Raw genomic sequence first — 115,343 nt, 5'->3', positions numbered from 1 at the left:
TACACTATCCGCTCCGCTATGATTGGATTTTGGCAATAACAGCGTTGCTAACACACACACTATGGCTAACCCCAGAAACACGATAAAAACATCATGGATGCTGGAAACAAGAATATCTTGCAATTGTGAAAGCATCGAAGGGGAAAGCTGATCGGTGCCTGATGCGTTGATCAATCTGTTCATTTGATTGATATCCGCACTTTCCAAGTTTTCGGTCGCCATGTGCTGAACAATCCGGGAGTTAAAGTAGCTGCCGAACACGGAAGCCCCCAACATTTGTCCTAACGAACGAAACAAAGAATTGGTCGCTGTTGCCACTCCGCTTAAGGAAGAATCGACTGCGGATTGAACGACAACGGTATACAAGGTCACGGTGATGCCAAAACTAATGCCGAGCAATGCGGAAATCAAGTAAAAGCCATACGAACTGCTCGTTAATTGCATCGCCGCCAGCCACACTCCGCATAGAATCAAGATCATATTGCCTGTGAACGAGGTTACTCTTATCCCTTGTTGCACAAGCATTTTCCCGCATAGGTAGGAACCGAATGCCCAGAAAATCGCTAAGGGAGCGAGCATGAGTCCTGCTTCCATTGCTCCCGTTCCCAATCCTCCTTGGAACCACATCGGCATATACACTAACGTTCCCATCATGATCGCATTCACGAGAAATTGAATGAAGTTGGCTGACAAGATTTTAAGCTCCCGAAACATGTACAAGGGTAAGATCGGTTCCTTTGCTTTCGTTTCTATCCATAAAAATAACCCCATCAACACGACGAAAGCGGCGATACACCAAAGGACCTGCCCCGATAGCCAATGCCCCTCCCCACCCTTCTGAACCGCATATAATAAAGATAGCATGCTTAATGAGAAGGTAAGGATACCCCAGTAATCAATTGTTTTTTTGCTTTTCTCAATCTTCTCTTGTAGAAACATCACCATGAGAAGGATGGCCGCCAGACCAAATGGAATATTGAAAAAGAAAATCCAATGCCAGGAGACATAATCGACGAAGAAACCGCCGAGCAGAGGCCCAATCACACCCGATCCTCCCCAAACGAAAGCCGTAAGTCCAATCATCTGGGCCCGTTTATCTTCCGAGGGATAAATATCCGCAATGATCGTCTGTGTGACCGGCAAAATAGCACCAGCACCGATTCCTTGAACAAGCCGGAAAGCAATCAATTGCTCCATCGTTTGGGCTAGACCGCACAGGGCAGAACCGATCAAGAAAATTGCAGCGCCCACGGCGAAAATAAGCTTCCTTCCGTATAAATCGGACAGCTTGCCGAAAATCAATACAGTAACGGTAGAGGCCAGCAAATAAACCGTAAATACCCCATTCATAAGCTCAATGCCCTGAAGGGAACCTACAATTTTAGGCATGGCGGTTGTAACAATCGATGACTCTGCAGCCGCTAAAAAGGTAGCGACAAAGATAGAGATCATAACCATCGATCGATTCATGTTCATAATAATAAGAATCCTCCTTTATTTGGTTTAGCATGTATAGCTTCCAAATAAAGGTGGGCACTTGTTTATACATAAGAATATCATCATAACGTTCATCACTACCTAACATCGACATTACGATATGAACTGGGCGAGTTGCTCACAGAAAGGTTTTCCCTCCAGAAATGATTCATCTCAATTTTTAAAATATTTATGTTTAAATGGTATCTTTAATAACTAGAATTTGTCAATAAATAAAACTACCCATATTTATATACGCTAAATGATGAATTTCCATTATGAAATGAGGCCTTATAAGCGGAATCTACTCATGGACATTCGAGTGCGAATCAAATGAAACGACCACCTCTGCTAGCATGGTAATCATTTAAAAAGACGGAAAAGGGCCTTATAATTTTTGACCATTCATTCCGAAAATGTTATTCTTTTAAAAGAAAGGGGAAAAGGCACATGGCAAGACATAAAGAATTTGATAAAGCAAAGGTTCTCAGCAAAGCAATGGAATTCTTTTGGTATCGGGGCTATGAGGGTACTTCCCTTCAAGAACTACTGAAACATTTGGGAATTGCAAAGCAAAGTATGTATGATACCTATGGAAATAAACACGACTTATTTTTAGCCTCTTTAAAACATTATGCGGATCAGAAGATAACGTATCTAAATAACGCGCTTGAAAGATACGACTCGCCAAAGGAATCCATCATGGTTGTTTTTTACGATTTAGTAAAATTTCTCATTGATGAAGAACGAAAAAAAGGATGTTTTATGATCAATACGGCAGTAGAACTGGCGCCACATGATCAGGAAATTTCAAAATTGGTTGAAACGAACATGGAACATGAAGTATCCGCATTTTATCGAGCATTAATCCGCGCACAAAAAGAAGGGGAATTAAGTGAGCGGCACGATGATCTTATGGCACTTGCCCGATTTTTGAACCATGCTCGATATAGTCTATTTATTGCATCTAAATCCACTTCGAATCCCGTTGTTTTAAATGATATTGTTAAAATTACACTCTCGGTCCTAGACTAACCTATTGCTGCCCCTTTTCTTTTTATGATTTTTTGGACTGATCAGTCTACAATAGCTGTTTTTACTGAATTTTTTTACGATTATATTAGACCGAATGGTCAAAAAAGGAGAGGTATTGTGGAGACCAATAAAAGGATTAATTCTAAAACGAATCTGGGCATTTTGATGCTCGCTATAGGAATGTTTGTTGTAGGGACAGTTGAATTAGTTTTTGCTGGAGTGTTGAAACTGATATCCACTGACCTCGGAGTTTCGGTCGCAACTACGGGACAGCTCGTGACCATTTATGCTGTTATTTATGCAATAGGTACACCTATTCTTATTACGTTAACCTCCCGCATAGAGAGGAAAAAGCTGTTATTACTCTCGTTATTCGTTTTTATCCTCAGTAACGTCCTTGCAGCCATTAGTCCAAATTATATCTTTCTTATGATCTCAAGAATTATTGCTGCCATTAGTGCCGGGATATTTAGCGTATCTTCCATTGCATTTGCTGCCAAACTAGTCCCTCCCGAAAAGGCAGGGAAAGCAATCGGGACAACGGTTATGGGATTTAGCTCTTCATTGGTTTTAGGGGTACCTTTAGGAACAGTGGTAGGAGAAGCATTTGGATGGAGAATGACATTCACTTTTGTGGCGCTTGTTACGCTTCTTCCTATGTTAGGAATTTGGCTATTTACTCAAAAAGTAAAAGGAGAGGCTCCAGTACCGCTAAAAACACAGTTCTCTATCTTACGAAAACCCGCAATGGTTATGGGTCAATTGGTGAGTGCGTTCGTATTTATTGGCCAATTTTCTCTGTATACGTATTTCACACCCTTCTTGCATCATCTGGCTGGTTTTAATATGGAAAAAATTACAATCGCGTTCTTTGTTTTAGGCATATTTGGTATTCTAGGAAGTTATATAGGTGGTTACAGCGTAGATAAGTGGGGTGTCAAGAAGACGTTATTTGTGACGATAGGTAGTAGGGTACTTACATTCTTTTTACTTCCGCTGGTTGGGGGACATCCTATTTTTTTATTTCTGATCATGATGGTATGGAGTGCTTCTGGCTGGGCGGCGACTCCCGCGAATCAAACATATCTTAGATCTTTGGCTCCAAAATTAGCGGATATGATTATTGCGGTGAATACATCTTTCATGCAATTAGGTATTGCCTTAGGATCAGCAATGGGAGGATTAATCATTAGCAATCATTATTCCTATACCTCACTAAGTTGGTTCGCAGGGGTTATTACCTTGGTTGGTTTATTTTCTTTTTTTCTCTCTATTTACCTTTCAAATAGGCAAGGAAATCTGCAATAAAACATAAGTTAGGGGAAATAGGGTAATAATTTTATTGTCCCACACAAGGAATGTACCTGATATTGATGTCTTGGATAAATAACGTGGTTTCTTTAGCATATGAGTTTCATAGCCATAAAAAAAGGTCCTCCCAAAGGAAACATAATTGACCAAAATGCTGAAAATGAATCATTTCTAAGTTTGCTTTATTCAAATGAAAATGTTTTAGTAAGTAGAAACTGACAGTGAACTCTATGCATTAAGCCCCTTTTTGTTATAATAAAGGTACATAACGAGAGGGGACATTCAAATAGATGAAAAAATACTTTACCATCCGCATTTTGGTTGTGTTTTTATACATTGGTGTTTTATGGTATGGGTTAAGCACGCGGACAAATGTTGGCTATGCAGTGATCATTGTTGGATTATTAGCTGGATTAGCGATTAATTATTGGAATTATCAAGCCAATTTGAAAGGGAAGCTTGAGAATCCACAGGCAGGAAAAAAGCCGAAGAATTCTCAGTGAAACGAAGGATTAAAACAGCTTGGCTATGAGGGTCAAGCTGTTTTGTTTTTCCTCTATTTCCTTCTCGAGAAGCCCCTCTTCATCCTTCATGCTCTGATAAGATGTTGATTAGTGTTTCCCCTAATGCCTGCACCTCTTCTTCCTGCGTACTTTTTCCAAATGAGATACGAATAAATTCTTTTGCTGCCTTGCCCGTTACGCCTAATGCCGTCATCGTTTTGGCAGGAGCCTGACTGCCTATTTGGCAGGCACTTCCCGTTGAAATAGCATATCCCTTACGATTGCATTCCAGCATCACAAGCTGTCCTTCGACTCCCTTTAACCTTAGTCCGATGATTGAGGGTAGATCGGAAGGATAGATCGTTAGTTGGCTATTGTCTCGGATTGAGTGTAAAAAGGTATCACGAAGTTTCATTAAATGATGCTGTTGTGCTTCGAGTGCTCGTATGGATTTTTGTGCAGACAAGGTCATCGCGGCGATCGCAGGTACATTCACGGTGCCAGGCCGGAATCCTTTTTCATGTGTTGTGTTTGGAAAAAAGGGATGCCAATGCAGACGGGGATTTAGATACACAACCCCGCTTCCCTTTGGGCCATAAAATTTATGACCTGAAATCGTAAGGCTATCAACGCTTTGAGCTAGCCCTTGAATGTCCACTTTACCAAATGTTTGCACACAATCACTATGCAATAAAATGTTATGTTTACGGCAAAGCTTGCTTATTTCCTCGATCGGTTGGATGGTGCCGATTTCAGAGTTCCCATGCTGGATGGTAATCAAGACCGTCTCAGCGCAAATTTCCTTTTCCAATCTCTCGAGATCAATATGTCCTTCCTGATCGTAGGCCAGGGCCATCACTTCGTATCCATTTTGCTTACATTTTTCAAGGGTACTATGAACCGAACTATGCTCAGCCACACTTGTGAGGATATGTTTTCCTTTTTTTAAGGGAGATGAAAGCAAGGCTTGAATCGCTAAAAAGTTTCCTTCTGATCCACCACTTGTAAAATAAACTCCTTCTTCTTGGACACCAAGCATTTGCGCAAATTCTGTCCGACATGTTTCTACTAGTTGATTCGCTTGACTGCCTATATCGTGAAGACTACTTGTATTTCCAAAGAATTCGGTAGCTGTTTGCATGTATAGTTGAGCAGCTTCCTTATCTAGAGGACTGGTAGCTGCATAATCAAAATATTTGATCGTGATTTCCCCCTTTTTCCAAAAAAACTCTTGTCATCAGTTTAATTATGTGTAAATATAGGTGTCAAGACATATGTTAAATATTTGTGTCTATTCATTTGACAAAGTCGTTTTGAATAAAGGAGGGAATTATGAGGCAGACGGATGTATTGATTATAGGAAGTGGTGTAGCGGCATTTCAATTAGCCCGCAAACTTCGTTCTGATATCAATGTGATGATTATCACAAAGTCGCATATGAAGGAATCCAATTCTTATCTAGCTCAGGGTGGGATTGCCGCTGCTTTAGGTGAGCAAGATGATTCGGAAAAACATTTTCACGATACGCTTGCAGCAGGTAGATACCATAATAATCCTGATGCCGTAAGAAAGTTAACTGCTACAGCTCCTTCCGTAATCAAAACTTTAGTGCAGCAAGGATGCCCATTTGATAAAGATGCACAGGGGAAACTTCTTCTCGGAATGGAAGGAGCCCATAGTGAGAATAGGATTGTCCATGGTGGAGGCGATGCGACAGGAAAAACGATAATGGATTTCCTGATTTCTCAGCGACCAAAAAATGTAGAAGTCATTGAAAATAGTTTTGTTTATGAGATTTTAGTAGAGAACAATACGTGCATTGGAGTAAAAGCGAAGAATGAAGACAATCAAATAGACTATTTTTTAGCCCATCATGTCGTTCTTGCAACGGGAGGCTGTGGACAGCTATATCGTTACACATCGAATGCCGAAACTGTAACAGGGGATGGCATTGCGCTTGCGTATCTTGCTGGTGCTGAAATTGCGGATATGGAATTTATACAATTTCATCCTACACTTCTTTATGCAGGTGGAAAAACCTGTGGCCTTGTATCTGAAGCAGTTCGGGGAGAAGGAGGTCGCTTGATAACAGAGGACGGGAAAGCGATTATGAAAGACGTACATCCTTTAGCTGACCTAGCACCAAGACATATTGTTTCGCAAACCATCTATGAATATCTTTCGCATGGAGAGCAAATTTATCTCGATATCTCTCCAGTAAAAGATTTTTCAAGCCGTTTTCCAACGATTTCAGACCTTTGTAGGAAAAACGGGATTGATTTAAAAGAGAAAAGAATCCCTGTTGTTCCGGGAAGTCACTTTTTAATGGGAGGTATTCAAACAGATCTTGTCGGGAGAAGCAGTATTCAAAGTTTGTATGCTTTAGGAGAGGTCGCCTGTACGGGGATTCATGGAGCCAATCGTTTGGCCAGCAATTCATTATTGGAAGGCTTGTTTATGGGAGAGAACCTAGCCAGATGGTTGAACACACAATCTTTTTCAAAAAGCCACAAGCTTCCTGTATGGAGGGAACCATCAGAAAATCGTTCCATTAAGGATTTACCGGATCTTCAAGAATTAAAGAAAGCGATGATGGATCATGCTGGGATTGTTCGGACACGAGCTGGATTAATGAGCTTAATAAATTGGTTAGAGCGATTTGGAGGAGAACAGGTGGGGGATGGAAATTTGGACCATATGCAAAAGGATACCCTCACCCGTATGTTTATGCTGATCACAGCCTCATTGATCGCTAAGGCTGCCTTGCAAAGGAGAGAAAGCCGCGGGGGCCATTATCGTCAGGATTTTCCATGTGAAAAAAATCACGGATGGCAACAGAAACAAATTATTCATTGCCGAAAGAAGGAAAAGGGGAAAGTGGATGAACAAATTAAAGTTGCGACAATTACTTGAACAATTTTTTATCGAAGATATAGGAGAACGAGATGTCTCCAGTAGTATTTTTAATGGTGATCAAATGGGAAGGCTTGCATTGATCGCAAAGGCAGATGGTGTTTTTTGCGGGGAAGAGGTCATTCGCACGGGATTTTCCTTGCTTGTGGAAAGGCTTGAAATTGAGATGAAGATCCAGGATGGTGAATGGGTGGAAAAAGGGCAATCGTTAGCTGTAATTAGTGGGACGGTCGCCGATCTTTTACAGGGCGAAAGAGTAATTTTGAACTTAATCCAACGAATGAGTGGAATTGCGACGAAAACAAGGGAAGCCGTATCTTTGTTAAATAGTGATCATACTAAAATTTGTGATACAAGAAAGACGACACCAGGTTTAAGGATGTTAGAGAAATATGCGGTTCGGTGTGGAGGCGGAGTCAATCATCGAATCGGTTTATATGATGCGGTGATGTTAAAAGATAATCATATTGCGTTTGCCGGTTCGATTACGAAGGCAGTGGGAGCGGCAAGGAGAAATGTGGGTCATATGGTAAAAGTGGAAGTTGAAGTTGAGACAAAAGCACAGATGAGGGAAGCGATTGAAGCGAAAGCCGATGTGATTATGTTCGATAATCGGACCCCCGAGGAAATCAAAGCATGGTTGGAAGAAGTGCCGGAAAATATTGTGACTGAAGCATCTGGAGGAATTACGCTTACAGATTTAGCCTCTTACGGAGAGACCGGGGTTGATTATATTTCATTAGGATTTCTCACCCATTCTGTTTCGGCATTGGATATTAGTGCGAAAGTGACATTGGAATAAAAAGAGGAGCTGGATGAAGGATGAGTCTACTACAAAGCTTGCAAAAAAATGCACTTCCTGAAAAGTATCGAGAAATGTCCACGATGGAATTGGAAGAGCGGGTACGGAAAGTGAAAGGAAAATTGGGGGAGAAACTGTTTATCCCCTGCCACCATTACCAAAAGGATGAAGTGTTTCAGTTTGCGGATGCGACCGGGGATTCGCTAAAGCTCGCACAATTATCACAGGATAATCGTGAAGCGGAATATATTGTATTTTGTGGTGTCCACTTTATGGCGGAAACGGCTGATATTTTAACAACCGAGCAGCAGAAGGTCTTTTTGCCGGATATGCGGGCAGGTTGTTCCATGGCGGATATGGCCGATATCCATCAAACAGAACGGGCATGGGAGAAGCTGCAGGAACTGTTTGGGGATACGATCCTTCCTTTGACATATGTCAATTCGACAGCCGCCATTAAGGCATTTGTTGGGGCAAACGGTGGAGCGACGGTCACCTCGTCTAATGCCGAAAACATGGTTCAGTGGGCGTTCGGACAAAAAGAACGAATCCTCTTTTTGCCTGACCAGCACTTGGGGCGGAATACCGCTTATAACTTGGGCGTTCGTTTGGATGAAATGGCGATTTGGGATCCGATCAAGAATGAATTAGTCTTTGAGGGACCGATTGAGACGGTAAAGGTGATTCTATGGAAAGGGCATTGCTCGGTGCATGAGAATTTCACCGTGGCGAATGTGAACCAGGTGCGCCAAGAGTATCCAGAAATGAAGATTATTGTCCACCCAGAGTGTAGCCGGGAAGTGGTGGAGCTTGCCGATCTAGCGGGTTCAACGAATTTTATAATCCAAGCGATTGAAAAGGCGGAACCAGGTTCTTCATGGGCGATCGGTACAGAAATGAATCTTGTCAAACGGATTATCAGACAGCATCCAGATAAGCAGATCATCTCCCTGAATCCACATATGTGTCCATGTCTCACGATGAACCGGATTGATTTACCACATCTTGCCTGGTGTTTGGATTCGATTGAGCAAGGAGAAGAGCGAAATATCATTCGAGTCGATGAAAAGACATCCGCGTTCGCCACGCTGGCGTTGGAGAGAATGTTGGAGTTGTCATAGATAATTAAAATAGGGGCGGATCGTTTAAATGACCGCCCTTTTCCTCCTGAAAAGTTTTGTCGCTTAAGAATGCCCAAAATAAAAAGAAGGGAAGTCAGATTAGCTATTTCTTAACTTCCGTTTCTTGCCCATTTTTAAGAAAAATTGCACAAGCACTTCCGCAAATACGAGTCCCATGGCAATGGCACTAGCGACAACGAATGCCTTGGTAGCAAGTGGAATAGCCTGGGCGTAGTCATTGCCTACCACATGGCGCATGGCATCATAGGCTGTACCCCCTGGCACGAGCGGGATGATGCCGGCAACGATGAATGTAATAATCGGGGTTTTATAATATTTAGCTAATATATGTCCGATCAAACCGACTACAAAGGCACCACAAAAAGCGGCCTGGACAATGTCAATTCCTGAATCAGTCATCCAAAGATACATCATCCAGCCCCCCATCCCAACGAGCCCACAATGGGGCAAAGCTTTCCGGGGAGCGTTAAAAATAATCCCAAAGCCAATCGATGAAATCAGACTGAGGACGATGTGGGCGAGATAATAGGTCATAATGTGCCTCCTCAACTATGTTTTTAGGATATTTGTAAAGGAATCCGGGACTTACGTCGGCAATTGGATTCGAAGTTCAGCAATCTTCCTCAAAAGTTCAGCAATTCCGCTGGAAAGTTCAGCAATCCCCTTCCGAGGTTCAGCAATTCCCTCCCGAGGTTCGGCAATTCCGCTGGAAAGTTCAGCAATCCCCTTCCGAGGTTCAGCAATCCCCTCCCGAGGTTCAGCAATTCCGCTGGAAAGTTCAGCAATCCCCTCCCGAGGTTCAGCAATTCTGCTGGGAAGTTCAGCAATCCTCCTCCAAAGTTCAGCAATCCCCTCTCGAAGTTCAGCAATCCCCAATAAAAACTTCCGCACCCCCGCGATCATGCAAGAATTTCATCCCCTTCACAGCCATAAGGAATAAACAACGGCGACACCTGCTCCGATTGCAAAGGCTGTTAGTAAGGCTTCCGCTCCCTTGGATAATCCGGCGACAAAGTGTCCAGCCATTAAATCCCGGATCGCATTGGTAATCAGCAATCCGGGGACAAGGGGCATAACAGAGGCAATGACGATAAGGTCCAGTTGCTGCCCAATGCCGAACCTGACAAATAAAAGCGAAAGTAAAGCAATGACAAATGCTGCTGTAAATTCAGCAAAGAATTTCACCTTTGTTTGATTATGAATAAGGAGCATAGCAGAAAAACCTAATCCGCCAACAAGCATGGCGGGTATATAGTCTGCCCAGACACCCTTGAACATAATTAAAAAGCTCCCTGTTGAAATGGTCGCGGCAAAAATTTGGACCCAAATCGGAAAAGAGAGATTTTCTCTTTCCAATTTTTTAAGGGATTGAAAGGCTTCTTGATACCCTAGTTCTTTTTCTGCCATCTTCCTGGAAATATGATTAACGCGGGCAATTTTTTCAAGGTCGGTTCCGCGCTGACTAATGCGAACGAATTGTGAGGAATCAGAACCTTCTAATGAAAAAATAATTCCAGTGGGCGTCACAAAGCTCTGGCTTTCGGAGAAGCCGCAAGCCGCGGCCATTCGCATCATTGTATCTTCGACTCGGTAGGTTTCCGCACCAGATTGCATTAAAATTTTTCCGGCTAAAAGGCAGGCATCTACCAGTCTTTTTTCTTCTGCTGGTTTCAAAACCTTTACATCCATTTTTCTAATCCTTTCGAACATCAGGCAATTTAATTTTTAAAGTGAATTGGTCCTTGATTAGTGAGAAATCAAGGGTTCCCTGACGTCTTTTCACGATTTGCTTAATCTCTTGAGTGCCAACACCTTCATGATTTCCAGCTTTGCTTGATTCTGCTTTGGATGTATACATTCGATTAAGAATCCGATCATCCAATGGAAGGGTGTGGTTTTGACAAATGATGATGAAAATTCCGCTCTGTTTTCGGCAGGTAAATAATACTTTTCCATTGGGTAGGTCTGCGGCTGCATCAATGGCATTTTCTAAAATATTTCCGATCATGGAGATTAATTCATATTCAGATAAAGGCAATCCAGAGAGTGCCTGATGAAGTTGATAGTCTAATAAAACGTCTTTTTCCTTTGCTTGCATGTAATAGGCATGCAAACAGCCTGCCACCACATTGGATTCACTATGCAAAACTTTATCTAGTTCTGTAAAACGTGAAGAGATCTCCTGCTTGTAGCTATCCGTTTCATGTCGGTTTGTATCTGCATGCAAAATAGCGGATAGGTGTTTTTCTAAATCATGCCGCTGTCTTCTTAACTCATTTAGAAGCGTTGTTTGTTGCTCATAGTTTTTCTCCATTTTCCTTGTCTTTCGTTGCTCAGCTTGGAAGGAAATTTGATAGATATGCAGGGCGACAGTTTGCATTATCATCCCTATAAGAAGCAAGGGGCTATCTGTCCAGTAACTTGCCACAAACCAGCAAAGTTGCAGGATTATTGTTATTCCTTTCCATGAACCGGGGAGTTCATCCTCTTTCGTGAAAAATAGTTGATACATCGCAACCACTAAGATAAGCAATGCCAAAATATAGTGTTTCATTAGCAGCATCCAACAAAGAGCTAAGAGCCATGGAATGAATAGGAGAATTCTGCCCATCTTTTCACCTCAAAAATAATACTTCTGCAAATAATCCATTTTATCTTTTGTTAACATCGCTATTTTTTTCGTACCATCAAACGTAACGCTGTATGATTTTTTTGTATAGACCGAAAAACTTTTCACAAAGTGGAGATTGATGAGAAAGGAACGATGAGAACGAATAAAGTTATTTTCCCTGAGGCTAGCTTCCAACTCATTCATTGATAAATAGGTCATATGTTCCTCATCAACCGTGTAAATCGTTGTCGATCTCCCGGTGCGTTCGGCAAAAATAATATCCTTCTTCGGAACCATTGCAATATGCCCTTTTTGCCTGAGGACAAGCCGACCCGTTAGATTGCCGGCATGTTGCTTTTCGCGAAAACGAGCCAGGGCTTGTTGCAGTCGCTCTTTTGTGTATGGTTTTAAAATATAATCATGAACATTTAATTCAAAGGCATGAACCGCATAACCACTTTTGGCGGTCACAAAAATGACGGAAATCAAAAGACCATGTGTTTGGATAAAGTCCGCTAGTTCATAACCTGAAATACCAGGCATTTCAATATCTGCTATTAATAACTCAATCTTTTTTTTCTGGATTTCCTGGTACGCTACCTCGGAATCAGTTGTCGCAAATACGAGTTCCACATCCGCTTCTTCTTGTAGAATAAATGTCAATTTATCTAAATCCATTTGGCGATCATCGACAATCCCCACTTTCATCGCAAAAACCCCTTTGGAAAATCTCTCTCCATTATAATCTATTTGATGACAGAGAGCATTCCATTCTGCAATAAGTCCTTTTCGCGACAAGTAAGTTCCTCTTTGCGACAAGATAGCAGACTAGAATGCTTTTACCCCTTACAATATAGGTAATAAGAAATGAGGGGGAAAATGAAATGATTGTCATCGACCAAGTTTCTAAGCAATTTAAAGATAAAAAGCAGTTGGTTAAAGCGGTTGATTATGTTTCGCTTCGTATAAAAGAAGGAAATGTGGTTGGGCTGATTGGTGAAAATGGGGCAGGTAAGACAACACTGTTAAGGATGTTATGCACGTTAATTGAGCCGGATGAAGGAACGATTATCGTGGATGGAGAGAATATTTATACAAATAAAGAAAAGGTACGGCGTCGGCTTGGGGTGTTGTTCGGATCGGAAACGGGGCTTTATAATCGATTAACAGCCCGTGAGAATCTTGAATATTTTGGTAGTCTGTATGGCATGTCTGCTCATGATATAAAAAACCGGATTGACATGTTAGCAAAACGGTTTGGGATGAGGAAATTCTTAGATCGAAAAGTGGAAGGTTTTTCAAAAGGAATGAAGCAAAAAGTAGCAATCGCTCGGACATTGATTCATGACCCGGATATTGTCTTATTTGATGAGCCGACAACGGGATTGGATATTACGTCTTCCAATATTTTTCGAGAATTTATTTACCAATATAAAGGGGAAGGGAAAACGATTATTTTCTCTACCCATATTATGGATGAAATTTCTCAACTATGCGATGACTTGATCATGATGCATAAAGGGCAAATTGTTTATGAGGGCAGCTTGGAAGAATTGTATGAAAAAGAAAATAGTCGGGATCTCAATTATCTATTTACTTCCAAGATTGTAAGGGGGGATCTTTATGTTTAAGACGATTTTTTTAAAAGAGATGAAAGATGTCTTACGGGATAAAAGAAGTATCACGTTATTAATTTTGCTACCATTTTTTTTGATGGCGGCTCTGACTTTTTTTTATGATAAACTTTTAACCGCTAGTGATGACACAGAGTTTACGCTGGCTGTTGAAGAGAATGCGGAGGACCAATTGATTGAAAAACTGCAGACATCTTTGCCTAATGTGACAATTGAAAAATATGCCGATGTTCAGAAAGCGATGAATGATGGGAAGGTTCAGGCTGGGATTGAAATGAATGGAGATTGGGAGGAAGGTCTTGCAAAGCAAACTCCAGTATCTGTACGCGTTTATTTTGATCCGGGTAATCAAGAATCATCCGGGGCATGGAGTTTGATTCAAGCAGTCTTTGCGAATTGGCAGAATGAAGTGGTTCAAGAGCGGATGGTGAAAAGTGAGATCGACCCAAATGTATTGGATGTCTTTCAAGTTGAACCGCAAACAACCAAAAATGAAGATGATGCAATGGCCTCCTTTATGCTCGCTATGTTGATCCCATTATTGATTCCGATCGCCATCGCCAATGGTTCTTACCCTTCAGCTACAGAGCTGTTTGCAGGGGAAAAAGAGAAGAAAACGATTGAAGCTTTACTTATTACTCCTGTGAAGCCGGTTAAAATATTATTAGCCAAATGGATGACCATTTCTCTACTTGGGATTTTTACCGGAGTATTATGTATTGGTTTGCTTAGTGGGCTAATGAATTTCACAACGGAATTGAAAAAGGGAATGGTGGCGATCGAACATCCACTTCTCTTTATCTTCATGGGAGTTGTCTTAATCTCGATGTTTGCCATTTTTATAGCGGAACTAGAAATGATTTTAAGTATGTTAGCCAATTCTGTGAAAGAGGCAGGCTATTATATTACGCCTATCATTGGGGTGATGGTCCTACCGATCATGTTTATGTTCTTTTTAGGAGATTCTCATCATCTCGCTTTATATGCTGCGCCAGTTATGAATTTGTTTTTATTTGTCCAAGATGCTTTTAACGGGCAGCTTTCAGGGAGTGGCCTTGCGATTGCGATCGGTAGCTATCTTGTCTGTATCGCGATTTTATTTCCAGTGGCGAGTAAAATGTTCCATAATCATCGGTTAATGTTAGGAAAATAAAGATTGCCATTTTGAGCAATTTTAAATAGAATCAAAAACAATCACAATTTTCAGCTTAATAAAGATGGGACCACGGTTCCTCGTCCTTTGGCATCCAGCTCCAGCGCCTAGCCCCGAGAGACTCGTAGGATGCGAGTCCATCGGCGTCGCGACAGGACGTCGCGTCTTTAGCCGTTCTTCCAATCAATAACCCTGAGCCTATGAAGGGATAGATCGCCCTTCCTAGGCTCAGGAACATTTGCTTGTCGGGGGGCCGCAGGATGCGGGTCAGGACGGCGTTGCGACAGGACGTCGCGTCTTTAGCCGTTCTTCCCTATTCCAAGGCGCCTGCGCTTTTGTTCCTAGAAAAGGAGAAGAACGATTACATGGAGGTAATGAGGAATGATCATTCCAACATTAGGGTCCATCCATTCCTTTAGAAAATAGAAATGTCCATCCGTTATGTGCTACGAGCTGACCTATTTTTGTGATAAAATAATGAAAACCATATAAACGGAGGTATATTATGGCCAAACATCGAATCTATGCAATGAGTTTCGCAAGTGTCTATCCTCATTATGTTGCGAAGGCTGAGAAAAAAGGACGTACAAAGGCGGAAGTGGATGAAATCATCCGCTGGTTGACAGGATATAGTCAGGAAGATCTAGAAACGCAACTGGAAAAAGAAACGGACTTTGAGACCTTCTTTGCGGAAGCTCCTCGGCTGAATCCTTCACGGGATTTAATCAAAGGCGTGATTTGCGGTGTCCGGGTGGAAGACATTGAAGAACCGACCATGCGGGAAATTCGTTATTTGGATAAGCTGATTGATGAGCTGGCAAAGGGAAAAGCGATGGAGAAGATTTTGCGGAAATAATATATAGGACCCTGCACGGCTGAAAAAGTGGAATAGTAAAAAGATTATAGTGCGGCAATAGGCATTAATCATTCAAAAGACTGGAACTAATCGTATCTAGTCTTTTTTGCCATACAGGTTTAAGTTGTCCAAATTATTAATCGGTTTGGTTGTAACGAAAAATCATAACACTCCTTAACTTCTCCACTGATTGTACTCATTTTTTCTGCTCCCAAAAAGATCGAGCACCTTGCACTGATTGAAGTTTCATTTTATGATTGTCTTCATCTGAATATTTATTTATAATTAGGTATAATTATAACTTAGAGGTGGTTTAATGAAGGATGGAATGTCGGGCAAAGATTTTTTTGCCCTTGCGTTTGGAAGTATGATCGGGATAGGGTGGGTGATATCCATACCTGCATGGATGTCGGCCGCAGGCAGTATCGGAGCAATCATCGCCATATTAGTGACGATGTTGATGATTATTCCAATTGGCTTTGTCTACGGTGAACTCACGTCCAGCTTAAAGGTTTCAGGTGGAGAATATGCGTATACATATTTAGCTGTCGGCAAGCTCTCTGCTTTTGTTTGCGGGTGGTTTTTAATATTGGGGTATTTAATTATTTTACCCTGGGTGGCAGTGTCGGTCGCTGCGCTTACTTCGTATTTATTTCCATCGATGAACGCTATTCCTCTGTACTCGTTATTTGGTTCGGTCATCTATCTTCCTCATTTAATTGTGAGTTTAATCATGGTTACGATCATCGTGTACTTAAATTACAAAGGTGTAAAGCAATCAAGTAAATTTCAAAACGTTGCAACTTGGATGATGATTGCAACATTCTTTGTGTTTATCATTGGCGGGTTTATGGCAGGGTCGAGTGAAAACATGTCTCCAATAACATCTGAATCGGGAACAATAAGCGGTGTGGCAACAGCAATTGCTTCCATCTTATTTTTTATGAATGGTTTTGACACGATTCCTAAAGCTCAAAATGAAGTTGGCTCTAATATAAATAGAGCAAATCTGGGTAAGGCGATTGTAGGTACTATTATTGCTGGTAGTTTGCTATATTCGGTTATCGTGTTGGCTTCCAGTTTTATCATGCCTGCAGAGGAACTTGTGAATTTGGGAGAGCTACCACTGATTTCAGCATTTGAAGCAGCAACAGGTTCTAAGTTTTTAACGATCATTATTGTTTTTGGCGTATTGCTTGGTGTCATCACTACGTTTAATGGCTTTTTATTTGCTGGCAGTCGTTTAATTCAGTCATTTTCAGAAGCGGGTTTTCTGCCAAAGGCACTGTCTAAACTTGATCAGCACAATAAAACACCGAAGAATGCATTACTATTTATGCTGGTAATTACTATTTTTGGTATATTTCTCGGACAAGGGATTTTATCACCCTTTATCGTGATGGGCGGGATTTCATTTCTTATTGCCTGGTTCTTCATGTCTTTGAGCAGTGTTCAGCTATATAAGAAAAAGCCGAACTTACATAGACCCTATCGCCCTCCCGGCGGGATCATCATGAGTTATATCGCCACATTTTTTTCCAGTATTTTAACTTTGCTGATGATTATTCCCGGGACGCCGATTTCATTACACGGAATTGAGTATCTCTTGTTCTTGGCTTGGTTGATCAGCGGTATCGTTATTTATATCAGTTATAGCAGAAATAACATAGCATTTAAAGGAGTTGTCGAATAATGGAAAAAGAGACTTTTGGGATATTAGGATTTCCTTGGGATGGTGGAGCATCGCTTGGTAGACCAGGTGCGAGATTTGCTCCTCAAGGGATTAGAGATGCTTACAAATGGTTCGAAAACCGGATTGAAAATAATCAAGTCTATGATGTAGATAAAAGAAAGCTGTATACATTGCGTGAGAACAGTATTATAGATTATGGGGATATTGATATAGTTGCTTATAGTACAGAGAAAACATTTGACAATGCAAAAAAGAAAGCAACTGAAATGTTGAAGAATGATGTATTTCCTTTTGTTTTGGGAGGAGATCATTCGATTTCTTATCCTATTATAGAGGCATTACATGATAACACGGAAGGTAAGATAGGAATTATTCAATTTGATGCACATCTGGATTTGGTCGATGATTCACCTGTACAGGGAAGGTATTCCCAAAGCAGCCAGATGAGAAGAGCGATTGAACTTGAAAGAATCAGTCCTGAACATGTTGTACAAATTGGTGTGCGCAGCTTTAATTATCCATGGTATGCTGACTATCTTAATGAAGCAGGTGTGGTTCAGTATACCGCAAGGGAAGTCCATTCCAGTGACCCTAAAGAAATCATCTCAAAGATTTTAAATGATAAACTAAAAGAGGTGGATCATATTTATCTCACGTTTGATATGGATGTATTGGAGCCGGGCTTTGCTCCCGGAACAGGAGCGAATGAGCCGGGCGGGTTAACAGTCGTACAAGCTTTTTCTATGCTGGAAGAACTTTATGACAAAGTAGATGTATTTGATATTGCAGAGGTTAATCCATTGTATGATGTGCGAGAGATCACGACATCGATAGCGGCTAAAATTATGTTTGAATGTGCAGTAAGCAGGTTGAGCAAAAAATAATATTGACATATGGTAAATTTTCAAATAAAATCAATAACAATCCAATCAAAATTCTAGCGATGATGAAGAGTAGTAGCTTGCGGACCACAAAAGAGAGCTGGTGGTAGGTGCAAACCAGTGTGTTGAACGCATGTGAATGGACTTCCGAGCTTCCAAACCGAACTCCATATAGGAAAGTAGGCTTTGGCGAAAACCCCGTCGTTACAAGGGAAAAACATGATGAATGTTAAAAAGTGAGCTGTTTTTTCAGCTAATAAAGGTGGTACCACGGTCCTTCGTCCTTTGGATGAGGGGCCTTTTTGTCTAGAAAAGCGGAGGACGCTTGAAAATGGCAGAACGGCTAAGGGCGCGACAACAATCGCCACGCCGTCCTGACCCGCGTCCTGCGGGCCTGCGACAGGCAAATGTTCCTGAACCTAGAAAGGGCGATTTTTCCCTTGATAGGTTCAGGGTTATTTGACCCCGAGACCCTGCCGTCCGCAGCTAGCCTATGAAAAGCGTGATAAAAACAAATAAAGCAAAACGTGAAGCAAGAGGAGTAGGTTTAAGATCCTTTGTTTCAGAGAATCGGTGATGGTGAGAATCCGATACGAAGACTTTTACTGAATGGACTTGCGAGTGGTTTTCTGAACATCCTTAAATGGGTCAGTAGGAAAACACGATGTTCCGTCGTTATATGGATAGGGTTTAGGAGGAGGCACACTCCTGTACCTGAAAGAGATGGGAAAGAGATCCTTTTCCAATTGAGGTGGCACCGCGGATGAAGATCGCCCTCAGACCAAGCACTTTTGCTGGTTTGAGGGCTTTTTTGTTTTTTAAATTTGAAAGGAGTATGAGAAAATGCAAACAAAACAAGCACAATTTAAAATGAAAAAGTTAAATGGGGACGTCTTAACGCCGATAAATATTTTCTTAAGATTAGAGGGAAAGAAGAAATTTTTATTGGAAAGCTCTTTAAAGCATAATGAACAAGGACGATATTCCTTTATTGGCGTCAATCCGATTTTGGAGTTTATTGGGAATGGCGACCATTCACAAGTGCTGGCAGCCGATGGTCATATCATTCAGACGGAAATAGGGCAACCTCTTGAGGCGCTAAAAAAGGTTTTACCCAGAATTGAATTGGATTTACCTTTTCCTTTTTTTGGTGGAGCGATTGGCTATGTAGGTTATGATGCCATTCGCCAGTATATCCCAATTGGACCGATCTTAGAAGATGAAATCGGCATGCCTGACATTCATTTCATGGTCTATGAAGATGTGATTGTATTTGATCATTTAGCCCAGTCGATTTATTTATTGTCAATTGATTTTAGTGGTTCGAGTATCGAAAAGGAATTAGAGGAGCGTCTTCAAAATTTAGAAGTGCAAATCACCCGAAAGGAAACAGATGAATCTCTTTCAGACTGTAATATTCAGTTTACACCTAAATTGAAAAAGGAAGAGTTTATCCGGAAGGTGGAAGAGGCGAAGCAGTATATTCAGTCAGGCGAAGTACAACAAATCGTGTTATCGCAAAGAATGACGGGAGAAGTGGGAGAGGATCCTTTTCAATTTTATCGTAAATTACGTAATTCCAATCCATCTCCCTATATGTTTTATGTTGATTTTGAACCATATATTGTATTAGGTGCATCGCCCGAAAGCTTTGTTAAAACGAGTGGGGGGACTGTGACCACCAATCCAATCGCAGGTACAAGACGCCGTGGGAAAAATGATAAGGAGGACGAATTCATGGCGAAAGAACTGCTAGCAGATGAAAAAGAATTATCAGAACATCGCATGCTTGTGGATTTAAGTTGCCGCGAATTAGCTCCCATTTGTTTAGAAAACACAGTTGCGGTGAAGGATTATATGAAACTGGAGTATTACCGGCATGTGATGCATATTGTTTCAGAGGTAGAGGGAACATTGAAGCCAGACATAACTGGAATGGATGCATTAATTTCCTGTCTACCAGCGGGAACGGTGTCAGGAGATCCGAAACCAAGAGCGATGCAAATCATTAATGAGTTGGAAAAAACAAAGCGCGGCGTCTATGCGGGAGCCATTGGCTATGTCAATGTCAATGGGGATGTCGATTTTGCGATCGCTATCCGTTCTCTTGTCATAAAAGACCAAATTGCCTACTTACAAGCAGGGGCAGGCATTGTCGCTGACTCGAAACCAGCAAATGAGTATAAAGAAACGATCAATAAAGCACAGGCTCTATTAAGTCCGAAACCTTATTAACACAACAAAGCAGGAGATGAGGGTCATCTCCTGCTTTGTTACAACAGTCTAAAAGTCGCAAGTCATACCATTTGTATCTAAAATTATGGTTGATCGTTCACAGGGTAGGTTCCGTCCTCAATAGCAGCTAGTAAGCTCCTTTTGAGGTAGTCTTATTCTTACACTTTCTTTTTATATAAGAACGAGAGGAGGAATAGAATAACGCCGATTAGAATGGCGACAGCTCCAATAATTCCGAAATAATACATTTCGGTTTCAGGCTTATACAATTTAACGATTTGAGCATTGATAGCTTGGGCAGAGGCATTCGATAAAAACCAAAGGCTCATTGTTTGGGCCGAAAATGCTGCAGGTGCTAGTTTTGTTGTTGCGGAAAGACCAACTGGAGATAAACATAATTCCCCCAGTACAACGATCAAGAAACTAAGCACAAGCCATAATGGGCTCACGAGAGTATCAGGGCCACCGTAAATAGCTGGGATAATCATTACTAAGAATGAAATACCCGCTAGAACCAAGCCCATTGAAAACTTTTGATGTGTGGAAGGTTGCCGTTTTCCAAGCTTAACCCATAAACCGGCAAATATTGGCGCCAACACAACGATAAACAACGGGTTCAAGGATTGAAACCAAGATGATTCCAATGAAAATCCAGCAAACGATAATCTTGTTCGTTCATCCGCATATTGCGCCAAAATCACCGAACCTTGTTCTTGGATCGCCCAAAACATCATGGCTGCAATAAATAATGGGATATAAGCGAGCAAATTCGATCGTTCATCTTTTGTTGTTTTTTTACTAAAATACATGACAGCAAAGTAAATGATTGGAATGAAAATTCCTAATAGACTCACGAGCATTGTAAATCGGTTAATCGTTAAGATCCCTTTGGATATCAAGTAAGCACCAGCGGCCACCAAGACAAGTGTACCGATTCCAATTTTCAAGAATACCGATTTCTTTTCTTCTGCAGAAAGCGGGTTTGGCACATAAGATCCGGCAAGGCCTAAGTTTTTCTTTCTTGTTGCTAGAAAAATAATGAGCCCAGCAATCATCCCAACAGCAGCCACTCCGAATCCAAGGTGAAAATTATATTTTTGACCGAGTGTTCCGACAATAATAGGAGCAAGCAAGCCACCGAGGTTAATTCCCATGTAGAATATACTAAAACCTGCATCCGCACGCGGATCGTCTTTACTATATAAGTCCCCGACAACACTCGATACATTCGGTTTTAAAAGCCCAGTTCCAATGACAATTAAGCCCATGGATAAGAATAAAGCCGTGACTCCTCCTGGAAAAGAAAGGGCGATATGACCTGCCATAATCAATAATCCACCAAAAAAGACTGTTTTCTTCGTTCCATATAAACGGTCAGCGATCCAACCGCCAATAATCCCTGACATATAGACGAGAGAGCCGTAAACCGCCATGATGGAGGCGGCCAGTGTTTTATCTAGACCAAGCCCGCCTTGGGTAACGGCGTAGTACATATAGTAAATTAAAATGGCTCTCATACCGTAGTATGAAAAGCGCTCCCAGAATTCTGTGAAGAATAAAGTAAACAAACCTTTAGGATGCCCAAAAAAACCTTTTTGTGGGACGCTCTCAAGGATTTGTTGTTGATTATTTGTTGACATAATTCCCTGTCCCCTTTGTTGAAATAATTAAATTTTAACATCCTAAAATAGCCATGTAAAATAACTATTTTATGTCTATTTTATAATAAGTAGAAAAATAAAATATAGTCTTTCATTTATTTACCAAAAGATGAGCTGATAATTTTCCGTAAAAGCGTTGACATTGGTAATAAGGCCATGGTAACATGAAAACATTCGAAAATTTGCGAAAAGGGAGGCGGTTCAAATGAAAACAGTTTTGATTGAAATCCAGCAACATCATATTGAATTAGCCTGCCCGTTTATGCGATAAAGAAAACAAGTAACAGATACGGGCACTAATAGGGAGCTCGTATCACATCAATGGAAGGCATAGTTGCGTCCGTTTTGGGATGCTCTATGCCTTTTTTGTGTTGAATAGTTTGAATGTTTGGGGTGAGATTTATGTTTAGTGTATTAGGTAAACTTAGCTGGTTTTTTAAACAGCATTGGAAAAGGTATTTCGTTGCCTGTCTGTTACTGACGGCTGCGAATGTTTTTGAGGTGGTGCCACCATTTATTCTTGGTGTGGCCATTGATGATATGATTTTAAGTCAATTAACATGGCGGTTATTGATTCTCTATATTGTGGTGTTGGCTGGTGGCTCCCTGTTGAATTATGCGATCACTTATATTTGGCAATACCAGTTATTTGGTGGTGCTTTTATTCTTGAAAAAAATCTGCGTTCCCGTCTAATGAATCATTTGCTTAAAATGGCTCCTCCTTTTTTTGAAAAAAACCGGACAGGAGACTTAATGGCAAGAGGTACGAATGATTTAAGAGCGATTTCCGTGACAGCAGGCTTTGGCGTGTTGACGCTTATGGATTCGACTTTATATATGCTTACGATCTTGCTGACAATGGGCTTTCTTGTGTCTTGGAAATTAACATTTGCGGCAATTATACCATTGCCAGTACTTGCCTTGATTATTACCGTATTAGGTAAGAAAATTCACGGCCGTTTTATGAGTGCGCAAAAGGCTTTTGGAAATATGAATGATCGTGTGCTTGAATCGGTATCAGGAGTGCGAGTCACGAGGGCCTATGTACAGGAACAAGCCAGCTTAACTGAATTCGAATCTATGACCAATGATGTATATGAAAAAAATATGGGGGTTGAACGGATTGAAGCTTTATTTCATCCAGCTACACAAATTCTGACAGGTCTTAGTTATGTGATTGGATTGTCCTATGGAACGTATCTCGTTTTTCAACAAGAAATCTCATTAGGGCATTTGGTTTCTTTTAATGTGTATCTTGGAATGCTTATTTGGCCGATGTTTGCGATTGGAGAACTCATTAATATTATGCAGCGGGGCAATGCTTCGTTGGATCGGATAGACGAGACATTGCAATATGAAGAAGATGTTCAAGACCCTAAACATCCTAAACATATTGAGCTACCTGGGGACATCCAATGGAAAGATGTCACTTTCCGTTATCCTTCCGCAACGACTAATAATCTGAAGCAGATGAACGTCTCAATTCCTCGTGGTGCAACCATTGGAATAGTGGGAAAAACAGGTAGTGGAAAAACGACCTTTATTAAGCAATTTTTACGTGAGTATCCGATGGGGGATGGGGATATCCTGATTTCAGAGGTCAGTATGGGAGAGCAAACGAAGGATCAAGTCAAAGGTTGGATTGGGTATGTGCCGCAGGATCATATTTTATTTTCAAGAAGCATTCGTGAAAATATTCTTTTTGGTCATGAAACAGCAACAGAGGCGGATATTCAAAAGGCAATTAAGCTCGCCTATTTTGAGAAAGACTTGGAAATGCTGCCACTTGGATTAGAAACACTTGTGGGAGAAAAAGGTGTAGCTTTATCCGGAGGTCAAAAACAACGGATTTCGATTGCAAGAGCCTTGATAAAAAATCCGGAAATTCTAATTTTAGATGACTCTCTCTCTGCAGTTGATGGGAAAACAGAAGCTAAAATTATTGAAAATATGCGTAAAGAACGGAAAGGTAAAACAACGATGATCACAACTCATCGCTTATCCGCGATTGAACATGCGGATTGGATCATTGTTTTGGATGATGGAGAAATTGTGGAAGAAGGTCGCCATCAAGATTTAATTGTAAAAAATGGCTGGTATAAGGAGCAATATGATCGCCAGCAATTAGAGGATTCTTTCTCGAAGGAGGTGCATACATCTTGACGGCCAAACGATTATATCAATATGCTCTTCATTTTAAATGGTTGATTATTGCAGCCCTTGCGATGCTTTCTGTTTCAGTAGGGGCAGAGGTACTAGGGCCGCTCGTCGCTAAAAAAATGATTGATGATCATATTTTAGGGATTGAAGCTTATTGGGTGGAAACAAATAATAGTCCATCTGCTGTTTCTTATAAAGGCAAATTTTATACAAAGGATAAGGAACAGACAGAAACGGGTGAAATAGCGACACTTTTACAAGTTGGAAGAAGCTTTTACTGGATCAAGGATCGTGCTGAATTGGAAGGAAATCGTTCGATTCAGGGAGATCAATTGATGATCGAAAACAATGGGACAACAAGCAAATATCAGGCTCAGAAGCTTTCTATTCAAGATACCCTTGACTTTTATAAACCGGAAATCCCAATCATTATCCAATTATTAGGGGTGTATATGGCCTTGTTTATTGTGGCAGCTTTGTTTTTCTATGGTCAGTTTTTGCTGTTACAACAAGCAGCAAACCGGATTATTCAAAAGATGAGGAATGATGTTTTCGCTCATATTCAACGACTTCCGATTCGTTATTTTGATGATTTGCCGGCAGGAAAGGTAGTGGCTCGAATCACGAATGATACAGAGGTGATTCGGGAGCTGTATGTAGCGGTATTGTCTAGCTTCTTTACTGGATTGATTTTTATGGCGGGTATTTATACGGCGATGTTTATTTTAGATGCAAAATTAGCGCTTATCTGTTTACTGCTTCTGCCAATTTTATATGGATGGATGATGATTTATCGGAAATACGCCTCTAAATACAATCAGGCTATTCGTTCCAAGGTGAGCGATATTAATGCAATGTTCAATGAATCGATTCAAGGGATGCCGATTATTCAGGCTTTTCGGAGAGAGAAAAAAATGAAACAAGAATTTGAAGAGATGAATGAAACTCATTTTCGTTTTCAAAATAAGATGCTCACACTGGATTCTCTTTCTTCTCATAATCTTGTTGGCGTTCTAAAGAACTTTGTATTTGTCGGGTTTATTTGGTATTTCGGCCGCGATTTTCTTGGCGCCCATTCTGCTTTAACAGTAGGAATTCTGTATGCGTATGTGGACTATATTAATCGTCTATTTAATCCTGTCACCAATATAGTAAACCAGCTCTCAAATTTAGAACAGGCCTTGGTGGCAGGCAGTCGGGTTTTTGAAGTATTGGACGAAAAAGGGGAAGAAGTAAAGGAGGAAAAGGTGAGACGTTTTCGCGGAAACGTCGTATTCGACCATGTTTATTTCGGCTATAAAGAGGGAGACGATGTGCTAAAGGATATTCACTTTGAAGCCAAACAAGGAGAAACCGTAGCATTGGTCGGGCATACAGGTTCTGGAAAAAGTTCGATTATGAATATTTTATTTCGCTTTTATGATTGTGATCGAGGGGAAATCCGGATTGATGGGGAAAATATTCAGGTCATGTCTAAACAGGCTTTACGCGAACATATGGGGATTGTGTTACAGGATCCTTATTTGTTCACCGGAACGATTGCCTCCAATATCAGTTTAAATGATCCACGAATTTCGAGAGAGCAGGTGGTGGCGGCACTTGAAGCAGTTGGGGCAGAGCGCGTACTGAAAAACTTGGAAAAGGGGATCGATGAGCCGGTGACAGAAAAAGGCAGCACCTTGTCATCCGGTCAGCGTCAATTAATCTCATTTGCCCGCGCTCTAGCTTTTGATCCTGCTATTCTCATTTTGGATGAGGCGACGTCCAATATTGATACAGAAACAGAAGCCATGATTCAAAAGGCGATGGATGTGTTGAAGAAAGGACGGACAACATTTGTGATCGCCCACAGATTGTCCACGATTAAAAAGGCTGATCAAATTTTAGTACTAGATCGTGGGAGAATCGTGGAACGGGGGAATCATCAGGAACTCATGTTAAGAAAAGGCAAGTATTACCAAATGTATCAGATGCAACAAGGGCGGAAACAAGGGGCTTAGATAGAGAAGCTGATAAGGATTGCAAGCATGACGAAGGTGTTCAACATCTTCGTCATGCTTATTTTCTGTCACAACTCTGATATCAATTCTGATTCTGATCACTATAGGGAGGAAAGGCTAAAAAAACTATTGCGCTATTTTCATATTTATGTATAATAATCTGGTGGTAAACTTTAAGTTCTGTATATGTAAACTTTATCTACTTATTGTTTACTATGATTAAACGAAATTGAGGTTTTCGAGGATGCAAATCGGTAAGAAAATTAAAACATTACGTTTAAAAAAAGGGTTGACCCAAGAAGAATTAGGAGAACGAACGGATTTAAGTAAAGGGTATATTTCTCAGCTTGAACGAGACTTAAGTTCTCCCTCCATGGAGACCTTTTTTTCGATCTTGGAAGTATTAGGGTGTACGCCGAAACAATTTTTCGACGAGGAAGAAAGCGAACAACGAGTGGTTTATGGGGAAGAGATGCAAACCGATTATAAGGATGAAGAAAAAGGGTATGAAATCACATGGCTTGTCCCCGAGTCTAATGAAATGGAAATGGAGCCGATTTGGTTGACGTTATGGGAAAACGGAGAATTTAAGGAATTCGAACCTTCCCTATCGGAAACCTTTGCTTATGTATTGGAAGGAAGGATCATGATTACACTTGGAAAAAGGACCTATTTCGCAAAAGCAGGGGAATCGATTTATTTTCATGCCTCCGATGTCCACCAGATCAGCAATGTCCATAGTGGACGTACAGAGTTAATTTTGGTGGCAACCGATTCTTATTTATAAAATAAATTCGTCTTATTGACTGTGAGCAGTCTGTCTAACTATTTTAGTCAATGAAGGAGGGCCTGTACATGGTAGATCAAACAATCATCCGTTTTGAACATGTTTCAAAACAGTTTGATGATGACCTCATATTAGATGATGTTAACTTTGAAATGGAACGCGGGAAATTTTACACATTGCTAGGTCCATCAGGTTGCGGGAAAACAACAATCTTACGTCTTATCGCAGGATTTATTGAACCATCGAAAGGGGCGATTTTCTTTAATGGCAAGAAGGTGAATCGAATTCCTGCCAACAAACGCCAAGTGAATACAGTTTTTCAAGATTACGCGCTTTTCCCTCATTTGAATGTATTTGAAAATGTCGCCTTTGGACTTCGGATTAAAAAAATGAAAAACAATGATATCGAAAAAAAGGTGAAAGAGGCCTTGAAATTTGTCAATCTGTCTGGGTATGAAAATAGAGAAATAAACGAAATGTCCGGGGGACAAAGACAGCGTGTTGCGATTGCGCGAGCGATTGTCAATGAGCCGGAAGTGATTCTGTTAGATGAACCTTTATCTGCTTTGGATTTAAAATTACGGACTGAAATGCAATATGAACTTCGGGAGCTCCAACGACGTTTAGGGATTACGTTTATCTTTGTTACTCATGACCAGGAAGAAGCACTGGCGATGTCAGATGAAATTTTTGTGTTAAACCAAGGGAAAATCCAGCAAAGCGGGACACCGACTGATATTTATGATGAACCGATTAATCGGTTTGTGGCCGATTTTATTGGTGAATCGAATATTGTTTCAGGAAAAATGATCGAAGATTTTCTCGTTGAATTTGCTGGAAGACAATATGAATGTGTGGATCAAGGCTTTCATGCAAACGAAGCGGTTGAGATTGTGATTCGTCCAGAAGACTTAGAAATCACAGCACAAGATCAGGGAAACCTCCGTGTGACAGTCGATACGCTGCTGTTTCGAGGGGTGCATTATGAAATTGTAGGTAAGGACCAAGAAGGAAATGAATGGTTGGTTCACTCAACGAAAAAAGCGAAGCCTGGTGATCAAATCGGTCTTTACTTTGACCCGGAATCGCTCCATGTGATGCGTTTAGGGGAGACGGAAGAGGAGTTTGATAAACGGCTAGATGCCTATGACGAGGTGCGCCATGCAGAGTAAGAAAATGCGTACGATGTATCTACTCCCTTATGTGCTTTGGATGCTGCTTTTTGTCGTCACCCCGATTTTATTAGTCGTTTATTATTCCTTCTTTGATATTGAAGGGAACATCACGTTTAGCAATTATCAAAAGTTTTTTACACCTGTCTACTTGAAAATGACATTAAGTTCGTTTTGGTATGCTTTTTTAATCACTGTATTTTCATTATTAATCGCCTATCCAACCGCTTATTTATTAACGAAAACAAAGCACCGGCAATTATGGCTGTTGCTCATCATTTTGCCTTCATGGATCAATTTATTATTAAAAGCCTATGCTTTTTTAGGCCTTTTTGGTGCGTATGGGCCGGCGAATCAATTATTAGATGTGATTGGAATTGGCTCCCGGCAAATATTATTTACAGATTTTAGCTTTATCTTTGTTTCTGTCTATATCTTTATACCCTTTATGATTTTACCAATTTATAATGCCTTGGAAAAACTCAATCCATCCTATATTTATGCGGCGAATGATCTTGGAGCTAGCGGCTGGATGACATTCCGCCGTGTGATCTTTCCATTGACATTAGACGGGGTAAAATCTGGTTGTCAAGCTGTTTTTATTCCATCCCTTTCTCTATTTATGATTACAAGATTGATTGCCGGGAACCGTGTGATCACGCTAGGCACAGCTATTGAACAGCATTTTCTTGTGACACAGGATTGGGGAATGGGTTCTACCATTGCCGTCTTTTTAATTATTGTGATGGCGATTATTATGGTACTCACGGGTCAACGGAAGCGGGGTGACTTGGCATGAAGAGAAAAGCAAAATTAGCCAATCTCTATTTGGTCGTCGTCTTTTTTATTCTCTATGCACCTATTCTCTATCTGTCGTACTACTCTTTTAATAGCGGTGGCTCGATGAGAGATTTCGAGGGTTTTACATGGGAGTGGTATAAAAATGTGTTCCAAGACACCCGGCTGATCATTATCGCCTTAAATACATTGGTGATTGCCCTCTTTTCAGCGGCGATTTCAACGATTCTCGGTATTTTTGGAGCGCTTGCCATCATGTATGTGAAAAAGATGCAAACAAAACAGACATTACAAACCTTAAACAATGTGTTGATCGTCAGTCCTGATGTGATTATTGGAGCCTCGTTCCTGATTATGTTTACGATGATCGGGATTAAGCTCGGGTTTACTTCTGTCTTGCTCTCCCATATTGCCTTCAGTGTACCCATTGTCGTCATTATGGTGCTTCCAAAGTTACAGGAAATGAGTTCCACTTTCATTGATGCAGCAAAGGACTTAGGCGCCACGAACTGGGATGTGTTATCCAAGGTGATTTTACCTTATATTACACCAGGCATATTTGCGGGATTTTTTATGGCGTTGACGTATTCGCTTGATGACTTTGCTGTGACCTTTTTTGTGACCGGAAATGGATTTTCTACTCTTTCCGTTGAAATCTATTCAAGGGCGCGTCAAGGGATTTCTCTTGAAATTAATGCGTTATCGACCCTTATTTTTCTCATCACACTTGTACTTGTGCTAGGTTATTACTACGTGAACCAGCGCAATGCGAAACCTTCTGCACAAGGGGTGAGAAAATCATGAAACAACTTATTCGTCTATTTGTACCTGTTTTTGTCGTAGCCTTTGCGTCCATGTATCTTGCCTCACACCTAAGTTCATCGCAAGGCTTTACAGGAGGCCATACGTTGAATGTGTATAATTGGGGAGATTATATTGATCCCGAATTAATTAAAAAATTCGAACAGGAAACAGGGATGAAAGTGATTTACGAAACGTTTGATTCCAATGAGGCGATGATGACAAAGATCTCGCAAGGTGGAACAGCTTATGATATCACGATCCCTTCAGAATATGCGATTAGCAAGATGAAAGAAGAGGAAATGCTTCTCCCGATTGATCATGAAAAGATTCCTAACTTAAAGTATATGGATCCGCGTTTCTTGGATTTGTCCTTTGATCCTAAAAATGAATATTCCATTCCCTATTTTTGGGGCACCTTTGGTATTATTTATAATCCGAAAATGTTAGATGGGAAAACATTTACGAGTTGGGAGGACCTATGGAGTCCTGAGTTTAAAAATCAAATTTTTCTTGTTGATGGAGCAAGGGAAGTAATTGGAATGGGGTTAAATAGCTTAGGATATTCCTTGAATGATACAAATAAAGAGCATTTAAAAGAAGCAAAGCAAAAACTTGATCAACTTACCCCTAATGTGAAAGCGATCCTTGGGGATGAAATCAAACTTTTACTTGCTAGCGAAGAAGCGGCTGTTGGGGTAACTTGGTCGGGTGAAGCGGCGGATGTCATGGGAGAAAATGAAGATGTGGACTATGTTGTACCAGAGGAAGGCTCAAATCTGTGGTTTGATAATATGGTAATTCCTAAATCGGCCCAGAATATCGAAGGGGCACATCAATTCATTAATTTCATGCTAGATCCCGAAAATGCGGCTCAAAATGCGGATTATGTGGGCTATTCTACACCAAATCAAAAAGCACTAGATTATTTGGATGAAGAAGTTGTGGCTGATCAGCGTTTTTACCCAGATCCTGAATTAACAGAAAGGCTAGAGGTCTACGATAATTTAGGGAAAAGAATGCTTAGCTTTTATAATGATTTGTATTTAGAATTTAAAATGCATAGAAAATAGGCTGCCTTTACCCTGGCAGCCTATTCGCTGTTGCTTTCTCTAAAAAAAACCACACAAACTAATCACCCAAATAAAAGACTTTTCTTAAAACTGATCTATCCTAAGTGTTCATTTATGTGGATGGGATCAGTTTTTCCTATCTGCAAAATAGTTTTAAAAAATTGTCTAAAAATCTTTAAATTTTTTTATTTTTTCTTATTACTGATATGATTAGAGTGAAAACGGATACAAAAAAAGATAGAGTTTTCAAAGTGGTAAAACATTCTGAAAATCCCTTGACCTTTCGCCGATACCGCGGTATCATAGGAACAATTTAATAAATCAAAACTAACTGACAAATAACCGATGAGAGGGGCGAATAAAGATGAGTGAACAATTGATCTTCCTCAACGGAGAATTCGTAAAAAAAGAAGACGCCGTTGTTTCTGTTTATGATCATGGATTTCTCTACGGAGATGGAATCTTCGAAGGAATTCGGGCATATTCAGGAAATGTATTCCGCTTAGATGAACATTTGACACGTTTGTATGACTCGGCGAAGTCCATCATGTTAACCATTCCGTATTCAAAAGAGGAAATGATTAACATTGTTGTAAAAACACTCCGCCAAAATGAGCTCAATGATGGCTATATTCGCCTCGTCGTCTCACGTGGTGTAGGTGATTTAGGATTAAATCCCTATACATGCGAGAACCCGACAGTAATGGTCATTGCTGAACCATTACGCATTTATCCTAAAGAATTATATGAAACTGGACTTGAGATCATTACAGTTGCTACAAGACGTAATCGTTCTGACGCATTAAGTCCGATGGTGAAATCTCTAAACTATTTAAATAATGTATTGGTCAAAATAGAAGCCACATTAGCAGGAGTATCGGAAGCTTTAATGTTAAATGATCAAGGGTATGTGGCAGAGGGATCTGCTGATAATATATTTATAGTGAAAGATCATAAACTGAAAACACCACCTGGCTATGTAGGAGCCCTTGTCGGAATTACTAGAAATGCGATTATGGAATTAGCAGAATCAAAAGGGTATGAAATGACAGAAGGTATTTTTACTAGACATGAAGTTTATACGGCAGATGAAGTGTTTTTAACAGGGACTGCTGCAGAAGTCATTCCTGTAACAAAGGTTGATGGGCGGATTATTGGTGAGGGGAGACCAGGACCTGTCACAAAGGATTTGTCAGAAAGTTTCCGCGAATTAACCGTAAGGGATGGAGTTAAAATTTATGACGAATCGTTAAATGTCGGTTAATTGCCGTAGTAGTGAGTGTTCAACAGACCTTTGCCAATTTGTTAAATTTCGTCTAAGAGCGTGTTCAAAAAGGAGGATAAAAGGACCAAGAAGTTCGAGGCGGCGCAGCCTTTGAGCAGCGGAACGTATGCAGTTAATACGTGAGCAGCGGAAAAGCAAGCCAACGAAGAAATTCGAAGTGTCATTTTACCGGACTTTTTAAACATCCTCTCTAAGGAACTGACATAACAGGAGATGTAAGCAATGAGAAGTGATATGATCAAGAAGGGGATTGACCGCGCCCCGCATAGAAGTCTATTATATGCTACAGGTCTTAAAACAAAAGATTTAGAAAAACCTTTTATTGGTGTTTGTAATTCATATATTGATATTATTCCAGGACATAAACATTTGAATCACTTTGCAGAAGTGGTAAAAGAAGCGATTTGGGAAGCTGGCGGAGTTCCATTTGAATTTAATACCATCGGGGTGGATGATGGGATTGCGATGGGACATATCGGAATGCGTTATTCCTTGCCAAGTCGAGAAATAATTGCGGATGCGGCGGAAACTGTGATTAATGCTCACTGGTTTGATGGGGTGTTCTTCATTCCTAACTGTGATAAGATTACTCCTGGAATGTTAATGGCAGCTTTCAGGACGAATGTTCCATCAATTTTTGTGTCGGGGGGTCCAATGGAGGGTGGAACCTCTTCGGATGGTAAGCCACTGACCTTAACCTCAGTTTTTGAAGGGGTGGGAGCATTCCATGCCGGCAAAATGTCAGAGGATAAGCTGCTTGACATTGAACAAAATGCTTGTCCAACATGCGGGTCTTGCTCAGGAATGTTTACCGCCAATTCAATGAACTCGTTGATGGAAATGCTCGGTGTCACAGTCCCTGGAAATGGAACGATTGTTGCCACTTCCAATGAACGGCATAAGTTAATTAAAGAAGCAGCTAAACAGTTGATTCGCATGGTGGAAGAAGATGTGAAACCCCGTGATTTGGTAACAAATCAAACGATTGATGATTGTTTTGCTCTTGATATGGCAATGGGGGGCTCTACGAATACAGTTCTTCATACTCTGGCCATTGCCCATGAAGCTGGTCTTGAATATGATTTATCCAGAATTAATAAGGTAGCCGAAAGAGTTCCTTACTTAGCGAAGATCGCCCCAGCTTCTGACTACACGATGCAAGATGTACATGACGCAGGTGGAATTAGTGCCATCATTCGTGAATTATGTGAAATCGGCGCGATTGAAAGAGACCGGATTACAGTCACAGGCAAAACCGTATATGAGAATGTGAAGGACCATGTCATTAAGAATCCTGAAGTCATAAGACCAAAGGATAATCCATATAGTCCAGTTGGGGGCTTATCGATTTTATATGGGAATATCGCTCCTAGTGGAGGAGTTATAAAGGTAGGGGCTGTCGATCCATCGATTAAAACTTTCACAGGAAAAGCAGTTGTCTATGAATCACAAGATGCGGCTCAAGAAGGAATTAATAACGGAACGGTAAAGGCAGGCGATGTGGTGGTTATTCGTTATGAGGGACCTAAAGGCGGACCGGGAATGCCAGAAATGCTCTCCCCTACGTCGGCAATTGCCGGAAGAGGTTTAGATAAGGATGTCGCACTGATTACAGATGGAAGATTCTCAGGGGCCTCTAGAGGAATTTCCATTGGCCATATTTCTCCGGAGGCAGCAGAAGGCGGTCCGATTGCGTTAGTGGAAGATGGTGATGAAATTGTCATTGACCTAACCAAGCGCACGATTCATCTAAATGTAGAGGATGAAGTATTGGCTAAGCGCCAATCACAATTAAAGCCTTTTGAACCAAAAATCAAATCAGGCTATTTAGCTAGATACTCTAAATTGGTTACTTCCGCTAGCACGGGCGGAGTCATGAAAATATAGAATAATATAAATTATTAAGTAAAGACTACATTCTAATATGGAAAGCGATGAAAAGGTAAAAATGAATGGACATTCTGTATTACCAGAGAGTCGGTACTGCTGGAAACCGACAATACAGCCATTTGTGACATCGCCTTGGAGCAGGGATCTTGAAAGCAATAATGCGATTATGGGTTCACGGGGATGATCAAGTTCTCGTTATCAATGAGTGGCAATTGTCGCTCCTGAGTCAGTGATATTTTACTGAGAAGTAGGGTGGTACCATGAAAGTTTTTTCATCCCTGCATAAAAGGTTCTCCTTTTGTGTGGGCTGGAAAAACTTTTTTTATTATAAATATACTTCCTTTTTCTGGCATTAGGGAATGTTTTTGAAAACATGTAGGTTTTATACATGAATGGCCGAATTTATGATATGTTTAAAAAAATGAAAATTTGAAAGGATGACGCTACAGTGAGTATGGGGATCCAAATGGAAGCAAATAACCAAAATACAGCCACTGAAGCCAAAGGAAAAATGAAAACCGGAGCAGATTTGTTTATTGAGACATTACAAAAAGAGAAAGTAGAAGTGATTTTTGGTTATCCAGGAGGGGCCGTACTCCCAATCTACGATGCCCTGCATAAAAATCCTATGAATCATGTGTTGACCAGGCATGAACAAGGGGCTATTCACGCGGCAGAGGGATATGCGCGAGTAACAGGAAAACCTGGAGTAGTCCTTGCCACATCTGGTCCTGGAGCAACCAATTTAGTGACAGGGATCGCAGATGCTATGATGGATTCATTGCCACTTGTAGTGATCACAGGGCAAACGGCAACCTCCTTACTGGGTACAGACGCTTTCCAAGAATCAGACATTGTTGGAATTACAATGCCGATTACGAAGCATAGCTACCAAGTAAAGGATTTGAAAGATATTGGACGCATTGTGAAAGAAGCATTCCATATTGCTTCAACTGGTCGCCCAGGACCTGTTTTAATTGATATCCCGAAGGATATTGCCACCCAGTTAGCCGGCGAATATCCAGAAGCAAACATACAGCTACCAGGATATCAACCAACAACAAAACCCAATTATTTGCAATTGCAAAAGCTAGTCAGTCTTATGAGCAATGCAAAAAAGCCATTAATTCTCGGGGGGGCTGGAATCTTATTTGCAAAAGCAAACAAAGAGTTTCAGGCATTTGTTGAAAAAACGGGTTATCCAGTCGTCAATACTTTACTAGGATTAGGTACTATTCCCGGTAACCATCAACAATTTTTAGGAATGGGTGGGATGCATGGAACGTATACGTCGAATATGGCGATTACCGATTGCGACTTGCTGATTAATATTGGGGCACGATTTGATGATCGTTTGACTGGCAATCTTGACTATTTTGCTCCGAATGCAACAGTTGCTCATATTGATATCGATCCAGCTGAAATAGGCAAAAATGTACCAACAGCTGTGCCAATTGTTGGAGATGCAAAGATTGTGCTTGAAGAACTATTGGAAATGACGTTCAATCTACCTGATTTTTCGGACTGGATGCAACATTTACAGGAAAACAAGGAAAAATATCCATTTAAAAAACCTAGCTCACCTGAAGGAAAGCTTTCGTCCCCACATGTGATTGAAATGATTCATGAATTGACAGGTGGAGAGGCAATTGTGACCACCGATGTTGGTCAGCATCAAATGTGGGCAGCGCAATACTATCCCTTCAATGGTCCTCATAATTGGGTGACCTCTGGAGGACTTGGGACAATGGGCTTTGGTTTCCCCGCTGCAATTGGAGCACAATTAGCAGCGCCCGATCAAACAGTCGTGGCTATATCGGGGGATGGCGGATTCCAAATGACCTTACAGGAATTGTCCGTTATAAAAGAACTAAACTTGCCAGTGAAGATTGTTATTATCAACAATGCTTGTTTAGGGATGGTCCGTCAGTGGCAAGAAAAGTTTCATGGAAAACGTTATTCGCATTCTTTAATGCCAGAACAGCCTGATTTCGTTAAGTTGGCTGAAGCTTATGGGATCAAAGGCTATCGATGTGCAAATGCGAAGGAAGCAAAAGAAGTGTTGAAAGAGGCAATAAATCTTCCAGAACCTGTATTAATTGATTGCCGAGTGATTCAAGAAGAAATCGTGTTCCCAATGGTTCCAACTGGAAAAGGACTTCATGAAATGATTGGGGTGGGAGAATGAAACCAATGAAACGAGTTGTGACCGTAACTGTCAATAATAATAGTGGAGTATTGAACCGGGTCACGGGATTATTTGCCAAAAGGCAGTTCAATATTGAAAGTATAACAGTGGGCCCTACTGAAAATCCTGCGGTTTCCAAAATTACTTTCATTGTCCCCATCGATGATCCAGCTAAAATGGAGCAACTGGTGAAACAATTGCAAAAGCAGATTGATGTATTGAAGGTTTCGGATATTACTGATAAATCAATCGTTACACGTGAATTAGCTTTAATTAAAGTGCAGTGCCCGCCACCTGTTCGGAGTGAAGTTTATAGCATTATTGAACCTTTCCGAGCAACGGTCATTGATATGGGGAAAAATAATATCACTGTCCAAGTAACGGGCGAACCTGATAAGGTAGAAGCCTTTATAGAGTTGCTAAAGCCATATGGCATTAAAGATATATCCAGAACAGGGGTTACCGCCTTTGTTCGCGAATATCAAAAGCAAGAATCAGCACAACTATCTATTTTACAATTATAAACTAGGAGATGAAGGAAAAATGGCAAAAGTATATTACAATAACGAAATTGATGAACAAGTATTAGTAGGGAAAAAAATAGCTGTTCTGGGATATGGATCACAAGGTCATGCCCATGCGACTAATTTGAAGGAAAGTGGATTTAGTGTTGTTGTAGGTGTAAGACCTGGAAAATCCTTTGATCAAGCGGTAGAAGATGGTCATGAAGTTTACAGCGTACAAGAAGCTTGTGCAAAAGCAGACATCATTATGATACTCCTTCCAGATGAACGCCAAGTACCTGTTTATGAAAATGAAGTAAAACCTGAACTTAAGGATGGAAAAGCACTTGCATTTGCCCATGGTTTCAATATTCATTTTAATCAAATTGTCCCTCCGTCTAATGTAGATGTGTTCCTTGCAGCGCCGAAAGGACCAGGTCATCTTGTGCGGCGTACATTTGAACAAGGCGCTGGTGTTCCTGCATTGTTTGCTGTATACCAAGATGCAACTGGAAAAGCGAGAGATATCGCACTTGCCTATACAAAAGGAATTGGAGCCGCTCGAGCCGGTGTGCTTGAAACGACCTTCAAAGAAGAAACGGAAACAGATCTATTCGGTGAGCAAGCAGTATTATGCGGTGGCACTACAGCCCTTGTAAAAGCTGGATTTGAAACTCTTGTAGAAGCTGGATATCAACCAGAACTTGCTTACTTCGAATGCTTACATGAACTAAAATTAATTGTCGATCTTATGTATGAAGAGGGTCTTGCAGGGATGCGTTATTCTATTTCTGATACAGCACAATGGGGTGACTTTGTATCTGGACCACGGGTAGTAGATGCGGCTACGAAAGCACGTATGAAAGATATTTTAGATGATATCCAAACAGGTAAATTCGCCAAAGGTTGGCTCTTGGAAAATCAATTGAACCGTCCAGAATTTAATGCGATCAATCGTCGTGAAAATGAGCATTTGATTGAGAAAGTTGGTCAGGAACTACGTGAAATGATGCCATTTGTAAAAGCGGGTAAAAAGAAATCCAATAAGGAAGTGGTGACAAGTGCGAAAAATTGACATCTATGACACCACTTTACGTGATGGTGAACAATCTCCTGGCGTAAATCTGAATTCTGTAGAAAAGCTTGAGATTGCGAAACAACTAGAAAGACTTGGGGTAGATATTATTGAGGCGGGCTTTCCCGCCGCATCCCCGGGGGACTTGGATGCTGTAAAGCAAATTGCATCGACAGTGAAGAATTCAACGGTTACAGGACTAGCAAGAGCAGTCAAATCAGATATTGATGCTGCATGGGAAGCTCTCAAAGTGGCGGAATGTCCAAGATTGCATGTTTTTATTGCGACATCCCCGATCCACATGACCTATAAGTTAAAACAAACACCGGAACAGGTGGCAACAACAGCAGTTGAAATGATTCAATATGCGAAAAAGTTTTTTCCGCGTGTGCAATTTTCAGCAGAAGATGCGTTTCGTTCAGATCGTGAATTTCTTGCTCATATTGTCGAGCAGGCCATCCATGCAGGAGCTTCTGTTGTGAATATTCCGGATACCGTTGGCTATGCTACTCCCCAGGAATATGGCGCATTGTTTAAATTTTTAAAAGATAATGTCCCGAATATTGAGCAAGCCAAATTATCTGCCCATTGTCATAATGATTTGGGAATGGCTGTTGCCAATACACTGGCTGCGATTGAAAATGGTGCTGACCAAGTGGAAGGGACGATTAATGGAATCGGTGAAAGAGCTGGAAATGTTGCACTAGAAGAAGTAGCGGTTGCTCTTTATACGAGAAAAGATTTCTATGAAAATATTAAAACAGACCTTACACTGAATGAGATCAAGCGTACAAGTCAGCTTGTTAGCAAGTTAACAGGAATGCATATCCAGGCCAATAAGGCAGTCGTGGGAAAAAATGCTTTTGCCCATGAATCTGGTATTCACCAGGACGGTGTATTAAAAGAACCCACCACCTATGAAATTATTACGCCAGAATTAATTGGAGAAGCATCCAATAATTTAGTGATGGGAAAACACTCAGGACGCCATGCCTTTCAGGATCGAGCAAAATCTCTTGGGTTTGATTTAGATCAAGAAACCTTAAATAGCGCTTTTAAAGAATTTAAAAAGCTAGCGGATCGCAAAAAGGAAATAACGAATGATGATTTATGGACAATTTTGACCGATGAACAATTGAAAGAATCCGATACGGCTATATTCGAATTAGAAAGAGTCGGCGTTCAATATGAATCTGCTAAAGATCCTTCCGCAACGGTGATTGTGAAGAAGCCGGATGGTGAAGTGGTGGAAGAGACAACAAGCGGAGCTGGTAGTGTAGAAGCGATCTTTAATGCCCTTGAAAAGGTTGTCGGAGAGGAAATCCATGTCTTGGATTATCGAGTCTCATCTATAGGCGAAGGTAGGGATGCTTTAGCAGAGGCAGTTGTTAACCTATCCTTTAGAGAAGAAGAATTAACGGGCAGAGACTCTGTTCAAGATGTCCTCGAAGCTTCTGCCAAAGCCTATCTAAATGCGGTCAATCGCAGCCTGCTCTCCACACATATTAAAGAACTAATGAAGTCAGTATAACTTTATTTTGGGGGGGTGCCTGTCACGCCCCGAAATCTAGGCCCACAGAATGTGGGTCACAAAGGCGTTGCGACAGGACGTCGCGCCCTTAGCCTTTGATCCTTAGGCCCACAGGATGTGGGTCACAAAGGCGTTGCGACAGGATGTCGCGCCCTTAGCCTTTGATCCTTATCAATGGAGGTTTAAAAGTTTGAAGAAACAAATAGCGGTATTACGTGGAGATGGAATTGGGAAAGAGGTTACAGATGCAGCAATTGCTGTGTTGGAGACAATTGGACGCCGCTTTGATCATGAATTTGAATGGAAGTATGCCTTGATTGGCGGCTCGGCCATTGATGAGGCAGGAGAGCCGCTTCCACAGGAAACGATTCAGCTTTGTGAACAAAGTGATGCTATTTTACTAGGAGCAGTTGGCGGACCAAAATGGGATCAAAATCCGTCCCATTTACGACCTGAAAAAGGGCTGCTGCAAATCCGTAAGCATTTTGAATTAAGTGTCAATCTCCGCCCTGTTAAAGCCTATCAAAGTTTACTGGCTGTTTCTCCTCTAAAGGAGGATGTTGCAAAAGATGTGGATATGGTGATTGTCAGGGAATTAACAGGCGGCCTATATTTTGGGGAACCGAGTTATCATGATGATGAAAAAGCTGTTGATACATTGCAATACAGTCGGGAAGAAATCGAGCGTGTTGTTGTACATGCGTTTGAATTGGCGAAACAGCGCCGCAATAAATTGAATTCTGTAGACAAAGCGAATGTGCTTGAATCAAGTAAATTATGGAGAAAAGTCGTAGAAGAGGTTGCGAAGCGATATCCTGAAGTCGAGTATGAGCATACAATTGTCGATGCGGCTGCGATGAAATTAATCACTTATCCATCTACCTTTGATGTGATCGTAACGGAAAATATGTTTGGAGATATCCTAAGTGATGAAGCATCTGTCATCACAGGATCGCTCGGAATGCTGCCATCTGCAAGCCTGCGTGTTGATGGATTTGGGCTTTACGAACCTGTTCATGGGTCAGCTCCGGATATTGCGGGTCAAAATATTGCGAATCCAGTTGGCGCCATTTTATCGGCTGCGATGATGCTCAGAAGCTCTTTTGGACTAATAGAAGAAGCCAATACCATAGAAGCGGCTGTGCAAAAGATTCTAGAAGCCGGGTTTTGTACAAGTGAATTCAAGAATATTGGTAGAGAAGTTTTGTCAACAACGGAAATGACGGAAAAGATTGTGAACGAACTTGAAAGGTGAGGTGAAGAAAATTGGGCAAGACCATTATTGAGAAAATTTGGGAGAAGCATGTTGTTCATCGAGAAGAGGGGAAGCCTGATTTACTGTATATTGATCTTCATCTTGTGCATGAAGTGACGTCTCCTCAAGCCTTCGAAGGACTTCGCTTGAATGGACGAAAAGTAAGAAGACCTGATTTGACCTATGCTACAATGGATCATAATGTACCAACTCGCTTGAATGAAGCTGTATCTGATCCAATTTCGAAAAAACAAATGACAACTCTTGAGCGAAATTGTGCAGATTTCGGTGTGCCACTAGCAGGAATGGGTCATCCGGATCAGGGGATTGTCCATGTTATTGGTCCGCAACTAGGTTTGACTCAACCAGGAAAAACGATTGTTTGTGGAGATAGTCATACATCGACACATGGCGCATTTGGTGCATTAGCTTTTGGAATTGGCACAAGTGAAGTGGAACATGTTCTTTCCACTCAAACACTTTGGCAGCAAAAACCAAAAACAATGCAGGTCAAAGTGAATGGGGAGCTTGGTACAGGGGTGACCTCCAAGGATTTAATCTTGGCGATTATTGCCAAATACGGCGTGAATGTTGGAACGGGTCATATTTTTGAATATACGGGAGAAGCGATCCGTAATCTGACAATGGAACAGCGCATGACCATTTGCAATATGTCGATTGAAGCAGGGGCTAGGGCAGGATTGATTAGTCCAGATGAAACGACTTTTGCCTACTTGGAAGGCCGTGAACATGTCCCTAGTGGAGAAGAATTTGAAAAGTTGAAACAAGAATGGCGCAGCTTGGCAACCGATGATGATGCCGTCTATGATGCTGTGATCGAAATTGATGCGGCTGAAATTGAACCATTTGTCACTTGGGGAACGAATCCTTCGATGGGAGTTGGCATTTCTAGCCGCGTACCGAAACCAGAAGAGGCTAAAAACGACTCAGAAAAGGCCGAGATTGAACAGGCGCTAGAATATATGGGACTTGAAGGCGGCACAAGGATTAGCGATATTGAGATTCAATATGTTTTCATTGGCTCTTGTACAAATTCGCGGATTGAAGACTTGCGGGCAGCTTCTAGGGTGATTGCGGGTAAAAAAGTGAAGGAAGGTGTCAACGCCATTGTTGTACCTGGTTCAAGAACCGTTAAAATCCAAGCAGAACAAGAAGGATTGGATAAAATCTTCTTGGATGCTGGTTTTGAATGGAGAGAAACAGGCTGTAGCATGTGTCTCGCCATGAATGCGGATCAAGTTCCCGCAGGAAAACGATGTGCTTCTACATCGAACCGTAATTTTGAAGGACGTCAAGGCAATGGCTCTCGTACCCATCTTGTCAGCCCAGCAATGGCAGCCGCAGCAGCGATTGAAGGCCGCTTTGTCGATGTTCGTAACTTTACGAAAGAGGAGGCGATCATATGAAGCCGATCAAAGAAGTTACCAGTGTGATCGCACCACTTGAGCGTGCAAATGTCGATACAGACCAAATTATTCCAAAACAATTTCTAAAGCGAATCGAGCGGACTGGATTCGGAAAATACCTGTTTTATCATTGGCGTTTTGATGATGATGGCAGTGAAAAAACTGAGTTTATTTTAAATAAACCGGAATATCAGGGCACGGAAATTCTTGTCGCTCGTGAAAACTTTGGCTGTGGTTCCTCTCGTGAACACGCTCCCTGGGCCCTTGGAGACTATGGATTCCGTGTGGTCATCGCCACAAGCTTTGCCGATATTTTTTACAATAACTGTCTGAAAAACGGCATCTTAGCCGTGCAATTGCCAGCCGAGCAGATTGAAGAATTACTGGCAGCAGGAAAAGAAAAGCCATTAAAGGTGACTGTTTCCCTAGAAAAAGAGACAATCGAAACAGAAGACGGAGTCACGTACTCCTTCACGACGGATCCATATCGACGGGAAATGCTGTTAAATGGTTGGGATGAAATTGCTTTAACCTTGCAACTAGAAGATAAAATATCTGAATATGAAAATGCGCAAGCTTAATAAGAAACTTTTAAAAACGACTTACTTGGGAGAATACTAAGTAAGTCGTTTTTTTGCCCTAGTAAGAAATAGATTATTGTGAATAGTGCATTCAGTGTCCCAGTTCATTGGCTGTAGAAAAATCTAAACGGCTGTTCTCCGGATCATTAGAAAGGAAACGATTGCGTATAAAAGTGATAATGGGATAAGCCACATACTCAATTGAAAAGCTGTATGTTGCGCGAACCACTGAAATAGATCCACCCACGCCTCATAATAAGTGGTCAATAGTACAGCTATCGTGATTAAAAAAAGGAGCGAAAGACCAAGGATTAACAACCCTTTAAGAGCGTATCGTTTTGTGAAAATCGCTATGAAGAGGCCTAAGAAAAAGAAATTTACAAAGCCGAGAAAGTAGATGACTAATTGTTCAAGGATATTTCCATCATTAAGGTAGGGGAATTTGAAAAAGATTAGAGTATTTCCCCATCCCTGTGTAAAATGTTCGGCCACTGCAAGTACAATATAGAGGATAGCAAATAGCAAGCTTGAGCGAAGTCCCGTTAAGCTAAAGCTAATAAAATAATCAGTTCTCCGCACGGACATCCCCATTGCATAGGCAAAGGTTTGATTAAATCCAGCAACTCCCATCACAAACATATAGACGAGAATATAGCTAAAGCCTGAGATCAATATTTTTTCAACGCCTGGAATCAAAAGCCCAATTGTCAAACCGAATAGAAAGCTTACACCCAAAATGATGAACGGAATAAAGAGCCATACCCTGTCCTGGCTGTGTATTTTCAAGGCTCGTTGAATACTCATGAAGACATCCCCCTTTCAGATCTCGATTTTGTTAAATAAATAATAAGCTGTTGCAAGGAAACAGGAGAAACCACAAGTCCCAACTGTTTGGCTTGGGATTTTCCATCTCCTATTAAAGTCGCTGTCATCGTCCCGCCTATTCTATCTTCCTGGATCACGTCTTTTCCTTTTATAAATGATTCAACTTGAGCGGATAAACCCGTCACCGTGTATGCGAGTCCACGTAACTCCTCAGAGTCACGATCAATGAGAATTTTCCCTTGATCAATGACAATCACATGCTCGAGTAAGTTACTGACCTCATCAATTAAATGGGTAGATAGAATAATGGTACGAGGGTGTTTCCCGAAATCCTCAATCAATTGGTCGTAAAATATCTTTCTCGCAACGGCATCCAGTCCGAGATAAGGCTCATCAAAAATGGTAAGAGGTGACCGGCTTGCGAGCCCAATAATGATGCCAACTGCCGAATGCATACCGCGTGATAATTTCTTGACTCTTTTCTTAAGCGGCAGGTTAAATTCCTTTATGAGCTCCATGGCGTATGCCTGATCCCAATTTTGAAAAAGGGAGGCGGAAACTTCTACTACATCCCGGACTCGAAAATTATCCGGATACTTTTGACTTTCCTTAATAAAACAGATTCTCTCTAAGACTTTTTGGTTTTCATAAGGATGTTCACCAAATACGCGCAAGTCCCCATTTGTAGAAAAGATCTGGGCTGTAATCAGCTTCATTAAGGTTGTTTTTCCGGCCCCATTTCTTCCTAATAATCCATAAATTTTATTTTCCTCTATAGAAAGATTGATATCATCGATCACCTTGCTATCTTCATATTTTTTTATTAGGTGCTGGATGTCAATAATTGTCGTCATGCTTCCTCCTCCCCTCTTTGAACCATCGCAGTTAGCTGTTCAATCGTCATCCCTAATTTTTTTGCTTCCTGAATCATCGTTACGACATACTGCTCGTAAAATTGTTCTTTTCGCTTTTCGATCACTTTTGCATGTGCTCCCTCTTTCACAAACATCCCAATCCCTCGCTTTTTGTATAAAATTCCTTCATCCACTAACAAATTAACGCCTTTCGCGGCTGTTGCAGGATTGATTTTGTAAAATGCAGCAAATTGATTGGTTGAAGGAACTTGTTGCTCCTCTAACAGGGTTCCTTCAATAATGTCATCTTCTATGCGTTCTGCTATTTGTAAAAAAATAGGCCGCCCATCGTCAATTAAATGTTTCACAGCTTCACCACCATATTGGTTAGTTACTTATGTAATTAACCATATAACAATAGGAATATCCTGTCAAGGAATTTTTTTAATATAGGCAATGAAAAAGAGGAGGTTGAACTTCGATTCATTGTCTTTAACCCAAGTAGCTGAATATTTATTCAACTTATCCACAATTCTCTAGTAGAAGATTTTTTTCATGCAGTAGTTTGTGAATAAAATTGTGACTAATTCTAACGGAAAGTAAAAGGTATCCTACTAAAATCAGGATAAATAGAGGGTATGTGGATAAGTACTGTAACATTTGTGGATAATGTGCAAAACTTACAGATAGACTTATATAAGTATGTTAATTATGTGTATAAGTCTGTGGATAACGCAATTCGTATGCCAATGAATCAACTTCTTTTTTCAGTGGCTCGGAATAGGGTTCAATAATCTCTACATCATGTTCAACCACTTATACTTGCATTTCAATGACTCATACACAGATCATAATAAGAGGTCTCCAACGCTAGGAAATTTTCAATTGTTTGGGTTCTTGGCACCTACTTTATTTATTCGAATAGTAGTACAATGTAAAGATTGATAGTACACTAGGTACATAGAAAATTTTTCAAGGATTTTAAGAAGGAGGGAAAGAACGGGATGATTCAACAATCGATCATGGAAGAAGTGTTAGCTGCTGCCTTATCCACCGGGGGCGATTTTGCCGAAGTGTTTGCGGAGGATCGGTATTCTAATAATTTGAGACTTCACGATGGAAAAATTGACCGTAGTCTATCAGGGAGAGAAGCAGGTGTCGGAGTTCGGATATTTAATGGTTTGCAAAGTGTGTATGCGTACACAACCGATTTTTCGAAAACGGGTTTGCTCTTGGCGGCGAAAAATGCGGCAAACGCATTAAAGGGTGATTTCTATCAGCAACCGCTGGTCCTTCATAGACAAATCCAGCCACCTCTTCATAAAATTGAGAAAATGCCGGATGGAGTCGAGGGAAAGCGTAAAGTAGCAGTTATGAAGCAGGCTTATGAGATTGCCAAAAACTATCATTCCAGTATTGCACAAGCGACGATTCAATACATCGATCATGAACAAAATGTGCTCATTGCCAATTCGGAAGGGAAGTTTGTGGAAGATAAGCGGGTGAGAGGGCGTCTGGCGATCCAAGCGATTGCTTCCGATGGTACCCAGATGGAGCCTGGATTTTATGGACCGGGCGCTCATCAAGGCTTTGAGTTTTTTGAAAATCTAGATCTTGAACATTATGCGAGTGAAGCGGCTAGAATTGCGGTTACGATGCTAAAGGCAGAGGAATGTCCAAGTGGGAAATTCCCTGTCATTATTGATAATGAGTTCGGCGGGGTGATTTTTCATGAAGCTTGTGGTCATGGTTTAGAAGCAACCGCTGTCGCGAAAAATAATTCTGTTTTTGCCAATCGAATCGGTGAAAAGGTCGCCCCTGAGATTGTGACGTATATTGATGATGGCACGCTTCCAAATGAATGGGGTTCCCTGAATATGGATGATGAAGGAGAAAAGACGAGAAAAAATGTCCTGATAGAAAATGGCATTTTAAAAGGATACTTGATTGATAAATTAAATGGTCGGCGCATGGGTATGAAAGCAACAGGTTCCAGTCGTAGGGAATCGTATCGTTTCAGTCCTACTTCAAGAATGACAAACACATATATCGCACCAGGGAAATCGACACCAGAGGAAATCATCGCGAATACGGAGTTTGGTATTTATGCCAAATATATGGGTGGCGGCCAGGTGAATCCGGCAACAGGGGATTATAATTTTGCTACGCATGAAGCGTATATCGTGAAGGATGGAAAGATTGCTCAACCTGTAAAAGGCGCTACTTTGATCGGAAATGGCCCGAAAACCTTGCAACGTGTTGATATGGTTGGCAATAATCTTGCTCATGGGGCCGGAATGTGCGGCTCCCTTAGTGGTAGCCTGCCTGTCAATGTGGGTCAACCGATGATTCGTGTCAGTGAAATCACTGTCGGTGGGACGAAGGGAGAGTAAATAGATGAAAATCGAGAAATTCCAAGAAAAAGTAATGTCAAGCGGCTTGATGAATGGTTTTGAAGATATGGAAATCTATTATGAGCGTGCAGAAGGACTTACCTGTGAGATTTACCAAGGGGAAGTCGATCGATATGAAACTTCACGGACAGGTGGCCTTTCCTTCCGCGGAATTTATGAAGGGAAAACGGGTTATGCCTTCACAGAAAAAATAGAAGCGGATTCGATTGATTATTTAATTGAAAAGGCAAAAGCAAATGCGGAGCTAGATGAAGAGGAGGAGCCGGAAGAAATTTTTGCTGGTAGTGAGGAATATGAAGAAGTGGCTCACTATTCAGAGGCCTTAAGTGAAAAGTCTACCGCTGATAAAATAGCCTTTTTAAAAGAGGTAGAGGAAAAGATTCTAGGTTACAACAGTAAAATTCAGTCGTTACATACATGTCGAATGATCGAGCAATCGAATGAACGTCTGCTTGCGAATAGTAAAGGCCTTGTTTTACATGACCGAAAGAACTTCTTCGCGATTATGCTCTCTGTGATCGTGAAGGAAGAGGACGAAACGAAAAGTGGCTTTACCATGAAAATGACGAAGGATGTCGATGCTTTAGACGCTGATGAAGTGGCGAAAGAGGCGGCAGAAGAGGCTCTTTCTTATCTTGGAGAACAATCGATTGCGAATAAAAAATATCCGATTATTTTTAGACAAGATGCAGCTGTGCAAATGCTGGGTACTTTTCTTTCTTCCTTTTCAGCAGAGGTGGCACAGAAAGGTCAATCTCGCTTAAAAGATCAGGTAGGAGAAGAAATAGCGTCCAAACAGCTGACGATCATTGATGATCCTTTCTATGAAGGCGGCCCTGCAAATCGGAATTTTGACGGGGAGGGAGTTGCCTCAAAAAAATGCACGGTTATCGAAAACGGGAAACTAAAGACTTTATTGCATAATCGCAAAACGGCGAAAAAGGCGGGCGTGGAAACGACAGGGCATGCTTATAAGCCTTCTTATAAAGGGACAGTCGTGATTGCCCCATCTAATTTTATTGTTGCTGGAGGGGAAAAGACAAAGGATGACCTTGTGGCAGAGCAAAAGGAAGCTGTGCTGATTACGAAATTATCAGGTTTGCATTCTGGAGCGAATGCTATTTCAGGAGATTTTTCCGTCGCGGCCAATGGATTTTATGTGAAAGATGGCAAGATCGTTGCACCGGTTAAACAAATGACGATTGCTGGAAACTTCTTTGAACTTTTAAAAGATATTGAAGAAGTGGGCTCAGACCTTTATGTAAGCCCGGGAGGAACAGGTTCACCATCTCTACTAGTAAAGGAATTATCTGTTACCGTTGATTAAGTGAATCAGGAGAATAAATATGGATGTTGTACTTGCTTTAATGTTTGTCGTATGCGGTTTTATTTTATGGAGTTTGATCCAAGTGGTTAGGAAAAAAGGATTCACCTGGAAACGGGTTGGATCCTTGTTTCTATCCTTTTTTCTGCTAATAGGCAGTGGCTTTTTCCTAATGGAAAAGAGTGGGATCCTCTCATGGATCAAGACCTCTGGAACAACCCAACGAATCCCGGTTGAATGGGTGAAAGTGAATGATGGGGACACGATTGCTGTAATTTATAAGGGTAGTCGAGAAAGGGTAAGGTTTTTGCTGGTAGATAGTCCTGAGACCTCCCATCCACGTCTTGGCGAACAACCCTATGGGGAAGAAGCTAAAGAATTTACAAGAAATTTAGTAGAAAATGCTCAGAATCTCGAATTGGAATTTGATATTGGCCCAAATAGGGATAAATATGGTCGTTTATTAGCGTATGTTTATGTTGATGGAAAAATGATTCAAGAAGAATTGTTAAAGAAAGGGCTAGCAAGAGTAGCATATGTTTACCCACCGAATACTCGCTATGTCGATCAATTTAATGCTATTCAGAAAGAAGCACAACAAAAAGGAGCAGGTATTTGGGAAATTGAAAATTATGCACAAGAAGATGGTTTTCACCCTGAATTGTTGAATGAAAAAGACTCTAAAGATGGGAATTCCGATGATTGCCGAATTAAAGGTAATATTGGTTCTTCTGAAAAAATTTATCACACCCCAGACTCTCCTTGGTATCGACAAACTAAGCCTGAGGTAATGTTTTGTACGGAAGAAGAGGCGGTAAAGGCTGGCTTTCGTCCTCCTAAACAATGAGCATGAGTCCTAATTTTGTAGGATAGGAAAATTGGCTAATGCTTGGATCTAGCTCCAGCGCCTAGCCCCTCGAGGTTAATTAACCCTGAACCTATGAAGGGACATTTGCTTGTCGGGGCTGAGCAAGGCGCTTGCGCTTTACAGCGACAACAAATGGATATGGAAATGTGATTAGGTAGTGACAGTGAAAAAATTGATCAGGAAGGCGCTTTTCCGCAGTGTGAATTTCATTGTCCTAGATACCATTATAAAGGAATGGATTCCCTCTACCTATCTGTCAGATTTCAGGTGAGGATCCGTTTTTTCAGGGTAGTAAGCTTCAAAACCAATCTGAAAACCACTTGCGGAGATAACGAAGCTTGGCTTCCGTCTGATGGGCGCCACCGCCTTCATGGCCGTTAAACGGATAGATCACGATCTCCTTTTCGCTCCGGATACGATTGTATGTAGCGCAATACATTTCTGGTGGGCACACCTCGTCCTTTAGAGCAACGGATGCTAGTACCCTGCAGGTAATCCATTCGGCCATGTTCATGGTATCGAAATAGCTAAGCTGCTCCATGACTAAATCCAGTTCTTCCGGATGGTGCCGCAAGTAATCCGAAACAGCACCAAAGGCACCGTGCTCTCCTTCAATTCGACTTTCCAGATTGCTGTTGCTCGGTACATCCGCCAGCGCGGCTTTCGGTCGCTCATCCAATGCGGCCATCGCCATGCAGAGGGCTCCTCCCTGACTGGCCCCTTCCACCACGATTCGCTGTGGGTCCACCTCATTCTGCGCACAGGCAAAATCAATAGCTTTCATACAATCCATGTATACGAACCGATAATAGTATTCGTATCGGTTATGGGCCCCTTTGCTGGCAAGATTCATGCTGTATCCTCCGGTGGATGGGGCCCGGCTGCCAGTCGAGCCTCCTTGCTCCCTGCAGTCCACCGATAGGACCGCGAAGCCCATCATTACCCAGTGCATTAGCTCCGACGGCTTTCCCCTATGATAAGAAAACCCGTGATAGTGAATTAGACAGGGATATGTTTCCTTCTTCATAAATTCAGGAACAAGAAACCAGCCATGTACGGGCGTCCCATCCATTCCATCGAACTGCACATCGTACACACCGACCTTAGTAATCGGGTAGGACACTTTGGTTCTTATACCGTTAAGCGGAGCGGATTTGGCTTCCCGAATCGTCTCCTCCCAGAATGCGTCAAAGTCCTCTCTTTTAGTTAATTCCGGCTGATAAGTAAATAATTCTTTCGTTACTCGCTCCATATAAGTCACGCATAACACTCCTTGTATAATTGTAAGATCTTTTGGTTCTTTTTCCAGCTGATCCGGACGGAATCAAATCAAATCCCAGTTGAGGCCCCTTCTGGAGTGAAGGACTGAGCCGCATGCAAAGTATTGGAAGTCCGAACTATGATTTGAGAGAAGCTTCACCTTCCTCATTCCCAATTTGTCCGTTTCACATATTTTATCGTTCTACCTCAAATGAGGAAGCCAATCATTTCGGGTGAATTCGAAGCCGATGAAACTATCAATATAGAAAGAAGCGTCAAAAATCAATCAACACCTTTCGATCATGTTCATTTTGTAATTATATCACGTTGAACATACGAGAATGGGGAAATTTTCCATATTAATCTTCATCTCAAAATGTACCATTTAATGATCGCTGAATGGCCTTTAGTTGCTGAAGATTGTTCCACTATCTCTTATGAAGGTATTTAATTAGTTTTTCTAACTTAATGTCACATTCACCAGCTATACTGGGTTTGACACTTACGTTTGAACTACACCTTCTATGTTAGACACTAATTAAACATAGAAGGTGTAGTTTTTCTACGGCCAAGTTTAGTTCAGGACAAAAAATTAGAAGGGGTTAGACGTAATCAGGATGGAACGAAAAGCATGAATTTTGCTTCAAGGGCAGTTGTCCTATATGGTTAAGAAACCAAAGCAAGGTTTTTTATGATAAAAAAACATAATTCTGGCCGATACTTGGGTGCAGTTCCTTCGTAATCTTACTTAATTCCACTTAAGGGTTACCGCTGCATTTGGGTTCAAGGTATAGGTGATCTTTTGCCCGTTCCATACGACCTTAAATGTATTGCTTGCGCCGCCGTAGTTGAAGACTACGATCGCCTTGGTGCCGTCAGGGTTCTTAAAAGCCACCTGATCCAGTGTACCCGTACCGTAAGTGGTGGAAGCAATCCGACGGGCGCCGGGAACGACAAATTTGCTGAAATGTCCGATCGCATAGTACTGATCATTGAAGGTCACACTGTCCATCGTGTCAGAACGTACGGTGATCGTTCCCCAATTAATGCTGTTGGACAGTAGCGTCGGGCCGTTGTTCTGATCCAGCGCAAGGTTCCACAGTATATAGGATTTTGACCAGTTTCTAGGCACGGCAATCATTTCGCGCATCATAAATTGGCTTACATTATGGCTAAGTATATCGAATCAAAGAAGGCTTCGCCCTGTGTTATAATATGATAATAAGTATACAAATGGAGGGGATTTATTTATGAGTCTTCCCGAAGAAAAGAGAGTAAGTGTTGAAACCTTTTATAAAATGCGCGAAGAGACAAATCACCTATTAGAGTATGCCGATGGGATTGTTTTTATGTCACCCTCCCCTTCAACACGGCATCAACAGGTTTCCGCTAGGCTGCAGGCAAAATTGTTTAACTTTCTTGACGGCGGAGAATGCCAAGTATTCAGTGCTCCTTATGATATTCATCTGTATAGAAGCGACCTGGATGATTCGAAAATATTCATTCCAGATTTATCGGTTATTTGTGGTGATAAAGGACTGGAAGAAAACAGGTTTGTTGGGGTGCCGGAAATGATAGTAGAAATTCTTAGTCCATCCAACCAAAGTCATGATCTTATAACAAAGATGGAAGCTTATATGAAATATGGTGTGAAAGAGTACTGGGTGGTTAATCCGATGCTAAATGCGGTTCAAATTTATGCTTTAACAGATGAACAGGTGTATCAGCAGGTAGCTATATTGAAAGATGAAGGGGCTATAAAATCCACAGTATTAAAAGGATTTCAGGTTAATTTAGAAGATATTTTTCGTTGATTCTTAAATAAAATACTCCAATTAGGAAAGCTTGATACTATCGTTTATGTATCAAGCTCTTTTTATGTATAAATATGTGATTCATGTTCTTACCTATAAAAACTTACCACAGTTAAAAGTACATTTCTAAAACGCTTTATTACAAATCAGGAGAGGGGGTAATGGTTTATAGACGAACTCACGATATTTTACAAAGTTTTGTTTTTTATAAAATTATTTGGTGATTTTGTTATCGACCCAGTAATCTAGTTTGCCGAGGTCAATGGCGTGTTTATTGGCATTTCTCAAATCTCAAATTCCCATTTAGAAAACAAATCAAAGACGATCTCTTCTAAGACGCATTTTTACGGATTCATTAATCACAGGGTGCCTCCTATATTTTGTACAAACATCTTTGTACGGAGGGGGGCTGTGGAAGCCGGGTCACGGGCGCCGAAGTGATTGTGATATAATGAAAAAAATATGTAAAAAGGTGGAATCCTGTTTGAAGAAATATAGTACGGCTGTTGAATTATGGCAGTCATATAAAATAAAGTCTGTTGATGATATCGATAAATATCTGGATCATTTCCGTATTTTGTTTGCTTACCACTCTGGTAAAATAGAGAACGAAGATATCACTTTTCATGATACAAGAGAAATTTTTGTAAACGGCCGCATTTTAAATTATACAGGAAGTCCACGGGCCGTATTTGAACAACAAAATCAAAAGCTTTGCTATGAATTTTTGAAAATGAAAATCCTAAGGAAAGAAGTTCTCAGCATAGAGTTGGTTAAGGAAGTTCATAAGATTCTAACAAGTGGGACTTATGATGAACATAGGTTTATAGCGAATGAAGAGCGTCCGGGTGAGTTTAAAAAGCACGATTATGTTACTGGAATCCATGAAGTAGGATCTGCTGTGCAAGCGGTAGAAAAGGATTTGAAGGAACTGATATCAGAAATGAATGAGTATAAGGGGAAGGATGTTTTAAAAGCCGCCACTTATTTTCATGCTAGGTTTGAGTATATACATCCCTTTGCAGATGGTAACGGGCGTGTTGGGAGGACACTTATGAATTATTATTTGATGGTAAAAAATCACCCACCTTTCATTGTTTATGAGGAAGATAAGATTTTGTATTATGAGTGCCTGCAAAAGTATGATGAAACGGAGGAACTGAATCCACTGTTTAAGTTTTTTAAATATGAAATAGAAAAAACATGGGAAAATGCGTTGGCTCTTGCAAATGGAGAGAAGCAAAAACGAAAACATAAAGGATTATTGTCGGATTTTAATTAGAGTATGTAGATAGCCCATACACGTTTTCTTCACTAAAGTTATGACCCTTTCAGACCTTCCAGATAAAAGACGACAAAATTGAGAATTGAAAATGTTATAGTTGTTTTATAATTAACTATCAATAAGATCTATCTTTAGCAATCGGTCCCGATTGTACGATATAAACGCAATCGCGCCGATTGTTGATTTGTAACATCAAGTAAAAGTTCCAACAGTTAGACCTATGGGAATAATCCATTTCAAAAATTCCATCTCCTTTCTAACTCACCTCAGATCCTTATTCAAGAATTGGTTGCTTAATTGAACAGCGTTTCAGTGACTTCTAGAGCTGTTTAGCTTTAGGTAATAGACGTTCTGCTAAGAAACTACTTTTTCCTGAATGTTTTTTCCATCAATAAATTTAAAATATGGTAAACACATTCCTACCCCTGATACAGCACTAATAATTAGGCCAATCAAGAGATACAATGGTCTTACCCCCAACATATCACTTAATATCCCACCCATAAGCACTCCCAGCGGCATTGCTCCTCTTATAATTAATAAACGAACTGAAAATACTTTGCCCATAAGGTTATTTGGTACAGTTTGTTGGCAGATAGTCGTATTATGAATGCCAAAAATAGCCATTACAATTCCACCAATTGTTTCAGTTGTTATTGCTAATGGTACACTATGATTAAAACAGAGTGCCATGAACGTCAAACCTCCTACGAAGAGAGAGCCAAGCATGAGAAATCTACGACTTTTATATTTTATTCTAGTTACCAGCATAGCTCCTATTATGTAGCCAATTGGAAAACCAGCCATAAAATAACCATATTCTGCATAGGTTCCTCCTAATTCTTCTGTAATATATGGCAATGTTGTCACCATGGTCACTCCTACACCGAATTGGACAAATGTTAGAAAGACACCCAGCCATACAATAATTCGCTGTGTAAAGAAAAAGGAAATTCCTTCTCTGAAATCAGCTAACCACGTTTTTCTTACTTGTAGTTGATTCTCATGTTCTTGAATGAACAGCAATGTAAAACCACTCAAAATGAGTAGCGAACTAACGAGCGTAAGTGTAAATTTAACACCAATATACTCGGTTACTATCCCAGCTAGTATTGGCGATAAAAATGTCATTAAACGTACGGTTCCATCAATGCATGCGTTCGCTGACTGTAATTGTTCTTTTGGCACAATAGTCGGTATAATCGCTTGATTTGCAGGTACATATAAAGGTGTGACTAAGCCGATTATCGCTTGAACAGCATAAATATGCCAACCCTCAAGGTAGCCTGATATTAATGTAGCCAGGGGAAAAATAAATATAGTTCCTCTAATCCATTGGGAGAGAACCATAATCCATTTTCTGCTCCAACGATCAATGTAAGGGCCGATGAATAGTTGAAGGATTAATGATGGAATAAAATACAACAGCCACATACTTCCTAACGCTAGGGTGGAACCTGTAAGTTGATATATTAAAATAGAATTACAAAATGTTCCAAATGCACCGCCTAATTCGGATATTCCATTTCCTAACCAGGTCGAAACAAATGAACGATTTTTAAATATGGATGGATTCATATGCGCTCCTTTAATCATTGTTTGATATACTGGTCCAATTCTTTGAAAAGCAGTCCTAATACATTAGCTTTAAGGGAATATTTCAAACCATTCATTTCAACAATTTTAGATCCACGTAATATTTTTAGGTGATGATGAATTGTCGTTTTACCCATATGTAACTGTTCCGTAAGGTTCTGTAACGAACGGTCACTTTCGGATAACAATTTTACTATTCGAAGCCTAACCTCATCTCCCAACGCCTTATGCTTTTGCACTAATGAATTGTTTGGCATATATTTATCATTTGGTGAAAGACTATCGTTTGCTACTGGATAGTAAAATACTTTCGTCTCTTCAAGATCTGATTCAATGTTCCAAGGGCGATATACATATTGTGGAATAAGCAATACCCTATGAACACTTGGTTCAGGGAGATAGTTGACTCCCCCAGTTGCCCATTGAACAAGTTCTTCGGGAGACATTTTTTCTTTCATTTGGTTTTTAGATTCATAATCAGTGTGTAAAATCCGTTCAGTTTCCTCTAAGTCGGGGATAATTACTGATTCGTACCATCCTGCCATAACTTCAATAAGATGAGATTTAAGTTCTGTTGCATCCACTTTACTAATGAATTCTATATACTCAGGAAAAAAGGGAATTTCATTTGTTATCTTTTTTAGTTCAAGGATAGCGTCCTCTTGTCCAAGAGCAGCACTTCCCCTTAAATGCTGAAATGTATCACCGGTGAATGGTAGACAAGTGTATTTTATTTCCGATACCTCCATCCATTCGACACTTGTACAAAACTCATTCAAGTTATTACTTTCATTTTGATGGAGCAATTGTAATAGCGCTTTCCAAGTATTGTTTTTTTCTACGTAATTCAAGTGATTTAAAAGGTTTGTTGATAGTGTTTCTTTAAGTTTTTCCCAGTAAGTTGCAGGTTTTTCTAATGTATTAATTAATTGAGAATTCGTTACTGCGGCAATCCCTAGTGCACATTCCCATAGTGGAGAATAAGCTATCTGAACGTCATACGTTTCTCTTTTTCGACTTGTCGCGTGTATTATTTCCATAAAATCACCTCGATCATATTTTTTCTTTTGAGAATACTATAAATGAAGAAAAGATAAAGTTCAACAATTATTGAATAAAATATTCCATATTGGTTAAAAAAACAAAAAAACATACTTTGATCATTGAGAATCAAAATACGTCTCTTTAGTTTCGATTATCCTGGCATGGAGTAAATTTAATAGTTTATATTTTGAGCAAAGCGTCCGCCAAATCATCACTTTATATTCAATTTGGTCCATTTCTTGAAGAAGTTTGTTCGGCAATCGTGACCTATTCTGGCAAAACAAATTACGATTTTAGCTTACCTAGGGAAACCTTTTTAATAAATGGATTAAGTTTAGCTGATTTCGGGCGCCAAAGCAATAGGTATGTATTTCAGTCGAATAGTATTAGTGTCCAAGAACTCCCTTATCGCATTGATTTTTTCCTCATAAATCACGGACATATACAAGCAAACACAGGCAATTTTGATCAAGATCCTTTTTGAAACCCAATAGTTAAAAAGTGAAACCAAATCTAATCTAATCTTTAATCTGTATATCAGTTCTTGATAACTATTTTCATTGTTAAATAAAGTACTTAGAACTCCATCGAAAAAGGGTCATTCAGCAATCCCATTTAAACTTTATGGGACTTAACAATTAGTGTAGAAGGGGTTATTTTAGCTCTATCACCAGAATACCACCTCTCAGGATTACTTTGATCGTTCTCTGGTATAGTAGATTCTTCGATTATTTGATCGACAACAAATCCAGCATTTATCAATTCATTCACAAAGGTACTAACCTTTCGTCTATGCATAACAACGGGAACTTCACGCCAAATCACAGTTTCAGGACCTTCTTTTAAGAATGAGCCATTTATTATAAATCGATTGTTTTCATAAGCTAGTTTAGTATGGATCGGATGCTCCCAACTAAATATAAACTCTCCCCTTGGTTTTAAACTTCGAAAAATGTTACTCAATGTCTTTTTTAAATCAACAGTCCAACCAAGAGCATAGATGGAAACAACTTTATCAAAATAATTGTTGGGCAAGCCTGGGATATCCTCCATTGAGGATTCGATAAAATATATTGGAATATCATAGGCAGATACAACAGATTTCGCTGTTTTAATTTGCTTACCCGATAAATCTACTCCCCAAAGTTCGCTAGCATTATTTTTAGCAAAGAACTCTAGAGAATGGCCACTGCCACAACCTACTTCCAGTATTACATTATTGCGAATGTCACCTAGTAAATTTAATTGGGATTCAGTTGGTGCATAAGGTCCATACCTAAAATCATCAAAACTACCTTCGAAAAATTGATCCGCTACCTGATCCCAACCAGCTTTATTCATTTTCAGCATTTCTTTCGTATCTAACATGTACGCTCCTTCTTTCTATTTTTATTCCTTAGGACTGAACAATTCGCCGTTACTTTTATTTTCTATAAATCTAATTGAAAATTCTTCTGAGATTAATAAGTGTTAGTTAGAAGTTAACTTGTTTGTTGAATAATATATATGTATTCAACAAGCAATAGGCTTAAAATTTAATTTGCATTTTTCAAGCCTTAAGGCAATTTTCTTAATATAATAGAATTAATTAATCCGACATTTTTTGAGAATAAAATGTCGGACAAAAAATTTCTTTCTTACTTATTATTAGTTATTGAAAGGAGAAAAAATGGATTGGCTAGAGAGAATAAATAGAGTAATGGATTATATTGAACAAAATTTAGTGGGCGAAATAGATGCCAAAGAAGTATCAAAACTAGCTTGCTGTCCTGAGTATCATTTTCCAAGGATGTTTTCTTCTATGACAGGCTTGAATTATCAGAATATATTAGTCGTAGACGTTTATCACAAGCAGCATTTGAGCTTCAAAATAACTCTGCTGTTAGAATCATTGATCTTGCCCTAAAGTATGGATATGATTCTCCAGACGCCTTCAGTCGTGCTTTCAAGAACCTACATGGGGTTACCCGAACAGTAGCCCGAAGTAAAGGGATTGAATTAAAATCCATTCCGAGACTTTCCTTTTAAATTACGATTAAAGGGGATGTAGAAATGGACTATAGAACCTAAATAATTACAAATCGTTTGTTGTTCCTTTGCGTTCAATTTTACTAAAGAGGTTGTAGTAAAAAATCTGGGTTGTCATTGTGGCAGCCTTTTTTGTGTCTAAGTGTTCAGGATTGTTTGGAAGGATTATACTTAAACTAAAGGAGTACATTGATTAATGAAAAATAAGCTAATTTGCATCCCTGATTCTGTTTTCGTTATTCCATTAGCTAATCATTCGTCCTATCCATGGGACTTGAAGAAATAAAAACGAAAAAAGACCCAGCATAAACAATACCAAAATTGTCGGGTTCTCCATTATGATTGCTACTATCCTATAGTAGAAGGGAGGTCATTGGAATGAACGAGCTTGAAACGCTGAATAAAGTGATGCAGTACATTGAGGAGAATTTGGAATACGAAATTGATGAAAAAGAAATTGCGAAACAAGCTTATTGCTCTGCTTACCATTTTAAAAGGACATTTACATTTTTGGCCGGCATTTCACTTCAAGAGTATATCCGCCGAAGACGTCTTACTCGGGCAGCGTTGGAATTGCGAAACTCTACTATTAAGGTCATTGATGTGGCTATTAAATACGGATACAATTCTCCAGACGCATTTACACGAGCTTTTCAAAAATTGCATGGCGTGACACCGACAGAAGCTAGAGATTACAAGCAACCGCTCAAAACATATCCTCCAATGACTTTTCAAATAATCATAGGAGGTAGTGAACCAATGGAAATTAAAATTGAACACATGGACTCATTTCAGGTTGTTGGCATTAAAAATAGAGTGACAGGGGTCGATGTGGGTGAACATCCAGGCGTAAACGAAGTTTGGAAATCAACAGATAAAGAAACATATGCCAACTTAAAATCTCTTAACAACATGAAGCCATATGGAATTCTTCATGTGGATGTGGATGAGGAAGGACCTCAAACTCGTCAATATAATTATTATATGGCTGTTGCCACAACGAAATCTTGTACAAACGAGTTCACTCGCTTCATCGTCCCGGCAATGACATGGGCAAAAATTCAAGTGAAAGTTCCTTGGTCCAGAGAAAAATGGAAATACATTTATGGGGAATGGTTTCCTTCCTCAGGTTATGAACAGATTGAAGGTCTAAAAATACAAGTAGGACCCGAGGTTCAGATCGGTGTAGAGAAACAAATCATGACTGAAGAGGTAGATGTTGAATTATGGCTTCCTGTTGCAAAGATTAAACAGGATGAGTAGGTTTTAAACAAGCTTGTTAAGCATTATTATTTCTCAATAACAATCCGGAGAATTGATATTCTGTCTTTCGGAAAAGGTCCAATCCTTCATTTAACATAATGACGGGTTAAAGAAGAGGCTAATTCAATTAAACGTATTTTTGTTTAATATTGCCAATCATTAATAGACTGAAAATATGCAAGTTTTGACTTTCACCTTTTGCATATTTTCAGCTTTTTTACATTCAAAAAACGTATTGCTATAACTCCATTTTAAAATCGCCAAAGAATATAGTGGAAGCGGGATCTCGGTCGCCGAAGTGAGAGGTGTTAGGTATCGGCCAATGAAAAACAATGTCTCATAGATGACAGACTGATTGCCAATTGATGCTTTTACCGAGAATTTGTACCATTTTCGACTCCATTTTACCCTCGGATAAATCCACCTTCTGAATGGATAATTTGTCCAGTTTTCCAATTGGCTTCATCACTTGCAAGAAAAGCAATAATCCGTGCAACATCATCTGATGTAACAATACGGCCTATTGGAAATTTACGTAAAAGAAATGGTCTAATCATCCGTCATCCAGGTTGCGGCTGTTGGTCTGGGACTTTGAAGTTATATCAATTACTAGCACTTGTTGAGAACTTCTCGATAAACAACCGTTAATTTCAACTATTGCTCCAAAAAGTTTAGAATAAATTATACATTGAACGCATAAACCCACGATAAAACCGAAGAACCTAAGATAAGAAGATGAAGAATCATATGTTCAAGATTAGGGCGCGGGTTATTTTTAAGATGAGGCAATATGTGAATCGTTGTCGAGAAGATTCTTTCGTACACTTGTCCCCATGTTTCGTCGTGCGACATTTTGTAGAATTCACGGCCTGTCATATACGGCAACCACCAATTTAATATTGCTTCTACCATGATAAGGGTCCAAATGAATCCACCGATCCCAAGCAAAATAGGTATTTGTGTGCATGATAAAGTAATGGCTAATACCATGATGATACCGTTCACCAGTGCCTCTTTCCTTCGCTCTTCAACAGAATAATGTCGAACACCGTTAAAAGGAAATAAATCTAGCCTTGTGGTCATTTGATGATAGCAAAAGGTTAAGAGTTGGATGATAAGTAAACTGTAAAACATCAATCTCTCTCCTTGTTTGCGTGATATTGCAGATTAAAGCCATTAATCAAGGCTGAGATCCCTGTCTCAAACCATTGATCATAATAACTTTGTGGAGCGGTTGGCGGATCCGGCCAATTACCGACTTCAGCTAATGTATGACCTATAACGAATATTGCAATGGACTGAAAAATGAAAAGAGCCTGTTCATGGTCTACATTTGCCTCTTCCATTGTTTTTAGTAAAGGGGCAGATAGATCAGAACTTGCTTTAGTAGAGACAGGATGAATGGCAACACGGGGTACTACTCCCGGATGCATTTTAAGAACTTCTTTATATTTTGTTGCAAAAGAAAAAAGTGCTTGTGGCCAAGGCATTGGCTCTTCGTTTAAGATAACGGCCTTTGCGCTATCAGTATCGATGATGTTCTGTATTAAAGCGTCTCTACTTGGCACATGATGATAAAGTGAAGCAGCTTTTATATTCAATTCAGTAGCTAGACGGCGCATAGACAAACCTGTTACACCGTGGGTATCCAATATGGTGAGTGCAGATTGGACAACTTTTTCAATCGTTAACGGTTCTTTTGCTGAATTTGCCATCCTCCTTGAAGTCTCTCTCCCTAACATCGTTAGTCTAACGTTGTTAGGTTTGAGAAGTAATGTATTTTGAAATTATTCATAAGAGAGATTGATAAAGTTGGAAATTAGTGGCTGAATTTTAGATTGCCAAATACATCAAGCCCTGGATATCGGGTGCCGAAGTAACTGTGATATAATGAAAAAAATATGTAAAAAGGTGGAATCCTGTTTGAAGAAATATAGTACGGCTGTTGAATTATGGCAGTCATATAAAATAAAGTCTGTTGATGATATCGATAAATATCTGGATCATTTCCGTATTTTGTTTGCTTACCACTCTGGTAAAATAGAGAACGAAGATATCACTTTTCATGATACAAGAGAAATTTTTGTAAACGGCCGCATTTTAAATTATACAGGAAGTCCACGGGCCGTATTTGAACAACAAAATCAAAAGCTTTGCTATGAATTTTTGAAAATGAAAATCCTAAGGAAAGAAGTTCTCAGCATAGAGTTGGTTAAGGAAGTTCATAAGATTCTAACAAGTGGGACTTATGATGAACGAAGGTTTGTAGCGAATGAAGAGCGTCCAGGTGAGTTTAAAAAGCACGATTATGTTACTGGAATCCATGAAGTAGGATCTGCTGTGCAAGAGGTAGAAAAGGATTTGAAGGAACTAATATCAGAAATGAATGAGTATAAGGGGAAGGATGTTTTAAAAGCCGCCACTTATTTTCATGCTAGGTTTGAGTATATACATCCCTTTGCAGATGGTAACGGGCGTGTTGGGAGGACACTTATGAATTATTATTTGATGATAAAAAATCACCCACCTTTCATTGTTTATGAGGAAGATAAGATTTTGTATTATGAGTGCCTGCAAAAGTATGATGAAACGGAGGAACTGAATCCACTGTTTAAGTTTTTTAAGTATGAATTAGAAAAAACATGGGAAAATGCGTTGGCACTTGCCAATGGAGAGGAGCAAAAACGAAAACGTAAAGGATTGTCGGATTTTAATTAGAGTGCGTAGATCACTTATACACGTTTTTATCAATATCTTTTCAAGCCATCATAGCCACCCAACGTATCACAGATGAACTTGAAGTCATGAAAAGCTTACACTAAATCTGATAGTCATACGGAAACCTTGTTTAAGTAAAAAAACAAGAAAATGTAAAGGGAACTTTAGATTTTCTTGGTTTTCCCTTATTCTAAAGAAAAAAGTGGTAAGAAATCATATTGATTGACTTAGAGGCTACTTTAGATTGTAAAGTGTATGTATAGACATTAGTAGTAAGTGGAAAATCCAATAAAGAAAGGAAGAGATATCGTGAACGTACTGATCATAGGAGCAAATGGCCAAATAGGCCAACACGTTGTGAGGAAGCTACATGAATCTAGTGAGCATAATGCCATTGCAATGGTTCGAAAAGAAGAGCAAAAGGCAGAATTTGAAAAACAAGGAGTCAATACAGCCCTTGTTGATCTAGAAGGAAGTATCAATGATATCGCCAATGCAGCAAAGGATGCGGATGCGATTGTATTTACAGCTGGCTCCGGAGGTCATACAGGAGCTGATAAAACCATGATGATTGATTTAGACGGGGCCATCAAAGCCATGGAGGCAGCTAAACAAGCTGAAGTAAAACGTTTTGTGATTGTGAGTGCGATTGGTGTTCATCACCGTGATAAATGGATGGGTGCTGTACCGTACTATAGTGCGGCCAAACATTATGCCGATGTTTGGTTAGAGAGAAGTGGTCTTGATTATACAATTATTCGTCCAGGAGGACTGACGAATGATCCCGGAACTGGCAAGGTAAAAGTGGCGATTGATCTTGAACGTGGACAAATTTCCCGCGAGGATGTTGCATCAACCATTATTGCTTCACTGGAGAATAATCATACAATTGGAAAAGCCTTTGATATGATTGGTGGAGAAACACCAATTGAAGAGGCATTAAAATCATTATAGTGGCATAAAAGGTATGTGAGGCGAGAAAGACCTAGTTATCAAAAAAGGTTTTTCTTGGCCTCTTTTTGTTTTGTCTTGAAGTTTGTATGTAGCCCACACGATGTGGGGGAGAATGGTGTTGAACATTGGTAAGATACCTGTTTCTTTATGTGCATTGTTCTTCAGGCTTTATATTCACCTTTTTCCATTTATCAGCGCCTTCTCTACGAAATTGAGCGATTTCTATGTCCGTTCCATTCGTTAATGTGATGAATATAAAACAATAATCAGCCCCATCATTCCCAAGAAAGTAAATACTTTTAAGATAGCTATTTTTGATCGTTGGGTATCGCTTTTGCACTAATTTGCACCAACCACCGTATTTTACATCGATAATCGATTCCCCATCATGATCCCAGCCGTGGTATGGTGCACAAAGGAAATCCTCAGTTATTTGCTGAATATCTGCAATCCGATAACCTGTTTGTTCGTAAACAAGACTAATAAAACCGTAAGAATAGCCGAAGTATTCAGCACTCTTTCCCGCAAAAGTCTCAATCGTTTCAATTTCATAGAAAAACTTAATATCCTGTTTTTCTCCTGGAACCCTGCAAAGCTTTATTAAATTCAGATGCCCCACTCCTGCAAATGAATGAACATATTTTTTATAACTTAAATTTTTTTGATAAGCCTTAGATAAAAAATTGTAGGCAAGTGAATAGGGAATATGGCCATTTCCGATAGTTCCGCAGCTTCTTGCTTCTGTGCTTGCTGCCTCACGAAGATAGGGTATCCTCGGGCGACCTAGTCCATTCTGTGGGAACTTCAATTTGCTCATGTGTTTTTTCATAATAAGGATCGAAAAAATCATAATTTATAAATCGTTCATTTAATGCAGGCAAGCAAGATGGCCGGAAAAATCTTTGATCATCCATTTGACTTCGCAAAAACATGTTCAACACCCCCTTGTTAGCTTATGGATGAATGTAGGAGAATGATACGTATTTTGAACAGAAGGTAAGAAAAAATAAGGATGTCTAGCTTGAACATAGGAGGTCATAACATGATGGAAAACCAAGAAACATTACCTGTAATTCGTAAAACGATTATTGTGGATGCTCCGATTGAACAGGTATGGGAGGCTGTTTCAACGTCTGACGGCATTGTTGAATGGTGGATGCCGAGCACTTTTGAGCCTACCTTAGGAAAGGAATTTGTGCTTCACGCTGGTCCATATGGGGATTCCCCTTGCAAAGTAACAGAGCTTGTCCCCCGTAATCGTGTCGGTTTTGATTGGAGGAAGGATTGGCATTATATCATTCGAATTGCAACAGTTAGCAGAGGAGAAAACGGAGTTTACTCTCATCTATTCGGGCTGGAATGCTGAGGGAGTAACTGAATTTGGCCAACCACACACGGCCATTTGTGGCATATGGAAGATGGTTGGGAAAAAATTGTGAAAGAGAACTTTCCCGCATATCTTGCAAGTTAAGTATTGCTTGTATTTAAACACAATGTTTTTGAAGTCTGTCTCGACCTTGGTCAACTTCTATTCTGGTCTCATTAGGAAGGTAAGGGGCAGTTTTTAAAAACTGAGCATTTCGTTGGAAAGGGATCAAGATTGTTGACATGAAACAATCTTGATCCCTTTATTATTGTACTACCTGTGATTGGACTGGTCCTCGGTGTTATCGGAATATTTTTTCGGGAATAGTTGTTAAAGAAATTGAGAAAACAAATGAGAACGGTGGCCTTTAGGTACTTTTGCATAAAAACGTTCGGATTTATAGTTATTTACTCCTGTTTTATCCCAAGTGGATTGCAATCACACAAATATTAAAATATATTTGTGTAAGCGTTTTACAATAATAGGAAGGAGGGAGTGGATGTAACAGATGTATTAAGAGGACGTAGGTCAAAACGGCGTTGCGAGAGGCCGGCGCGCCTTTAGCCGTTTATCCTTACACCCAAGGCGTCTTGCGCTTTTCTTAACGACATTCTAGCAAAACGAAGGGAAGGATAAGGATATGTACATTTTTGATAAAAGGAGTATACGCTTATGGATGTATTCTGGAATCATGTTGCTGTTATTATCAGCTTGTTCCGCAAATACAGGTAATGAGGAACAAAAAGAAGGCGGGAACACATCTCAAGCAACTGAAAAAAACGAATCAGAAAAGGTAACGATTACAGTAGCCTTTGATAAGGATGAAGATTTCTTTGAATCAAGGTTCGGTGCAATCGAAGAAAAACTTGGAAATGTGAAGCTTGAAATGGTTCCTTTTTTTCAAACTTGGACTGAATTGGAAGAAATGTTTGCTTCTGGCACTGTTCCGGATATTATTTATAGCGCTAACTTTGACACGAATAGGGAATTATTAGAGGCTGATTTAGTTTACCCTATTGAAGAGCTTATTTCTAAAAGTGATTTAAATCTTGATGATATTAATCCGTCGCTCATTTCATATGCGCGCTCTTTTGACCCGGAAGGAAGTTTGATTGGACTACCGGATGGTGTGGGATACAAGGTATTATTCTATAATAAAGATGTCTTTGATCTCTTTGGTATGGAGTATCCAACTGGAGAAATGACCTGGGAGGAAGCAATTGAACTTGGCAAGAAAATGACTGGGGAAAGAAATGGGCAAAACTACACAGGCTTACTCATAGATTTAGCGACGGCTCCATTGGATCAATGGGCGGTTAATCCAGTTGATCCAGATACAGATGAAGTCTTATTGCTTAAGGAACCAGCGTTTAAAAAATATTATGATTTAATGGAAAGATACTATAATATACCGGGCTTGTATGATGTAGGTGTAGACGGTGATTGGTTTGCGCAAGGGTTTGCAGCCATGAAGGTTGGATATCATCAAACACTTATGTGGAGCGATGTCGAAGACAAAAAAGATAGCATTGATATCGCCCCAATACCGACATGGCCCGAATTGCCTGGTACCCATCCTTATTTAACGACAACACCAATGATTATTATGAAGGATAGCAAACATGTTGAAGAAGCATTTGCGGTTTTAAAAGAATACGTATCAAAAGAAAACCAACTAAATATATCGCGAACAATGTCAAGCGGTACCGTTTTAATGGATAAAGAGGTATTTGAGCAAACAGGCGCTGATGTTCCTATCTACGAAGGAAAAAATATTGATGCTTTCTATGAATTGACGCCAGCTGAGTTGAAACGACAAAGTCGATGGGATCGTATTGTCGACTACAAATTAGAGGAATTTGCTGAGTCGGAAGATGATGCCGCCACCTTTTTGAGAAAGCTACAAGAGGAGGTAGAAATAAAAATTAAAGAGGAAAAGGCGAAAATGGATTAGTGACTTACATTCTTAAATGATGGTTAAGTGAGTCAATTTCATAATGGCTTTTTGTAAAAATTCCATTCTATTCCTGATGAAAAAAGTTGCCCTGTATGTATTTTTAGTTGCTAGTTTTGAAATTTGGCAACAACCGCCGAAGCAAATAAATATGTATTTCAGTCGAATAGTAATAGTGTCCAAATACTCCCTTATGTGCACCGATTTTTTCTCAAAAATCAGGGACATACAAGCAAAATAAATTTGTGTATGTCACCTGATTTTGCTTAAGCTCCTTTTTGAAACCCGATCGTTAAAAAGTGAAACCGCATCTTATCTAATCCAATCTATAATCTAAAATCCCTTTCACCAAGTAGAGGATTGGTCAAATACAATGACAATACATATAATGATAGTCTACTTAAATTTCCGCCTAGTTTTGAGGAGACCGAGTATATGCTAGACTATAAGAAAGAAAATACCGGAAATTATTTGTGAGGTGTGGGGGATGGATGAAAAGATTCGAACAAATAACAAGTCTGTCATCTGAAGATACCTACTATAAGGAGAGGTCACGATGTGGTATGAAAGTAGAATAACACAAGCTTTGAATATTAAATACCCGATCATACAAGCAGGAATGGCAGGAGGTGTGACAACCCCTGAACTTGTAGCTGCTGTTTCCAATGCGGGTGCTCTTGGAACGCTTGGTGCGGGATATATGAGTCCCGAACAAACGCAAGAAAGCATTCGGAAGATTAAGCAGCTTACAGATCAACCGTTTGGTGTGAATCTATTTGTCCCGGAATTACCGGATATCTCTGAAGATGTGATTGAAAAAGCAAACGAATGGCTCAGACCTTTTCGGGAGGAATTAAACCTATCGGAAAAGCCTGAGGTACAGAAACCGAGTGCTTCCTTTTTTGAAAAACAAATAGAAATTATGATGGAAGAGCAAGTACCTATATGCAGTTTTACATTTGGAATCCCTCCAAAGGAAACAGTTCAGAAGTTAAAAAAGAGAAATACTGTGGTAATTGGTACCGCTACAACGGTAAAAGAAGCGATGGCCAATGAAGAACATGGAATGGATATGGTGGTTGTGCAAGGCAGTGAAGCTGGGGGACATCGTGGTACTTTTATGGGATCTTTTGAAGAAGCGATGATCGGAACGATGGCACTTATCCCGCAAACGGTAGATCATGTCGATATACCTGTGATTGCCGCAGGTGGAATCATGGATGGCAGAGGGGTTTTGGCGGCCATGGTACTAGGGGCGGAAGCTGTCCAGATGGGAACGGCGTTTGTCACAAGTGTGGAGAGTGGAGCAAATGTTCAGCACAAAGAAGCGATTTTGACCAGCCATGAGGAACAACTGGTGGTGACCTCGGCATTTAGCGGTAAACCGGCAAGGGGCGTCCAAAACGACTTCATTACAAAAATGGCGAAACACGAAAAGGAACTGCCGAAATACCCACTTCAAAACGCTTTAACAAAGCAAATTAGAAGTGAAGCAGCCAAACAAAATCGACCTGAATGGATGTCTTTATGGTGTGGTCAAAATCCACGTTCAAGTAAACATCAATCCGCAAGTGAGTTGATTTCAGAAATACTAGTCCAAGTGAATGATATTGTGAAGAATCAAGCGAGAAGATGGTAACATTGTGTTCTGAATTCTAATAGTAATGGAATTGAAAGTTTACTTACATTTGTATTCTCGAAGAAGGAAAATGATTTGTTTGGTACATACACGCTGTAGTGTCTGCTTGGTCAATGGAGAGTATTGAATGTTTTGACCGACCCGGTCGTGATCTTCAGATTGGAGCAATTGCGATTCCGTAACAAAGCGCTGTTTTAGAAATTGGGTGTGGCGCGCCCGCCTCTAACAAAAATACCCGTTTACTTTTTCTCAGCTATGATGATATATGTTTTATCTGTTGGAAATAACTTCTGTATTACTTTTAGCCCTGCTTTCGTGACTTTTTGTTCCATCTGGGAGGAGGAAATTCTAGGATGGGGATGAGTGGGAGTTTCTTCCGCTTCAAATTCCATACATACGAAAGTTCCACCAGGTTTCAGCACACGTTTCATTTCCCGAAGTGAAGCAGATAATAAAGGCTTCAACTCGTGGAGAACTAAGGAAACAAGTACAAAGTCCATTGAATTGTCGGATAACGGGATATCATCCACACTACCTTCTAGAGTTTTAATATTTGTTATATTTTCCTTTTTTGCCTTGGAACGAATCACCTCTAACATATTAGGATCGATATCTAATGCAAAAACGGCCCCTTCTTCCACTGTTTTAGCGGTTGGAATGGTAAAGTAGCCTGTTCCTGCACCTAAATCTAAAATGTGATCCGCTTTTTTTATAGGAAGTATTTTTAGTAGTTCTTCTGGCGATATATCACCTCTTTTTGCAGGATCTTCAAGGAATTCCACTCTTTTTGCAAATCGTGCTATATCTTCAGATTGATATTTTTCTTTTTCCATATGAATGATTCTCCTTTTAATCAAATCGTCGTTTTGCGCTTTTTAAATTCTTTATGCCATCCATCATATATTGCTCTCTCTTACGCGCTTTAAAACCTCTTTTGTTGGAATACCAAACAACGGGACTATTCACGGCTGAATTGCGATAGACTTTGGGTTATGGTGATTACGGAATTCTGCCATTAAGTGTTCTAGTGAATAAAGTGCTGGCATGTCCATATGCGCTTGATTCGGTTGTTTGAAACGCGAAGATCATATTTATATGAATGACATCCCCATTTTCGCCTTCTGTTACACCTGCTAGGCGAAAATGAGGTGTCTTTACTTTGTATGATCAAAGTTAAAACTTTCAATGTTCATTTTTTGGACCATGATCATTTCACTCTAATCATTCATAATTTTGTCTAGTACGAGTAATTTTACGTATTCACTCTACTTTTATAGAGAGCCTTCTGTTTTTACATCATTGTTCGTACCCGCCTTGTGGTGCCTTGGAAAATCAAGGAATATGGCAAGAATGCCACAGATACCAAGTGCCATTGGATAGAATGAGTACGGTATAATACTAACAGGAGAAATGGCGGCTAGTCCAGAGGCAACAAGCATTTGTCCACCATAGGGAACAATTCCTTGAAAGCAACTCGCGAAAATATCTAGTATACTTGCAGACTTTCTTGGATCAATCTTATATTCATCCGCAATGTCTTTTGCTAATGGACCTGTCATAATAATTGAAATAGTATTGTTGGCTGTTGCGATATCTGCTACACTGACCAGTCCAGCAATTCCGAATTCTGCTCCTTTTTTTGTTCTCAACTTACTTGTTACAAAGTTTAGTAGCCAATCAATCCCTCCATTATGTTGAATGATGCCAATCATCCCACCAATAAGGATAGAAACAATGGCGATGTCTTCCATATTCATGATTCCTTGAGAGATTGCTTTAATGAATCCAGTTGTTGTATAGGAGCCATCGATTAAGCCAATAATCCCTGCAAAAACTGTACCTCCAAGGAGGACAATGACAACATTAACCCCTACCAATGCGGAAACTAAGACAAGGATATAAGGAAGGACTTTAATGAAACTGAAAGGATATTCCCCGAGAGTATGGCTCTCATTTCCTATTGTAACAAGCCAAAGAATGACAGCTGTCACAATTGCCCCAGGTAAAATGATAAAAAAGTTGGTTTTGAATTTGTCATTCATCTTTGTTTTTTGCGTTCGAACTGCAGCGATGGTCGTATCTGAAATCATGGACAAATTATCGCCAAACATGGCCCCGCCAATGACAGTTCCCATAGCCAAAGCCATGGATATTCCAGTTTGCTCGGCAATTCCCATTCCAATTGGCGTCAAAGCAGCCACTGTCCCCATGGATGTCCCCATTGAAATGGAAATAAAACAGCCAACAGCAAATAATCCGACCATTAATAAATTACCAGGGATAAAGGATAGTCCCATGTTAACGGTAGAGTCAACCGCACCCATTCCCTTTGCTGTTTCCGCAAAGGCACCGGCTAGTATAAAGATTACAACCATTAGTATGATATTGGGATGGCCTGCCCCCTTTGTAAAGATGTCTAATTTATTTACTAAAGTTTCTTTCCTATTCATAACCAATGCAATCGCTGCTGCAATTATAATAGCTACATTTAATGGCATATTTGAAAAGTCTCCAGAAATGAGCCCATTACCGATAAAAAGTAACACAAATATAAGCAATGGCAGTAGGGCAAGAAGACTCCCTTGTTTTTGTGTATCCGTCATAAAATGACCTCCTGAATTTCTATTCATTTTATTTTGTGAAGTAGATTAGAGATTGCCAATTAGTTCATTGTCATCCCGCCTGTAACGTTAATCCCTTGTCCAGTCATGTAATCAGAGTATTTTGAGGCCAAAAAGACAACCACATTGGCAATATCTTCTGGTAATGCTGTTCTCCCTAATGGTACTTGGGAGTTGTCTTCTAGCCGAATTAATTCTTCGTCAAGACCCCGAAGTTCCCCTCCGATTACTCTTTCTGTTCTTTTCATATCCGTTTCTACGATTCCGGGACATACCGCATTTACATTAATTTGATCTCTGGCCAGTTCAATGGCAGCTACTTTTGTCATGCCTAGTACTGCATGTTTGGAGGCTACGTAACTTCCCATCAAACGATAGCCATTTTTACCTGCTTGAGAGGAGATATTGATAATTTTTCCCCCTTCGCCTTGGGCTTTCAAAATTTTGGCGGCTGCCTTCGTGCATAGGTATACACCTTTTGCGTTCACATCCATCGTCCGATCCCAATCTTGCTCCTTAATATCAACCATATAATCCATTGTGGAAATACCTGCGTTGTTTACAAGAATATCCAATCTTCCGAAGTGAGTCGTTACTTGTTTAATCATATCTTCTACCTGGTCACTTTTAGATACATTGGTTTTAACATAATATAAGTGATCACTTGAAGCTTTTTCCATTACGGACATGTCAGCAACCGCCACTTTTGCACCACAATCCAAAAACGCATCGACAATGGCCTTTCCGATGCCATTTGCCCCACCTGTGACAATGGCTACTTTTCCTGTTAAATCCATGGTATACATGGGTTGTCCCCCTTTTGAGAAAAAATAAAGAACAACAGATGAAAGCTTTAGAGATAAGCTTCAATCTGTTGTGATAGAAGAAAAGATTATCCTAAAATCTAATGTAAGCTCTATTTTATCCCCATTTTAACGGGCAGAATGATGTTTTTTAACCTTCTAATGTGAAAAAGCCTCTTCTTTAAAGGTAGAAGAGGCTTTAAAACATATAGGCAGAATCCTCTTCTTATCTTCAAGTATTATACTACTGGAGTTGGCACAGTACTTCTCTGAGTCCGCTGCCGAGGCTTCGTAGGGCCAGTCCCTCCACCTCTCTAGATAAGAAATATAATGATTTATGTATTTGGTTAATAATAAATTACATTAAAAAGCCATGTAAGTCAATCGTTTCAGTGTGAATACAGGAAACTATTTACATCAGGCAGGTCTATACAGCATTAAGAACTAAAAAGATATCATATTCCCTAATCATCTTGACTATATTGTGAATTATTTAACAATTATGAATAAACCTTCTTAAGGTTTCAATCTTTTTACTATCTCTTTCGTGTCATACATAGATGTTTAAATCACCCCAGAATGGTCATTATAAAAGTCAAACGTTTATTTAAGGAAAAGGAGAGGTTTTTCATGACAATGAACAACGATGTTCCTCAAGATAAAAGTCTTGATAATAGTCTAGCCCTTTATCAAGAAGGGTATCAATTTATTCAAAATAGGATGGAAAAATATCAGTCCGATTTATTTGAGGCTCGTTTGCTTGGCCAAAATGCCGTCTGTATTAGTGGGGAGGAAGCCGCGGAATTATTTTATAACACAGAACTTTTCCGGCGGGAAGGGGCGGTACCGAAACGAATTCAAAAATCGTTATTTGGGGTTGGTGGTGTGCAAACGCTGGATGGGAAACAGCATGATCATCGGAAAAAGCTTTTTCTGTCGATGATGACCCCGTTAGAGGAAAAGAAATTAGGCGAGCTCGTACTAGAAAAATGGACAGAGCGGTTAGACCAATGGGAACTGGCAGAACATATTGTCTTATTTGACGAAGCGAAAGAAGTATTATGTCGGACAGTCTGTCAGTGGGCAGGCGTTCCTTTAAAAGAAGCGGAGGTTGCGGAGCGAGCGGATGATTTTGCTTCAATGGTTGACGCATTCGGAGCGGTGGGTCCACGACACTGGAAAGGGAGAAGGGCGAGGACAAAGGCGGAAGAATGGGTTGGTTCCCTGATTGAAGATGTGCGGACTGGAAAGCTATCCGCTAGAGAAGGGACACCTCTACATACGATTGCTTTTCACAAAGATCTTAATGGCGAGCGTTTAGATACGCATACGGCAGCCGTTGAATTGATAAATGTGTTACGGCCAACTGTGGTCATCTCCGTCTTTATTACCTTTGAGGCCTTGGCCCTGCATGAGCATCCACAATATCGAACGCGCTTAACAACAGATGAAGAACGAGAGGCTTTTGTTCAGGAGGTGCGCCGTTATTATCCATTTGGCCCGTTCCTTGGCGCGCGAGTTAAAAAAGACTTCACGTGGCGGGAATGTGATTTTAAAGAAGGTCAGCTTGTTCTGCTTGATATTTATGGGACAAACCATGATGAAAAAGAGTGGGAGGAGCCGGCGCAATTTCGACCAGAACGTTTTCAGGAAGGGGCTAGAAGTTTATTCAACTTTATCCCTCAAGGCGGGGGTGACCCAACAACAGGGCATCGTTGTCCGGGCGAAGGGATTACCGTTGAAATGATGAAAGCAACATTAGATTTCCTAGTCAATCAGATTGAATACGAAGTTCCTGAGCAAGATTTGAGCTTTAGTTTAGTGAAAATGCCGACATTACCTGCGAGCGGCTTTATGATGAGCCAGATCCGCAGGAAAGCTTAAAATACTAGGATGAAAAAGATGTTCCTTTGTGGACATCTTTTTCTGTTAAAAAGTACCGATCCTAACTATAGCGCCGTTCTAGCTCTATTCTTTTTGTTTTATCGAGAAAACCTTTTACATTCTTGCAAATAACTACTATACTTTTAGTATTGATCTTAAGAAATTAGGTGTTCGTCATGTATGATCTATTACTTCAAGAATCATATGCAGAATGGATTTTACCACTTACGATTGCGATTATCTGGATTTTGAGTTGGCAATTAATCATGCTTTCTCGCTCTGTGCAAACGAACGGTCGGGCCCATGAATCTGTTCAACTAAATATCTTTATGGCGCCTACGATTCAAAATGATAGACCGCATCTTCTTCGGTTTCAGCCAATGAAGACGGTCAAAAGACAAGAATCTCCAGATGATTCAGAAGAGGACCACTTTCCTATTTAGAAGACGCCAATTTTTTAAATAGAAAGGTGAAATTGAATTGAAAAAAAATATATTATTACTTTCTTTGCTTGTGATCACTAGCTTTATGCTTGGTGGTTGCTCAGGAGTAGAAAATAAAACAGGCTTTTTTTATAATACTTTTGTTCGGCCACTTTCTTGGGGAATCCATGAAATTGGTTCTACCTTATGGGGAGAATATGGACTCGCGATTATCATTATTACTTTAATCATTCGTTTGGTCTTGCTGCCATTTATGCTCAACACGTATAAGAAACAACAAGAAATGAAAGTAAAGATGGACAAGATCAAGCCTGAAATGGACGATATCCAAAAACGACTAAAGGCGACAAAAAACCCTGAAGAACAGAAAAAAATTCAGCAAGAAATGATGCTGCTTTATCAAAAACATAATGTCAACCCGCTTGGTGTTGGCTGTCTCCCTGTGATCATCCAAATGCCCATCCTAATGGGACTGTATTGGGCGATTCGTAGTTCGGCTGATATTGCCAGTCATTCCTTTTTATGGTTCGATTTAGGAAATCCGGACTGGATCATGATGTTAATTGCCGGATTGGTTTATTTTATTCAGGCAGAGGTATCGCTGGTAACGGTCCCAGAAGCTCAGAAAAAACAGATGAAAATGTTCTCTTACCTGTCTCCGATTATGATCATGTTCATCTCTTTTTCAGCACCAGCTGCCCTACCGCTATATTGGACTGTCAGTGGTATATTCATGATTTTCCAAACTTGGCTTGGGCGGAAATTTTATATGCAACATCCGGAAAAAGTGGAAGAAAAAGGGGATTCAAAATCACCTTCTAAATAAAGTGAAGCTTCATTTAGTGGGGGTTCTTTTCATCCCTCATTGATTGTTCGTTTATCCGGGATAAATACTAGTTTTAAAAGATAATCTTCTTTCTAAGGGAGATTATCTTTTTTTTTAAATAGCGAAACTTTTTTGTCGTTTTATACGTTATAGTATAAGAGGATAAAAATATATTGTGAGAGAATTTTTATAGGGGGATCAATTGTGAAAAAAAAGGTATGGATTTGGATTGGCATTATTGCAGGAATTTTGATTTTCTTAGCTGTTGGCGCCACTATTGTCATGAAAATGGGGTCGAAAGTGGTCGATGGCATGGAAGAAGAAGACATGTCGCTTACTGTCCAAAAAGCGGATAAACAAGAATTAACCGAAAGTATTTTAGTGACAGGACAAATTGTTCCAGAAAGTGAACAAAAAGTTTATGCAGAACCGGAAAACGGGGAAATACAAGAGTTTAAGGTTGAGGAAAATAAAAAAGTGAAAAAAGGAGATCCTTTATTTGTCTATGACTCTTCAAAATTGAGTCGTGAATTTGATAAAACGGTTCGGGAACGAGATTTAGTGAATAAAAGAGCGCAAATTGAAATAAATCAAATAGCAGAATTGAATAAGAGAATCAAAGAGGCGAAGCAAAAGGTTGGGCGAAAGATTGACCCGGAGGCAGAGGTAGCAGAAGAAGCTGTCACTCAAGATGATGTGAACCAACTTGAAAATGAAAAGGTTCAAGCAGAAATGGACCATGAAGCTACAAAAGAAGAGATTCAATCTATACAAGAGACGATTAATGAGCTAGATGCACAAATAAAAGCGATGACCGTTGTAAGCAAAATTGATGGAATTGTTGTAAAAGTCAACAAAAATGTGGAGAAAACCGAAACGGGTTCCACCGAACCTGTTGTTCATATCATTTCCAGTCAACCTTATAAAGTCATTGGGACGATGAATGAATTTGATGCGGTTAAAATTGCAAAGGATCAGCCTGTTGTCATTCGCCCGAAGGTTTTTAAAGATAGAGAATGGAAAGGAGTCGTTGAGTCTGTTTCTCAGTTTCCAACAGATGATGGTGGTGGCGGTGAAGACTATGAAATGATGGGCGGTGGCGGCAATGTCACGACTTATCCATTTAAAGTAGCGATTACTGATGATACAACTGAACTACGCCAAGGATTCCATGTCTCATTAGAAGTGAAAATGGGCGGTGGAGAAAAATCTTTAGTTGTTCCTCATATGGCGATCGTGGAAGAGGAGGACGTGGATGAGAATGGAGAGAGTAGCGGGGAAATGGTGGAAGTGATTTATGTGCTTGTCGATGGAGTTTTACAAAGACGGGAAATCGAAACAGGCAAAATGAACGATGAATTTATTGAGATTACAGAGGGTGTAACGAAGGATGAGTTAGTCGTCATCTCCCCATCCCCTGGATTGCATGATGGAATGGAAGTGACGTCCTATGATGAAGTTGAGTGAGATAACAAAAGTCTACGGGAATGGCTCGCTTAAAGTTCCTGTTTTACACGGGATTGATCTTTCAATTGAAGACGGTGAATTTGTTGCCATTATGGGCCCATCTGGTTCAGGGAAATCGACTTTAATGAATATTATTGGTTTCCTGGATTATCCAACAGGAGGAGCCTATGAATTAAATAATGAAAAAATCAGTTCCTTTAAAGAGAAGCAATTGGCTCAGCTCCGCAATCGCCATATTGGCTTTGTGTTTCAACAATTCTTCCTGCTTCCGCGCTTAAATGCGTTAAAAAATGTGGAGACTCCGCTTATCTATGCGGGGATGTCGAAGCGTGAACGGAGAGGAAGAGCGCAAAAAATGCTGGAAAAAGTCGGCTTGGGTGATCGGTTGAAGCATTTGCCAAACCAATTATCGGGTGGACAAAAGCAGCGCGTGGCAATCGCCCGTGCGCTTGTGAATGATCCATCCGTGATCATGGCTGATGAGCCAACCGGTGCACTTGATTCCAAGACAAGTAAGCAAATTATGGAGCTGTTTGTCCAACTGAATCAAGAGGGAAAAACCGTCATCCTTGTTACACATGAGGAGGAAGTCGCCGCCTATGCCAATCGGGTGATCACCTTGAGGGATGGAATGATCACCGATGATCGGAGGATGACATCATGAATATACTAGAAAGTTTTAAAATTGCCTTCTCCTCGATTTGGAATCATAAAATTCGCGCGTTATTGACGATGCTCGGGATTATTATTGGGGTGGCAGCTGTTATTACGATTGTAGGGCTTGGCCAAGGGGTACAGAAACAAATGGAGGCGGAGTTATTTGCGACTGATAAAAATGCGATTCAGTTAAACTATGTAGAAGATTTAACAGAAGAAGAAATGATGAGCAGTGATTACGTTTACGAGTATCCAGAATTAACAGCTAACGATGTGGAGACACTGGCAGCTGTTCCGGGCGTAAAATCAGTTGTTGCGACAAATATGGGTTGGGGGCAGTTGGTGCATAATGATCAACAAGGTGAATTGAATATTACAGGAATAGGTTCGGAATATTTCTTGGCACTTGGTATAGAAGTTTTGGAAGGTAGACCCATCAATACCCGTGATTACGATGGGATGAACCGTGTCGTGATGATTGACAAGGTCGCACGGGAGAAATTTTTTAAGGATAATGAAGAACCGGTCGGAGAAATTATTGAGCTGAACGATAATCCATATAAAATTATTGGTGTTTATAAATCGCCTACCCCTGAACAATGGAATGAGGATGGCGAAATGCTTATGCCCCGAACGGTTATTTCTTTAATGTACGGAAGTAGTGAAATTGAAGAACTCTCTGTCATAGCAGAAAGCCCAGAAGTAATCGGGGAGGCTGGAAGACTGGCTGCCGAGACATTGACAGAAAGCAAGGATCTTGAAAATGGTCATTTTGAGACCTATGATATGTCAGAATGGGAGGACCAATTCAAACAAGAGGTTAGGATTATGACACTTTTTATCGGGAGCATTGCTGGCATTTCCCTTCTGGTTGGCGGAATCGGTGTGATGAATATTATGCTCGTTTCTGTGACGGAGCGGACAAGGGAAATTGGCTTACGTAAAGCATTAGGAGCAACTCGTGGAAAAATTCTTTTTCAGTTTCTAATTGAATCGATTACCCTTACGTCACTAGGAGGTTTGATTGGAATTGCATTGGCCAGTGCGGCTACGGGGATAATTTCAATGTTTGCTGATATAGAGGCTATGGTAAGTCCGCTTGTTGTCCTTATCGGTGTTGGCTTTTCCGCTTTTATTGGTATTATTTTCGGAATCCTGCCAGCAAACAAAGCATCTAAGCTAAGTCCAATTGATGCGCTAAGATATGAATAAATGTAAAAAGGCTAATTGCGCTCGAGCAATTAGCCTTTTTACGCTCGGATAGCATTTTCGAGCGTATTTGAATTTACTTTTTTCGCGACCAATGTGCGCCTTCATCCATATGGACAAATGGGATATCGGTGTTCACTTCACCTGTAATTTTATTGCATGTAAGATCTTCTCCATTTAGCCATTTTAAAAAATCGAATTCAATGGGTTCTTGGTTGCCCCCTAATGCCATCCATGCCTTCATTTCTCTGGGCAAATAGGCGGACGTGTGAATGGTGCCAGCCCAACTGCTGTATAATTCGGAAAAAACGCCTTTATCTCGATCATTCAGTAAACGAAAGGCCTCATGTGCACTGGTGAGTGTCTCATATTTCGAATTCATAGCCTCTAATCGACGTTTGGAATCGACGAGATGATGACGATTTTCGTCTGTCAAAATTTCAAAATGGTTCGTACATGCCTTCGATTGGCGGACTTCGATACGACGGGGAGTTGCTTCCACGATAAAGGTTTCTCCACTTGGATCAAAAACGGTATAGCTAAATGAATGCCGATGAGGAATTTCTTTTAACAGATCCACAGCTTCTGTCACTGAGGCGCAGGATTCCAAAATAAGTCTTCCAATCATGCAACAAATAAAGCCATCACCCGGCTTTTTTCGATTCATAAAATTATAGCCCATTGCCAGCCCTTTTTCGTTCATCCCATCCATACGACCTGTGACCCTCTGACTGGGCCCAATCATCGCATAACCTTGATCAGATGGTTGAAATAATAGATAGCGCCCTTCATATGTTTTTGGATGGTAATCATAATTGCGAATCAGATAATCTTCCCCTGTTAAAATGGAGCAACCTGATTTTACATATTCCAAACGATAGCCACCAAACTCAGCTAGAACACGTTCCATTGGCCATTCGAGTGCGGCTTGCAGGCCCAACAATTCCTCCCATATCCCAGGGGCAAAGGGTAGAATAGCTTGTTTCACTTCTTCCACTTTGATCGTAAATCGCGGCTTCCTCACTTTCCATTGCTGTTCTCGATTTTGAATTATCAGAGAATCTTTTATTTTTTTCCCCTGTAAAAGGCCAAAATCATAATGCGTCCCACGATATTGAATGATTTCACTATAGATTTGTTTCAAAACAGATCCCTCTTTGTATTTTAAGTATGTTCATCGTACATCTTCCTAATCGTTGTTGTCACGTGAAAGACAGCCATATGGACAAGGAGTCGCGCAATTGGGGTGAGAAGTTCATCAATCGTCCTGGAAGTTCATTGATTCTCTCATGAAGTTTATCAACTCCCTCTCGAAATCATCCATCGCCATTAAAATTCATAAATATCAGACAAAATTACTCCATCACATTCAGCAATCAATACATTCTGAGATCAATAAAAAACTTGAGGACAAATGCCTCAAGTTTCTCAAATCAGATAAGCAGATTGAACAAAGTACTGTCTTTATTCACTTCTGTAAAGGGAAAGCCTTTTTGTCGCATACGTTCCACTAATCCTTCATAATCTTCCGGTCTCTTTAACTCGATTCCGACTAAGCCAGGGCCGCTTTCTTTATTGTTTTTCTTCGTATATTCAAAATGGGTAATGTCATCCTGTGGTCCAAGGACATTATCCAAAAATTCACGCAAGGCTCCAGCGCGTTGGGGGAAATTGACGATAAAGTAATAGAGAAGGCCCTCATATAATAAGGATTTTTCTTTAATTTCCTGCATCCGCCCAATATCATTATTTCCGCCACTAACGACACAGATAACGGATTTTCCCTTAATTTCTTCCTTATAAAAATCCAATGCTGCGATAGGAAGGGCGCCAGCAGGCTCTGCGATGATCGCATGTTTGTTGTATAAATCTAGAATTGTTGTACATACTTTTCCTTCTGGTACTGGGATAATATCATTAACATATTGACTGCAAATTTCAAAAGTTTTTTGTCCCACACATCCTACAGCAGCCCCATCCACAAACTTATCAATCGTATCAAGAACAGTGATCCCATTATTCTCTATGGCTGCTTTCATACTGGCAGCGCCAGCAGGTTCCACTCCAATCATATGGGTATGGGGAGATAAGTTTTTTATATAAGTACTTAAGCCGGATAGTAATCCCCCGCCACCAATACTAGAAAAGACAAAGTCAACTGGCTCCTCTAAATCATTCATGATTTCAACCGCAACCGTTCCCTGTCCCGCAATAATATCAAGGTCATCAAAAGGATGGATAAAAATTTTATCTTCCTGATTGGCGTACTCTAATGCACTTACGGATGAATCATCGAATGTATCTCCGACAAGCACAATTTCCACAAATTCACGACCAAACATTTTAACTTGGTCAATTTTCTGATTGGGCGTTGTTTGTGGCATAAAAATCGTTCCAAAAATCCCAAGATGGGAGCAAGCAAAAGCAACGCCTTGGGCATGATTGCCGGCACTAGCACACACAACCCCTTTTTCCCTTGCTTCTGTTTCCATTCGTTTTATTTTATAATAAGCGCCCCGCAATTTAAAAGAACGCACATGCTGCATATCTTCCCTTTTTAAGTAAATACGGCAGTCATATTTTTCAGATAAACGTTCACTTTTTTGCAAAGGCGTATGTGCCACAACGTCTTTTAATTGTTGGTAAGCAATCAGGATATCTTCCACATTTACAGTATTTGACTTCAATTTTGTTTCACTCATGGCGTCATCCACTTCCTTTGCGAATTAAACTAGAATATTCGTACATTATAACATGAAATTATGATGTGAAACAAAGGAATATTCGTGGATATTTTAGTGACAACGATTTCAATTTTTAAATAAATTCTTGTCCATTCATTTATTAAAAATAATCCCTCTTATCCAGTGAGAGAATCATGAGGGAGAGGACCTGTTTAGTCCTTTATTACGCCAACTTCTGTGTATTGCATATCTGTTTTCTTGTGGAGAATCACTTCTAAGAGGCCATTTTTGTAAACAGCAGTCGTTTTCTTTTTTTCGACAAGGGCTGGCAAGGTGATCGTCTTTGAATTTTTGGGTTCTTCAAGATCTTCAATCATGAGTTGATTCGTTGTATGATAGACTTTCCAACGTTCTAAGGCCTGATCATCAGGAACCGGAATATGAATAAAGATATATTGAAAGGATTCGAAAAGCTTTATCCCATTTGATTGATTGGAACCTGAAGGCATTTGCTCAAAAATGGATCGTAACCAGTCATTTGAATTCGTTGAATCCTGATCAAAGGCTGAAAATGTTTGGGATAAAATTTTTTGAACATAATCTTCCACATTATTTTTTCCAATTTCAAATGGTGGAGCCTTATCTTGATTCATTTTAAAGGGAAATAAATTCCAAGGAAACATACGAATTCTTTCCTTCCTATCTCATCATATATCTATTTTATGTCATAAAGAAATGGATGTTCTTTTTCGAACCTGAAAAACTTGGGTGAAAAGGGTATGATAAAAGGAGAACGAAATAGGGACGGAGTGAAAGCATGCGGAATATGTCATTAAAGGAACTTTTTGATCTAAAGGAAGAGCTTCAGATAGCAAAGGATGAAGAGAAAGGGGTGTCTCTGCCGGCTTTAATTGGGGTGGAGGAGGAATTACTGCGAAGGCTTTCCCGTGATAAAGATGATGAAAATAGTGATCATTTGGCAAAAGTGCAATCTGATCTGATTAACCATCTCGTTTATTATGGATCCTATTTAAAAACGGTTTATAAGAAAGACCATCTAGATGACCAAAAGTCACTGGCTAAAGTGTTGAAATATGATAGAGGAAATGCGCTTGCTTATTACCGTCTAGGTATTTATGCATATCAGAGAAAGTATTACGTCACAGCAGCCGTTCATTTTAATAATGCCTTAAAAAGCCATGAACGAAATCCTCACTCGCCCTATCGTTTATCAGCGCAACAGCATTATCATACCCTTCTTTACTTAACAAACAGCTCATTAAAGGTGGCAACGGAAACGGGGGAAGAGACGAGAAAACTGAAAGAGCAAATAGAGGAGAAATCACTGGCTAATCTGGACGTTGTGCCTTTACATGAGCATATTCGTCAAAATGAGACATATATAGAAAATCATGCTTTTATAGTCATTTCTCAATCAAGTGTGAAAATGGCGTCGAAAGAAGAATGTGAAGAACAAATCACCTCAGAAGAAATGAAGCCTTATCTTATTCTATATTTTTCTGACCAACAACAGTCTGTCATTTTCCAGAAAAAGGAAGTTCTCATTACGGTTCTGCAGGCAAATGTTCTAAAAAGGTTCCTTCTTTACAGTCGTGAAGGAAAGCTTGTGACAAAAAAGGATGTCGCTGACTTGTTTGCTTCACGGGATCAATCAGGAGAGATTGCTGAGGATATGTACAAGCAGGTTCTCAAGCGGTTAAAAGGAAAACTGGCAGAATTAGATTTAGCGCACACGATCATTCAACAAGAAGAAGGGGATTTGTATGATACAGCTATTCCTTTCTTATGCATTCAAAGGACAGAGGAGTTTTGAGGTGAATATAAGTTAAAAAATATACTTGTACTTTACTTGAAAGTTTCCCCATTTCCTCATACAATAGGAATGAATTGAATAGTTATCAAGAGTGGCTGAGAGATCTGGCTCAATGACGTCACAGCAACCTGCATAAAGTAAGGTGCTAATACCAGCAAAGCTTTTGCTTTGGGTGATAAGATCGGTCTTAAGACCCCTTCTGTTATCCAATGCAGATGGGGTTTTTTCATGGTTTAGCGTACTATAAAATTCTAGCTTGTGGATAAGTTCTAAAAGCGGGTATTGACGTCCGGCTTCAGCGCCCAGCGACTAGCAAACTTTCGATGCCTTTCTACGATAAGTCAACAGGATGTTGGTCAGAACAGCGTTTTAGCTGTTCATCCTTCAACTGAAGTTTGTACGTCGCTAAACGGACGCTTGCACCTTTGTTCTTTATCTGCATAACCAGCCATTACGTTCCCTGTACAAGGTGGCGGCTAAATATACCCCACTGATTGAAGTTTCACTTTATAAGGAGGGATTGACAATGAAACGTATGACAGTCGAGAATGAAAAGGAATGCGATAAGACGAAGGAGGAGGCGAGTGAAGTCATTAAAGAGATGTCTCCGGAGGAATTAGAGGCATTTAAGTTGGAAAGATATCGGAAGTTCATCGGCCCACTGACAGAATATCATGTGGATGATTTGAAAAATAGAAAATAGAACTCTTGTAAGCATGGAGATTCTTTTGTTTTAAAGATATGAAAGTAAAAAATTGTGGCTAATGTTTGGATCTAGCTCCAGCGCCTAGCCCCGAGAGGCTCGCAGGATGCGAGTCCATCCGGCGTGGCGATTGACGTCGCGTCCTTAGCCGTTCCTCCTATTTCAAGGCGCTTGCGCTTTTCTTTAAAAGGTAAGAAAGATAAAAATTGGCTAATGCTAGGTCTGGCTCCAGCGCCTAGCCCCTCGAGGTCAAATAACCTGAGCCAATAAAAGTCAAAACCGGACTTTTCTTGGTTCAGAACATTTGCTTGTCGGGGCTGAACAAGGCGCTTGCGCTTTTCTTATCTGAACTTGCTGTTTTCCAAGCTGACAATCGGAAATCAGCTGCCAGGCATTTCAGAAAGCTTATCGAGTCTCTCTTTTCTGCAAGTACAAAGAGCGGATCACGAAATAGCCCATTGAACCAAAGATCAAGCCTAAAAAAATGATTGGAACCAAATGCCGAGTCCATTTCGTTCATCCAAAGCAATTTTAATTCCTTCCCATGCGAGACAAGAGAATAAAAGCAGATTTCATTTTTTAGAACATTGATCATCAGGCGTGCATTCACAAATTGGGCAGGGGCATTTTCTTTTGTAATCGGGACCATATAGTTATATATATGTGGATAACGTTCCAAAATGGTCATGCCAATCCACATCATGATTCCAATGATAGGGGGAATAAGCATTTTCCCTTTGCTGCCCCACCGATCGACTACCCCCGCAGCATTATAATGAGCAGGCACCTTCTCCAACTAATTAGAAATTATGAAAACGGGCATGCCGGGCACCTTAATGGATCGTCCCGCCAACTTCATGGATATCTTCTTGTTCATGGGCTGCTGTAATGGCTGCCTTTTTTAGCGCCATGATAATTAAATTCAGGCTCATGCTTGGGGAGGATGTATCCAGGGTTTGTTCTGGGATGAACGGGATATGAATGAAGCCCCCGCGAATATGAGGAGCATGTTCACTAAGATAATGCATAACTCCATAGAATAGATGATTACAGACGAAGGTGCCTGCTGTATGGGAAACGCTCGCTGGAATTCCCATTTTCCGTATTTGATGGACCATTCGCTTTACTGGCAAAGTGCTCCAGTAGGCAGCAGGGCCATTTTCAATAATGGGTTCATCTATCGGTTGTTGTCCTTCATTATCCGCAATCCGTGCATCGTCTAGATTAATCGCAATCCGTTCTGGGGTAATCTGGGCACGCCCACCTGCCTGCCCAACACAAATCACAACATCAGGCTGAAAAAATTCAATCGCCTGTATGACAACCTCTCGCGATCGATGAAAGACGGTGGGTACTTCAACAGTGATCAGTTCCACATTTTCTATGATTAATCCATTTAATTGTTTGATGGCTTCTGAAGCAGGGTTGATCACATCTGTCCCGAAAGGATCAAACCCAGTTAATAATACCTTTTTCATGGTACACTTTCCAACTCCTTTGCTAGGTATCTTTATTTTAAATGGTAACATATTTCAGTTGTGAATCTATTTTAAAAAAAAGAAAAAACGAACCCCAATAAAATAGGGTTCGCTTATGAAAAGAAATTCGGTAAAATTTAGGTGTCTTACACCATCACTTTACAAATATCATTCGTAAATTCAACGGGATCTTGTACAGGCAATCCTTCAATAAGGAGCGCTTGGTTGTATAAAAGGTTGGTGTATAGGTTTAGCTTATCTTTGTCTGTTTCAAAGGCTGATTTTAGCGATTGGAACACTTCATGGTTGGTATTAATTTCCAAAATCTTTTCCGCTTGGACATTTTGATTATCTGGCATGGCCTGTAAGATTTTTTCCATTTCGATGGTAATTTCGCCATCTGTAGAGAGACAAACAGGGTGAGTCCGTAATCGTTTAGAAGCGCGAACATCCTTGACTTTTCCAGATAAAATCTCTTTCAAAGCCTCGAATAGTTCCTTGTTTTCCTCGGTTTCTTCGGAAGCTTCTTTTTCGTTCTGTTCTTGATCTTCAAGTCCTAAATCACCGCTTGCAACAGAACGGAATTCTTTTTCCTTATAATTCATCAACATTTTGATCGCAAATTCATCCACATCTTCTGTGAAATATAAAATTTCATAGCCCTTTTCTCGAAGAATCTCAGTCTGTGGCAGTTTTTCAATGCGAGCAATAGAATCCCCTGATGCATAATAAATATATTTTTGCTCTTCAGGCATTCTGGATACATATTCCTCTAACGTCACTAGCTTTTTCTCTTTAGAGGAAACGAACATGAGTAAATCCTGTAAAACCTCCTTATGCATGCCATAATCGCTATATACACCAAATTTTAACTGGCGGCCAAAGGACTCATAAAATGTTTCATATTTATCCCGATCATTCTTCAGCATATTTTGTAATTCCGTTTTAATTTTCTTTTCAATATTATTGGCGATTCGCTTTAATTGCCGATCCTGTTGTAAAATCTCCCGCGAAATATTAAGCGATAAATCTTCTGAATCGACCATCCCCTTCACAAAGCTGAAGTAATCAGGCAGCAGCTCTGGGCATTTTTCCATAATTAGGACACCGCTTGAATATAATTCTAAGCCCTTTTCAAATTCCTTAGAATAATAATCAAATGGCAATTTTTCGGGAATATAGAGAATCGCATTATAACGAATCGCTCCATCGACACTTGTATGGATATGGGCTAATGGTTTATCAAATCCATAACGCTTTTCCGTGTAAAAGTTTTCGTAATCCGCCTCTGTTAATTCGTTTTTATTCCGTCTCCAAATCGGGATCATGCTGTTGATCGTTTTCTCTTCTTTGATCTGTTCGTATTCGTCTTCCGTACCTTCCTTCAGCTTGCTTTCGGTGACATCCATTTTAATTGGATAGCGAATGAAGTCAGAGTACTTCTTGATAATGGATTGGATTCGATACTCTTCTAAAAATTCGTCATAATTTTCTTCTTCTTCTTCATTTTCTTTAATGGTTAAAATAATTTCAGTTCCAACCGTTTCCTTTGTTGCCGGTTCAATTGTATAACCATCTGCCCCAGAAGATTCCCATTTGTAGGCTTCATTGCTATCTAAAGCCTTACTAATTACGGTCACTTTATCGGCAACCATAAAAGCAGAATAGAAGCCAACCCCGAATTGTCCGATAATATCATGTCCATCTTTTATTTCGTTTTCGCTTTTAAATGCTAAGGAACCACTTTGGGCAATGGTACCAAGATTTTCCTCTAACTCTTCCTTTGTCATCCCAATTCCCGTATCTTCAACCTTCAAAATCCGGTTATCCTTATCAATAGAAAGCTTTATGTAATAATCATCCTGATTGAAGGTTAAGGAATCATCTGTAAGGGTGCGATAATAAATTTTGTCGATCGCATCACTAGAATTGGAGATTAATTCTCTTAGAAAAATTTCCTTATTCGAATAAATCGAATGGATCATCATTTCCAATAAACGTTTTGATTCTGCTTGAAACAGCTTCTTCTCCATAAAAACTCTCCTTTTGTTCTAAGATTGGCACTCGGCACGCAAGAGTGCTAACTACTTATGTAATACCATACTAGGATAAATGTGTCAAAGAAAACCCCTTCTTTTCATAAAAAGAAAACGATGTTTCATCGCATTAAAAAAACTTCAAAAAAGGCTTGCTATTGGGGGATTGTTTGTGCTACAATAACTTTACACTTAATATGTATTAAATCTTATAATTCACATGTTTTCACGGATTATATTATTTGGATAGTTAATCCATGAAAGCATGTGAATTTTTGTTTACATCGTTATTAAGTAACAAATTTTTGGAGGTATTTACATGAATCAAGGTACAGTAAAATGGTTTAACGCAGAAAAAGGCTTTGGCTTTATCGAAGTTGAAGGTGGAGAAGATGTATTCGTTCATTTCTCAGCTATCACTGGAGACGGCTTTAAAACTCTTGAAGAGGGTCAAAAAGTAAGTTTTGACATTACTCAAGGTAACCGTGGCGACCAAGCAGCTAATGTTGAAAAACTATAATGAATCATGAGGACTGAAAATAGTGCGGATAGCACTATTTTCAGTCCTCATTTTTTGTAAAAGTTACTTAAAAAACAGGTGAGCCGTTATACTTTAAATTTTACAATATCTTTTAGTTTAGATCTTGGTGCTTTTATAAGCAGGGATGAATGTGTAGGGCTTGATGTTTGCGGGTCTACATTGTGGGATAAAGAAAGAAATTCTCTCATGGGTAGTTTGATATTTTCATGCTTTTCTAAAAGAACACCAACATTTTCTTCTGCTTAGGTACAATGGATACACTAGAAGCCATTTTCTCTTCAAGGCGGTTACATTTCTCTTCCAACTGTTCAAAGCGTTGATCGACCTGTTCAAAACGCTTATCCATTCGTTCCTCCATTCGCTTCTCCATTTGTTCCAATTTTTGATCGATATGTTTGGAATGAAGTTTTAAGGCATTCAAAATTTCCTTCAAATCGGATTTTTCCATTTTAGTTTCACCTCCTCCTCTTTCTATTATTATAGCTTGTCCATCATTTGTTGCAATAGGGAAATTTCTGTCGAATTCCCTCAAGCAAGTTGCAGGGAATTGGGCTATAATAGAGGAAATAGAACATGACAGAGGGTGAGGATGATGAAGTTTTTCCATACGGCAGATTGGCATTTAGGAAAGCTTGTTCAAGGCGTTTATATGACAGAGGATCAGCGCTATGTTTTACAACAATTTATTCAGGCGATTGAGGAAGAGCGTCCTGATGCGGTAATCATTGCTGGGGACTTATATGATCGAGGAGTGCCACCGACAGAGGCCGTCCATCTATTGGATGAAATATTGGACACAATCGTATTACAGCTAAAAACGCCTGTTCTGGCCATTGCAGGGAATCATGATAGTCCAAGTCGTTTACATTTTGGTAGTAACATTATGAAGCAAAATGGTCTACATATGTCTGGGCGCTTAACGAAAGATTTACAGCCTGTGATCCTTCAGGATGATTTTGGACCGGTGCATTTTCATCTTGTTCCTTATTGTGATCCTAGCTTGGTGCGGAATCTTTTTGAAGATGAGGAGGTTCGGACCCATCAGGATGCGGCACGAAAAATAGTAACAGAAATCAAGGCAAATCTTGATCCGAAAGCTCGTCATGTTCTGATTGGACATGCCTTTGTGACCCCATTTGGGGAAGAGGAGGAAAATACAAGTGACTCTGAAAGACCACTTTCCATTGGTGGGGCAGAATATGTGGATGCCCAGCTTTTTGCTGATTTTCACTACACGGCCCTTGGTCATTTGCATCAGGCCCATTATGTGATGCAGGAAAAGATTCGTTATGCAGGCTCGATTTTAAAATATTCGATTTCAGAGGAACATCATCGAAAAGGATACTCCATCGTTGAATTGGATCAAGATGGAGAAGTATCGATTGAAAAACGTCTCTTCACTCCGAAAAGGGAGATGCGAACAATCGAAGCAACAATGTCTGAACTTTTAACTGACCCCGTTTGTGAGGACTATGTATTTGTTCGACTATTGGATGAAACTCCGATTCTATCACCGATGGAAAAAATTCGCTCCGTTTATCCAAATGCGATGCATGTGGAAAGAAAGCATCTTGCAACTGAAACAATCTCTACCTCCAAGCAGGTACGCAGTAAGATGAGTGATCTTGAGCTTTTTCAATCCTTTTATGAACAGGTTAAGGGGGAGAAAGCCTCCGAAGAAACAGAGAGAATTTTTAGAGAGGTATTGGATGAATTATTGCGGGAAGAACAGGAGACAGCTACTCCAACACAGAGGGAAGTTGTGCCAAATTAAAGGGGGGAAAAGAGATGAGGCCATTAACGCTAAAGCTGACCGCCTTTGGTCCTTATAAAAATACGGAAACCATCCATTTTTCGGATTTAAAAGACCAGTCCATCTTTGTCATTTCGGGTAATACAGGTGCAGGTAAAACAACGATTTTTGATGGCATTTGTTTTGCCTTATATGGGAGTGCGAGTGGACAAGATCGGGAAAATCAGACGATGCTTCGCAGTCATTTTGCAGAGGATGATACCCATACATCTGTTGAATTAGTGTTTGAACTCCATGGTCGTACATACCGTGTTCTTCGTCAACTGGGTCATGTGAAACAGGGGAATAAAACGAAAACAGGGGAACGATATGAGTTTTTTGAAATCTGCGATGGGAAAGAGATTCCTTGTGTAGATCGACAAATGGTTTCTGAGATTGATAAGAAGATTGAGGGGCTTATGGGTCTTACCCAAGATCAATTTAAACAGATTGTGATGCTGCCACAGGGGGAATTTCGCAAACTATTAACCTCCCAAACAGAAAATAAAGAGGATATTTTACGACGGCTTTTTAAAACCGATGCTTATAAACAAATAGGGGAGCGATTGCGAAATCGGAAGAAGCGGATTGAGCTAGCTTTTCAGCAAGAAAAACAAGTGCGAGATACATATATTCAAAACATCCAAGCCACTTTACCACATCGAGAAGGAGCGTCCATCTTCCTGGTCCTTTCTCAAGAACATTACAATCTTCATCAAGTCATTGCTGGTTTAGAGGAAGAGGTGGCTTATTATAATAGCCAAATTGGACAGGATCGGCAAAATTATGAAAAAGCCTACAAAGCGCATACGCAAAAGCAAACGGAATTTCATCAAGCGCAAACGTTGAATGAACGATTGGATGAGCTAGAACAGAAGAAGCAACAGCTCCAACAGCTTGAAGAGCAGCTCCCTATTTTTACAGAAAAGGAGAAACAGTGGGAAGCGGCCGAGAGAGCGAGTATGATTGAACCATACGAGCGCCAGGTGAAGGAATGGAGACAGGAAGAAACGGAAAAAATACGGGCCTATGAGCAGGCGGTCCGGTCGAAAAATCAAATGGATGATACATATCAACAAGTCCTTCATGCTTATCAGCAGGAAGAAGGGAAAAAGGAAGAAAGGGAAAGAATTCGGCAAGAGCTCAGGCGATTACAGGAATTTTTGCCTGTTGTGAAAGAAATTGATCAAGTGAAGCAACAGATTCAAATGCTAGAAAAGCAGGCTGCAGAAATGGAGAAACAGCTTGAGGCTGTCAAAAAGGATAGCAAGGTAAAGAGTAGGGAAGCAGAGGAAATGAGTCAAAAAATAGCTGATCTGGATAAGGCTGTAAGTGAGTATCCGGAGAAAAGCGAACGGCTGGCGATGAAGCGGGAACAATGGAAGCTGTTGAATGAGTATACAAAGCTTGCAAAAAGACAAACGGCTTTGGCGAAGGAAATGCAGCAGAAAAAGGAATTATATGAACAGAAACAAGCGAACTATCAAGAAAGAGAGCGTAGCTGGTTGAATCATCAAGCACTTGTACTAGCTAGTCATTTGCATGACGGGGAACCCTGTCCTGTCTGTGGGAGTCTTGAACATCCCCATAAAGCCACAAATGAGGGGCATTCTATCACAAGGGAGCAGCTAGAAGAGTTAAAAAAGAAAGTGGATGTTTGTGAAAATGACTATCATCTTGTGAGAGCCGATTGGTCAGCGAATACAAAGCAACTAGAAGAGAAGCAGCAAGAGGTGGAATCCAATGGAGTCATTTTGGCTGACATTCCCTTAAAAATGGAAGAGCTCAAAAAGGAAGGGAAACAATTAAACGAAGAAGTCGAGAAGCTGAAGGCGGATCGGTTCATATTGACAAACTGGAAAACCGAGTACGAAGAGCGCAGTAAGGAACTGAAACAGTTAGAAGCGAACAAGGAAAAATGGGAACAGCGTTATCAGGAAAAACGATTGAAAATGGAAAATACAAAGACCATTTATTTGGAGCGAATCCGGATCATCCCTGAGGAAATGCGGGTATTGGACCAATTGGAAAAGCAAATCCGCCTTACAGAACATGAATCGTCAAAACGAGAACAAGCATGGGAGCAAGTGCAAAAGCGGCTTCAGCAAACACAAAATGAACAGACAAAGGCACAGTCCAATCTAGAGCATGCCCAAAAGCAGCATATGGAAACAACAGCCAAAAGAGAAAAAGCGGAAGTCTCCTTTCAAGAAGTTTTACAAAAGGCCGAATTTGCTAATGAAGAAGAATATCGATTAGCGAATATGTCAAACGAGGCGCGTGAAGAATTAAAAAGAGACATCGATCATTTTAAACAAACGCGATCCTTGCTACAAGAACAAGTAAAAGAATTAAAATCGATATTAAAAGGACAGAAAAAGGTCGATCTGACCCTCTTGCAGCAGCAATTGGAAAACTTCAAACAAGCCTATGAAGCGGCATTCAACCAATGGGAGCAATCCAAGAAATTTTATCAGGAAGCAAACCATTTACTGGAAAAAATTGCGGATGCAGAAAAAAGAGTGCGGGAAAGCGAACGAAAACTAGCTGTTTTAGCTGATTTATATGATGTGATTCGCGGTCAAAATCATCATAAAATTTCATTTGAACGCTATCTGCAAATTGAATATTTAGAGCGAATTATTGAAGCAGCCAATCTGAGATTAAAGAAACTTTCAAATGGACAATATGATTTGATCCGTAGCGATCGGCAAGAATCTCATGGTAGACAAAGTGGATTAGCTCTTGATATTTATGATTCGTATACTGGGCAAACCCGTGATGTCAAAACCTTATCTGGGGGAGAAAAATTTAATGCTTCTCTCTGTTTAGCCCTAGGCATGTCTGATGTTATCCAAAGCTTCCAAGGGAATATCTCGATCGACACCATGTTTATTGATGAAGGCTTTGGCACCTTAGATGAAGAAGCCTTAAACAAAGCGATTGATACATTGGTGGATCTGCAACAATCAGGGCGCATGATTGGTGTGATCTCCCATGTTCAGGAGCTTAAAGCGATCTTCCCGGCTATCTTAGAGGTAAAGAAAACGAAGGAGGGTCATAGTCAAACCCGATTTATATTGAAATAATTAGAGTTCAAAAAATGAAATGTCTAATAAGCTTCCTGTCGGGGCAAAAATTTATTCCGCCAAAGAAAGAGGCGATATATTAATCGTTGAATTCGATGAACGTGTATTGAGATATCTCGCCATTGTAGAAGGATAACTTATTCATAATTAAAAAATAGGAGTTGCGCTGACAACTCCTATATATGATACTCATAGTCCTCGGCAAGAATTCTGCGGAGGAATTTCTTTGTTCGTTCTTCTTTCGGTTTGATAAATATATCGTGGGGAGAGCCTTCTTCGACAACGACCCCATCATTCATAAAAATAACTCGATTGGCCACATTTTGGGCAAAGGACATTTCATGGGTCACGACAAGCATGGTCGTTCCTTCGTTGGCAATATCCTTCATGACGGTGAGGACTTCACCAACAAGTTCCGGATCGAGGGCAGATGTAGGTTCATCGAATAATATAATGTCTGGATTTAACGCAACCGCTCGAGCAATTCCCACCCGTTGTTGTTGTCCTCCAGAAAGTTCTCCTGGATAAGATTGGTATTTATCGGACAGGCCAACCTTATCTAGGGCTTGCTTGCCCATTTTTTCTGCTTTTTCCTTTGGGATTTTCCTACCAATAATTAATCCCTCTGTTACATTTTCTAAGGCTGTTTTATTATGAAATAGATTATAATTTTGAAAAACGAAGGCGACTTTTTGTCTGATTTGGTGAATTTGCCTTTTGGATGCGCTATGGAGGTCTACGGTCAAATCGTCAAAGGTAGCCTGGCCTTGATCCGCTTTTTCCAAAAAGTTAATGCATCTAAGAAAGGTCGTTTTACCAGAACCACTTGGACCGATAATAACAACTACATCCCCCTTATCGATTGACAAGTCTACACCTTTCAAAATTTCATTTTTTCCAAAGGATTTATGAACATTTTTGATTTGTAACATTTTTTCGCCTCCAGCATTTGATTAGGCATTGACAATCTTATACTTTGTAATCCGTTTCTCATACCATTTAAACAAGTATTCTACAGCACTACATAAAATTAAATAGACAAGAAAAATATCGATATAAGCTTCCACATAATTGTAGCCAACATTAGCGGCGACTTGGGCTTTTAACGTAATTTCATGTAAAGACATCGCATAGCCTAACGAGGTTGCTTTAATGAGATTGACGGTTGCCGTACAAATATTTGGTAAGGCAACGACTAAAGTTTGTGGAATGATGATTCTACGAAACGCTTGCGGTTGGGTTAACCCGATAGATAAAGCGGCTTCTAATTGTCCTTTGCTTACCGTGTTAATGGCCGAGCGAAAGACCTCAATTAGGATAGCTGTTGTATTGATAGAAAAGACAATAAAGGCGTACCAAATCGGGTTAATATCATAAACATTTATTTGAACATTGTATTTTTCAAATATCGCTGAAAGTAATAAAGGGACACTATTATAAATAATAAAAATTTGTACAATAACAGGTGTTCCACGCACAAATGATACATAGACACGGGAAAACTGGTTAAGGACTGGGATTTGGTTAAGTCTTGTTAAGGCCAGTAAAAAACCAAGCGGTAAAGCGATGAGGAGGGCCACAATGGTAATGAGCAAGGCGACGGGCACTCCAGATAAAGCAATAAAGAATGTATCGATTAAAAATTCCACATTAATCCCCATGTTGTCACCTTCCTACACACTTTTAATCACTTGCTTGCCCTTACTAAAAAACTTCTCTAACTTTAGGAAAACTTGTTCGATCGCAATGGAGAGTACCCAATAAATAATCGATAATGCAATGTAAATTTCTAAGGCATGAGAATTATAATTGCTGGCAATGATCATATTCGCTTTTCCCATGACATCAATTAAACCAATCGTATAAGCTAAAGAACCTTCTTTTAATAATTCTAGTAATCCATTACCGAAATTAGGTAAGGCGACAACAAAGGCTTGAGGAAAAATAATTCGTCTGTAAGCCTGTGTTGGACTTAATCCGACACTCACCGCCGCTTCAAATTGCCCTTTGTCAATCGATTCATAAGCGGTCCGAATCACCTCAGACATAATCGCTCCAAATTGTAGAGTAAACGTAATGACAACAAAAATAGCCTTATCAATATCATTTAAATCAATCCCAAAATGTATAAAAATAGCTGGGACTCCATAATAGACTAAAAACAATAGCACAATAGAGGGAGTACAGCGTAAAACTGTTGTGTAACCATGGGCAATTTTTTGGGCAATCTTATTTTTTCCTATTTTCATCGCAGCTAAAATGAAACCTAGAATGGATCCAAATAAAACGGAAAGGATCACCACCATAAAGGTAACTTTTAAAAATGGAATAAGTGCAGGAAATGTCTCCCAAATATAGGTGGCATCAAAATACTTTTGCATGTTTGTTCACCATCTTTTTTCAATATTGAAAAATTTGTGTGTGGAATCTTTCTCAGATAAAAATAAAGTTTCTATTGTTCGGAAGCTGAATGGGTTGCACGATTCTTCTTGAATAGTGCAACCTTATCTTCAAGAAAAAAAGAGTCTCTAGCAAAATGGTGATCTATCTTTCTACTTGATCGAGCACCTCAAAAAGATCGCGATTATAAAATTCCTTCATTAGATCATTTAACTTCTTTTCTTCTTTTAGCTTTTTCATCGCTTCATCATAGGCGTCCGCAAATTCTTGTTCCTTTTTATTAAACAGCGGCCAAGTTTTAATCACATTGAATTCATTATAAACAACATCGTTAACAAGATTATGATAAGGGCCATCTTCCGCAAGCACTTGCTTTTCAAAAGGACCTTCAATAGAAATACCACCATCCACCCGGCCTTCATTCACCCACTGAATCACATCAACGGAAAAGGTATCTCCAGCTTTGAGTTTCACTGGATTGTCAGGATTTTTCTGATTGTATTCATCAATTACGGTATATTGGGCATTATTGGCGGCAATCGGAGCTAACGTCATTCCAGCTGAAGCAAAGTCCTCTAGCGACTTGATTTGTTCATTTTCCTTTTTTAATACGAGTCCAATGCTGCTTAATCCTAGAAATTCCTTTGGATAAATAAATTTTTCCGTTCTTTCTTCTGTCCAAAAGGCATTTTTGACCCCAACTTGATATTTCCCTTGTGAAACCCCAACAAGTAAGTCATCACTTGTTGTGCCCACATATTCAAATTCATATTGGGGTAGTAATTCATCCACTAATTTCATGACTTCCACATCATAACCTGTTGGATTTCCATCGTCATCTAACCAAGAAATCGGCTTTGAAGCTTGATCATACGCCACCTTAATCTTTTTTACATCCCCATCAGAACCACTAGATTCTCCTGATGCAGAATCTGAGCCACAACCTGCTAGCAATCCGATAAGGCTGATTCCAATGAGGAGGCTAAATAATTTTAGATGTTTCATTTTCTGTTCTCCTTCTGTTTATAATGGTGGATGGGAAAGGTTTTTTACCCCATCTTCATTTTTTTCTACAAAAATATGGTTTATTTATTTTCTGCCGCTTTAATCGCAGTCAAGGCTAAATTTTTAATCGTCATATCATCCATTGGCGGGTTATGCAAGCCGGCCCGCACATCGCGATAGTACCGTTGCAATGGATTGGTTAGTTGTAAACTTTTCGCTCCGACAACACGCATCGCCTTATCCACGATCTTAATGGCTGAATTGGTGACGGTATGTTTGACAATGGCGATTTCATTGGTTAAGTATTGTCTTCGTTTTTCATCATCATAGGCTGTAGCGACGCTATATAATAGATGGCGTGCTTGGGCTAGTTCTAATTCAATTTCACCAAGATGTTGTTGAACATTTGGTAATTGGCTAATCGGACCATTTAAGCTATTAGGGGTATGATGGTTTGCAAAATGAACAGCATAATCGCGTGCGGCTTGGGCAATTCCTAGATACGTTGCAGGAATATGCAAGGCCCAGCCACCGAATTTTGCAGGGCTTTTCTTATCAGGTAATTCAATTAACTTTGAATCCTCCACTTTTACATCTTCTAAAACGAGATCATGGCTTCCCGTTCCCCTCATTGACATCACATTCCAAGTTTCATCCACTGATAATCCTGGCAAATCTTTATGAAGTAGGAAGAAACCAATCGATTGCTTTTCTTCAATCCAAGCAGAGGTTAAAAAATAGGTTAAGACAGGAGAGGCGGTTGTAAATGTCTTCCTTCCATTCAGAATCCAAACACCATTCTCTTGTCTCACAGCGTTTGTGCCGGGGCGACCGCCTCTTGTTGGACTACCGGTTTGCGCTTCACTCACGGAGCGATTAACAATCGCACCATTTAAAATTTCCTGTGCTAAAAAATCGAGGTTATCTGTTGTCCATGCTTTCTTTTCATAAATTTCCCCTACAGTGCCAAGATGCCAACCGATAGAGAGAGCGGTGTTAGAGTCATAGCTTGCTAATGTTTCTTGAAAAAGGACCATATCATAAACATTTAAGCCTTCCCCACCAAATTCCTTTGATAATGTGATTTTCGTATAGCCCAAATCAACTAAATCTTGAATATTTTCTTTTGGGAAGATCCCCTGTTCATCAATTTGGGCGGATAGATTTCTAAACTTTCCTTCTTTCTCTTGTAATTTTTTTAACCATGATTGTTGTTGTTCTGTTCGAATAAATAACTCCATTCTGTTCTTCCTCCTATTTTGTAGTATTACAATACCCATTGGTTTAGTATGATTTAACCGTAAAAAAACGTTTCTTTTACCTTATGTTTGCTGACTGTGTTTGTTTCTCCTTTTTAAGAAGAATCCGCAAAATCCGGACATAAAATTTCCAGAGTAACAAGTGCGAAGAAAATCCCTCTTCTTGAATGGGAAGAGGGATGATTTTGAATATCCAGCTCTTATCTTTCAAGAATAAAACTTGCTGGAGGTAGCACCTTTCTGTAGACAGAGGTTGCTGAAGCGTCATCGGGCCAGTCCCTTAGCTTCTCTTGATAAGAATATTCGTTATTGAAATTAATCATAGGGGATGGGAACGCTCTTGTCAAGATAAAATTCAGTAATTCAATCGGAATAATAAACAAAGCTTCAGTTTAAGTTGTCACCACTTCTAAAGCCACGATAAAAATTACGGCTTTTCAACGAGCTGAGAAATAGGTACATCAAATTCTTTTTGTGGGTCATCTAATGGATAAACACGTGCCGTATCACTATTTTTATCAATTTGCTGGATATAAATACGCTCGCCTTGATAGGTAACATGCTTTAACTCGCCCGTTTGGACAATTTGTTCCGCTCTCTGTCGATTCAATGTTAAAACCTCCTCCATTTTTTTGGCTGTCAGATTGATTATTCGATTAAGCCCTCTACATCCACAATTTGTTCATGCTCCATATCATCCAATGGGAAGATGGTGACTGTTTGATTCTCAGGGTGAATTTTTTGTAAATAGACGGGAATGCCGCGATACTGGACATGGATCATATTAGGAGCTTCCATTATTTCGTTTGCGCGTTGGATATCCATTTTCTTCTCCTCCTTATCTATATATTTTCTCGGGAAGCAAGCAAATATACGGAAATGCTGGGGTGCTTTTCCCGGAATGTTTCGTATATAATAAGGCAAAAGGAGTGTTAGCCATGAACGAACAGGGAATATTGGATTTGCCGGTTTTAGAAACAAACCGTTTGCGTCTTAGGAAATTAAAGGATGCGGATGTAGAAGACATTTTCCTCTATGGATCAGATGAGGAAGTATCCCGCTATGTGACATGGGATCGCCACCGTACAATCGCAGACTCGGAGCAATTTCTCACTTTTGCAAAGGAGCGATATGCTGAAAAGCAAGTAGCACCATGGGGGATCGAATGGAAAGAAACGGGTAAAATTATTGGGACGATCGATTTCATTTGGTGGAAACCAAAACATCGAAGTGCCGAAATTGGCTATGTGTTATCGAGAGATTTCTGGGGAAGAGGCATTATGACGGAAGCGGCCAAAGAGGTGATTCGCTTTGGTTTTGCAGAAATGGATTTGATTCGGATTCAAGCGAGAGGCTTTGTCGAAAATATTGGTTCCAGTCGGGTGATGGAAAAAGCAGGTATGACCTTTGAAGGCATATTAAGAAAGGAAATGTTCGCAAAAGGAAGGCATTGGGATGTTAAGATTTACTCGATTCTAAAGGGAGAATAGGAAATCAGTTAATCAGAAGCGGATTCAGCATTAAAAAGAAAAGGGCCAAAGTAGGTCCCTTTCTTTACAGGATAGGAAAGCAAAAATTGGCTAATGTTTGGATCTAGCTCCAGGCGCCATCGGCTCGAGGTCAAATAACCTGAGACAATAAAAGTCAAGACCGGACTTTTCTTGTCTCAGAACATTTGCTTGTCGGAGGCCTGCAGGATGCAGGTCAGAACGGCGTTGCGACAGGACGTCGCGCTTTTAGCCGTTCTTCCTATTTAAAAGGCGCTTGCGCTTTTCTTAATCCCTCTCAATCACTCTCATAGGCCGCATCATATCATAATCCTCATGCTCTAAGATATGACAGTGCCACACATATTCACCAGGATTTTCCGTGAACTTCATCATCACACTTGTTACCATGCCTACATCAGCTCGAACCGTATCCTTCCAGCCTTTTTCATGTGCTTCCGGTTCAATTGGGGGACCGGTATACTGAATATAGCCATCTTGCTGGAATCTTTCTAAATCAAAAGGTCTTCTGTGTAAAACCTTGAATTGGATGAGATGGATATGCATGGGATGTGGAAAGTTCATTAAGTTAATAAATTTCCCATACTTCTGTATCCCCAATCACGGGTTTTTCTGTTACGGGATCATGCCACATCCGATTATCCAACATCATGATGGGTCTATCATATTCATCCTGCTTGGCATCAAGCGTTAATAATCTAATTTTATCGGCGGCTTTCTCCTCTAAGGGTTGATCATCAGGTAACAAGTTAGTTGGAATTTCACTTGTATCTTTTTGATTTAGTGGTAGAGTGACATCAAATCTCATAATAAGCCCCATATTCCCCTCATCGTTCGTGTTTTGCAGAATTAATTTTTTCCCCTTATGCTTTGAGAAATCGACGATGATTTCTGAGCGTTCAGCCGGTTCGATCGGAAGGGTTGTTAGTTCAACCGGTTTTGTCAGAAGACCGCCGTCTGTAGCAATTTGGTAAAAAGAACGCCCATCCCCTAATCTTAATGTATAGGCATTCGTATTCGATGCATTTAAAATACGAAAACGGTATTTCCGGGGTTCCACCTTTAACCGCGGCCAGAGCTTGCCATTTACCACCATTGTGTTTCCATTAAAAAAGGGTTGAACAGATGGATTTACGGCTGCAGGTGGGTCTGTGTTTTCTGGATAAAATAAGGAACCATCTGTACGAAAGGATTTATCTTGGATAATAAGTGGGATATCGTATTGATTTTTCGGTAATTTTAATTTCTTCTCGATGGCATCACGAATAATATAAAGCCCAGCAAGCCCAGCATATACATTCAATCTCGTAATTCCGATAGCATGATCATGATACCAAAGGGTCGCGCCTTTTTGACGATTGGTATATTGATAAATTTTTCGTTTGAAGGTTTCCCCAGTTTGGGCAAAATTTCTTGAAAACCAAGCTTCCGGATGTCCATCACTTTCCCAGGCTACGTTAGAGCCGTGTAAGTGGGTGACTGTACGCACTTCGGGTGGTCCAGATGATCCGTGAAGGGTCCGGTCAATCGGTAATAGATGTTTCGACGGCAATTGGTTTTTCCATTTTACATAAATGATTTGATTTTGATTCACTTTAATCGTTGGCCCCGGGTAAAGCCCATCATATCCCCAAACCGTTGTGGTTGGCATCAGTTTGTGAAAGCGGTGCTGACATTCCTTCATCGTGATTTCATAATACGGCTTACTCCTAATAAATGTTTTTGGCTTAGCAACAACGGGAATAGGTAGTTCATCGACAAATTTCGGAATGGTATCAGGGTTGGAAGGATCAATCTTAACTGTTTTTTGGCCTATCATTTGCATTTCTTTTCACTCCCTACATAAGTCTCCTATAATTTATGTTGGATAGTCGTTTATGACTGAGGCACAAGCGGAGAAGCCATTCAACCCTAGAGTTCAGCAAATGATCCCGAAGTTCAGCAAATCACTCCCAAAGTTCAGCAAATGTTCCCCGAAGTTCAGCAATTCACTCCCAAAGTTCAGCAAATGATCCCGAAGTTCAGCAAATCACTCCCAGAGTTCAGCAAATGATCCCGAAGTTCAGCAATTCACTCCGAAAGTTCAGCAAATGATCCCCAAAGTTCAGCAAATCACTCCCAAAGTTCAGCAAATGATCCCGAAGTTCAGCAAATCACTCCCAAAGTTCAGCAAATGTTCCCCGAAGTTCAGCAATTCACTCCGAAAGTTCAGCAATTCACTCCGAAAGTTCAGCAATTCACTCCCAAAGTTCGGCAAATCAATCCCAAAGAGCTTATTTATCATGAGCATAAACTTTTTGTCCAGATGTCCATTTTTCATAAACTTGTGAACCGATCAGAACTGGCCCCAATCCAGGATGAGCAAAGAGAAAAAATGGAGCAGAGGTAACAGCAGTCCCATAGGCATCTATGGGACTGCTGTTTTGCTTAGAAGTATAGAAGCTTGGCAAAAGAGTGCTATACTATAATGATAGATAATAAAAAAAGGCAAAGGGGTCGAATTTGAATGGGGTTAAGGTATAAGGGTGTTACGATTCTACATTTTGATGAAACGTACTATGCGCAGCACAGACTATTAGACATATCTCATCAAGAGATCCATTTACAAAATATCGAGCGAGTTCATTTATATTGTGAACAAGCTTCTTTAGCAAAAATCAACCGCCGCCTGCAGAGGAGAAAACAAAGGGGCATTACATTCATTGGCAGTGGAAACTACCATTATGTGACGTATTTGTTTTTACAGGAACTGACAGAACCCTTTACTCTCGTATTATTTGATAACCATCCAGATCTTGGAATAGGGGAAGCGGAAGAGAAGCCACTCTTTTCTTGTGGATCATGGGTTTATTATGCCCTCGAAGATTTACCATTCTTACAAAAGGCTGTAATCATTGGCCCAACCTTGAAACAGCTGCCTTCACATCCTCGAGCAGACATCTATCGATATGACGATAAGCCACATTTACAATCGATTCTTCAAACGATTTCAACGAACCAGATTTATATTAGCATCGATAAAGACGTTTTACGTAAAGAGGACGTTAAGACAAACTGGGATCAAGGCAGGCTGGATCTTGTCAGTTTATGCAATCAACTTTCCTTTTTTCTCAAGCATAAAACCATTCTAGGAGTGGATATTTGTGGGGAATTCCGCATGTCACCAGCAGATCGCCTTGAGCAAAAATCACAAATTTGGATTGAAAAAAATGAACAAGCGAATATCCAACTGCTGCAAACTTGTTTAGCAAATTGACCCTAGTGTAATGACATCCTTTTAAGGATGTTTTTTTGTTAGAAAAATCCCTTGCACGACTAATGTCCATTGGAAAGTCATTCAGGAATATATGATGTGAGGGAGACGAGAATACGATCAAGAGTTAATCCTTAATGTTTCAGGAGAATCATCCATTAACAGAAAGAGAGCAGCAAATTTTACAATTATCGGCTGAAGGGAAAACGGCCAAGGAAATTGGAACGGAATTATTTCTTTCATCGAGAACCGTTCGAAATTATATGTCAGAAGTTTTACAGAAATTAGAAGCGAAAAATAAAATTGAAGCGATTGCGCGGGCACAGGAAAAAGGCTGGATTTAAAGGGAAAGGCAGCATTAGAAGTGGTATACTGTAGGTAAAAGAATGAAGTTTGGGAGGGAATTTGACATGCATTTATACCGTAGTGGCACGCACTCAATAGAAGAGTATTGGCAAATTCGCGAAAACAGTGATGCTTTACTAGAGTATATTGATGGAGTGATTTACATGTCTCCATCACCTTCGACAAAACATCAACGGGTTTCACGCAAGCTTGAACGAGCGTTTGAGGACTTTCTTGATGGGAAACCATGTGAGTTGTTTCATGCACCTTATGATATTGAATTAAAAAGTACGAACATCGAAGGGACAAAAGTCGTCATACCGGACATTAGTATTATTTGTGACAAAACTGGCTTTACGGATGCTAGATATGTCGGTGTTCCTGATTTGATTGTTGAAATCCTTAGTCCTTCTAACCAGTCGCATGATATCGTCACGAAGCTCAATCTCTACATGAATTATGGGGTGAAAGAATATTGGATTGTGAACCCGATGCTTGACACAATCACTGTTTATACTTTGAATGAGGATGGAATGTATGAGCAACATGACATAAAGGTGAGTACTGGCCTAATCACCTCCAAGCTTTTCAATGGTTTGCAATTGGATTTGACGAATATTTTTTAAATGGAAAAGCGAAAGGGATCTCCTTACGCTTTTCTCGATCCACAACGTGGACAGGAGCTTAGCTCAGCATCGAATTCGTATTGGCAATTCGGGCATTTTTTCAATGCTATACCAAACTGTTTCCGTAAGAGTTCCCTTTGAAGCTGTAAATGGTAAAGAATAATCTCTTGTCTGTTGTGCAAGCTGGCTAAGGCAAAGAGGATGGAGGCAAGGACAATACCGCCTAAAATAACAAGCAGAAATAGCCAAAAACTGCCTGTGAAAAAGCCGATAATGACACTAAGAATAAGAACAACAATGCCCAAAATGAGCAACAACATAATGATTAAAACTTCCTCCCTTTATTTTTTCTTCCAATAAAAATCCGGGGCGTACCAGGCACTTTAGAAGGCGCCTGCACCGCCGCCACCACCAGAACCGCCGCTACTGCCAGAAGAGCCACCGCCACTGCTTGAGGAATAGCTGCTGCTGTAGGTTGATTGGAAGGCAATGTGATGATAAGTATAAATTTGCGCTGTTTCTACGGGAGCAATCAGAAATGGATAAAGTTCTCCTGTGGTTGTTGCGTGAATTTTCTCACCGTAATACGTTTCGAATAAAGCTCCTTGCTCTAATGCAAGGGCATGTTGAAAACAGGTCTCCAATCGGGCCTCATCTGTAGGAAGCTGTAACTGATTTTTTCTTAGTCCTTTGATCCACTTCTTCATTCCCCTATAATATGCTGCTCCATAATACGTAGGGGATACGGTTGGCAGGAAGGCGGAAATCAGCATTAAAGGAAAAGCCGTTGCATGTAAGTATTCCATCCCTGGATCAAATCCAGCCGCAGAAATGGCTACAAGCAAAATGAAAAATAATATGGTTGAAAGTACACGATCATTTTTCCCGAACGCGATGAATAAATAGACAATGGCCATTGCTGCCGTTCCAAGATAAACCTCCAAACGGTCGCCCATTCCCATTAATAAATTAATCGCAGTCCATATAAGCCACACAGGAATGATTCCATATTTGAATATTTTCCTTAACTTGACAGGTTCGATCCAACGATGGAGTTCTGGATCTTTGGAAGCCAGTTTCTTCCATTCCTTAAACTGTTTTTCAAAATCCCTTATTTCTCTGACTCGTTGTTCTTTATTCCGCCAATCCTGTGTCTCTGTTCCAATCGTGCTAAGAGGAATTTGATCTAAAGAAAAAACTTGCTTTCCATCTTCCGTTTCGGTAAATAGCCAATCAATGAAATACTTTTCATGTTCGGACAGATCAGAACATTCCTTTTCTAAGATAAATGTAAACGTATGATCTGGCGCATACTCATTCTCCTGATATTCTAAGCTAGATGGGATGTGTTCTACTGATACATAGCCCTTTTGATGGAGGCGGAAAAGGACGGCATTGATGTCCTCCGGCATAAATTTTAGCTTTCGTTTTAATGCTACTAATGTAAAAGAATCCACTTTCTCTATTTCGGAAAAATCCGCTGAACGTCCAAAGAACCGCATGATTCGCTTTGGAAAAATAATGGCATACAAAGAGAGTACTAGAAAAAGAATGAAGAAAACGAGACTCACTTTTTCGGAAATCGGTAGCCAGTTATTCCTCATCGACAATTTCTTCTTATAATGATCTTCCTCCGCTAACATGGTTGGGAGCATTTCCTTGTTCTCTGTATAGTCCATTTCACTTAGAAACTCACTTGGAAATAAGAGTCTTAACTCAAATGGTTCTCCACCTGGAAGTTTCTCATTTTGATAGTATAATCCGGATTCTGTCAGCTCCATTTTCCCACCAGTTAAATCATGCATAAATCCATGAGTATTTTCTGAAAGTTGATTTTCTCCATATAGTTGGACAAAGATACGCAGACGGTTAAGGTCATTATCCCCCATTCCATCAAAGAAACGCCAATAAAATTCACCTACATCTTCGTATTTATTGGCCACGTTTTTGAGTCGATAGCGATAAAAGACCTTTTTCGTTTCATCCTTGTAGGGACGATGAACTTTGTACGTATAATCTTCCCTTTCTACCTGAAGCGGTGTCACGTTTTCCGGTGTGATTTTTCCCATTTCCGCGTCATCCGGAACCTGGTAGCCTTCAAAAAATTCCACTCCATCAAAATCATCATCCCCAATAATTCGGGTTGTGCCATTAAATTTCCCTGCAAACGTATAGGTATACAATTCCTCTACATACAAATCACCGTCAGGATAAATATAGGCATTGACATCAACAGCATCGATTGAAAAAGAACGAGCGTCCGCTTTGGCGGGAAAGAGAAATACTAAAAAGATCGGAATCGTGATGAAAAGAGTTTTTAAATGAGAAAACAAAAAACTTCCCACACCTTTCTTATGATGATCGGAAACAAAAATGCCCCTCATTCGTATGAATCTTGCAAAGTATTAATTTGTTTTCCGTATATTTTTAAAAGGAAAAATAACTAGCTTGCTTTTACCAATAATACGATCTTCTGCTATGAAACCAAGCGAAAAAGGAGCGATTCCACGGCTATCCATGCTGTGAGGGCGATTATCGCCCATCACAAAATAATGATCTTTTGGAATGGTAACGGGTCCGAAATCTTCCGTAAGCGTGGTACCATGCAGACTAGTAACCTTCTTCGCTTCCGTTAAATAAGACTCATTTATTTCCTCTCCATTAATATGTAAATGATCATTTTTCATTTCTATTGTTTCGCCCGGGAGTCCAATCACTCTTTTCACATAATTCATTTTCTCTTCGGGATCTTTTATAATCACGATATCTCCACGATGAATTTCTCCCACCCAATTGATTGTTTTACTCACAATGATTTTTTCTCGATCATGAAGGGTTGGCTCCATCGAAGCGCCATCCACAGAGACCGGTGCAAATAAGAATGTGCGAATGATGATCGTAATAATCAAGACAGAAGCGAAGGTCTTCACCCATTCTCCATTCTTTTGAGGTTTTTCTTCCATACATACCCTCCTCAATAAATTCCTACTAACCTATTTATATTATAAGAAGAAATCGAATGGAAATGGTGGAATTTCATGAAAAAATAAAGAATAGGGCATTAGTCCTTTGCTGGCGATAAACCCTAAGCTTTCAATAAAAAAACCACACAGTCTTTGTTGTGTGGTTTTTTTCGATAGATTATTCTACCTTTGCTGCTTGAATGTCCAATGTAATTTTCACTTCATCACTGACAAGGACGCCGCCCGTTTCCAAAGGCGCATTCCAGGTTAAGCCATATTCGCTACGTTTTAGGGAGCCTTCCACACTAAAACCGGCTTTTTCAGCCCCGCTCATCGGATCCTTCGCAAGCCCTTCAAACGTCACGTTGAACGTTTCAGGTTTCGTTACCCCATGCAAAGAGACATCCCCTGTCAAAGCATATTGGTTTCCCCTTTTTTTCTCCACTTTTGTGGAAAGAAAAGTAAGCTTCGGATAGTTCTCTACATCGAAAAAGTCGGCAGAGCGAAGATGTTTGTCCCGATCATCATTGTTCGTATCAATCGAGCTTACATCGATTTCAAAGGAGATCTTTGCGGTAGTGAGATCATTGGCATCCGCTTCCACCTCTGCTGAAAATTGATTAAAAGCCCCTTTCACTTTCGAGACCATCATATGTCTAACAGAAAATTCTACACTACTATGCGCTGTGTCAACGGCCCATTTGGAAATTGTCATTTGTTATCCCTCCGATTTAGGTTACAAAAAATAACTAACTAATGTTATTATAGTTAAATTGTTTTCCCTTGTAAAGGATTTCCTTTTGGGATTTTGACATCATCAAAGAATAGAATGATAATGGAAGGGATTGAGAAAGAATTGAGAAATCCACAGTAAAACGTAACAAGCTAAGTAAGTAGTAGAGCGGATTCAGAAGGCGTATCAATTTTCCAAAGAAGAGCCAGAACCGGTTACATTGATCCATGGATTTTACTAGAGTGATCGCGAGTCTCCTTTTTCTTGCTTAAAAAAGAAATCATGGTATGATGAATTTATGTGAAAATGATTATCATTATCTGTGGAGGTTAAAAATGTTAGCGACTACATCCATTGCCCGTGTCATTCGGGAAAGAACATCCGTGAAAAAAGGATACATGGACAAAGAAGTCACCCAAGAACTTGTCCTTTCATTATTAAAAGACGCTGTCTGGGCGCCAACCCACAAAATTCGCGAACCATGGCGTTTTATCTTTGTGTCGGGGGAGCGAAGAGAAGCCTTTATTGAAGCCATTTTACCTTGTTATGAAAAAAATAAACAAGAAGCCACTCGTGATAAATTCATCCATGTTCCTGCTTTCCTTGTTGTCATCATCAATGATGACCCACGACAAAAACAAGCGGAAGAGGACTTTGCAGCAGCAAGCTGTATGCTGCAAAATTTGCAACTACTAGCATGGGAACAAGATCTAGGCATGGTATGGAAAACCCCCCAGCATATCCGTGATCCAAAATTCCGTGAGGCTCTTAATGTTCAACCAGGTGAAAAAATCATCGGTGTCCTGAACATCGGTTATTTCGACAAAGCCATCGTCACTCGAAAAGTGCGCCAGCGCACGGACCCGGAGCAAAAAATGACGGTATTCTAAATAGAGTTATAAAAACTGTCCACTATCTAAGTTTGATGGGGGACAGTTTTTTATATAGTGTCTAACTCAACTTTCGCAGTGACAAAACATTGATTAACCCTTGATATAACTGAGTTTACTCAAAAAAGTTATCGAAAAAGCACAAAAAAAGCATCCCTTTTTGGTAAAATATAGTCACCACAACAATAACCAAAGAAAGGGATGCTTTATGGCTAATATTTTACCAAATTCTCAACCGAAAAACGAGGCTGATTCCTATATTTCGCGCTTTTTCAAAGAACTTAAATTGGGCACATTGCTAAATAAGGCAAATATCCGAAAGGAAGATGGGATTTCCCCTCTGGTTCTTTTCCAGTTTATCTTCTCCCTTGTTCTACATATGCATGGTCTCCAACAGCTCAACCCCAAGATCCATTCACTAACAAATAAAGGGTTTGTTCGAAACTGGAGTGACAAAGTGATAGACTTAGATTTATTGATGAAGTTTCCTTAGGGGCGGAACGGGGGAGGGATTTTAATTAAACTAGGACTTGTACGTCATTTTAAAGTAAAGGATGAACGGCCGACTGGGTGGCTAACGGCTGAACAGTTTGCCAAATGGGTGGAGCATTACGATGAGGCTCCTATTTTACCAATGGAAAAAAATAATGAGGAAGAAGATTGGGAGCTTTGTTTGACAAGTGATTTACCACGGGCTGTTCAGACCGCAAAAAACCTTTGTACATGTAAGATGATTGAGACGCCTTTACTTCGCGAAGTTCCGCTCACTGCTTTTAGTCAAAAAAAGTTTAAGCTCCCTTTAGCGCTATGGAATTTTGCGGGAAGGGTGGCTTGGTCTTATTCTCATTCTTCTCAAGAAGAAAAAAGACCAGACACCTTAAAAAGAGCGGAACAATTTCTGGAATTATTAGAGTCTGTCCAACAGAAAAACATCCTGATTGTGTCCCATGGCTTCTTTTTGATGGAGTTAGCAAAGGTCCTAGAAAAGTCCGGTTACAGCGGCAAAAAGAAACGCCATTATAAAAACGGAGAAATGATCATTTTTAAACGACCACCTGCTTAAAGCAGGTGGATTTTGACATAAATGTCGATGACTAAAGTCATATCCCAGGCTGAAGTCCTGCTCAAAGTCCGAAGGCTAAAGCATACTCGAAATAAGACTAAACTCATTCGTCAATCTTGAAGATCTCATCGTTACCTTCATTGAATTGATCAGCTATATAATTTCTGATTATTTCTTCCGTCACAGTGCCAACTGTTGCACAAAAGTATCCTCTTGCCCAAAAATGCTGACCCCAATATCTCTTTTTAAGTTCTGGAAATACATCTTGCAACAATCTTGAAGATCTTCCTTTCAAATACTGTAAGATTTTGCTTGGTGCCATACTTGGTGGGCAAGATAATAACAAATGAATAGGATTTTTTCCAACCTTTCCTTGCAAAATGGTAATACCTCTTGCTTCACAACCTTGTCGTATCAGCTCCCTTGCCCTTATTGCAATCTGTCCATGTAGCACCTTATACCTGTACTTGGTCACCCAAATTACATGGTATTTGATGTCATATACAGCATGACTACTTTTTCTATATCCGTCCAATACCTTCACCTTATCTAAAGTATGGACATTTAAGGGAAAGGCTAAAAGCTGATACCGTCTAAAGACGGTGGAGTTAAACCACGCATTTGTAACTTGAAAAAATGATTTTTGTGTCTTGACAAAGGGATACATTACAATATTTGGGACACCTCCATTATGCAATGGTTCATAAAACAGGAATCCCTTTCTTCAAACAAACCGACAGGGTGTTAAGGAGGGGGCATTCACTAAAATATAATAATCTATCCGTGATTGCCTATTTATTGTATAATCAGGACGAAAGCAAAATGTGGTAGAAGAAAGGAGGCAAAGGAAAGTGAGCATAGACAAAATGCCGAGTCTTTTACATTTCGTTTACTTAGGTAAGCTCCATGCAAAGTCTATATTATGAACAATGGCGGTTGTTTGCATGGAGGTATACATTTGTAACCGCTTATTTCATTCTGACTTGTATGGTGAAAACTGTTGATAGTATAGGCTTTGCTCCCTTAAAATTACACAACTATTTTAAGGAGCGAGCTGGAATGAAATACATGAAGGCACATGCTGTTTTTCCGAAGGATTTATTAAAGGAAATTCAGAAGTATGTTCAGGGGGAGATGGTCTATATTCCAAATGCTGAAGGGGTTCGTAAAAAATGGGGCGAAAATTCAGGATATCGAGAATTTCTAAAGCAACGAAATGTTGAAATTCGTCAACAATTTAGCGAAGGAATCTCCATTGATCAGCTGACCGTTCAATATTCTCTCTCTTATGACAGTATTAAAAAAATTGTCTATTCGAAAAAATAATTAACACGCTCGTGGGTTTGGCAACTCATGAGCTTATTTTTGTTTAAAGAAAAAATAAACTTGCCTTCAATTATTCGTTTACTTGATAGAAAAATATAAGTCTATATGATTCGAAAACCGTTTTTAAATGACTTACTAAAGTGCCGAAAACAATTTAGATTTGTTTTTGATATATCATCTCGTTTGTGAACTCCCTATACTTACCGTTAAAAGGGGAGCATGCTTATGAATCAACATATGGACTTGAAAAGCCTACTTGAAAAATATAAAACGAAGTTACAACCGATTGGCGGACAACATGCGAAAATCAAGCAAATCAGGAGTATCCTCAATGGGAAAAATGCGGATACCGAGATGCTCTTTGCTGTAGAGGGGATCTGGGCTCATCAAAAGCTTATGGAAACAGATATTGAAATAGAATCCCTTCTTTTTTGTCCTGAATGTATTTATAGTGAGGAAGCTTTTCACTTAGTGAAAAAAAGTTTAAAGAAAGCTAAAAATGTATATGTCGTGTCTAAGAAAGTAATGGAAAGATTTAGCCAAGGAAATAAGCTGGATGGTTTAATCTCAATCGGTTTATTTCCACGGTATAACATAGAATCGTTAAAATTAAAAAAGCATCCTGTGGTTGTCATCCTAGATGGTTTGGAGCAAGCAGGTAATATAGGCACGATCTTACGAACCTGCGATGGAGCTGGGGTAGACGGTATTTTTATTTGCAATAAAAAAGTAAAGCTAACCAATCCAAAACTAATCAAAGCGAGTATGGGTGGCGCGTTTACTGTACCAATCATTGAATTTGCCGATGTTACAGCTTGTATAAACTGGTTAAGGAAATATCATTTCCATATATACCTCGCGGATACCCGTGCGAATCGAACGTATAAACAGTATGAATATGAAGGGAATACAGCCTTGGTCATTGGAAGTGAACGATATGGAATTTCCGAGGAGTGGTATGATTGTCACACTCAACAGTTGTTTATCCCCATGCATGGTTTATGTGATTCACTGAATGTGGGAACGGCCACAGCGGTCATTGTGTATGAAATAACGATGAAGAAGGCCGGATCCAAAAAATAGGGTTTCTGGAAAAGTATTCATAAAATGGTCTACACCAGCTTAGAAAGGAGCCAGTTTCAAATGTAGTCAGACCTAAATAGATAAATAGAGCAAGGAGGGTGTTTTTTTATGAAACTAGAAAAATACTCAATCATTAAGGCAGACCCTATTTTGTTCTCAAAATACTATGCCACATATCGGAAAAATGTATGGTTCAGACCGAGTTGGAATTCTTTGAATGAAATGTTGAGTTCTTCTAAGGATTGCTATTGGGCAGTAATAGGGAATGAAAGGGTTGCAGGTGCTTACTTGCCGGACGAATCAATTGGCTTGTTGATTAGCCTGCCTTCTCATTCGATCACAAAACAGCTTGTTCATGATCTAAAAGAGCATATACTGAACAACACGAATTCGCTAGATGATCTATGGGCCTATAATATATTGCCTGAACAGAAATCTGCTTTTCTAGAAGACGGGTTTGTTCATGTGGAAACGAGAGAATGTATGATACGCCCAACTGAGGCAATGACCTTATCATTAAATGAAAATTTCAATTATGAAATACCATGTGAACAGGATATTCCGTTGTTAGTAGAATTATTGGAGGAAGCCTTTGATCATAATAGTCCGGATAAAAAAGATAAAAAGACTTATACAGATGAGACGTTGTCTTATTTTCAACAGGCAGAACCTGAATTATTGAAGACATCAACCGTTATATATAATAAAAATACGAAAGAAATGGCTGGTTTATGTTTAGTCTCACTATGGGAGGGGCTGCCACTAATATATGATATCGCTGTACGCCCGAAATATAGAAGAAACGGATTAGCATCTTTTATGTTAGATAGGGCGATAAATATGTTAGAACCAATTTACCCTGTCGTTCGTTTGTTTGTCACGACCGGTAACAATGCTGCCCAACTATATACAAAAAAAGGATTTCTCTCCGGGGGAAAAACGTCTACCCTAAAATATAACAAAAATCAGGAGAAAACTAGGTACTGAGCATGTAGGGCAAACCTTTAAAAATACCTTTTAAGATTTGCTCTTACACTCACAATGCTGGTAAAGAGCAGAAACGGCTTCAATAGCAATTGGTAGAATAAATATTTCTGCTCGTTTTCAGAACAAGATCGCTAGGATGTTTCCCATATTCTTTGAACATCTATCAGGTTTGTTCCGTTAAATGACAGTTTATAAATATCTGGCATTTCAAGTTTCTTCCAGAAATCAAATCCATATTGATGATCGAAGTAATTCATTATTAATACCATTATATTTCCATGAGTACCAATTACTATGTTTTTACCCTCGTGTTTATTCAGTAACTGTAAAGTTGCTATAACGCCTCTTTTTTGAGCCATTCTATTTGATTCTCCACCATTCCAGTTAAAATCATCCTCCTCCCAAACTTTTGTTATAGCGGCTGTAAAATCTTCTACCGGTTTTTCCGCTAAAACGCGTTCTTTAAAATGATTTTCTATCTGAAACTCTTGACCTATGTAGTTAGCAATCCCATCAACCGTTTGCATGGCACGTTTATATGGACTTGCATACACATAATCAATAGCTTCTTTTTTAAGTAATTCGGTTACAGTTGTTGAATCAACAAAGCCACGTTCTGACAACGGTCTTCCTAACTCGTCTGGTGTATATGTAGAATGAGCGTGTCTAACCAAATACAAGTTTGTCCGCAAATGAATCAACTCCTAAATTTTAATCTTCGCTATTCAATTTTTCTACTCTTTATCCTGGATTAATCGATATGGAGAATAATAGAATATAGCATCTCTTAGCAACGTCATTGTATTAGGTTACTATTACCTGAATTTTGCAATCTAATCAAGCGCAAACAGAGGTACGGAAAACGCCAATATGAGCAGAGCCGCCCACCAAACTTGGGAAATGAGTGGAACAGTTGTAAAAATAATCCTTTTTGAACTAACGCACCAGTTACTTTAAGTAGAAAGGTTCACAAACTAATACCTGTTATTATGTAGTAAGGAGTTATTATGTAGTAAGGAGTTATTAGGTAGGCGTTCCCTGATGGAATATCATTTGCCATTTACCTTCGTTTTTTTTCCAAATAGAACTTCGTAAAGCATATTTACTATCGTTATGTCTGAATGTTTGATACGTTGACAATAGAACATCTGTAGCTAACAATTTAATTTTAAAATCTGTTACTGTAAAACTTATAGAATTATTCGTATTTATTCCTTTAACTGCATCAAGTTGTGCTTTTTTATCATATGAATTTCCTGAACTCCCGAATTCTAAAAAATCATCTGCAAGAAGCTCATCAAATTCTTTATAGTCATAGTTCATTAATCGCTTTTCAAGATTAAGAATATGTTCTACCAGTAATAAATACTCCATCAAATTCTCTCCCCGTTTAATACATTTTCAATAGCCAGGATAGGAGTACATTGAAACGAGATCCTAATTGTATCGACCATTCCATAACTTCTTTCTTTAATAATCATTGCAATCCTCCCATCTATCAAACTTGTGTTATGATTTTATATCATCAATGTTTTTGTGTATTTAACTAATTATAATCGATTGTTTATTAGAAATTTTGAGTTAATGAGGATTTATTCTTTGACTTTTTCCCATAACGAAACCATCGTGTGAATTTTCATTAAGTAGTTGAAAAATCCTGAATGCCCTTACAATGTAAATTCAATAAATGAACAATATTCGTCCTATCCTCATCAATTCGACACAATTAACACTAATCCTGCAATAAAATGGAAATGAAAAAACAATTCTCTATAACGGTATGGATTTTTTGTAAGAGCGGTGGAGGCCATCATCATGTCCAAGTCAAGTATATCCGGAACAATGGTTAAAAACAATTTTTAATTGAGACAGATTTAAAAAATCATTATGTGAATCTCACGGATTGTTGAGAAATCAAACATTATATTAATATTTGTTTATTTCTGATCTGCATAAGGTAAACTTATGTCTTTAAATAATATTTAGGTATTTAACCTTATCAGCAATATTCTCTATACTTAATAAGAAATAATAGGGAAAAGGGGAGGAAGACGAAATGTCATTTTCTTTTAAAAAGATTGATCATGTTCAATTGGCAGCGCCAAAGAATTCGGAAAATCAAGCAAGACAATTTTTTTCGGGTATTTTAGGTTTTACGGAATTGGAAAAACCTGAAGAATTAAGAAAACGGGGTGGTGTATGGTTTTCAGCGGGATTGAATCAACTTCACATTGGGATTGAAGAATCATTTTCACCAGCGAAAAAGGCCCATCCTGCTTTCGAAGTAGTAAATCTGGAAGCATTAAAACAGCATTTATCCAATCATGGAGTTGAGTACATTGTGGACCCGCATCTTCCTGATGCAAACAGAATTTATACGGATGACCCGTTTGGAAATCGGATCGAGTTACTAGAGTGGGAAGACTAAAAAGATAACGCCTTATAACATTAAACAAAGATTCTAAGTTAGAAATGCGTGGTTTAACTCGACCGTCTTTAGATGTTATTAGCTTTTAACCTTTCTCTTATCTGTGCATCCATACTTGGATGAGCTGAAAGTATAGACGGGTACAAAAAAGTAGTTGTGCTGTATTATGACAGTTTCATAAGGTCCAAAATAAGGTAAACCCACTCAAAAAGGGTCTTATAACAGCTTCATAAGGCCCAAAATACGGTAAACCCTCTGAAAATGGGTCTTATAACAGTTTCATAAGACCCAAAATAAGGTAAAACCTCTTAAAAAGGGTCTTAAAACAGGTCTATAAGGTCCAAAATGGAGAAAAACCCAAAATTGGTCTTATTGAATTTAGTCAAATTTGGAGTATGCTTTAGCCTCTGGACTTTGGCAGAACTTCAGAACCGAGATACGACTTTTGTCATCAACATTCATGCCAAACTCTATCTACCGGCAGGTGGTCATTTTAATAATAAAGAAAATTAGGATTTAGAGGCAAAAAGTTTAAACCATTCAAAAATAAGTCGGCTTGTAGCTTCAATAAAATGGTAAGATGAGGTCAGGAAAATATAAGGGGAGAGTAATTGTATATGAATTTAGCAAATAAAATCACTATGTTGCGCATTGGTTTGGTACCAATTTTTCTACTTTTCGCACTTCCGGTACCACAGATTCTACTTACATTTTTTCCAAGTTTAGGATTTATCAATCAATATGGCTTGGTTATCTCTATCATCATTTTTATCCTTGCAGCCTGTTCAGATAAAGTGGATGGGTATATTGCAAGAAAAAGAAATGAAGTGACCAATTTGGGCATTTTCCTTGATCCATTGGCCGATAAATTATTGGTAGCTGCCGCCCTCATCTGTCTCGTTGAGAAAAGTGAGTTGTCTACATGGATCGCTATGATCATTATTGGGAGAGAGTTTATTATCACGAGTTTTCGCATCGTCGCGATAGGTCAGGGAAAGATTATGGCAGCAGACAGGTTAGGAAAATATAAGCTGGTGGCGCAGGTGATCGCGATTGTTTTGGCCTTAACAGCGATTGAACCTATTGGCTTGTTAAGTGATTTTCCTTTACACAATATTTTTATGTGCATCGCTGTCTTATTAACTATTTATTCAGGAATTCATTATATGTATAAGAATCGGTCGGTGCTGGAGGGCGTGGTACGATAATCCAATCAATTCTAAAAGCTTTATGTTTATGGCGGACAAGTAAATGATACTAATTATGACCAATTTTCTGATACAAGTCCCAGCTTTTTAAAAATATCTTGCGTTTTATAATGAGTTATAACCATGAAGAAAGTTGAATGTAAACGGTTATGCGCTAAAAGCATTTGAAAAAGATGTCGAAGACTATACGTTAGTTGTGGTTAACGATAAGCCACCCATTGAGGAAATAGCAGCATGGATAGAAGAAAATGCGGTAAAGAGATCAACGTAAAGCATCATGGTGTGATTTAGAGTTGCTATCCTCTTTTGCTAGTGGTACTGTGGCCTAATATGCGTTAGGAGGGGAAAAAGTGAATAATAGACGATTAAGAAAATCATTTACAGATCTTTCCGAACGGGAAAGCCCACTTCTTCAGAGGTGGGATGAAAGTGAGGATGAATGAGCAAGGCTTTAGAATGTAAATAAATTCAACAGTTGGGTTGTGGAGGAATACACGTTCCGGTATAATGGAACTATAAAGTAAACAGAAAGGAGGTTAGCCAATATGATCGTCACGCACT

The 115,343-nt window shown here is 39.8% G+C and carries 105 protein-coding genes, 4 pseudogenes, 3 riboswitches and 2 other annotated features (1 of these 114 running past the window's edge); of the genes and pseudogenes, 63 read left to right on the top strand and 46 right to left on the bottom strand.

Translation table 11 applies throughout. From position 1 onward, the window contains the following. A protein-coding gene (locus MUB24_RS09405; RefSeq protein WP_244703378.1) for an MDR family MFS transporter crosses the window boundary here: on the bottom strand, positions 1-1,476 show its 5' portion. 15 nt of this gene lie to the left of the window's left edge; only the first 1,476 of its 1,491 coding nucleotides appear in the window; the start codon lies at positions 1,474-1,476; the stop codon falls past the left edge of the window. A gap of 450 nt (positions 1,477-1,926) precedes the next feature. Between MUB24_RS09405 and MUB24_RS09400 the strand changes: the two genes are divergently transcribed. From MUB24_RS09400 to MUB24_RS09390, 3 genes are all read left to right on the top strand, one after another. Beyond that, positions 1,927-2,511 carry a TetR/AcrR family transcriptional regulator gene (locus MUB24_RS09400; protein WP_244703376.1) on the top strand — a complete coding sequence of 195 codons (585 nt, stop codon included), beginning with the start codon at positions 1,927-1,929 and terminating at the stop codon, positions 2,509-2,511. 117 nt (positions 2,512-2,628) lie between these two features. Next, on the top strand, positions 2,629-3,819 hold the full coding sequence (locus MUB24_RS09395) for an MFS transporter (RefSeq protein WP_244703374.1): 1,191 nt from the start codon (positions 2,629-2,631) through the stop codon (positions 3,817-3,819). Positions 3,820-4,112: 293 nt separating this feature from the next. Further along, positions 4,113-4,325: a hypothetical protein gene (locus MUB24_RS09390; protein WP_244703372.1), complete on the top strand. Its 213-nt coding sequence runs from the start codon at positions 4,113-4,115 to the stop codon at positions 4,323-4,325. A 79-nt stretch (positions 4,326-4,404) separates the two neighbouring features. Here the strand turns inward: MUB24_RS09390 and MUB24_RS09385 are convergent, their stop codons facing one another. Next, positions 4,405-5,526: an IscS subfamily cysteine desulfurase gene (locus MUB24_RS09385; RefSeq protein ID WP_244703432.1), complete on the bottom strand. Its 1,122-nt coding sequence runs from the start codon at positions 5,524-5,526 to the stop codon at positions 4,405-4,407. Between the two features lie 131 nt (positions 5,527-5,657). Between MUB24_RS09385 and nadB the strand changes: the two genes are divergently transcribed. Genes nadB through nadA form a run of 3 tightly spaced genes read left to right on the top strand, consistent with a single transcriptional unit; the run spans position 5,658 to position 9,161 of the window. Further along, a complete protein-coding gene (gene nadB, locus MUB24_RS09380; RefSeq protein ID WP_244703370.1) occupies positions 5,658-7,238 on the top strand; it encodes an L-aspartate oxidase in 1,581 nt (526 codons plus the stop codon). After that, positions 7,207-8,040, top strand: a complete 834-nt coding sequence (gene nadC / locus MUB24_RS09375) for a carboxylating nicotinate-nucleotide diphosphorylase (RefSeq protein WP_244703368.1) — start codon at positions 7,207-7,209, stop codon at positions 8,038-8,040. Before nadB ends, nadC begins: the two co-directional genes overlap by 32 nt. A gap of 20 nt (positions 8,041-8,060) precedes the next feature. Next, the gene (gene nadA, locus MUB24_RS09370; protein WP_244703366.1) at positions 8,061-9,161 is read left to right on the top strand and encodes a quinolinate synthase NadA; all 1,101 of its coding nucleotides are present in this window, start codon (positions 8,061-8,063) and stop codon (positions 9,159-9,161) included. Positions 9,162-9,260: 99 nt separating this feature from the next. Here nadA and MUB24_RS09365 read toward each other — a convergent pair whose 3' ends face one another. The 5 genes from MUB24_RS09365 to MUB24_RS09345 all read right to left on the bottom strand — a co-directional run bounded on the left by MUB24_RS09365 (position 9,261) and on the right by MUB24_RS09345 (position 12,501). After that, positions 9,261-9,716 (bottom strand): threonine/serine exporter family protein, encoded by a 456-nt coding sequence (locus MUB24_RS09365; RefSeq protein WP_244703364.1) that lies wholly within the window; start codon positions 9,714-9,716, stop codon positions 9,261-9,263. Between the two features lie 51 nt (positions 9,717-9,767). Next, a complete protein-coding gene (locus MUB24_RS09360; RefSeq protein WP_244703362.1) occupies positions 9,768-10,085 on the bottom strand; it encodes a hypothetical protein in 318 nt (105 codons plus the stop codon). 18 nt (positions 10,086-10,103) lie between these two features. Next, positions 10,104-10,871 carry a threonine/serine exporter family protein gene (locus MUB24_RS09355; RefSeq protein WP_244703360.1) on the bottom strand — a complete coding sequence of 256 codons (768 nt, stop codon included), beginning with the start codon at positions 10,869-10,871 and terminating at the stop codon, positions 10,104-10,106. A gap of 4 nt (positions 10,872-10,875) precedes the next feature. Continuing rightward, positions 10,876-11,736: a sensor histidine kinase gene (locus MUB24_RS09350; RefSeq protein ID WP_244703358.1), complete on the bottom strand. Its 861-nt coding sequence runs from the start codon at positions 11,734-11,736 to the stop codon at positions 10,876-10,878. A 66-nt stretch (positions 11,737-11,802) separates the two neighbouring features. Further along, positions 11,803-12,501, bottom strand: a complete 699-nt coding sequence (locus MUB24_RS09345) for a LytR/AlgR family response regulator transcription factor (RefSeq protein WP_244703430.1) — start codon at positions 12,499-12,501, stop codon at positions 11,803-11,805. 176 nt (positions 12,502-12,677) lie between these two features. Between MUB24_RS09345 and MUB24_RS09340 the strand changes: the two genes are divergently transcribed. The 6 genes from MUB24_RS09340 (at position 12,678) to trpE (ending at position 20,245) form a co-directional block, all read left to right on the top strand. Continuing rightward, positions 12,678-13,424: an ATP-binding cassette domain-containing protein gene (locus tag MUB24_RS09340; protein WP_244703356.1), complete on the top strand. Its 747-nt coding sequence runs from the start codon at positions 12,678-12,680 to the stop codon at positions 13,422-13,424. Beyond that, positions 13,417-14,580: an ABC transporter permease gene (locus tag MUB24_RS09335; protein WP_244703355.1), complete on the top strand. Its 1,164-nt coding sequence runs from the start codon at positions 13,417-13,419 to the stop codon at positions 14,578-14,580. The genes MUB24_RS09340 and MUB24_RS09335 overlap by 8 nt, the downstream gene beginning before the upstream one ends. 505 nt (positions 14,581-15,085) lie before the next feature. Beyond that, a complete protein-coding gene (locus MUB24_RS09330) occupies positions 15,086-15,436 on the top strand; it encodes a DUF2200 domain-containing protein (protein ID WP_244703354.1) in 351 nt (116 codons plus the stop codon). Between the two features lie 316 nt (positions 15,437-15,752). Continuing rightward, on the top strand, positions 15,753-17,129 hold the full coding sequence (locus MUB24_RS09325; protein ID WP_244703353.1) for an APC family permease: 1,377 nt from the start codon (positions 15,753-15,755) through the stop codon (positions 17,127-17,129). After that, the gene (locus MUB24_RS09320; RefSeq protein WP_244703352.1) at positions 17,129-18,013 is read left to right on the top strand and encodes an agmatinase family protein; all 885 of its coding nucleotides are present in this window, start codon (positions 17,129-17,131) and stop codon (positions 18,011-18,013) included. Before MUB24_RS09325 ends, MUB24_RS09320 begins: the two co-directional genes overlap by 1 nt. A 50-nt stretch (positions 18,014-18,063) precedes the next feature. Next, positions 18,064-18,299, top strand: a binding site (T-box leader). Between the two features lie 230 nt (positions 18,300-18,529). Continuing rightward, positions 18,530-18,791 (top strand) — a binding site (T-box leader). A 62-nt stretch (positions 18,792-18,853) separates the two neighbouring features. Beyond that, positions 18,854-20,245, top strand: coding sequence for an anthranilate synthase component I (trpE, locus tag MUB24_RS09315; RefSeq protein WP_244703351.1), 1,392 nt, complete (start codon positions 18,854-18,856; stop codon positions 20,243-20,245). A gap of 158 nt (positions 20,246-20,403) precedes the next feature. On the opposite strand, the gene MUB24_RS09310 is transcribed toward trpE, so the two are convergent. Beyond that, a complete protein-coding gene (locus tag MUB24_RS09310) occupies positions 20,404-21,885 on the bottom strand; it encodes a peptide MFS transporter (RefSeq protein WP_244703350.1) in 1,482 nt (493 codons plus the stop codon). A gap of 423 nt (positions 21,886-22,308) precedes the next feature. Here MUB24_RS09310 and MUB24_RS09305 point away from each other — a divergent pair, with 423 nt between their 5' ends. The 16 genes from MUB24_RS09305 to leuD all read left to right on the top strand — a co-directional run bounded on the left by MUB24_RS09305 (position 22,309) and on the right by leuD (position 42,432). Further along, positions 22,309-24,069: an ABC transporter ATP-binding protein gene (locus tag MUB24_RS09305; RefSeq protein ID WP_244703349.1), complete on the top strand. Its 1,761-nt coding sequence runs from the start codon at positions 22,309-22,311 to the stop codon at positions 24,067-24,069. After that, positions 24,066-26,066: an ABC transporter ATP-binding protein gene (locus tag MUB24_RS09300; protein WP_280516933.1), complete on the top strand. Its 2,001-nt coding sequence runs from the start codon at positions 24,066-24,068 to the stop codon at positions 26,064-26,066. The genes MUB24_RS09305 and MUB24_RS09300 overlap by 4 nt, the downstream gene beginning before the upstream one ends. 244 nt (positions 26,067-26,310) lie before the next feature. Beyond that, on the top strand, positions 26,311-26,853 hold the full coding sequence (locus MUB24_RS09295) for a helix-turn-helix domain-containing protein (RefSeq protein WP_244703347.1): 543 nt from the start codon (positions 26,311-26,313) through the stop codon (positions 26,851-26,853). Positions 26,854-26,921: 68 nt separating this feature from the next. Further along, the gene (locus MUB24_RS09290; protein ID WP_244703345.1) at positions 26,922-28,025 is read left to right on the top strand and encodes an ABC transporter ATP-binding protein; all 1,104 of its coding nucleotides are present in this window, start codon (positions 26,922-26,924) and stop codon (positions 28,023-28,025) included. After that, positions 28,015-28,824 (top strand): ABC transporter permease, encoded by an 810-nt coding sequence (locus tag MUB24_RS09285; RefSeq protein ID WP_244703343.1) that lies wholly within the window; start codon positions 28,015-28,017, stop codon positions 28,822-28,824. Before MUB24_RS09290 ends, MUB24_RS09285 begins: the two co-directional genes overlap by 11 nt. Next, the gene (locus tag MUB24_RS09280; RefSeq protein WP_244703341.1) at positions 28,821-29,627 is read left to right on the top strand and encodes an ABC transporter permease; all 807 of its coding nucleotides are present in this window, start codon (positions 28,821-28,823) and stop codon (positions 29,625-29,627) included. Before MUB24_RS09285 ends, MUB24_RS09280 begins: the two co-directional genes overlap by 4 nt. After that, entirely contained in the window at positions 29,624-30,697 is a 1,074-nt protein-coding gene (locus MUB24_RS09275) for an ABC transporter substrate-binding protein (protein WP_244703339.1), read from the top strand. The genes MUB24_RS09280 and MUB24_RS09275 overlap by 4 nt, the downstream gene beginning before the upstream one ends. A gap of 364 nt (positions 30,698-31,061) precedes the next feature. Further along, positions 31,062-31,961, top strand: a complete 900-nt coding sequence (ilvE, locus tag MUB24_RS09270; RefSeq protein ID WP_244703337.1) for a branched-chain-amino-acid transaminase — start codon at positions 31,062-31,064, stop codon at positions 31,959-31,961. 243 nt (positions 31,962-32,204) lie between these two features. Then, positions 32,205-33,869, top strand: a complete 1,665-nt coding sequence (ilvD, locus tag MUB24_RS09265; protein WP_244703336.1) for a dihydroxy-acid dehydratase — start codon at positions 32,205-32,207, stop codon at positions 33,867-33,869. Between the two features lie 469 nt (positions 33,870-34,338). Beyond that, positions 34,339-36,060: a biosynthetic-type acetolactate synthase large subunit gene (gene ilvB, locus MUB24_RS09260; RefSeq protein WP_244703426.1), complete on the top strand. Its 1,722-nt coding sequence runs from the start codon at positions 34,339-34,341 to the stop codon at positions 36,058-36,060. 5 nt (positions 36,061-36,065) lie between these two features. Beyond that, positions 36,066-36,584 carry an acetolactate synthase small subunit gene (ilvN, locus tag MUB24_RS09255; RefSeq protein ID WP_244703335.1) on the top strand — a complete coding sequence of 173 codons (519 nt, stop codon included), beginning with the start codon at positions 36,066-36,068 and terminating at the stop codon, positions 36,582-36,584. Positions 36,585-36,603: 19 nt separating this feature from the next. After that, the gene (gene ilvC, locus MUB24_RS09250; RefSeq protein WP_244703334.1) at positions 36,604-37,638 is read left to right on the top strand and encodes a ketol-acid reductoisomerase; all 1,035 of its coding nucleotides are present in this window, start codon (positions 36,604-36,606) and stop codon (positions 37,636-37,638) included. Further along, complete coding sequence (locus tag MUB24_RS09245; protein WP_244703333.1) at positions 37,625-39,169, top strand: 2-isopropylmalate synthase; 1,545 nt, start codon at positions 37,625-37,627, stop codon at positions 39,167-39,169. Before ilvC ends, MUB24_RS09245 begins: the two co-directional genes overlap by 14 nt. A gap of 190 nt (positions 39,170-39,359) precedes the next feature. Continuing rightward, positions 39,360-40,424, top strand: a complete 1,065-nt coding sequence (gene leuB, locus MUB24_RS09240; protein WP_244703332.1) for a 3-isopropylmalate dehydrogenase — start codon at positions 39,360-39,362, stop codon at positions 40,422-40,424. A gap of 11 nt (positions 40,425-40,435) precedes the next feature. After that, positions 40,436-41,851 (top strand): 3-isopropylmalate dehydratase large subunit, encoded by a 1,416-nt coding sequence (gene leuC, locus MUB24_RS09235; RefSeq protein WP_244703331.1) that lies wholly within the window; start codon positions 40,436-40,438, stop codon positions 41,849-41,851. Then, entirely contained in the window at positions 41,848-42,432 is a 585-nt protein-coding gene (leuD, locus tag MUB24_RS09230; protein ID WP_244703330.1) for a 3-isopropylmalate dehydratase small subunit, read from the top strand. Before leuC ends, leuD begins: the two co-directional genes overlap by 4 nt. A gap of 123 nt (positions 42,433-42,555) precedes the next feature. On the opposite strand, the gene MUB24_RS09225 is transcribed toward leuD, so the two are convergent. Genes MUB24_RS09225 through MUB24_RS09215 form a run of 3 tightly spaced genes read right to left on the bottom strand, consistent with a single transcriptional unit; the run spans position 42,556 to position 44,479 of the window. Next, complete coding sequence (locus MUB24_RS09225; RefSeq protein WP_244703329.1) at positions 42,556-43,236, bottom strand: hypothetical protein; 681 nt, start codon at positions 43,234-43,236, stop codon at positions 42,556-42,558. Beyond that, the gene (locus MUB24_RS09220; RefSeq protein ID WP_244703327.1) at positions 43,233-44,111 is read right to left on the bottom strand and encodes an ABC transporter ATP-binding protein; all 879 of its coding nucleotides are present in this window, start codon (positions 44,109-44,111) and stop codon (positions 43,233-43,235) included. Before MUB24_RS09220 ends, MUB24_RS09225 begins: the two co-directional genes overlap by 4 nt. After that, complete coding sequence (locus MUB24_RS09215) at positions 44,108-44,479, bottom strand: GntR family transcriptional regulator (protein WP_244703325.1); 372 nt, start codon at positions 44,477-44,479, stop codon at positions 44,108-44,110. The genes MUB24_RS09220 and MUB24_RS09215 overlap by 4 nt, the downstream gene beginning before the upstream one ends. 636 nt (positions 44,480-45,115) lie before the next feature. On the opposite strand from MUB24_RS09215, the gene MUB24_RS09210 reads away from it, so the two are divergent. The 3 genes from MUB24_RS09210 to MUB24_RS09200 all read left to right on the top strand — a co-directional run bounded on the left by MUB24_RS09210 (position 45,116) and on the right by MUB24_RS09200 (position 48,696). Beyond that, the gene (locus MUB24_RS09210; RefSeq protein ID WP_244703323.1) at positions 45,116-46,504 is read left to right on the top strand and encodes a TldD/PmbA family protein; all 1,389 of its coding nucleotides are present in this window, start codon (positions 45,116-45,118) and stop codon (positions 46,502-46,504) included. Positions 46,505-46,508: 4 nt separating this feature from the next. After that, positions 46,509-47,852 (top strand): TldD/PmbA family protein, encoded by a 1,344-nt coding sequence (locus MUB24_RS09205; protein WP_244703321.1) that lies wholly within the window; start codon positions 46,509-46,511, stop codon positions 47,850-47,852. Positions 47,853-48,021: 169 nt separating this feature from the next. Then, a complete protein-coding gene (locus tag MUB24_RS09200; protein ID WP_280516939.1) occupies positions 48,022-48,696 on the top strand; it encodes a thermonuclease family protein in 675 nt (224 codons plus the stop codon). 319 nt (positions 48,697-49,015) lie between these two features. On the opposite strand, the gene MUB24_RS09195 is transcribed toward MUB24_RS09200, so the two are convergent. Next, a complete protein-coding gene (locus MUB24_RS09195) occupies positions 49,016-49,969 on the bottom strand; it encodes an acetylxylan esterase (RefSeq protein ID WP_244703424.1) in 954 nt (317 codons plus the stop codon). A gap of 756 nt (positions 49,970-50,725) precedes the next feature. Further along, positions 50,726-51,130, bottom strand: coding sequence for a glycoside hydrolase family 30 protein (locus MUB24_RS09190; protein ID WP_244703319.1), 405 nt, complete (start codon positions 51,128-51,130; stop codon positions 50,726-50,728). Between the two features lie 97 nt (positions 51,131-51,227). On the opposite strand from MUB24_RS09190, the gene MUB24_RS09185 reads away from it, so the two are divergent. Both MUB24_RS09185 and MUB24_RS09180 read left to right on the top strand, forming a co-directional pair. Then, on the top strand, positions 51,228-51,791 hold the full coding sequence (locus tag MUB24_RS09185) for a Uma2 family endonuclease (RefSeq protein WP_244703317.1): 564 nt from the start codon (positions 51,228-51,230) through the stop codon (positions 51,789-51,791). A 484-nt stretch (positions 51,792-52,275) separates the two neighbouring features. After that, a complete protein-coding gene (locus MUB24_RS09180; protein WP_244703316.1) occupies positions 52,276-53,073 on the top strand; it encodes a Fic family protein in 798 nt (265 codons plus the stop codon). 357 nt (positions 53,074-53,430) lie between these two features. Here the strand turns inward: MUB24_RS09180 and MUB24_RS09175 are convergent, their stop codons facing one another. The 3 genes from MUB24_RS09175 to MUB24_RS09165 all read right to left on the bottom strand — a co-directional run bounded on the left by MUB24_RS09175 (position 53,431) and on the right by MUB24_RS09165 (position 57,084). Then, entirely contained in the window at positions 53,431-54,654 is a 1,224-nt protein-coding gene (locus MUB24_RS09175; protein WP_244703422.1) for an MFS transporter, read from the bottom strand. Positions 54,655-54,668: 14 nt separating this feature from the next. After that, a complete protein-coding gene (locus MUB24_RS09170; protein WP_244703315.1) occupies positions 54,669-55,712 on the bottom strand; it encodes an ArsR/SmtB family transcription factor in 1,044 nt (347 codons plus the stop codon). A 619-nt stretch (positions 55,713-56,331) separates the two neighbouring features. Continuing rightward, a complete protein-coding gene (locus MUB24_RS09165) occupies positions 56,332-57,084 on the bottom strand; it encodes a class I SAM-dependent methyltransferase (protein WP_244703314.1) in 753 nt (250 codons plus the stop codon). A gap of 301 nt (positions 57,085-57,385) precedes the next feature. On the opposite strand from MUB24_RS09165, the pseudogene MUB24_RS09160 reads away from it, so the two are divergent. Both MUB24_RS09160 and MUB24_RS09155 read left to right on the top strand, forming a co-directional pair. Continuing rightward, a pseudogene (locus MUB24_RS09160) lies at positions 57,386-57,741 on the top strand (helix-turn-helix transcriptional regulator); the annotation flags it as partial. A gap of 381 nt (positions 57,742-58,122) precedes the next feature. Further along, a complete protein-coding gene (locus MUB24_RS09155; protein ID WP_244703313.1) occupies positions 58,123-59,007 on the top strand; it encodes an AraC family transcriptional regulator in 885 nt (294 codons plus the stop codon). A 404-nt stretch (positions 59,008-59,411) separates the two neighbouring features. Here MUB24_RS09155 and MUB24_RS09150 read toward each other — a convergent pair. The 3 genes and pseudogenes from MUB24_RS09150 to MUB24_RS09140 form a co-directional block, all read right to left on the bottom strand. Beyond that, positions 59,412-59,598: pseudogene (locus MUB24_RS09150) on the bottom strand (SDR family oxidoreductase); the annotation flags it as partial. Between the two features lie 90 nt (positions 59,599-59,688). Beyond that, complete coding sequence (locus tag MUB24_RS09145) at positions 59,689-60,141, bottom strand: hypothetical protein (protein ID WP_244703312.1); 453 nt, start codon at positions 60,139-60,141, stop codon at positions 59,689-59,691. Next, positions 60,141-60,722, bottom strand: a complete 582-nt coding sequence (locus MUB24_RS09140) for a TetR/AcrR family transcriptional regulator (RefSeq protein WP_244703311.1) — start codon at positions 60,720-60,722, stop codon at positions 60,141-60,143. Before MUB24_RS09140 ends, MUB24_RS09145 begins: the two co-directional genes overlap by 1 nt. 208 nt (positions 60,723-60,930) lie before the next feature. Here MUB24_RS09140 and MUB24_RS09135 point away from each other — a divergent pair, with 208 nt between their 5' ends. Together MUB24_RS09135 and MUB24_RS09130 are read left to right on the top strand one after the other, a co-directional pair. Continuing rightward, positions 60,931-61,725: a Fic family protein gene (locus MUB24_RS09135; protein WP_244703310.1), complete on the top strand. Its 795-nt coding sequence runs from the start codon at positions 60,931-60,933 to the stop codon at positions 61,723-61,725. 309 nt (positions 61,726-62,034) lie between these two features. Next, on the top strand, positions 62,035-62,679 hold the full coding sequence (locus MUB24_RS09130) for an SDR family oxidoreductase (RefSeq protein ID WP_244703308.1): 645 nt from the start codon (positions 62,035-62,037) through the stop codon (positions 62,677-62,679). Positions 62,680-62,824: 145 nt separating this feature from the next. Here the strand turns inward: MUB24_RS09130 and MUB24_RS09125 are convergent, their stop codons facing one another. Next, a complete protein-coding gene (locus MUB24_RS09125) occupies positions 62,825-63,496 on the bottom strand; it encodes a hypothetical protein (protein ID WP_244703306.1) in 672 nt (223 codons plus the stop codon). Between the two features lie 225 nt (positions 63,497-63,721). On the opposite strand from MUB24_RS09125, the gene MUB24_RS09120 reads away from it, so the two are divergent. The 3 genes from MUB24_RS09120 to MUB24_RS09110 all read left to right on the top strand — a co-directional run bounded on the left by MUB24_RS09120 (position 63,722) and on the right by MUB24_RS09110 (position 67,638). After that, positions 63,722-64,045 carry an SRPBCC family protein gene (locus tag MUB24_RS09120; RefSeq protein ID WP_396426720.1) on the top strand — a complete coding sequence of 108 codons (324 nt, stop codon included), beginning with the start codon at positions 63,722-63,724 and terminating at the stop codon, positions 64,043-64,045. 676 nt (positions 64,046-64,721) lie between these two features. Further along, positions 64,722-65,999 (top strand): ABC transporter substrate-binding protein, encoded by a 1,278-nt coding sequence (locus MUB24_RS09115; RefSeq protein ID WP_244703304.1) that lies wholly within the window; start codon positions 64,722-64,724, stop codon positions 65,997-65,999. Positions 66,000-66,555: 556 nt separating this feature from the next. Further along, complete coding sequence (locus MUB24_RS09110) at positions 66,556-67,638, top strand: NAD(P)H-dependent flavin oxidoreductase (RefSeq protein WP_244703302.1); 1,083 nt, start codon at positions 66,556-66,558, stop codon at positions 67,636-67,638. A gap of 239 nt (positions 67,639-67,877) precedes the next feature. On the opposite strand, the gene MUB24_RS09105 is transcribed toward MUB24_RS09110, so the two are convergent. The 4 genes and pseudogenes from MUB24_RS09105 to MUB24_RS09090 all read right to left on the bottom strand — a co-directional run bounded on the left by MUB24_RS09105 (position 67,878) and on the right by MUB24_RS09090 (position 71,065). Next, complete coding sequence (locus MUB24_RS09105) at positions 67,878-68,471, bottom strand: class I SAM-dependent methyltransferase (protein ID WP_244703301.1); 594 nt, start codon at positions 68,469-68,471, stop codon at positions 67,878-67,880. Between the two features lie 132 nt (positions 68,472-68,603). Then, positions 68,604-68,843: pseudogene (locus MUB24_RS09100) on the bottom strand (S-ribosylhomocysteine lyase); the annotation flags it as partial. 66 nt (positions 68,844-68,909) lie between these two features. Beyond that, positions 68,910-70,241 (bottom strand): Na+/H+ antiporter NhaC family protein, encoded by a 1,332-nt coding sequence (locus MUB24_RS09095; RefSeq protein WP_244703299.1) that lies wholly within the window; start codon positions 70,239-70,241, stop codon positions 68,910-68,912. A gap of 59 nt (positions 70,242-70,300) precedes the next feature. Further along, on the bottom strand, positions 70,301-71,065 hold the full coding sequence (locus MUB24_RS09090; RefSeq protein WP_244703297.1) for an SDR family NAD(P)-dependent oxidoreductase: 765 nt from the start codon (positions 71,063-71,065) through the stop codon (positions 70,301-70,303). A gap of 220 nt (positions 71,066-71,285) precedes the next feature. Next, positions 71,286-71,387, bottom strand: a riboswitch (SAM riboswitch). Between the two features lie 311 nt (positions 71,388-71,698). Between MUB24_RS09090 and cypC the strand changes: the two genes are divergently transcribed. From cypC to MUB24_RS09060, 6 genes are all read left to right on the top strand, one after another. Further along, a complete protein-coding gene (gene cypC / locus MUB24_RS09085) occupies positions 71,699-72,946 on the top strand; it encodes a CYP152 family fatty-acid peroxygenase CypC (RefSeq protein WP_244703420.1) in 1,248 nt (415 codons plus the stop codon). Positions 72,947-73,122: 176 nt separating this feature from the next. Then, positions 73,123-73,389: a hypothetical protein gene (locus tag MUB24_RS09080; RefSeq protein WP_244703295.1), complete on the top strand. Its 267-nt coding sequence runs from the start codon at positions 73,123-73,125 to the stop codon at positions 73,387-73,389. A gap of 37 nt (positions 73,390-73,426) precedes the next feature. After that, positions 73,427-74,215, top strand: coding sequence for a membrane protein insertase YidC (gene yidC, locus MUB24_RS09075; RefSeq protein WP_244703293.1), 789 nt, complete (start codon positions 73,427-73,429; stop codon positions 74,213-74,215). 204 nt (positions 74,216-74,419) lie between these two features. Beyond that, the gene (locus tag MUB24_RS09070) at positions 74,420-75,682 is read left to right on the top strand and encodes an efflux RND transporter periplasmic adaptor subunit (RefSeq protein WP_244703291.1); all 1,263 of its coding nucleotides are present in this window, start codon (positions 74,420-74,422) and stop codon (positions 75,680-75,682) included. Next, on the top strand, positions 75,666-76,346 hold the full coding sequence (locus MUB24_RS09065) for an ABC transporter ATP-binding protein (RefSeq protein ID WP_244703289.1): 681 nt from the start codon (positions 75,666-75,668) through the stop codon (positions 76,344-76,346). Before MUB24_RS09070 ends, MUB24_RS09065 begins: the two co-directional genes overlap by 17 nt. Beyond that, positions 76,343-77,551 carry an ABC transporter permease gene (locus MUB24_RS09060; RefSeq protein ID WP_244703287.1) on the top strand — a complete coding sequence of 403 codons (1,209 nt, stop codon included), beginning with the start codon at positions 76,343-76,345 and terminating at the stop codon, positions 77,549-77,551. The genes MUB24_RS09065 and MUB24_RS09060 overlap by 4 nt, the downstream gene beginning before the upstream one ends. A 73-nt stretch (positions 77,552-77,624) precedes the next feature. Here MUB24_RS09060 and MUB24_RS09055 read toward each other — a convergent pair whose 3' ends face one another. From MUB24_RS09055 to MUB24_RS09045, 3 genes are all read right to left on the bottom strand, one after another. Beyond that, on the bottom strand, positions 77,625-78,692 hold the full coding sequence (locus MUB24_RS09055) for a C45 family autoproteolytic acyltransferase/hydrolase (RefSeq protein ID WP_244703285.1): 1,068 nt from the start codon (positions 78,690-78,692) through the stop codon (positions 77,625-77,627). 289 nt (positions 78,693-78,981) lie between these two features. Continuing rightward, a complete protein-coding gene (gene ilvA / locus MUB24_RS09050) occupies positions 78,982-80,250 on the bottom strand; it encodes a threonine ammonia-lyase IlvA (RefSeq protein WP_244703284.1) in 1,269 nt (422 codons plus the stop codon). Positions 80,251-80,444: 194 nt separating this feature from the next. Beyond that, complete coding sequence (locus tag MUB24_RS09045) at positions 80,445-80,915, bottom strand: Hsp20/alpha crystallin family protein (protein WP_244703282.1); 471 nt, start codon at positions 80,913-80,915, stop codon at positions 80,445-80,447. Positions 80,916-81,049: 134 nt separating this feature from the next. Between MUB24_RS09045 and MUB24_RS09040 the strand changes: the two genes are divergently transcribed. Both MUB24_RS09040 and MUB24_RS09035 read left to right on the top strand, forming a co-directional pair. After that, positions 81,050-82,066, top strand: a complete 1,017-nt coding sequence (locus tag MUB24_RS09040; RefSeq protein ID WP_244703280.1) for a hypothetical protein — start codon at positions 81,050-81,052, stop codon at positions 82,064-82,066. 79 nt (positions 82,067-82,145) lie between these two features. Next, positions 82,146-82,248: riboswitch (SAM riboswitch) on the top strand. Positions 82,249-82,592: 344 nt separating this feature from the next. Continuing rightward, positions 82,593-82,769, top strand: coding sequence for a hypothetical protein (locus MUB24_RS09035; RefSeq protein ID WP_244703278.1), 177 nt, complete (start codon positions 82,593-82,595; stop codon positions 82,767-82,769). A gap of 295 nt (positions 82,770-83,064) precedes the next feature. On the opposite strand, the gene MUB24_RS09030 is transcribed toward MUB24_RS09035, so the two are convergent. The 3 genes from MUB24_RS09030 to htpG form a co-directional block, all read right to left on the bottom strand. Then, a complete protein-coding gene (locus MUB24_RS09030) occupies positions 83,065-83,556 on the bottom strand; it encodes a DUF1648 domain-containing protein (protein ID WP_244703276.1) in 492 nt (163 codons plus the stop codon). Positions 83,557-83,602: 46 nt separating this feature from the next. Continuing rightward, positions 83,603-84,247, bottom strand: coding sequence for a pyroglutamyl-peptidase I (gene pcp / locus MUB24_RS09025; RefSeq protein ID WP_244703274.1), 645 nt, complete (start codon positions 84,245-84,247; stop codon positions 83,603-83,605). 146 nt (positions 84,248-84,393) lie between these two features. Beyond that, positions 84,394-86,280, bottom strand: a complete 1,887-nt coding sequence (gene htpG / locus MUB24_RS09020) for a molecular chaperone HtpG (protein WP_244703272.1) — start codon at positions 86,278-86,280, stop codon at positions 84,394-84,396. Positions 86,281-86,602: 322 nt separating this feature from the next. Between htpG and MUB24_RS09015 the strand changes: the two genes are divergently transcribed. Further along, complete coding sequence (locus MUB24_RS09015) at positions 86,603-86,803, top strand: cold-shock protein (RefSeq protein ID WP_244703271.1); 201 nt, start codon at positions 86,603-86,605, stop codon at positions 86,801-86,803. A gap of 235 nt (positions 86,804-87,038) precedes the next feature. On the opposite strand, the gene MUB24_RS09010 is transcribed toward MUB24_RS09015, so the two are convergent. Next, positions 87,039-87,272, bottom strand: a complete 234-nt coding sequence (locus MUB24_RS09010; protein WP_244703269.1) for a hypothetical protein — start codon at positions 87,270-87,272, stop codon at positions 87,039-87,041. Positions 87,273-87,416: 144 nt separating this feature from the next. Between MUB24_RS09010 and MUB24_RS09005 the strand changes: the two genes are divergently transcribed. Next, complete coding sequence (locus MUB24_RS09005) at positions 87,417-88,598, top strand: exonuclease SbcCD subunit D (protein ID WP_244703419.1); 1,182 nt, start codon at positions 87,417-87,419, stop codon at positions 88,596-88,598. Positions 88,599-88,612: 14 nt separating this feature from the next. Then, positions 88,613-91,705 (top strand): AAA family ATPase, encoded by a 3,093-nt coding sequence (locus MUB24_RS09000; RefSeq protein ID WP_244703267.1) that lies wholly within the window; start codon positions 88,613-88,615, stop codon positions 91,703-91,705. A gap of 176 nt (positions 91,706-91,881) precedes the next feature. On the opposite strand, the gene MUB24_RS08995 is transcribed toward MUB24_RS09000, so the two are convergent. The 7 genes from MUB24_RS08995 to MUB24_RS08965 form a co-directional block, all read right to left on the bottom strand. Continuing rightward, positions 91,882-92,637, bottom strand: coding sequence for an amino acid ABC transporter ATP-binding protein (locus tag MUB24_RS08995; RefSeq protein ID WP_244703265.1), 756 nt, complete (start codon positions 92,635-92,637; stop codon positions 91,882-91,884). Positions 92,638-92,658: 21 nt separating this feature from the next. Then, positions 92,659-93,366 carry an amino acid ABC transporter permease gene (locus MUB24_RS08990; RefSeq protein ID WP_244703263.1) on the bottom strand — a complete coding sequence of 236 codons (708 nt, stop codon included), beginning with the start codon at positions 93,364-93,366 and terminating at the stop codon, positions 92,659-92,661. Between the two features lie 12 nt (positions 93,367-93,378). Then, positions 93,379-94,086, bottom strand: a complete 708-nt coding sequence (locus MUB24_RS08985; protein WP_244703261.1) for an amino acid ABC transporter permease — start codon at positions 94,084-94,086, stop codon at positions 93,379-93,381. A gap of 163 nt (positions 94,087-94,249) precedes the next feature. Beyond that, positions 94,250-95,110, bottom strand: a complete 861-nt coding sequence (locus MUB24_RS08980) for a transporter substrate-binding domain-containing protein (protein ID WP_244703259.1) — start codon at positions 95,108-95,110, stop codon at positions 94,250-94,252. A gap of 80 nt (positions 95,111-95,190) precedes the next feature. Next, positions 95,191-96,351, bottom strand: coding sequence for an acyl-CoA dehydrogenase family protein (locus tag MUB24_RS08975; RefSeq protein ID WP_244703257.1), 1,161 nt, complete (start codon positions 96,349-96,351; stop codon positions 95,191-95,193). 215 nt (positions 96,352-96,566) lie between these two features. Further along, positions 96,567-96,669, bottom strand: a riboswitch (SAM riboswitch). Between the two features lie 127 nt (positions 96,670-96,796). Then, complete coding sequence (locus MUB24_RS08970) at positions 96,797-96,979, bottom strand: H-type small acid-soluble spore protein (protein WP_244703255.1); 183 nt, start codon at positions 96,977-96,979, stop codon at positions 96,797-96,799. A gap of 38 nt (positions 96,980-97,017) precedes the next feature. Then, entirely contained in the window at positions 97,018-97,194 is a 177-nt protein-coding gene (locus MUB24_RS08965; RefSeq protein WP_244703253.1) for an H-type small acid-soluble spore protein, read from the bottom strand. 113 nt (positions 97,195-97,307) lie between these two features. Between MUB24_RS08965 and MUB24_RS08960 the strand changes: the two genes are divergently transcribed. Beyond that, positions 97,308-97,859 carry a GNAT family N-acetyltransferase gene (locus MUB24_RS08960; RefSeq protein ID WP_244703251.1) on the top strand — a complete coding sequence of 184 codons (552 nt, stop codon included), beginning with the start codon at positions 97,308-97,310 and terminating at the stop codon, positions 97,857-97,859. A gap of 285 nt (positions 97,860-98,144) precedes the next feature. Here MUB24_RS08960 and MUB24_RS08955 read toward each other — a convergent pair. Beyond that, positions 98,145-99,696: pseudogene (locus MUB24_RS08955) on the bottom strand (multicopper oxidase family protein). Between the two features lie 687 nt (positions 99,697-100,383). On the opposite strand from MUB24_RS08955, the gene MUB24_RS08950 reads away from it, so the two are divergent. From MUB24_RS08950 to MUB24_RS08940, 3 genes are all read left to right on the top strand, one after another. After that, positions 100,384-101,133, top strand: coding sequence for an arginase family protein (locus tag MUB24_RS08950; RefSeq protein ID WP_244703249.1), 750 nt, complete (start codon positions 100,384-100,386; stop codon positions 101,131-101,133). A 134-nt stretch (positions 101,134-101,267) separates the two neighbouring features. Beyond that, positions 101,268-101,474, top strand: coding sequence for a response regulator transcription factor (locus MUB24_RS08945; RefSeq protein WP_396426719.1), 207 nt, complete (start codon positions 101,268-101,270; stop codon positions 101,472-101,474). Positions 101,475-101,540: 66 nt separating this feature from the next. Further along, positions 101,541-102,101 carry a Uma2 family endonuclease gene (locus tag MUB24_RS08940; protein WP_244703247.1) on the top strand — a complete coding sequence of 187 codons (561 nt, stop codon included), beginning with the start codon at positions 101,541-101,543 and terminating at the stop codon, positions 102,099-102,101. A 23-nt stretch (positions 102,102-102,124) separates the two neighbouring features. Here the strand turns inward: MUB24_RS08940 and MUB24_RS08935 are convergent, their stop codons facing one another. From MUB24_RS08935 to MUB24_RS08920, 4 genes are all read right to left on the bottom strand, one after another. Then, positions 102,125-102,421 (bottom strand): hypothetical protein, encoded by a 297-nt coding sequence (locus MUB24_RS08935; RefSeq protein WP_244703245.1) that lies wholly within the window; start codon positions 102,419-102,421, stop codon positions 102,125-102,127. 63 nt (positions 102,422-102,484) lie between these two features. Beyond that, positions 102,485-104,485 (bottom strand): DUF2207 domain-containing protein, encoded by a 2,001-nt coding sequence (locus MUB24_RS08930; protein ID WP_244703243.1) that lies wholly within the window; start codon positions 104,483-104,485, stop codon positions 102,485-102,487. Between the two features lie 21 nt (positions 104,486-104,506). After that, a complete protein-coding gene (lepB, locus tag MUB24_RS08925) occupies positions 104,507-105,064 on the bottom strand; it encodes a signal peptidase I (RefSeq protein ID WP_244703241.1) in 558 nt (185 codons plus the stop codon). 178 nt (positions 105,065-105,242) lie between these two features. Then, positions 105,243-105,779, bottom strand: a complete 537-nt coding sequence (locus MUB24_RS08920; RefSeq protein WP_244703239.1) for a YceI family protein — start codon at positions 105,777-105,779, stop codon at positions 105,243-105,245. 353 nt (positions 105,780-106,132) lie between these two features. On the opposite strand from MUB24_RS08920, the gene MUB24_RS08915 reads away from it, so the two are divergent. Further along, positions 106,133-106,687, top strand: a complete 555-nt coding sequence (locus MUB24_RS08915; protein ID WP_244703238.1) for a nitroreductase family protein — start codon at positions 106,133-106,135, stop codon at positions 106,685-106,687. Between the two features lie 634 nt (positions 106,688-107,321). After that, positions 107,322-107,750, top strand: coding sequence for a phosphoglycerate mutase family protein (locus tag MUB24_RS08910; protein ID WP_244703237.1), 429 nt, complete (start codon positions 107,322-107,324; stop codon positions 107,748-107,750). Positions 107,751-107,853: 103 nt separating this feature from the next. Here the strand turns inward: MUB24_RS08910 and tnpA are convergent, their stop codons facing one another. Continuing rightward, positions 107,854-108,285 carry an IS200/IS605 family transposase gene (gene tnpA / locus MUB24_RS08905; RefSeq protein ID WP_244703236.1) on the bottom strand — a complete coding sequence of 144 codons (432 nt, stop codon included), beginning with the start codon at positions 108,283-108,285 and terminating at the stop codon, positions 107,854-107,856. Between the two features lie 524 nt (positions 108,286-108,809). Here tnpA and MUB24_RS08900 point away from each other — a divergent pair. The 3 genes from MUB24_RS08900 to MUB24_RS08890 all read left to right on the top strand — a co-directional run bounded on the left by MUB24_RS08900 (position 108,810) and on the right by MUB24_RS08890 (position 111,146). Beyond that, positions 108,810-109,076: a CD3324 family protein gene (locus tag MUB24_RS08900; protein ID WP_244703235.1), complete on the top strand. Its 267-nt coding sequence runs from the start codon at positions 108,810-108,812 to the stop codon at positions 109,074-109,076. Between the two features lie 225 nt (positions 109,077-109,301). Then, a complete protein-coding gene (locus MUB24_RS08895; RefSeq protein WP_244703234.1) occupies positions 109,302-110,159 on the top strand; it encodes a TrmH family RNA methyltransferase in 858 nt (285 codons plus the stop codon). Between the two features lie 108 nt (positions 110,160-110,267). After that, complete coding sequence (locus MUB24_RS08890; protein ID WP_244703233.1) at positions 110,268-111,146, top strand: GNAT family N-acetyltransferase; 879 nt, start codon at positions 110,268-110,270, stop codon at positions 111,144-111,146. Between the two features lie 131 nt (positions 111,147-111,277). Here MUB24_RS08890 and MUB24_RS08885 read toward each other — a convergent pair whose 3' ends face one another. Then, entirely contained in the window at positions 111,278-111,838 is a 561-nt protein-coding gene (locus MUB24_RS08885) for a histidine phosphatase family protein (RefSeq protein WP_244703232.1), read from the bottom strand. A 331-nt stretch (positions 111,839-112,169) separates the two neighbouring features. Beyond that, positions 112,170-112,520 (bottom strand): nuclear transport factor 2 family protein, encoded by a 351-nt coding sequence (locus MUB24_RS08880; protein WP_244703231.1) that lies wholly within the window; start codon positions 112,518-112,520, stop codon positions 112,170-112,172. A 682-nt stretch (positions 112,521-113,202) separates the two neighbouring features. Here MUB24_RS08880 and MUB24_RS08875 point away from each other — a divergent pair. From MUB24_RS08875 to MUB24_RS08865, 3 genes are all read left to right on the top strand, one after another. Continuing rightward, positions 113,203-113,574, top strand: coding sequence for a VOC family protein (locus MUB24_RS08875; protein WP_244703229.1), 372 nt, complete (start codon positions 113,203-113,205; stop codon positions 113,572-113,574). Between the two features lie 617 nt (positions 113,575-114,191). After that, the gene (gene pgsA, locus MUB24_RS08870; RefSeq protein ID WP_244703227.1) at positions 114,192-114,782 is read left to right on the top strand and encodes a CDP-diacylglycerol--glycerol-3-phosphate 3-phosphatidyltransferase; all 591 of its coding nucleotides are present in this window, start codon (positions 114,192-114,194) and stop codon (positions 114,780-114,782) included. A gap of 133 nt (positions 114,783-114,915) precedes the next feature. Next, positions 114,916-115,053, top strand: coding sequence for a hypothetical protein (locus MUB24_RS08865; protein ID WP_244703225.1), 138 nt, complete (start codon positions 114,916-114,918; stop codon positions 115,051-115,053). Positions 115,054-115,343 lie beyond the last annotated feature (290 nt).

This window comes from Lederbergia sp. NSJ-179 (genome assembly GCF_022867885.1).
In the GTDB taxonomy this organism is placed as follows: Bacteria; Bacillota; Bacilli; order Bacillales; family Bacillaceae_C; genus Lederbergia.
Note: the sequence above shows the minus strand (reverse complement) of the source record. Positions and strands in the feature narration are given on the sequence as shown.

What these genes read in the sequence shown, in the direction of transcription:
- MUB24_RS09325 (WP_244703353.1), top strand. Translation starts at nt 15,753, where the DNA reads ATGAAGGATGGAATGTCGGGCAAAGATTTTTTTGCCCTTGCGTTTGGA.
- MUB24_RS09285 (WP_244703343.1), top strand. Translation starts at nt 28,015, where the DNA reads ATGCAGAGTAAGAAAATGCGTACGATGTATCTACTCCCTTATGTGCTT.
- MUB24_RS09190 (WP_244703319.1), bottom strand. Translation starts at nt 51,130, where the DNA reads ATGATGCGCGAAATGATTGCCGTGCCTAGAAACTGGTCAAAATCCTAT.
- MUB24_RS08890 (WP_244703233.1), top strand. Translation starts at nt 110,268, where the DNA reads ATGAAACTAGAAAAATACTCAATCATTAAGGCAGACCCTATTTTGTTC.
- MUB24_RS09335 (WP_244703355.1), top strand. Translation starts at nt 13,417, where the DNA reads ATGTTTAAGACGATTTTTTTAAAAGAGATGAAAGATGTCTTACGGGAT.
- MUB24_RS08980 (WP_244703259.1), bottom strand. Translation starts at nt 95,110, where the DNA reads ATGAAACATCTAAAATTATTTAGCCTCCTCATTGGAATCAGCCTTATC.
- MUB24_RS09340 (WP_244703356.1), top strand. Translation starts at nt 12,678, where the DNA reads ATGATTGTCATCGACCAAGTTTCTAAGCAATTTAAAGATAAAAAGCAG.
- nadA (WP_244703366.1), top strand. Translation starts at nt 8,061, where the DNA reads ATGAGTCTACTACAAAGCTTGCAAAAAAATGCACTTCCTGAAAAGTAT.
- MUB24_RS08965 (WP_244703253.1), bottom strand. Translation starts at nt 97,194, where the DNA reads ATGGATATCCAACGCGCAAACGAAATAATGGAAGCTCCTAATATGATC.
- MUB24_RS09210 (WP_244703323.1), top strand. Translation starts at nt 45,116, where the DNA reads ATGATTCAACAATCGATCATGGAAGAAGTGTTAGCTGCTGCCTTATCC.
- MUB24_RS09275 (WP_244703339.1), top strand. Translation starts at nt 29,624, where the DNA reads ATGAAACAACTTATTCGTCTATTTGTACCTGTTTTTGTCGTAGCCTTT.
- ilvN (WP_244703335.1), top strand. Translation starts at nt 36,066, where the DNA reads ATGAAACGAGTTGTGACCGTAACTGTCAATAATAATAGTGGAGTATTG.
- MUB24_RS09120 (WP_396426720.1), top strand. Translation starts at nt 63,722, where the DNA reads ATGATGGAAAACCAAGAAACATTACCTGTAATTCGTAAAACGATTATT.
- MUB24_RS09000 (WP_244703267.1), top strand. Translation starts at nt 88,613, where the DNA reads ATGAGGCCATTAACGCTAAAGCTGACCGCCTTTGGTCCTTATAAAAAT.
- MUB24_RS08995 (WP_244703265.1), bottom strand. Translation starts at nt 92,637, where the DNA reads ATGTTACAAATCAAAAATGTTCATAAATCCTTTGGAAAAAATGAAATT.
- ilvE (WP_244703337.1), top strand. Translation starts at nt 31,062, where the DNA reads ATGAGTGAACAATTGATCTTCCTCAACGGAGAATTCGTAAAAAAAGAA.
- cypC (WP_244703420.1), top strand. Translation starts at nt 71,699, where the DNA reads ATGAACAACGATGTTCCTCAAGATAAAAGTCTTGATAATAGTCTAGCC.
- MUB24_RS09145 (WP_244703312.1), bottom strand. Translation starts at nt 60,141, where the DNA reads ATGTTTTACAGTTTACTTATCATCCAACTCTTAACCTTTTGCTATCAT.
- MUB24_RS08990 (WP_244703263.1), bottom strand. Translation starts at nt 93,366, where the DNA reads ATGGGGATTAATGTGGAATTTTTAATCGATACATTCTTTATTGCTTTA.
- ilvA (WP_244703284.1), bottom strand. Translation starts at nt 80,250, where the DNA reads ATGAGTGAAACAAAATTGAAGTCAAATACTGTAAATGTGGAAGATATC.
- MUB24_RS09040 (WP_244703280.1), top strand. Translation starts at nt 81,050, where the DNA reads ATGCGGAATATGTCATTAAAGGAACTTTTTGATCTAAAGGAAGAGCTT.
- MUB24_RS09400 (WP_244703376.1), top strand. Translation starts at nt 1,927, where the DNA reads ATGGCAAGACATAAAGAATTTGATAAAGCAAAGGTTCTCAGCAAAGCA.
- MUB24_RS09080 (WP_244703295.1), top strand. Translation starts at nt 73,123, where the DNA reads ATGTATGATCTATTACTTCAAGAATCATATGCAGAATGGATTTTACCA.
- MUB24_RS09155 (WP_244703313.1), top strand. Translation starts at nt 58,123, where the DNA reads ATGAACGAGCTTGAAACGCTGAATAAAGTGATGCAGTACATTGAGGAG.
- pgsA (WP_244703227.1), top strand. Translation starts at nt 114,192, where the DNA reads ATGAATTTAGCAAATAAAATCACTATGTTGCGCATTGGTTTGGTACCA.
- MUB24_RS09010 (WP_244703269.1), bottom strand. Translation starts at nt 87,272, where the DNA reads ATGGAAAAATCCGATTTGAAGGAAATTTTGAATGCCTTAAAACTTCAT.
- MUB24_RS08940 (WP_244703247.1), top strand. Translation starts at nt 101,541, where the DNA reads ATGCATTTATACCGTAGTGGCACGCACTCAATAGAAGAGTATTGGCAA.
- lepB (WP_244703241.1), bottom strand. Translation starts at nt 105,064, where the DNA reads ATGGAAGAAAAACCTCAAAAGAATGGAGAATGGGTGAAGACCTTCGCT.
- MUB24_RS08950 (WP_244703249.1), top strand. Translation starts at nt 100,384, where the DNA reads ATGGGGTTAAGGTATAAGGGTGTTACGATTCTACATTTTGATGAAACG.
- MUB24_RS08945 (WP_396426719.1), top strand. Translation starts at nt 101,268, where the DNA reads ATGTTTCAGGAGAATCATCCATTAACAGAAAGAGAGCAGCAAATTTTA.
- MUB24_RS08930 (WP_244703243.1), bottom strand. Translation starts at nt 104,485, where the DNA reads ATGAGGGGCATTTTTGTTTCCGATCATCATAAGAAAGGTGTGGGAAGT.
- MUB24_RS09015 (WP_244703271.1), top strand. Translation starts at nt 86,603, where the DNA reads ATGAATCAAGGTACAGTAAAATGGTTTAACGCAGAAAAAGGCTTTGGC.
- MUB24_RS09350 (WP_244703358.1), bottom strand. Translation starts at nt 11,736, where the DNA reads ATGAAACACTATATTTTGGCATTGCTTATCTTAGTGGTTGCGATGTAT.
- MUB24_RS09295 (WP_244703347.1), top strand. Translation starts at nt 26,311, where the DNA reads ATGCAAATCGGTAAGAAAATTAAAACATTACGTTTAAAAAAAGGGTTG.
- MUB24_RS09035 (WP_244703278.1), top strand. Translation starts at nt 82,593, where the DNA reads ATGAAACGTATGACAGTCGAGAATGAAAAGGAATGCGATAAGACGAAG.
- MUB24_RS09280 (WP_244703341.1), top strand. Translation starts at nt 28,821, where the DNA reads ATGAAGAGAAAAGCAAAATTAGCCAATCTCTATTTGGTCGTCGTCTTT.
- MUB24_RS08875 (WP_244703229.1), top strand. Translation starts at nt 113,203, where the DNA reads ATGTCATTTTCTTTTAAAAAGATTGATCATGTTCAATTGGCAGCGCCA.
- MUB24_RS09175 (WP_244703422.1), bottom strand. Translation starts at nt 54,654, where the DNA reads ATGAATCCATCCATATTTAAAAATCGTTCATTTGTTTCGACCTGGTTA.
- ilvB (WP_244703426.1), top strand. Translation starts at nt 34,339, where the DNA reads ATGGAAGCAAATAACCAAAATACAGCCACTGAAGCCAAAGGAAAAATG.
- MUB24_RS09165 (WP_244703314.1), bottom strand. Translation starts at nt 57,084, where the DNA reads ATGTTAGATACGAAAGAAATGCTGAAAATGAATAAAGCTGGTTGGGAT.
- MUB24_RS08910 (WP_244703237.1), top strand. Translation starts at nt 107,322, where the DNA reads ATGGAAAAAAATAATGAGGAAGAAGATTGGGAGCTTTGTTTGACAAGT.
- MUB24_RS09330 (WP_244703354.1), top strand. Translation starts at nt 15,086, where the DNA reads ATGGCCAAACATCGAATCTATGCAATGAGTTTCGCAAGTGTCTATCCT.
- MUB24_RS08975 (WP_244703257.1), bottom strand. Translation starts at nt 96,351, where the DNA reads ATGGAGTTATTTATTCGAACAGAACAACAACAATCATGGTTAAAAAAA.
- MUB24_RS09185 (WP_244703317.1), top strand. Translation starts at nt 51,228, where the DNA reads ATGAGTCTTCCCGAAGAAAAGAGAGTAAGTGTTGAAACCTTTTATAAA.
- MUB24_RS09110 (WP_244703302.1), top strand. Translation starts at nt 66,556, where the DNA reads ATGTGGTATGAAAGTAGAATAACACAAGCTTTGAATATTAAATACCCG.
- MUB24_RS08880 (WP_244703231.1), bottom strand. Translation starts at nt 112,520, where the DNA reads ATGGAGTATTTATTACTGGTAGAACATATTCTTAATCTTGAAAAGCGA.
- MUB24_RS09345 (WP_244703430.1), bottom strand. Translation starts at nt 12,501, where the DNA reads ATGAAAGTGGGGATTGTCGATGATCGCCAAATGGATTTAGATAAATTG.
- ilvD (WP_244703336.1), top strand. Translation starts at nt 32,205, where the DNA reads ATGAGAAGTGATATGATCAAGAAGGGGATTGACCGCGCCCCGCATAGA.
- MUB24_RS09140 (WP_244703311.1), bottom strand. Translation starts at nt 60,722, where the DNA reads ATGGCAAATTCAGCAAAAGAACCGTTAACGATTGAAAAAGTTGTCCAA.
- MUB24_RS09045 (WP_244703282.1), bottom strand. Translation starts at nt 80,915, where the DNA reads ATGTTTCCTTGGAATTTATTTCCCTTTAAAATGAATCAAGATAAGGCT.
- MUB24_RS09305 (WP_244703349.1), top strand. Translation starts at nt 22,309, where the DNA reads ATGTTTAGTGTATTAGGTAAACTTAGCTGGTTTTTTAAACAGCATTGG.
- MUB24_RS09355 (WP_244703360.1), bottom strand. Translation starts at nt 10,871, where the DNA reads ATGGATGTAAAGGTTTTGAAACCAGCAGAAGAAAAAAGACTGGTAGAT.
- MUB24_RS08985 (WP_244703261.1), bottom strand. Translation starts at nt 94,086, where the DNA reads ATGCAAAAGTATTTTGATGCCACCTATATTTGGGAGACATTTCCTGCA.
- MUB24_RS09170 (WP_244703315.1), bottom strand. Translation starts at nt 55,712, where the DNA reads ATGGAAATAATACACGCGACAAGTCGAAAAAGAGAAACGTATGACGTT.
- nadB (WP_244703370.1), top strand. Translation starts at nt 5,658, where the DNA reads ATGAGGCAGACGGATGTATTGATTATAGGAAGTGGTGTAGCGGCATTT.
- MUB24_RS09125 (WP_244703306.1), bottom strand. Translation starts at nt 63,496, where the DNA reads ATGAGCAAATTGAAGTTCCCACAGAATGGACTAGGTCGCCCGAGGATA.
- MUB24_RS08900 (WP_244703235.1), top strand. Translation starts at nt 108,810, where the DNA reads ATGAAATACATGAAGGCACATGCTGTTTTTCCGAAGGATTTATTAAAG.
- htpG (WP_244703272.1), bottom strand. Translation starts at nt 86,280, where the DNA reads ATGGAGAAGAAGCTGTTTCAAGCAGAATCAAAACGTTTATTGGAAATG.
- MUB24_RS09205 (WP_244703321.1), top strand. Translation starts at nt 46,509, where the DNA reads ATGAAAATCGAGAAATTCCAAGAAAAAGTAATGTCAAGCGGCTTGATG.
- MUB24_RS09290 (WP_244703345.1), top strand. Translation starts at nt 26,922, where the DNA reads ATGGTAGATCAAACAATCATCCGTTTTGAACATGTTTCAAAACAGTTT.
- trpE (WP_244703351.1), top strand. Translation starts at nt 18,854, where the DNA reads ATGCAAACAAAACAAGCACAATTTAAAATGAAAAAGTTAAATGGGGAC.
- MUB24_RS09065 (WP_244703289.1), top strand. Translation starts at nt 75,666, where the DNA reads ATGATGAAGTTGAGTGAGATAACAAAAGTCTACGGGAATGGCTCGCTT.
- MUB24_RS08895 (WP_244703234.1), top strand. Translation starts at nt 109,302, where the DNA reads ATGAATCAACATATGGACTTGAAAAGCCTACTTGAAAAATATAAAACG.
- pcp (WP_244703274.1), bottom strand. Translation starts at nt 84,247, where the DNA reads ATGAAAAAGGTATTATTAACTGGGTTTGATCCTTTCGGGACAGATGTG.
- MUB24_RS09195 (WP_244703424.1), bottom strand. Translation starts at nt 49,969, where the DNA reads ATGGAGCGAGTAACGAAAGAATTATTTACTTATCAGCCGGAATTAACT.
- MUB24_RS09095 (WP_244703299.1), bottom strand. Translation starts at nt 70,241, where the DNA reads ATGACGGATACACAAAAACAAGGGAGTCTTCTTGCCCTACTGCCATTG.
- MUB24_RS09390 (WP_244703372.1), top strand. Translation starts at nt 4,113, where the DNA reads ATGAAAAAATACTTTACCATCCGCATTTTGGTTGTGTTTTTATACATT.
- MUB24_RS09005 (WP_244703419.1), top strand. Translation starts at nt 87,417, where the DNA reads ATGAAGTTTTTCCATACGGCAGATTGGCATTTAGGAAAGCTTGTTCAA.
- MUB24_RS09090 (WP_244703297.1), bottom strand. Translation starts at nt 71,065, where the DNA reads ATGTATACCATGGATTTAACAGGAAAAGTAGCCATTGTCACAGGTGGG.
- nadC (WP_244703368.1), top strand. Translation starts at nt 7,207, where the DNA reads ATGAACAAATTAAAGTTGCGACAATTACTTGAACAATTTTTTATCGAA.
- MUB24_RS09310 (WP_244703350.1), bottom strand. Translation starts at nt 21,885, where the DNA reads ATGTCAACAAATAATCAACAACAAATCCTTGAGAGCGTCCCACAAAAA.
- MUB24_RS08920 (WP_244703239.1), bottom strand. Translation starts at nt 105,779, where the DNA reads ATGACAATTTCCAAATGGGCCGTTGACACAGCGCATAGTAGTGTAGAA.
- MUB24_RS09220 (WP_244703327.1), bottom strand. Translation starts at nt 44,111, where the DNA reads ATGACGACAATTATTGACATCCAGCACCTAATAAAAAAATATGAAGAT.
- MUB24_RS09200 (WP_280516939.1), top strand. Translation starts at nt 48,022, where the DNA reads ATGGAAAAGAGTGGGATCCTCTCATGGATCAAGACCTCTGGAACAACC.
- MUB24_RS08935 (WP_244703245.1), bottom strand. Translation starts at nt 102,421, where the DNA reads ATGTTGTTGCTCATTTTGGGCATTGTTGTTCTTATTCTTAGTGTCATT.
- MUB24_RS09365 (WP_244703364.1), bottom strand. Translation starts at nt 9,716, where the DNA reads ATGACCTATTATCTCGCCCACATCGTCCTCAGTCTGATTTCATCGATT.
- MUB24_RS09105 (WP_244703301.1), bottom strand. Translation starts at nt 68,471, where the DNA reads ATGGAAAAAGAAAAATATCAATCTGAAGATATAGCACGATTTGCAAAA.
- MUB24_RS09360 (WP_244703362.1), bottom strand. Translation starts at nt 10,085, where the DNA reads ATGATCGCGGGGGTGCGGAAGTTTTTATTGGGGATTGCTGAACTTCGA.
- MUB24_RS09060 (WP_244703287.1), top strand. Translation starts at nt 76,343, where the DNA reads ATGAATATACTAGAAAGTTTTAAAATTGCCTTCTCCTCGATTTGGAAT.
- leuD (WP_244703330.1), top strand. Translation starts at nt 41,848, where the DNA reads ATGAAGCCGATCAAAGAAGTTACCAGTGTGATCGCACCACTTGAGCGT.
- MUB24_RS09115 (WP_244703304.1), top strand. Translation starts at nt 64,722, where the DNA reads ATGTATTCTGGAATCATGTTGCTGTTATTATCAGCTTGTTCCGCAAAT.
- MUB24_RS08960 (WP_244703251.1), top strand. Translation starts at nt 97,308, where the DNA reads ATGAACGAACAGGGAATATTGGATTTGCCGGTTTTAGAAACAAACCGT.
- MUB24_RS09225 (WP_244703329.1), bottom strand. Translation starts at nt 43,236, where the DNA reads ATGAGTATTCAACGAGCCTTGAAAATACACAGCCAGGACAGGGTATGG.
- MUB24_RS09320 (WP_244703352.1), top strand. Translation starts at nt 17,129, where the DNA reads ATGGAAAAAGAGACTTTTGGGATATTAGGATTTCCTTGGGATGGTGGA.
- ilvC (WP_244703334.1), top strand. Translation starts at nt 36,604, where the DNA reads ATGGCAAAAGTATATTACAATAACGAAATTGATGAACAAGTATTAGTA.
- MUB24_RS08915 (WP_244703238.1), top strand. Translation starts at nt 106,133, where the DNA reads ATGTTAGCGACTACATCCATTGCCCGTGTCATTCGGGAAAGAACATCC.